Origin of the sequence: Streptomyces sp. NPDC053079 (assembly GCF_044546695.1) — a bacterium.
GTDB lineage: Bacteria > Actinomycetota > Actinomycetes > Streptomycetales > Streptomycetaceae > Streptomyces.
Genome location: NZ_JBITZJ010000002.1, coordinates 110,324 through 221,493 on the forward strand (window position 1 = coordinate 110,324; position 111,170 = coordinate 221,493).

The window sequence follows — 111,170 nt, forward strand, 5'->3', positions numbered from 1 at the left end:
GAGGGCCCCTCACCCGTGGGGTAGAGACCGCCCTGCCGAGCGCCTTCGTGGGGATTACTCTGCCCCCATGAGCGATGTCGACTTCTACGCGGCGCGCATGGACCGCGCCGCCCGTGCGGCCACCCAGGAAGGGCTGGCCGGACTGATCGTCACGCCGGGCCCCGACCTCGTATGGCTGTGCGGCTACGGACCGCCGGCCACCAGCGAGCGGCTGACCGCCCTGCTGCTCGCACCGGGCCGTCGCCCGCAGCTCATCGTGCCCCAGCTGGAGCGCCCCGACGCCGAACGCGCGCCCGGTGCGGGGGCGTTGGCCATCACCGGCTGGACGGACGGCGAGGACCCGTACGCGGCGGTCGCCAAGCTCCTGGACGGGCACGGTCGTTACGGCGTGTCCGACAACGCCTGGGCGCTGCACCTGCTCGCCCTCCAGCGCACCTGCCCGGGCACGGCGTACGGCGCGCTCACCGAGGCGCTGCCCATGATGCGGGCCGTGAAGGACGCCTACGAGGTGGAGCGGCTCGCGGCGGCGGGAGCCGCGGCGGACGCCACGTACGAGACGATCGTCGACCTGCGGTTCGCGGGCCGCCGGGAGAGCGAGGTGGCCGCCGACCTCGCCAGGCTGCTGCGCGAGAACGGCCACAGCCAGGTCGACTTCACGATCGTCGGCTCGGGTCCCAACGGCGCCAACCCGCACCACGAGGCGGGGGAGCGCGTCATCGAGGACGGTGACATGGTCGTGCTCGACTTCGGCGGGCTCAAGGACGGCTACGGCTCCGACACGACCCGTACCGTGCACGTGGGCGAGCCGTCCTCCGAGGAGCGCAAGGTCCACGACCTGGTGCGGGAGGCGCAGCAGGCGGCGTTCGAGGCGGTGCGCCCGGGCATCGCCTGCCAGGAGATCGACCGGGTGGCCCGGCAGGTCATCCGCCGGGCGGGCTACGGCGAGTACTTCATCCACCGCACCGGCCATGGCATCGGCGTCACCACCCACGAGCCCCCCTACATGGTGGAGGGTGAACATCTGCCCCTCGTCCCCGGAATGTGCTTCTCCATCGAGCCGGGCATCTATCTGCCGGGCCGTTTCGGGGTCCGTATCGAGGACATCGTCCTGTGCACGGAGACGGGGGCGCGGCGGCTGAACAACACGGCGAGGGAGCTGCGGATCGTGGCTTAGCCGCGGCTACCGCAGCGGGCGGTGCATGACGTGCAGCCCGGTGTACGAGCCGTCGGGGAGCCGGAAGCCGTCGGGGATCGTGCCGACGATCGTGAAGCCCAGGGAGCGCCAGAGGGCGACGGCCCGGGTGTTCGCCTCGACGACGGCGTTGAACTGCATGCCGCGGTAGCCCTCGGCGCGCGCCCACGCGATCGCGTGCTCGCCGAGGGCCCGGCCGACGCCGCGGCCCGCGTGCTCGGGCGCCACCATGAAGCTGGCGCTGGCGATGTGGGAGCCGCCGCCCATCTGATTGGGGTTCATCTTGGCGCTGCCGAGGACCGTTCCGTCGTCGTCCACCGCCACGACCGTCCGGCCCGGCGCCGTCAGCAACCACCACTCGCGCCCCTGTTCGAACGTCAGGTCGCGGGGGTAGGTGTAGGTGTCGCCGGCGGTGATGATGTCCCGGAAGAACGGCCAGATGGCAGGCCAGTCGGTGGGGTCGGCGTCTCTGATCGGCATGGGGGTCAGGATGAGGCCATCGTGCATTTCGCGCCACCGATTTTCGCCGGGCATGCCAACTGCCGGCCCCGGCCGGACCCGTCCGCATGCCGCGCTCAGACGGCCCGCATGCGGTGCGGGTCGTAGGCGGGCCCGTACTCGGTGGCCACCGACGCCTGCCGGGGCGCCCGCGCGGTGATCAACAGCCAGGCCACCGCGGCCGCGAGCAGCATGATGCCCGAGCCCCAGGCGATGGCGACGCCGAAGCCGTGCACGGTGCCCTCCTTGACGACCCGGTCCTGGACGTCCGGGGTGATGCCGCCCGTGGCGGCCGCGGTCTTCAGGTGCGCGGTGATGTAGGCGGCGCTCGTGGAGGTGGCGATGGTGTTGAGCAGCGCCGTGCCGATGGAACCTCCCACCTGTTGCGCCGTATTGACGGTCGCCGAGGTGACGCCCGAGTCGTGGACGGCCACTCTCGAGGTCGCGACGTCCATCACGGGCATGAAGATCAGGCCCATGCCGAGGCCGACCAGCAGCATCGACGGCAGGACGTGCGAGGCGTAGGCGGGCTCGACGGTCAGGAACGTCAGCGCGAACAGCCCGCCGGCCGCGAGGAGGGCACCGGGCACCATCAGCAGGCGCGGCGGCAGACGGCTCATCAGGCGCGCGGAGATCTGCGTGGAGGCGAAGATGATGGCGCCCGTCAACGGCAGGAAGGCCAGCCCCGCCCTGAGCGGCGAATAACCCAGCACCACCTGCAGGTAGTAGGTCATGAACAGGAACATCCCGAACATCCCCATGACGGCCAGCGCCAGCATCAGGAACGCACCGCCCCGGTTGCGGTCGCGGACGATGTGCAGGGGGAGCAGGGGGCTGCGCGCCCGCGTCTGCCACCAGGCGAAGACGCCCAGCAGCACCGCGCCGCCGCACAGCAGCCCCAGCACGAGAGGGTCGCTCCAGCCGCGCGGCCGGGCCTCGCTGCAGCCGTAGACGACCGCCACCAGACCACCGCAGCCCAGCACCACGCCGCGGATGTCCAGACTCGGCCGTGCCGCGCGCTCCGGGCGCGGGTCGTGCAGCAGCCAGAGCGCGCCCAGCAGTGCGACGAGGGCGATCGGCACGTTCACGTACAGGCACCAGCGCCAGTTCAGGAACTCGGTCAGCAGCCCGCCCATGATCAGCCCGATGGCCGCGCCGCCGCCCGCGATGGCGCCGTAGATGCCGAACGCCTTGCTGCGCTCCTTGACGTCGGTGAACGTCGTCGTCAGCAGCGACAGCGCGGAGGGCGCCAGGAGGGCGCCGAAGGCCCCCTGCAGGGCCCGGGCGGCGAACAGCAGCCCCGAGGTGTGCGCGGCCCCGCCCAGGGCCGAGGCGGCGGCGAAGCCGACGAGGCCGATGACGAAGGTGCGCTTGCGCCCGATCAGATCGGCGATCCTGCCCCCGAGCAGCAGGAGCCCGCCGAAGGCGAGGGTGTAGGCGGTGATGACCCATTGCCGGTTGCTGTCGGACATGTGGAGCTCGCGCTGCGCGGAGGGGAGCGCGATGTTCACGATGGTCGCGTCGAGGACGACCATGAGCTGTGCGAGGGCGATCACCACCAGTCCCCACCAGCGGCGGGGGTCGGCCTCCGGCCGGTGGGAACGGGTGATGGACGGTAGGGAGGGCTGGCTCGTCGAGCTCATGAAGACCTGCTCTCGCGGCCGGCTGCGGGGAGCGGCCGATGGCGTGCAGAAGCTCGCAGTCCAGCGTAGGCCCGGCGGGTGACATTCGCGCGCCGGAGGTTTGGCCGGCCGAGAGCATCCGACGGCGGGAGCGTGGTGGGCCCGTCAGGGGACCAGGACGACCTTGCCGACCGTTGCGCGCGTCTCCAGCGCCTTGTGCGCGGCGGCGGCCTCGGCGAGCGGAAAGCGCTGCACGGCGGGTACGACCTTGCCGGCGGCCGCCTGCGCCAGGGACTCCTCCTCCAGCCGCCGCAGGCCGGTCTGGCCGCCGCCGAAGCGCGCCAGCATGGCCGGCCCGAGCACGCTCCGCGAGGTGATGCCGCGTTCGGCGAGCCAGTCCGGGTCGAGGTCCAGCGGGCCGCCGCCGGTGATGCCCCGTGCGGACCAGCCGAACACCAGGTGCTGTCCGCCGGGCCCGAGCAGGTCGACGGCGGCGCGGGCGGCCGGGCCGCCGACGCCGTCGAAGACGACCGTGACGGACTTCCCCCACAGGGCGGTACGGGCCCGCTCGGCCCACTCGGGGTCGTTGTAGTCCAGCGCGTGGTCCGCGCCCAGCGCGCTCACCTGCCGGACCTTGGCCGGCCCGCCGGCGAGCCCGACGACCGTGGCGCCCGCGTTCCGGGCGTACTGCACGAGCAGGGAGCCGATGCCGCCGGCCGCCGCGGTGACGATCACGACGTCGTCCTCGGTCAGCTCGGTGAAGCCGAGGATGCCGAGCGCGGTGCGGCCCGTGCCGATCATGGCGATGGCCTGGTCCTCGCCCAGTCCCTCCGGTATCTCGTGCAGCCGTTCGGCGTCGGTGACGGCCAGCTCCGCGTAGCCGCCGCCCGGTACGCCGGCGCCCAGGTGGGCGACGACGCGGCGGCCGAGCCAGGCCGGGTCGGTGCCCTCGCCGAGCGCGTCGACAATGCCGGCGACCTCACGGCCGGGGACGACGGGCAGTTCGGGGAGGGCGTACGGGCCGTTGGGGTCGCCGGCGCGCAGGGCGGCGTCGACGAGGTGGACACCGGCGGCGCGCACGGCGATCCGGACCTGGCCGGGGCCGGGGACGGGGGCTTCGGTCCGCTCGTAGGCGAGGTTCTCGGCGGGGCCGAAGGCGTGCAGCCGGACGGCGTTCATGGGGCTCATGGGGGCTCTCCTCGAAGATCGGCGGGGGAACATCCCCGAGTCTTCAACCCCAAGCATGGTTGAGGTCAAGGCGTCCCGGGACGTTGTCAGTGCCGTGTGTCACGGTGGGACGCGTACGGAGAGTGACGGTGAGGGGAGACGGGCATGAGCGGCACGGGCGACAGGGGCAGGACGCGCAAGGCCCGGCAGCCGTCGGCCAGGCTGCCCGAGGTGCGGCTGCCGGACCTGCGGCCCTTCGACGGGGGAGAGCTGCAGTCCGAGGAGGACTACGACGGGCTGGAGTTCACCGACACCGACTTCGTGGGCCAGGACGGCCGGAGCGCGTACTTCATGGACTGCGCGTTCCACCGCTGCGCGCTGGACGAGGCCCGGCTGCGCCGGTCGCGGTTCGTGGACTGCGTGCTCGACGGGGTGCGCGGGGTGGGCACGGACCTCGCGGACGCGACGCTGCGCGACGTGGAGGTGCGCGACGGGCGGTTCGGCGGGCTGCAGGCGCACGGCGCGACCCTGGAGCGGGTGCTCTTCAAGGGCGGCAAGATCGACTATCTGAACGCCCGGAAGGCCGTGCTCAAGGACGTGACGTTCGAGGGCTGCGTGCTGGCCGAGGCCGACTTCGCCGCGGCACGCCTGGAGCGGGTCGTCTTCCGCGACTGCGTGCTGCGCGGGATGGACTTCGACGGGGCGCTGATGAAGGACGTCGATCTGCGGGCGGTCACGGAGCTGCAGATCACCAGGGGGATCGACCGGCTGTCCGGTGCGATCATCAGCCCGACCCAACTCATCGAGCTGGCACCCGCGTTCGCGGCACAGATAGGTCTGCGCGTGGAGGCGCCGACGGGGGAGTGACGCCCGCGCGGGCGCCGGGAGCCGGCTCAGACGCGGGGGAAGCGGCTCTGCAGGTCCCAGACGACGGGGTTGTCGGCGAGGCCCTCGTGCATGTCGGCCAGGTCGGCGATCAGGTCGTGCAGGAAGTCACGGGCCTCGCGGCGCAGCGCCCGGTGGTTGAAGGTCAGCGGGGCCTCGTCGGGTGCCCAGTCGGCGGTGACGTCGACCCAGCCGAAGCGGCGCTCGAAGACCATGCAGTCCGTGGACTCGGTGAAGTCCAGCTCGGCGAACTGGGTGGCCGAGGAGCGGTTGCCCCGGGGATCGCGGTCGATCTGCTCGATGACGTCGCACAGGGCCCAGGCGAAGTCGAGCACCGGCACCCATCCCCAGGCTGTGGACAGCTCCCGGTCCGCCTTCACGTCGGCGAGGTAGACGTCGCCGCAGAACAGATCGTGCCGCAGGGTGTGGACGTCCGCGGTGCGGTAGTCCGTCTGCGGAGGGTCCGGGAAGCGGCGGGAGAGGGAGTAGCCGAGGTCGATCACGCTTCGATGGTACGGAACGGACGGGTGCGCGAGGTACGGGCGCGGGGGCGCGGGGCCGCACGAGCGGCGGGGGCCCGCGCCCCGGCCACCGGGCGGGTGGCGGGAGCGCGGGCCCCACGAGGCTCCTGGAGGCCGCCGGAGGGCTCCGGACGCCTCGGGGAGGTGCTGCCTACGTCACTACTTCACGTTGATCGCGGTCCAGGCGGCGGCGACCGCCTTGTACTCGGCGCTGGTGGCGCCGTAGAGGTCCGCGGTGGCCTTGAGGGTGCCCGTGCGGGCGGCCTTGTAGTTCGTGGTGGAGGTGAAGTACGTGGTCAGGGCCTTGTACCAGATCTTGGTGGCCTTGTCCCGGCCGATGCCCGCGACCTTGCTGTTGTTGGAGGTCGGGCTGTTGTAGGTCACGCCGTCGATGACCTTGCTACCGCTGCCCTCGGAGAGCAGGTAGTAGAAGTGGTTGGCGGGACCGGAGGAGAAGTGGACGTCCAGGTTGCCGAGGGAGGAGGACCAGTAGTCCTTGGACCGTCCGTCCTTGCTGGGCTTGTCCATGTAGCGCAGCGGGGTGCCGTCGCCGTTGATGTTGATCTGCTCGCCGATGAGGTAGTCACCGCGATCGGTGGAGTTCTTGGCGTAGAACTCGGCGGCGGTGCCGAAGATGTCGGAGGTGGCCTCGTTGAGGCCGCCGGACTCACCGCTGTAGCGCAGGTTGGCGGTGGCGGAGGTGACGCCGTGGCTCATCTCGTGGGCGGCCACGTCGAGCGCGGTCAGCGGGTTGGCGTTGTTCTCGCCGTCGCCGTAGGTCATGCAGAAGCAGTCGTCGTCCCAGAAGGCGTTGACGTAGCCGTTGCCGTAGTGGACGCGGGAGTAGGCGCCCTTGCCGTCGCCCTTGATGCCGCTGCGGCCGAGCACGTTCTTGTAGAAGTCCCAGGTGACGGCCGCACCGTAGTGCGCGTCGACGCCGGCCTTCTGGCGGTCCGCGCCCCACACGTCGCTGGAGTTGGTGAAGAGCGCGCCGGTGCCGGACTCACCCTGGTTGAGGTCGTACGTCTTGTGGCCGCCGCGCGCACCGTCGGTCAGCGTGTAGCTCGAGCCGGACTGCGTGGTGGTCAGCGGGACGGTGCCGCTGTAGGTGCTGGTGCCCGAGCCGGTGTGGACGGTCTCGTTCTGGAAGAGCTTCTTGCCGGTGTTCGCGTCCGTGATGACCTGCAGCTTGCTCGGCGTGCCGTCCTTCTGGACGCCGGTGACGGTCGTCTCGTACGCGAGGACCGGCTTGCCCTGCGCGGCCCAGATCACCTTGCGCGGCGCCTGGCCGGTGTCGGCCTTGGCCGTCTTCTCCTCGGCGGCGACGCTGAGCGCGCTCTTCTTCGCGGCGGAGGGCGCGAGGGAGGGGGTCGTGCTGGGCACGGATATCTCGGCGTCGGTCGCCTTGGTGACCTCGCGGTCACCGCCCTTCTTCTGGTGCACGACCAGGTCGCCGCCGAGCACCGGCAGACCGTCGTACGTGCGCTCGTAGCGCGTGTGCACCGTCCCGTCCGCGTCCTTGACGACGTCGCGGACGACCAGCTTCTCCTTGCCGTCCAGACCGATCTTCGAGGCGGTCGAGGAGGCCTCGCCCTGTGCGTCTCTGATCGCGGAGGCCTTCTGCCCGGCGGACAGCGCGAGCTGCTGCCCGCCGCTGTTCTTGTCGGCCGAGGCGTTCGCCGAGCCGGCCTGGACGCCGATGACGACCATCGTGGCGGAGGCGACCAGCGCGGCGGCGCGGAGAGTGGTCTTGCGGGAGGTGGAGGTGATGCTGCTCAACTCTGTCTCCTATGAGGGGGGTTACAGGCCGCCTGGTCAAGACGGCCCGCTGATGCAGGAGTGGTGCATGAGTGAAGTGAGGAGAGCGTGCCACCAAAAGAGCGTGTTTGACAGGGGCGCAACAAGGATTTGATCTGTTGGTAAACGATGAGCGGTGGATTGCGTCCGCTATGCGGCGAGTTGAGCAAAATCGAGCAGGGGTTCAACTGCTCATCATGTAAACGAGGGCAGGCAGAAACGATCGGGACAGATCAGAAGTGCCCCGACTCGGATACAACTGGCGCGGTCCGTACGGCAGATGACGAAGGAGGAAACGGACGTGAGGGTCGTAACCTACTCGGAACCCGAGGTTCCGTCAGAACTGCGCGCCCAGGCGACCGCCCTGCGCGAACAGGCGTGGCCCGGCCTCGGCGACAGCCCCCACGACCGGGCGCTGAACCCCGTCGTCATGCTGCTCGTGTCGCCGGAGGGCGAAGTGACGGCGGCCCTGGACATCCTGTCCAAGGACCTCGAACACGGCGGACGCGCCTACCGCGCCGCCGGCCTGAGCGCGGTCGCCACGGCCGAAGCGCACCGGGGCAAGGGAAACGGGCGGCAGCTCGTGGCTGCCGCCCGTGCGGCGATCGCGCAAAGCGGCGCGGACGTGGGCCTGTTCACCTGCGACCGCCCGCTGCGGGACTTCTACGAAAGCGCCGGCTGGTCAGTGCTCCAGGACACGGTCCTGGTCGGCGGCACGCCGCAGGAACCCTTTCCGAGCGACCAACCGGGTTTCGACAAGGTCACCATGGCCGGTTTCTTCACGGAGAGGGCGCGGCGGCACGCGGACGCCTTCCCGGGCAGCCGGATCGGACTGTACCCGGGAGAGATCGACCGGTTGTGGTGAACGGACGGGCGCCCGTCAGGGCTTGTCGTCCGTGGGCGGACGGTCGCCGATCTGCTCGTTGAGCTTCTGCTGGGCGGTGTCGACCTGGCTCTGGTACTTGTTCTGCGTCCTGGCGTCGAACGCGTCCCCCGCCTTCTCCACGCCCTGCCGGGCCTGGTCGGGGTGCCCCTTGAGGAGACCCTTGAGCTTGTCGAGCATGGACATGACCGTCCTCCTTATGGAACGCCTGACCTCCTCAGGATCGCCGCGTTCGAGCCCGGCCGCATCCCAGGACGGGGGCGCTCGGAGGCCCTCGGGGGGCGTACGGCGCGGGGCGGCCTGAGAAAAAATGTGTAGAGCAAGATCGACTCGTTGTGATGGGCTTTGGCGGCATGCGTGTCTGCGCACTTGCGTCGCCTTCTCAAGGGAGAGATCTCGATGAACGCAATGAAGCTGCCCCGCACCACCCGCCTGGCCGGTGTCGCCGTGGCCGCCCTCGTGGCCACCGCCGGCGCCGTGGCCGTCGCCTCGCCCGCCGCCGCGAAGTCCCACAGCGTGGTCATAAACAAGGTCACCCTCGGTGCGACGAACAAGTCGGTCGAGACCGACGTCACCTACACCTGCGACCAGGGCTCGGACGTCGACCTGAAGGTCACCGTCAAGGGCCCCGGCCGCGTGTTCGGCCTCCCGGCCCAGGGCACCACGACCGTCCCCAACAAGGACCTGACGTGCGACTACCAGCCGCACGCCCTGCACCTCAAGGTGACCTCCCTGACGGGCGGCACCTTCGAGAAGGGTGACTACGTGGGCGTCACCGCCGGCTACCCGCTGAAGAACGGCGACTTCCTCGGCGAGACGAAGTCCTTCTTCATCTAAACCGTGCTTCCCGCGGCGGCCATGCCCCGGCGCATGGCCGCCGCCACGCGGCGGGCCGCCTCGCGGTCCGCCGCGCGCCGCGCCCCGGGCGACGGGGTGACCGCGTGCGGCAGCCCAGGGGGCCGCAACGAGGCGTAATCCGGGAAACGCCGGGTTCCGCACCGGCCGCAGCGTTCCTCGCCTGCGGCGGTACGGGTCCAGCCGGCGTGGTGCCGGCAGTTGTCCACGAGGCGGCCGGCGCCGTACGCGGTGCGTCTGTTCCTCGTCACGAGGTCCTCACCGCCGGCAGCAGATGAGCCGAGCGGAAGTGACCGCGCACGGCCACGGTCGCGTCCGCGATCGCCGTCTCGTCGCCGCCGGCCGCCGCCGCTCGGCGTGCCGCCTCCAGTGCCGTGCAGTCCGCGCACCCGTGCGGGGGCGCGGACGGGTTGCCCCGGATGCCGGCCGCCTCCCGCTCCCGGCGCGTCGCCAGCCGCAACGCCTGTGCCGGAACCTCCCACTCCCGGTCTCCACCGGGTGCCCTCACCCGGACGCGTCGCCCTTCGCCGCCCCTGACTTGGGCCAGCGTTTCGCTACGCGTGTCCACCACGTATGCGCCTTCGCGGTAGGTCACGGAATTTCCCCTTCGGGTTGTGCTTACTGCGTGTGCGTTCAGGGTTGCGGTTTGGAGCTACGCTCAACAGGGGGGAGCGCTCTACAACGGCGTTGTTGTGAAGGGGAGTTAGCCTGTGGCCAACGGTTCCGGTGCGGTTGGGCGTTACGGTCAGGCCAGGGTGGGGTGGGAGTTCTTCGGCTCCGAGCTGAAGAGGCACCGCGAGGCTGCCGGGCTCACACAGCAGGAGCTGGGCAGACGGGTGATCTGCTCCGGCGCGTACATCGGGCAGTTCGAGACCGGTACGCGTAAGCCGCAGCTGGATGTCGCGCAGCGGGTTGATGAGGAGCTGAAGACGGATGGATTCTTCGCGAGGATGTGCGAGAACCTGATCAACAGTTCGCTTTGTATGGACTACTTCGCGGAGGTAGCGCATCTCGAAGGAATCGCCGCCGAGATCCATGCATATGCGCCGGTGTTCGTGCCCGGAGTGTTTCAGACGGCAGCCTACGCGCGCGCAGTGTTCAAGGGGGGTTTCCCGCTGGCGGCGAGGGAGGATGTCGACTCCTGGGTGGCCGCGAGGCTTGGGCGGCAGAGCATCCTCGAACATCCAACAAGGCCCTTGTTGTGGACGATCATTGACGAGAACGTCATGCGGCGCCCAACGGGGAGTGCTGCTGTCATGCACGAGCAGTTGCTCCGTGTGGCCGAACTAACCCGCAGCGAGCGCATCATCATGCAAGTTCTGCCGTACAGCTCGGGCACACCCGTGCTCGGCGGGATGGTCAAGCTCATGACCTTCGACGACGCCCCGCCAGTCGCATACACGGAAGGCGCGATGAGCGGAACCCTGTTGGACGATCCGGCTCGCGTTTCCAGACTCCAGCGCGCCTACGACTTCACGATGGCCGCGGCACTGTCGCGCGAGTCGTCTCTGGCTTTGATCGAATCGGCTGCTGAGGAGTACGCGGATGAGCACTGAGCATGCGCCAACCTGGCGCAAGAGCAGCTACAGCGGCGCCGGCGGAGGAACCGGCACTGACGACTGCCTCGAGGTCGCCGACCACATACCCGGCTTAGTGCCCGTCCGGGACAGCAAGAATCCCCACGGCCCCGCCCTCGTCTTCCCCGCGCCGGCCTGGGCCGCCTTCGTGGCCTACGCCGGAACCGCCCGTACCCACGTGCGGTCGTCCGTCAGGTAGGTGTCGACGGCCAGATCGGCCTCGGCCAGGGCCCGTTCGAACGCCTCCGGCGTCAGGGGGCGGGACAGGAACGTCTGGGTCCAGTGGGCGTCCGGGAAGACGTACTCGGCGTGGACGGAACGGACGCCGGGGCCGGCCGGGTCGGAGGACACGATCCGGATGAGGCCGTCGGCCAGCGGCCGCTCCTGGGGCAGGTTGTCGTGCCGGTCCGCCGCTTCGCGCTGGATCAGTACGCAGCCGGTGTCCGTGACGTGCCGGCGGCAGGTCCGTAGGAGTCCGTGGGCGACCCGCGGGTCCCCGGCGTGCACGAGGAACGAGCCCAGGACCACCACGTCGAAGCGTTCGTCGAGCTCCAGCTCCTCGATCGGGCTGTGAACGGTCCGGGCTCCGCTCACCCGCTCCAGCATCTGCGGGGACTCGTCGACGGCGGTCACGGTGAAGCCCCGCTCCACCAGGGGGTGGGTCACGCGGCCGACCCCCGAGCCCAGTTCGAGGATGCGGGCCGCGGGCGGGGCCGCACGCTCGATGATGTCGGGTTCGTCCCACACGGGCAGCCGTAGATAGAGGTCGACCGCGCAGCCGTCCGGCGTGATCGCTCCTGGTCCGGTTCCCCGGTATCCCACGCGCATTCGCTCGCTCATTGCTTCATCCGAACACGGTGGGGCCGGCCTGGGAAGGGCCGCGTCACGGGCCTTCCATCACTTCACCGCGGCGCTCTCCAGCACCGTGTCCACAATGCGGCGCTCGTTCGGGCCGGCCGACTGCGCGATGCCGAGGAGGAAGGACGAGCGGCCGTCGGGTACCGAGATGAGGGTGAGGCGGAGGTGGCCGGTGTGGCCGTGGCCGTCGTTGGTCTTCATGACCACCGTGTGGGCGGGGTGGCCGCTCACACGGGTCGGGCGGGACTCCTCGCGCGTCGAGCTGCCGTCCGGGTGGAAGAACGCGGCGTTCGACCGGGCCGCCCGCTCCGCCGTCCGCTGCAGCTCGGACTCCGGAACGGTTCCCGCACGGCCCGCGAGGACGACGCTGCCGTTCGTGTCGTCGGCGTCCTCCGTGTTGATCATCGAGTTGAAGGCGTTGATCAGGCTGCCCTGCTCCTTGTGCTTCCAGCCCTCGGGGATCGCATAGGAGAGGCCCGTCGCGTTGTCCACGACGCGGGGCCGGCCGGCCAGTGGGGCGTCGTCGCGCGTCAGCCACCACGCGGCGGCGCCTCCGCCCGCGAGGACGAGGATCACTGCCGCGATGATGCCGGCCACCACGGCGCGGCGATTTCCCGAGGGCGCGACCGCGACCGGGGGCGGGTAGCCCGGGCCGGGCGGATACGGCGGAGGGCCGGCAGGGGGCGGTGTGATCATGTGTCCAGCATCCTGCCCCTGTCCGGATCGGCCGTGAGCGTTCGTACTCAGATTCGGTACTCAGATCCGGTACGCGGATTCGGTACGGGGATTCCGGCGCCGCCCCGGCCATGCCGGAGAGGGCCACGCCCAGGGACGGGGTGGCCCTCTCTCGCTGCTGCGACGGCGCTACGGCAACGGCGCGACTACGGCGGCGTCGCGACTCCTACGGCGCCGGACGTCAGACGTTGACGCCGAAGTCCTGCGCGATGCCCGCGAGGCCCGAGGCGTAGCCCTGGCCGACGGCGCGGAACTTCCACTCGGCGCCGTTGCGGTACAGCTCGCCGAAGACCATGGCGGTCTCGGTGGCGGCGTCCTCGCTGAGGTCGTAGCGGGCGAGCTCGGCGCCGCCGGCCTGGTTGATGATGCGGATGTAGGCGTTGCGGACCTGGCCGAAGTTCTGCGAGCGCGTGGTGGCGTCGTAGATGGAGACCGGGAAGACGATCTTGTCGATGTCGGCCGGCAGGGCCGCCAGGTTGACGTTGATCTGCTCGTCGTCGCCCTCGCCGGCACCCGTGACGTTGTCACCGGTGTGGACGATGGACTGGTCCGGGGTGGACTTGTTGTTGAAGAAGACGAAGTGGGAGTCGGAGTAGACCCGGCCGCCCGCGTTCACGGCGATGGCGCTCGCGTCGAGGTCGAAGTCCGTACCCGTGGTGGTGCGGACGTCCCAGCCGAGGCCGACCGTGACGGCCGCCAGGCCCGGGGCCTCCTTGGTGAGGGAGACGTTGCCGCCCTTGGACAGGCTTACAGCCATGGGAATGTCCCTTTCTGGTGGGGTAGTGCCACGAAGCTCGCGCCCGAAGCTACCGTCACCCCAGTTAACGCCGACCGAGGGACGCAGGGTTCCAGCCTTCTTTACTTTCTTTGCCAATTCCTGATGCCGGCCTCGCCGCGGCCGGGCTCAAAACGAGGTGACGGGGGCGCTCGTGGCAGGGGAACATGGGACGCATGTCCGGTCCCCACGTCATCCGCGGCTCCGTCTCCCTGCCCGAGGCCGAGCTCATGTGGCGTTTCTCGCGGTCGTCCGGGCCGGGCGGACAGCACGTCAACACCAGCGACAGCCAGGTCGAGCTGCGGTTCGACCTCGCGGCGACCGACGCGCTGCCGCCGGTGTGGAAGGAGCGCGCCCTGGAGCGGCTCGCCGGCCGGCTGGTCGACGGGGTCGTGACCGTACGGGCCTCCGAGCACCGTTCGCAGTGGCGCAACCGCGAGACCGCCGCCGTACGGCTGGCGTCGCTCCTGGCGGAGGCCACGGCGCCGCCGCCGAAGCCGCGGCGGCCCACGAAGATCCCCCGCGGCATCAACGAGCGGCGGCTGCGGGAGAAGAAGCAGCGCGCCGACACCAAGCGGGGCCGGTCGGGCCGGGACTGGTCCTAGGGCCCAGCCCTCTCAGCCCCCTATGCCAGGAAGCGGTACCGCCCGCGGAAGTACGTCAGGGGTCCGCTCTCCGAGCTCGGGGTGTCGGCCCGCAGGACGCGGCCGATGACCAGCGTGTGGTCCCCCGCCACGACCCGCTGCTCGGTGCGGCACTCCAGCAGGGACAGCGCGCCCCGCACGAGCGGTGCGCCCGTGATCTCGCCGCGCTCGTAGGGGATGTCCTCGAAGAGGAGACGGTCGCTGATGCGGCCCTTCATCGCGAAGCGGCCGGCGATGTGACGCTGGCTCTCGGAGAGGATCGAAACCGCCCACAACGGTTGGTGCTCCAGGAGATCGTCCATCCGGGAGCCGTTGCGAACGCTCACCATCACCAGGGGCGGCTCCAGCGAGACGGACACGAACGCGGTCGCCGTCATGCCGACGTCCTCGCCGCGCGGCCCGTCCTCCGGGTCGTGCGCGGTCACCAGCACGACGCCCGCGGCAAGGCGGGCGAGGGCTGCGCGGAATTCGTCGGCGGTCACCCCTTCAGGATGAGCTATGCCGGTCTCTGGGGCCGTAGTCGTCTGCAACACGCTCCGCACGCTAGCCGTCCCGGGGGACGAGGCGCATCGGGCTGCGGGACCAGACGGGTCCTAGGTCGAAAGCGCCTCGAAACCGACGCGAAACCGTCGCGAAAACGATCCTGCCGTGTCTTCGAATTTGCGTTCACGAAGCATAGGGGTGCGCTCGAACGCCAGTAGTAGGACTTCATCACACTTTGTGACTTGAGTCACAGAGGGCAGTAATTGTTGACCCTGTGTACCGGGTGGTCAGCTCGCTGTGATTCAGTGGCCGGGTAAACGGACGAACAAGAAGCCTGGAGTTGCTGTCGAGGTCTCGGGGGAGAGCGAGCTATGGAGACCGAGTCGGAGCCGTATGTCCGCCTGGCGACCTTGAGACAGGTCCATCAGGCGATCGCGGAACTGAACACCGCGCGCAGCCTCGCGGACACCTTGCAGACCGTCGCCGACGGCATCGTCGCCGGGCTCGGATATGAGCTCTCGGCCGTCAACCTCGTACGCCCGGACGGCGATCTCGTCGTGGCCGCGGTGGCCGGAAGCGCCAGCGCCGAGGCGCTCATGGCCGGTCGCGTCGGCTCCCGCGTCTCGTGGGAGCGGCGGCTGTCGATGGGCGACCACTGGGGCGGGCTGCGCTTCATTCCGTACACCGAGGGCTGGGTCCTCGACGAGGACGACGTGCCCCAGTGGCACACCGCCGGACCGGCACCGCGCTTCGCCGACGAGTGGCACCCGATGGACCGGCTCTTCGCCCCCATGTACACCGCCGGGCCCTCCGGCGGGGAGCTGCTCGGCGTTATCTCCGTGGACAAACCGCGCAACGGGCGGCGGCCCGGCCCCTGGGGTCGCGAGGCGCTCCAGATGTATGCGTCGCAGGCGGCGATTGCGATCAGTAACGCTCGTCTACGCGCAAATATGCAGCGTGCCCTGGTCCGGCTCGAACGCGAGCAGCAGGCCCTGCGCGCCAGTGAGGAAAGCTTCCGCCAGGCCTTCGAGTACGCGCCCAGTGGCATGGCCATCGCCGAGATGGGCGGCGACCAGCACGGCCGGCTGCACCGCACCAACGACGCGCTGTGCCGGCTGCTCGGCCGCTCCGCGTCCCAGATGCGCCGCTACTCCTTCTCCGACCTCGTCCACCCCGACGACATCGGCACCCTCCTGCGCACCTCCGCCGAGGGCGGCCGCGCCGAGCTGCGCCTGGCCCGGCGCGACGGCACGTTCGTGTGGGTGTCGCTGCGCAACTCCGTCGTGGCCGACGCCGCCGACGGGCCGCGCTTCCTGCTCACGCACGTCGAGGACATCGAGGAGCGCAAGCGGCACGAGCTGCAGCTCGCCCACCGCGCCAGCCATGACTCCCTGACCGGCCTGCCCAACAGCGCCGAGCTGCGCGCCCGCCTCAGCAGCCGCCTCTGCGGCCGCCCGCCGGGCAGCGACACCCATGCCGCCGCGGCGGTGGGGCCGTACGGCTCCCTCGAGGGGTTCGCCGAGGTCGAGAGCACGGCGAGCGCGGCGGTGGGCGCCGCGGCGGGCGCGGTCGGCGCGGTCGGCGCCGTGGGGCTGCCGGGTACAGCGGGGGCGGCGGGCGTGACGGGCGTGATGAGCGCCGCGCACGGCTTCGGCTCCGACACCGGGCCCGACTACGCGCCGGACTTCACGCCCGACGACTTCGGCGGCGTCCCCGAGAGCCCGTACGGCCGCCACGAGCACCACCACGAGCACGCGATAGCGCCCGACGAGGAGGTCGACGACGGCACCAAGGGCCTGGCCGTCCTCTTCTGCGACCTCGACGGCTTCAAGTCGATCAACGACCGCTTCGGTCACCACACCGGTGACGCCGTCCTCATAGAGGTCGCCCGGCGGCTGAGCAGCGGGGTCCGCGACGGCGACACGGTCGCCCGGCTCGGCGGCGACGAGTTCGTCGTCCTGGCGGACGGGCTGGCCCCGGCCGACGCGGAAGATCTCGCGGTCCGGCTGCGAAATGCGATCATTCCCCCGATAAGGGTTGATGGCCGTGCGGTGCGGGTAGGGGCGAGTTTCGGAATCGGCTGGGCGGGTTGCGGAATGTCCGCGGACGAGGTCCTGCACTCCGCTGACCAGCGCATGTACGTCGAAAAACGCTCTCGCGCCAAGGCCGGCAGGCGGGCCGGCTGAGCCCCCTTGCGGCCCCGTCGGGGGGGTTGGGGCGCGGCGTGAAACCGCCCTGTCGGGGTAGGCTGCGCCGATGCGGCACCGCCGCCGACCGTGGTGGCCGCCCCGGCCTCGACAGCCGCGGATTTGGCGCGTACGAGCGTGGGCGCCGATGGGCACACCATGTGGGGAGTGACAGGGGATGACGGCCGGTAACAACGGCACCGGTACGCCGGAGAACGACGACCCGTTCGGTTACCTGTACCGAGGCGGTGAGGGGTCCACCGAGGGCGGCGGTTCCGCCACCCACCAGCCGGGCGTCCCCCGAACGTCGCACCACCAGGTACGCCCGGTCGGCTCACGCACCTACGGCGGCCAGCAGGGCGCCGCCGCCCAGCGCCCCGCGCCGAACCCGCACTACGCCGCCCCCGAGACCCTGCCGGGCGGCATGCCGCCCGCCGCCGGCGCCCCGCAGCCGAGCGGGCACGCGGCCGGCGGCAGCGCCCGGCCGAACCGGCGTGGTCTGCTCATAGCCGCCATAGCCGTGGTGCTCGTGGTCGCGGGCGGCATCGGCGTGGCGATCATGACCAATCAGTCGTCCGGCAAGGACGACAAGCAGAACAGTGCGAGTGATGGGCAGAACCCGGGCGGCGACTCGGGTGAGTCCGACGATTCTTCTTCGAAGAAGAAGGAAAAGGACAAGAAGGGCGACGACGAGCCCAAGAATCCGTCGGTCAACGGGCAGCAGAAGCGCGACGTGGCGAGCCTGCGGCTTATCGGTGGTGCCACGACGGAGAAGTCGGTCTCGGGCGCGAAGGCGAACGACGGCGCTTACGTCACCGGCGTGAACCAGCAGGGCGCGGGCGTCGAGTGGACGGTGGAGGTCCAGAGTGCCGGCCGTTACCGGCTGAACCTCTCCTACGGTGTGCCCGGTCAAGACGCGAACCTCACCATCACTGCCAACGGCAAGCGTGAGGGCAGGTCGATCGACATGAGGGACCACATCCACACCAAGCCGGGTGAGTGGTCGAGCAACTGGATGAGCACCTGGTCCGAGATAAGCCTCAACAAGGGGACGAACGTCATCAGGCTTTCCTGCGAGGCCGGCAACAAGTGCGACTCGCACCTCGACCAGGTCTGGCTCAGCGGGGCCTGACATTCCGCAGAAAACCCGCCACCACCCCCGCCATCGCCTCGCGTGCGGGGGTGAGGTATTTCCGTGGGTCCACCGTCGACGGGTGGGCCTCCAGGAACGCTCGTACCGCGCCGGTGAAGGCCGTGTTCAGGGCCGTGCCGACGTTGATCTTCGTCATGCCCGCCGCCACCGCCGCGCGGAGTTCGGTGTCCGGGACGCCCGAGGAGCCGTGCAGGACCAGGGGGACCGGGACCGCTTCGCGGAGGGTTGTGATCAGGGCGTGGTCGAGGGTGGCCGTGCGGGTGGTCATGGCGTGGGTGCTGCCTACGGCCACGGCCAGGGCGTCCACGCCGGTGTCGGCTACGTAGGCCGCCGCCTCGGTGGGGTCCGTGCGGACGCCGGGGGTGTGGGCGTCGCCCGCCTTGCCGCCGACGCGGCCCAGTTCCGCCTCGATCCACAGGCCGCGCTCGTGCGCCCAACCGGCCGCTTCGGCCGTGGCCTTGACGTTGTCTCCGTAGGGCAGCTTCGAGGCGTCGAACATCACTGACGTGAAGTCATGTGCTGACGCTGCGTGCAGGAGGGCCGTGCTCTCGACGTGGTCGAGGTGGAGCGCCAGGCGGGCGGTCGAGGACCGGGCGACCGCCGCCGTGGCGGCGGCGATGGGGGCGAGGCGGCCGCCGTGGAACTTCACGGCGTTCTCGGAGATCTGCAGGACGGCCGGGGTGCCGGCGGATTCGGCGCCGGTGGCGATGGCTTCGGCGTGTTCGACGGTGATGACGTTGAAGGCGGCTACGGCCTGACGGGCCGCCTGAGCCGCCGACATGAGCTCACTGGTGCGGACGAGTGGCATGCGGGCTCAGCCCTCCTGTGGGTAACCGTGGCTCCGGCCGGTTCGGCACCGCCGGGCCGGCCCGGCGGGGCGCGGCGCCGTTGCGGCGGGAAGAAAGCCCCAGTCCCGCCCCTTCCCGAAACCGGGGCTTCGCCCCGGACCCCGCTCGTGTGGTCACAGCTCCCTCACCCGTACGCGGGTCAGCGTTTCCTCGTACGTCGCGCGGTCGAACTCGCCCGCTGCCGGGGCGCGGACCGTCGCGGCCGACAGGGCCACGGCGCGGGTCAGGCGGTCGGGCCAGGGCAGGCCCTCGGACCAGGCCGAGAGGAGGCCGGCCACGGCGGAGTCGCCGGCGCCCGTGGGGTTGCCCGGCAGGGGTTTGGGCGGGGTGGCGTGCCAGGTGCCGTCCGGGGTGACGGCGAGGATGCCCTCGGCGCCCAGGGAGGCGGCCACCGCGTGGGCGCCGCGGCGGCGGGTGTCGAGGGCGGCGCGCAGGGGCTCGGTGGAGCCGGTCAGGGCGGCCAGTTCGGCGGCGTTCGGCTTGACCACGTCCGGGCGGGCGGCGACGCCCCGCCGCAGCGGCTCGCCGCTGGTGTCGAGCAGGACGGGCACGTGCCGGGCGCGGGCCTCGCGCACGAGGTGGGCGTACGCGCCGACCGGTACGCCGGGCGGCAGGCTGCCGCACAGGGCGACGGCGCGGGCGTTGCGCAGGAGGCGGACGTAGCGTTCGTCGAAGGCGGCCCACTCGTCGGGAGTGACGTCCGGGCCGCCCTCGTTGAGCTGGGTGGTGTCGCCGGTGGAGTCGTCGGCGACGCCGACCGTACGGCGGGTGTCGCCGGTGATGGGCACGAGCGCGTCGGTCAACGGGCCCGCGCACTCCGCGAGGAGCCGGCGCAGGGTCTTGCCCGTCGGGCCGCCCGCGAAGCCGGTGACCACGGTCTCGTGGCCCAGTGCGGCCAGGACCCGCGCGACGTTGAGGCCCTTGCCGCCGGGGCGTTCGGCGGCCCGGGCGACGCGGTGCGAGGCGTGCGGGAGCAGGCGCGGGACGCGGTAGGTCAGATCGAGCGCGGCGTTGAGCGTGACCGTGAGGATCATCGGCGCCTCTCTCTCACGACTGCGTGACTTCCCCCGATGACGGATGCGCGAGCGATCATGCCAAAACAGCGGCGGCAGGCCCAGACCTCGGGACCCGCCGCCGCCGTTCAAACCGGGGGAGAATCAGCCCACTTCGGGCCGAACCAGCCATTCGCCCTTGCGCATGACGCCGGCCAGGTCGTACGAGGCGTCCAGCACGACCAGGTCCGCGTCCTTGCCGGGCTCCAGCGAGCCGACCCGGTCGGCGACGCCCAGCACGCGTGCCGGATTGGCGGAAAGGGCCCGTACGACGTCCTCCACGGGCAGCTTGTCGAGGGTCACCGCGCGCTTGAAGGCCGTGTCGAGCGTCAGTGTGGAGCCCGCGATCGAGCCCGCCGTCGGGCCGTCGGCGATGCGGGCCACACCGTCCTTGACCTCGACGCGCATCGGGCCGAGCGGGTACATGCCGTCGTTCATGCCCGCCGCGCCCATCGCGTCCGTGATGAACGCGACCCGGTCCGCGCCCGCCCGGGCGAAGGCCAGCTCCAGGACGGCCGGGTGCAGGTGCGTACCGTCGTTGATCAGCTCGACGGTGACCCGCTCGTCCTCCAGCAGCGCCGCGATCGGGCCGGGCGAGCGGTGCATGAGCGACGGCATGGCGTTGAACAGGTGGGTGGCGACGGTCGCGCCGGCGTCGATGGCCGCGAGCGTGGCCTCGTACGTCGAGTCGGTGTGGCCTACGGCGGCGACGACACCGCTGTCCGCGAGCAGGCGTACGGACTCCAGGCCGCCCTCCAGCTCCGGCGCCAACGTCATCATGCGGGCCGCGCCGCGCGCCGCGTCGAGGAGCTTGCGGACGTCCGCCGGGTGCGGTTCGCGCAGCAGCTCCGGCTGGTGGGCGCCGCAGCGGTGCGGGGAGATGAACGGGCCCTCGAAATGGATACCGGCCAGGTCGCCCTGCTCGGTGAGCTCGGAGAGGACCGCGGCCTGCCGGGCGAGGTCGTCGAGGTCGCCGGTGACCGTGGAGGCGACCATCGTCGTGGTGCCGTGCGCGCGGTGCGTACGGATCGCGGTGAGCGCCTCCTCGGCCGTGCCGGCGGAGAAGGACGCGCCGCCGCCGCCGTGGACGTGGAGGTCCACGAAGCCGGGGACGATCCAGTGCCCGGTCAGGTCGATGGTGGGTGCCTCGTGCCGCACGTCGTCCGCGATGCGGCCGCCCTCGACCGTGACGCGGCCCCCCTCCGCCACGCCGGTCGGCAGCACCACGCGGGCGCCGGTGAGAACCGTTCGTTCGACCATCAGGCGGATACCTCCGTGGGTTCCATGGATTGCTTGGCGAGCAGGTCCCAGGCGAGCAGGCCCGCGCCCAGGCAGCCGGCGGTGTCCCCGAGGGCCGCCGGGACGATGAGGGGGAGCTTCTGGAACGTGACGCGCCGCGCGACCGCCGCGCGCAGCGGTGCGAAGAGGGTGTCCCCGGCCTCCGCCAGCCCGCCGCCGATGATCAGCGTGCGGGGGTCGAGCAGGGTGAGGCCCATGACCAGGCCGTCGGCGAGGGCGTCGACCGCGTGCTGCCACACGGCGCGGGCGCGGGGGTCGCCGGCCTCGACGGCCCGCGCGCAGTCGGCGGCGTCGGCGGCCGGGTCGCCGCTCGCGGCGGCCCAGGCGCGGCCGACCGCTGAGGCGGAGGCGATCGTCTCCAGGCAGCCGCGGCCGCCGCAGCCGCACTCCGGGGCGTCGGGGCCGGGGCGCACGGCGATGTGGCCGATCTCGCCCGCGTAGCCGTGGGCGCCCTCCTCGATGCGGCCGTCGATGCCGATGGCGCCGGCTATGCCGGTGCCGAGGGGGACGAACAGGAAGCGGTCGGCGCCCCGGCCGGCGCCGATGCGGCCTTCGGCCAGGCCGCCGGTGCGGACGTCGTGGCCGACGGCGACGGGGGTGGGGGCGCTCCCCGTGCCGGTCTCCGGGCCGCTCTCCGTGCCGCTTCCCGTGCCGAGGCGGCGGCTCAGCAGGTCCCGGAGGGGGACGTCGCGCCAGCCGAGGTTGGCGGCGTAGACCGCGATCCCCCGGTCGGCGTCCACGATGCCGGGGACGGCGACGCCCGCAGCGGACGCGGGTTCGCCGAAGCGCCGCAGGCCGAGGTCGCGCAGCTCGGCGGCGAGCTCGAGGATGCCGGTCACGACGGCGTCGGGGCCCTCGGTACGGCCTGTGGGGCGCCTGGTCTCGTGCAGGAGCGCGTGGTCGGGGCCGATCAGCGCGGCCTTGATGGCGGTGCCGCCCACGTCCAGGGCGATGACGTGTTTCACGCATGTAGTTTTGCGCGTCCGGGCATGAAAGGTCTAGTCCACTCGCCGGGGGTGGGGGGTGTGCGGCGCCGTTTCCCGCCCGCGGCGGGCTTCGCGGCTCCGCCCCGGGTCCCGGTCCTCCATCGCCGGACGGGCTGGATTCGCCCGCCCGGCAGGCAGTCCTACTCGCCCAGGACCACGCTCCGCGTCAGGTTCCGTGGCGTGTCCGGGTTCAGGCCCCTCGACTCCGCCACCGCCACCGCCAGGCGCTGGGCGCGGACCAGGTGGGCCATGGGGTCGCGGGTGGTGTCCGCGGGGGTGAGGGTGGCGCCCGTGCGGGTCACGTCGGCCGGCAGCCCTTCCGGGAGGGTCCCGAAGCCCCACACCACCCGGCCCGGCGCCGCGATCGCCACCGGCCCGTGGCGGTACTCCATCGCCGGGTACGACTCCGTCCACGCGCCCGCCGCCTCGCGCATCTTCAGGGCCGCCTCCTGCGCCAGGCCATAGGTCCAGCCGCTGCCCAGGAACGTCCACTGCTCCGCCTCCAGCGCCGCCGCCGGCAGCGGGTCGGCCAGGGCCCACTCCGCGTCCGCCGCGGCCGCGACGACCGGGCCCGTGCCCTCCACGGCCGTCCGCAGGTAGGCCAGGGCCGTGGTCGCGAAGCGGGTCTGGACCACGGACTCCTCGTCCGCCCAGTCCAGCACCGCCACCTCGTCCGCCGCGTCCATGACCGGCGTCTTCGGGTCGGCCGTGATCGCCAGGGTGGGTGCCCGCACCGCGTCCAGCAGGCGCAGCACCTCCGTCGTCGTGCCCGAGCGGGTGATCGCCACGACCCGGTCGTACGGGCGCGTGAGCGGGAACTCCGACGCGGCGAAGGCGTCCGTCGCGCCCTGGCCGGCGGCCTCGCGCAGCGCCGCGTACGACTGGGCCATGAACCACGACGTGCCGCAGCCGGTCACCGCCACGCGCTCGCCCGGCCGGGGCAGGCCCGCCGCGCTCGCCGCGGCCTCGGCGGCGCGCCGCCAGCAGTCGGGCTGGGTGGCGAGTTCACGACCGGTGAGGGAGCCAGAGGAAGGGGAGGGCTTCATGCGCTGCTGCTCCTTGCGAGGTGCGGTTAGCGGTCCTCCCGTGGATAGCAGCCCTCTGTGACCTGGGGGAAGACCGCTACGGCGATACCGAAGCGCAACGCCGGAGCCGTAGACCGTAAGGTGGCGCGCGGGAGAAACTCACGGTCTCCACGGGACTCGCGAATCCCAGGGGGGAGATTCACGGTCCTCCATAGGGCGAACACGAACCACAAGGTGGGTAGCAGTAGTGCAGCGGCGGCGGTTCTTGGGCATGACGGCGGCGGGTGCCGCAACGGCGGCGTTGGCGCCCGCGCTGACGGCGTGCGGGAGCGAGGGCCCCGGCGGCGACAAGAAGCTGAAGCTCATCGCTGCTGACTATGGCGACAAACCGGGCAACTCCTCCAAGAAGTACTGGGACTCGCTGGTCCGCGAGTTCGAGAAGGAGCACGGTGGCATCAAGGTCGACGTCGAGGTCTACAGCTGGACCGAGGTCGACAAGAAGGTCGCCGACCTGGTCGCCGCGGGCAAGGCCCCCGACCTCGCGCAGATCGGCGCGTACGCCGAGTTCGCCGCGGCCGGCAAGCTCTACAGCGCCGAACAGATGATCTCCATCCCCACCCAGGCCGAGTTCGTCTCCTCGATCGCCAAGGCGGGGGAGGTGCACCGCGTGCAGTACGGCCTGCCGTTCGTCGGCAGTACCCGCCTGCTCTTCTTCAACAAGACGCTCTTCCGCCGCGCCGGCATCGCCAAGGCCCCCGAGAGCTGGGAGGAGCTGCAGGCCGCCGCCGTGAAGCTCAAGGCGGCCGGCGTGAAGATACCTTTCGGCTTGCCCTTCGGCCCCGAGGAGGCCCCGGCCGAGACCATGCTGTGGATGCTCGGCGGCGGCGGTGGCTACACCGACAACACCGGTGCGTACATCATCAGCTCGCCCGAGAACGTCAAGGCCTTCACCTGGCTGCGCGACGAGCTCGTCGGCAAGGACCTCACCGGCTCCGGCGACCCGGCCCGCACCAACCGCCAGCAGGTCTTCGACGCGTTCGTCAAGGGCGAGGTCGGCATGCTCCACGGCCACCCGACGCTGATGCAGCAGGCCAAGGCCAACAACATCGAGTTCGACATGGCGCCCCTGCCCGGCATCAGGGGCAAGGCCCAGTCGACCATGGGCGTCGCCGACTGGATGATGGCCTTCAAGCGCAACGGTCACGGCTCGCAGATCGGCACGTTCCTCGACTTCGTCTACAGCAAGAACAACGTGCTCAACTTCACCGGCCAGTACGAGCTGCTGCCGGTGACCAACTCCGCGTCCACCGCGATGCAGGGCGACCAGCGCTACCGCCACCTGTGGCAGTTCCTGGAGCAGCTGCAGAACGCCGAGTTCTACCCGGCCGACAAGACGTCCTGGGCGAAGGTCAGCGCGACGATCAAGGAAAAGATCGGCGCCGCCGTGCAGAAGGGCGGCGACCCGACCGCCATCCTCGGCGAGATCCAGCGCGAGGCGGAGGCGACGGAGCTCGCGGGCCGTTAGGTTGGGTGACGTGAACGAGGACCGGGGCGAGCCGCCGGGGGGCGATCCCTCCGCGCACGGGCTGTCCGAGCGCGATCTGGCCGTGCTCGCCCTGGAACGGCGCTCCTGGCCCGGCCCCGGTGCCAAGGAGCGGGCCGTGCGCGAGCGCCTCGGTATCACCCCGACCCGCTACTACCAGCTCCTCAACGCCCTCCTCGACGATCCGCGCGCCCTCGCCCACGACCCCGTCACGGTCAACCGGCTGCGGCGACTGCGCGACGCCCGGCGCGAGCGCCGCTGACGCGGACGCGACCGTACGGTTCGCGGGCGTACGCCCCTGGGTGTTCGTACGTCCCGTACAAGTGCCCGCCCCGGCGGCAGCGGCACCGGTAGGGTCGGCGTATGGGCAGCCACCCCCTCCCGGAACCCGTGACCGCCGCCGGCCGCGACGGCCTGGCCGCACTGCTGGCGCGGCCCGAACGCGCGGTCGTCGCCCTCGACTTCGACGGCACGCTCGCCGAGATCGTGCCGGACCCCGAGCAGGCCCGCGCCCACTCCGGCGCCGTGCCCGCCCTCGCCCGGCTCGCGCCGCACCTGGGCTCCATCGCCGTGATCACCGGCCGCGCGGCCGGAGTGGCGGTGCGCTACGGCGGCTTCGCCGGGGTCCCCGGCCTGGAACACCTCGTGGTGCTCGGCCACTACGGCGCCGAGCGCTGGGACGCCGTCACCGGCACCGTGCACGCCCCCGCGCCGCACCCGGGCGTCGCCGCCGTCCAGGCGGAACTCCCGGGCGTGCTGGACGAGTCGGGCGCCTGGCGGGGCACGTGGGTCGAGGACAAGGGCCGCGCCATCGCCGTCCACACCCGGCGCGCCGCCGACCCCCAGGCCGCCTTCGACGCCCTGCGCGAACCGCTCGCCGCACTCGCCGCGCGCCACGGCCTCATCGTCGAGCCGGGCCGACTGGTGCTGGAGCTGCGCCCGCCCGGCATGGACAAGGGCGTCGCCCTCGCCGAGTACGTGCGCGAGGTCGACGCCTCCTGCGTCCTGTACGCCGGCGACGACCTCGGCGACCTCGCCGCCTTCGCGGCGGTCGAGAAGCTGCGCTCCGAGGGGGTGCCCGGCACGCTCGTGTGCAGTGGCAGCGCCGAAGTCGCGGTGCTCGCGGAGCGGGCGGACCTCGTGGTGGACGGGCCGGCGGGCGTGGTGGAGCTGCTGACGGCGCTGGCGGCCGGGATCGGCTGACCCGGGGGCTCCGCCCCCGGACCCCCGGTCCTCACATGCCGGACGGGCTGGTTTTGTCCTCAATCGCCGGACGTGCTGGAACTGTCACAGTTCGAGCGCCCGTAGCTGCTCCGCGAACCAGCGCCCCGGCGGTAGTGCCGTCGCCGCCGCGGCCAACCGCTTCGTGCGTTCGGCGCGCTCGCCGGGGTCCATCAGCAGGGCCAGGTGGAGCGCGCGGGCGGTGGCCTCGATGTCGTACGGATTGATGGTGAGGGCCTCCTCGCCCAGCTCCGCCGCCGCCCCCGCCTCACGGGACAGGACCAGGGCGCAGCCGTGGTCGGAGACGACCGGGACCTCCTTGGCGACAAGGTTCATGCCGTCGCGGATGGGGTTGACCAGGGCCACGTCCGCCAGCCGGTAGGCGGCCAGGGAGCGGGCGAAGTCGTCCTCCAGATGGAGGGCCACCGGCTCCCAGTCCTCCGTGCCGAACTCGGCGTTGATCTCGCGGGCCAGCCGCCCGACCTCCGCCATGTAGTCGCGGTAGACGGCGAGGTCCTGCCGCGAGGGGTAGGCGAAGGCGATGTGCACCACCCGGCCCTGCCACTGCGGATGGTCCTGCAGCAGCCGCCGGAACGCGTGCAGGCCGCGCACGATGTTCTTCGACAGCTCGGTGCGGTCCACGCGGACGATCGTCCGGCGGCCCGGACCGACGCGCTCCCGCAGCGCCGCCAGCCGCTCCTCGACGTCCGGCCGGTGCGCCCGCTCCCGCAGGAAGTCCGCGTCCGCGCCCAGTCCGTGCACGCCGAGCCGGGTCGTACGGCCCTCGAAGCGCACCGCCGTGACCACGCCGCCCTCGCGCACCGTCTCCGCCCCGAGCGTGCTCTCGCAGCACGCGGCGAACGCCTCGGCCCAGCGGCGGGTCAGGAACGCCGCCCGGTCGCCGCCCAGGACGCCGCGCAACACCTGCGCGGCCACGTCGTCCGGCAGCAGCCGGTAGTAGTCGGGCGGGGCCCAGGGGGTGTGCGAGAAGTGCCCGATCCGCAGGTCCGGGCGGCGGGCGCGCAGCAGCCCCGGGACCAGCGTCAGGTGGTAGTCCTGCACCAGCACGCAGGCGCCCTCCGCGGCCTCCTCGGCGATCGCGTCCGCGAAGGCGGCGTTGTACGCCTCGTACGCCGCCCACTGGGCGCGGAAGGCGGCGTCGAAGGAGGGCTCCAGCGGGGTCTGCCAGAGCATGTGGTGGAGGAACCACAGCACGGAGTTGGCCACGCCGTTGTACGCGGCGGCGAAGGTTTCCGGCGGGATGTCGAGCATCCGCACCTGATGTCCGCCGGTGTCGGCCGACGCCAGTCTTCGGCCCGCGCGCCCGGCCGCCTCGCGGTCGCCGGGGCCCAGCGCGGCGCACACCCACACCGCCGCCGCCCCCTTGGGGTCCCGCCCGATCTCGCTCAGCCCCGAGACCAGCCCGCCGCCGCCCCGCCCCGCCACGAGCGAGCCGTCCTCGCGCGGCTTGTACGAGACGGGCCCCCGGTTGGAGGCCACGACGATCGGCGCGGCGGCGATCGGTGCGTCCGGCGTGTGCTCAGCGACCATGACCGCAGCCTTGCCCTTGAGGGAACCGCTCAAACGTACGCTTACGCGGCGCGCCGTCGGGCGTACTCGGGTATTCCGGCCATCGGCGGCCGCTCCTCGGTGTCCACCGCGTACGTGCGCGGCACGAACCCTTCCGCCGTGCGCTCGAACTGGGTGAGCGCCGGACGCACCAGATGGCCGCGCGCCAGCCGCAGCTGCGCGGTGCGGTAGATCGCGGCGGCCATCCGGCCCAGGGCCCGCCCGTCCTGGTGACGGTGCACGCGCACGCCGACGTCCACCTGCGCCAGCGCGTCCAGGCCCACCGTGTGCAGCGCGTCCACCAGCAGCCCCAGCTCCACGCCGTAGCCCACCGGGAACGGCAGCTGCTCCAGCAGTGAGCGGCGGGCCGCGTACTCGCCGCCCAGCGGCTGGACGAAGCCCGCCAGCTGTGGCCAGTGCAGGTTCAGCAGCGGGCGCGCCACCAGCTCGGTGACCCGGCCGCCCTGGCCGGAGACCTCGCCCAGCGGACGGTCGTACATGCCCTTGACGAAGTGCACGTCCGGGTCGGTCAGCAGCGGGCCGACGATGCCGGAGACGAAGCCCGCGGAGAAGTCCTTGAGGTCGGCGTCGATGAAGCAGACGATGTCGCCGGTGGTCGCCAGCAGCGACCGCCACAGCACCTCGCCCTTGCCGGGCAGCGCGGGCAGCCGCGGCAGGACCTCGTCGCGGTGCACCACGCGCGCCCCGGCCGCCGCCGCGACCTCGCCCGTACGGTCCGTGGAGCCGGAGTCCAGCACCACCAGCTCGTCCACCAGGGGTACGGCCTCGGTCATCAGCTCCCGGCGGATCGTGGCCACGATGGCCCCGACCGTGGCCTCCTCGTTCAGCGCCGGCAGCACGACGCTGACCGTGGTGCCGGTGCCGCCCTTCGCGGCCAGAAGCTGGTCGAGCGGACGGTCTGCTGCGGACCAGGACCGCCGGGCCAGCCAGCGCTCCACCTCTTCCAGCACGTGAATTACTCCTCGTTCGTGACGCATCTCGCGGTGCGGACGGCCCTCTCGCGCGGCCATCCCTTCCGTTACAGTCTTGAACAACGCGGACGCCCGTCCTATGTCGGGGTCGTCGTGCGCACAAACGCCTGGGCCCCGCCCAGTGCCATACCGCTCATCCAGAGGGGCAGAGGGACACGGCCCGATGAAGCCCCGGCAACCCTCCAGCCGGTCTTGTCGTTCACTGCGGCGAGGCTCCCGGCGGGGAAGGTGCCAATTCCGTCTCACGACGAGGTTCGTCGTGGGGAAGATGAGGAGAAAGGGCCTCGCCTCCATGGCTGTGCAAGCCGTTGAAAGTCGTACCGTCGTACCCTCCTTCGGCCCCGCCGTCGCGCTCTCCTGCCGCGAGTGCGGCGAGCGCTTCGACCTCGGGCCGGTCTTCGCCTGCGCCGTCTGCTTCGGTCCGCTGGAGGTGGCGTACGAGCTCCCGGCCGGCGACCCGGAGGAGCTGCGCCGGCGCATCGAGGCCGGCCCCGCCAGCATCTGGCGGTACGCCCCGCTGCTGCCGGTCCCCGCCGATGTCGCCGGCAAACCGAACCTCAACCCCGGCTTCACCAAGCTCGTCAAGGCCGACAACCTCGCCCGCGAACTGGGCGTCACCGGCGGCCTGTACGTCAAGGACGACTCCGGCAACCCCACGCACTCCTTCAAGGACCGCGTCGTCGCCATCGCCGTCGAGGCCGCCCGCGCCTTCGGCTTCACCACCCTCTCCTGCTCCTCCACCGGCAACCTCGCCGGCGCGGTCGGCGCGGCGGCGGCCCGCGCGGGCCTGGAGTCCTGCGTGTTCATCCCGCACGACCTGGAGGCCGGCAAGGTCGTCATGGCCGCGGTCTACGGCGGCGACCTCGTCGGCATCGAGGGCACCTACGACGACGTCAACCGCTTCTGCTCCGAGCTCATCGGCGACCCGCTCGGGGAGGGCTGGGGCTTCGTCAACGTCAACCTCCGGCCGTACTACGGCGAGGGGTCGAAGACGCTCGCGTACGAGATCTGCGAACAACTGGGCTGGCGGCTGCCGGACCAGATCGTCGTGCCGATCGCCTCGGGCTCGCAGCTGACGAAGATCGACAAGGGGCTGAAGGAGCTCATCGCGCTCGGGCTGGTCGAGGACCGCCCGTACAAGATCTTCGGCGCCCAGGCGGAGGGCTGCTCGCCGGTGTCGCGGGCGTTCAAGGACGGCCACGACGTCGTCCGGCCGGTGAAGCCGGACACGATCGCGAAGTCCCTCGCGATCGGCAACCCCGCGGACGGGCCGTACGTGCTCGACATCGCGCGGCGGACGGGCGGCGCCGTCGAGGACGTGACGGACGCCGAGATCGTCGACGCGATCAGACTGCTGGCCCGGACGGAGGGCATCTTCGCGGAGACGGCCGGCGGGGTGACGGTGGGGGTGACCCGCAAGCTGATCGAGGCGGGTGTGCTCGATCCGGCGCTGACCACCGTCGTGCTCAACACGGGGGACGGGTTGAAGACGCTCGACGCCGTGGCGGCGGGGCCGACGGTGACGATCCGGCCGTCGCTGGACGCGTTCAGGGCCGCCCGCTCCTGAGCGGGGCTCCGCCCCGCACCCCGGTCCTCAATCGCCGGACGGGCTGAGTGTGTCCGGCCTCCACTCAAAGGTGATCCCATGAGCGTCAGCGTCCGTATCCCCACCATCCTTCGTACCTACACCTCCGGCCAGGCCGAGGTCAGCGCCGAGGGGGCCACCCTCGCCGAGGTCATCGCGTCCCTCGAGGCGAACCACCCCGGAATCGCCGCCCGGGTCCTCGACGAGAGCGGCAGGCTGCGCCGGTTCGTCAATGTGTACGTCAATGACGACGACGTGCGCTTCGAGGGCGGGCTCGAGGCCGCCACGCCCGACGGGGCGGGGGTCTCGATCATTCCGGCTGTGGCCGGCGGCTGAGCGGGCTAAATCATTGGCCTGAGCTTTTCGCAGCGTTCCTGAGCAATTCCCTGGAATCACCCCGCACGTTAAACGGACGGGGTGATTCCGTCTGTTGAAGCGCGATACAGTTGGGGCGTTCCCCCTCCGGTGTCACTGCCGAACGCATATGAGAACCCGTCAAGTTGTGCGCGTAACGTGTGCACGAATTGTCGGGTTGGTTGCGTTATGCCCGGCCCGACTTGCCCGGGAAGCGGTGGAAATCGGTGCTAATAAGCACTCGGCCACGCCCGGAATTCTCGTCCGACTGACCTGTTGCAGACGGCATCCGTGCAGATACATTCAGCCGCGGTCGACGCGTTCCGGCGCACACCCCCAACCTGTCTGGGGGTGAGGTCTGACCCGGGTCCGCGAGGTGCGGTCCTGCGCAAGGGCCAGTAATAGGGGAGTTAGGCATGGCTCAGGGCACCGTCAAGTGGTTCAACGCGGAGAAGGGGTACGGCTTCATCGCGGTCGACGGTGGTGCGGATGTTTTCGTCCACTACAGCGCGATTCAGATGGACGGCTACCGCACCCTCGAGGAGGGGCAGCGAGTCGAGTTCGAGATCTCGCAGGGCCAGAAGGGGCCTCAGGCGGACATGGTGAGGCTGGCCGCCGGCTGATCACGTCGCATCGACCACCGGCTCATAACGGCTCGCCGTCGAGGGGCCCGCACCTGTTCGAGGTGCGGGCCCCTCGCGTGTGCGCGGGCCGGGGAGTGGGCAGGGTTGCAGCCGGTGCGGCGATCCCGCCACCCAGGGTGGGATACCGGGCAGACCGCTTGCACTCGGGTGGGTCGAGTGCTAATCATTGGGCTTAGCACTCTCCGGGTGAGAGTGACAGATTTGGACCGTCGGTGAGGTCGGCGAGCCAAGCGGGGCAAGGAACCGCGGGGCACGCAGGCCGTCCGTCGCGGGCGCCAGCGCGGTCCGGAGCAATCCACCCCGTCCTGGGAGGACCACTTCACATGGCCAAGATCATCGCGTTCGACGAGGAGGCACGGCGCGGTCTCGAGCGCGGGATGAACCAGCTCGCCGACGCCGTCAAGGTCACCCTCGGCCCCAAGGGCCGGAACGTCGTCCTCGAGAAGAAGTGGGGCGCCCCCACGATCACCAACGATGGTGTGTCCATCGCCAAGGAGATCGAGCTCGAGGACCCGTACGAGAAGATCGGCGCCGAGCTGGTCAAGGAGGTCGCGAAGAAGACGGACGACGTCGCCGGTGACGGCACGACGACCGCGACCGTCCTCGCCCAGGCGCTGGTCCGTGAGGGTCTGCGCAACGTGGCCGCCGGTGCCAACCCGATGGCCCTGAAGCGTGGCATCGAGAAGGCCGTCGAGGCCGTCTCCGCCGCCCTGCTCGAGCAGGCCAAGGACGTGGAGACCAAGGAGCAGATCGCCTCCACCGCCTCCATCTCCGCCGCCGACACCCAGATCGGCGAGCTCATCGCCGAGGCGATGGACAAGGTCGGCAAGGAAGGCGTCATCACCGTCGAGGAGTCCCAGACCTTCGGTCTGGAGCTGGAGCTCACCGAGGGTATGCGCTTCGACAAGGGCTACATCTCGGCGTACTTCGCCACCGACATGGAGCGTATGGAGGCGTCGCTCGACGACCCGTACATCCTGATCGTCAACTCGAAGGTCGGCTCGGTCAAGGACCTGCTGCCGCTCCTCGAGAAGGTCATGCAGTCCGGCAAGCCGCTGCTGATCATCGCCGAGGACGTCGAGGGCGAGGCCCTGTCGACCCTGGTCGTCAACAAGATCCGCGGCACCTTCAAGTCCGTCGCGGTCAAGGCTCCGGGCTTCGGCGACCGTCGCAAGGCCATGCTGGGCGACATCGCCATCCTCACCGGTGGCACGGTCATCTCCGAGGAGGTCGGCCTCAAGCTGGAGAACGCCGGTCTCGACCTGCTCGGCCGCGCCCGCAAGGTCGTCATCACCAAGGACGAGACGACCATCGTCGACGGTGCCGGTGACAGCGACCAGGTCCAGGGCCGCGTCAACCAGATCCGCGCCGAGATCGAGAACAGCGACTCCGACTACGACCGCGAGAAGCTGCAGGAGCGCCTGGCGAAGCTGGCCGGCGGCGTGGCCGTCATCAAGGCCGGTGCCGCGACCGAGGTCGAGCTCAAGGAGCGCAAGCACCGCATCGAGGACGCCGTTCGCAACGCGAAGGCGGCCGTCGAGGAGGGCATCGTCGCCGGTGGTGGCGTGGCCCTGCTGCAGGCCTCCCAGGTCTTCGAGAAGCTCGAGCTCGAGGGCGACGAGGCGACCGGCGCCAACGCCGTGAAGCTGGCCCTGGAGGCCCCGCTCAAGCAGATCGCCGTCAACGGTGGTCTCGAGGGCGGCGTCGTCGTGGAGAAGGTCCGCAACCTCACCGTGGGTCACGGCCTCAACGCCGCGACCGGCGAGTACGTCGACATGATCGCCGAGGGCATCATCGACCCGGCGAAGGTCACCCGCTCCGCCCTGCAGAACGCCGCGTCCATCGCCGCGCTCTTCCTGACCACCGAGGCCGTCATCGCCGACAAGCCGGAGAAGGCCGCCGCGGCCGCTCCGGGCGGCATGCCCGGCGGTGAGATGGACTTCTGATCGACCTCTGACGGTTGATCGCCTGTCCTCATGGACACCGGGGCGGCACTCCCTCACGGGGGTGCCGCCCCGGTGGCGTTTTCCGGGACGCCGCCCGCGCCGGGCCTCTAGCGTGTGGTCGGCACACTTTCCGGAAGCGGAACGCGGGGGCGCGGGCATGCAGGCCGACAACGACATCAACGGTGGCGTCTTCTTCAACGTCGTCGCACAGGGCGGGAACGTCACCCTCGAACTGCCGAGGGAGATCACACCCGCCCTCACCGGCATGCCCGCCCCCTCCGCCACCTTCACCGGCCGCGACGCCGACCTGAAGCCCCTCGTCGAGGCGCTGCGCCCCGGCTCCGCCGGCGAGCGCGCACCCCGCGTCTGCGCCGTGGCCGGACTGCCCGGCGTGGGCAAGACCGAGCTCGTCCTGCAGGCCGCCTGGTACGCGCTGGACCAGGAGGGATGGTTCCCCGGCGGCGCGCTGTTCATCGACCTCTTCGGCTACGACAACGAGCGCCGCTTCACCCCCGAACGCGCCCTCGGCTCGCTGCTGCGCGCCCTCGGCATACCCGACGAACACGTCCCCGCCGATCTGCAGGACCGCGCGCGGCTGTACCGCTCGGTGCTGTCCGCCTACGCCGACCAGGGGCGCCGCATCCTCGTCGTCGTGGACAACGCCCATGCCACCGAGCAGGCGAAGCCGCTGCTCTCCGCCGATCCGCGCGTCCCGGTCCTCGTCACCTCCCGGCACACCCTGACCGGGCTCGGCGCCCGGCTGCGCGATCTGTCCGAGCTGGACGAGGAGTCCGCGGTCGAGCTGCTGCGCAGCGCGCTGCGCGAGGCCCGGGGGGAGGACGACACGCGGGTCGACGACGACCCCGGGACCGCCGCCGCCCTCGCCGGGCTGTGCGGTTACCTCCCGCTGGCGCTGTGCGTCGTGGCCGCGCTGCTCGCCGAGCTGGAGAGCCGGCCGCTGTCCTCGCTGGCCGGTGCGCTCAAGGACAACCGGCGGCGGCTGGAACGGCTCGCCTGCGAGGACGTCGCCGTGCGGGCCGTCTTCGGCCTCTCGTACGAGCACTTGGGCGCCGAACAGGCCCGGCTCTTCCGGCTGCTGTCGCTCAACCCCGGCCCCGACCTCTCCACCGAGGCGGCGGCCCGGCTCGCCGACGCCGACCCGTACGCCGCCGAGGAACTCCTCCAGGCGCTGGCCCGTGGCCATCTGATCGAGCAGGGTGTCGCGTACGGGCGCTGGCGCATGCACGACCTGATGCGGCTGTACGCCGCCGAGCAGGGCGAGGCGCGGGGCGGTGAGGACGCCCCTACCCAGGCCCTCGAACGGCTCTTCCAGTACTACGCGAGGACCACCGGCGCCGCCGCCGGCCGCCTGGCCCACGCGGCGGGCCCGGACCGGGCCGGCCCGGAACCCGGCTTCGCCACCCGGGAACAGGCCGTGGCCTGGCTCGACGACGAACGCGCCAACCTCGTCGCGGCCGCGGTGGCGGCACCCGGCCTCGGCGCGCGCAAACTGTCACTGATCCTCTTCGAGACGCTCAGCGGCTACTTCTCCCTGCGGCGGCACTTCGACGACTGGCTTCTCATCGGCGTCACGGCCATGCGGGTGGCCCTGGACCTCGACTGGCCGCTGGCCCAGGCGGAAGTGACGCAGAACCTGAGCGTCCCGATGCGCCACCTGAGGCGGTTCGACCAGGCGGCCGACATGCTGGAGGCGGCGAGGGCCGTCTACCGGAAGATCGGTGACCGGAGCGGCGAGGGCGGCGCCCTGAGCAACCTCGGCCTGGTGCTGTGGGAGACGCGCCGCTTCGACGAGGCGATCCCCCTCCTGGAGGAGGCGATCGCCATCCACCGGGAGACCGGGGACCGCCACAGCGAAGGCGTCGCCCTCACCAACCTCGGCCTGGTCCTCCAGAGCCTGCGCCGGTTCGCCGAGGCCGTCGAGGTGTACCGCGAGGACGTCGCGATATGCGGGGAGATCGGGGACCGGCGGGGCGAGGCACAGGCCCTCAACAACCTCGGCACGGTCCTGCGGGAGGAAGGCCGGCTCGACGAGGCGGCCACGGCCCTCACCGAGGCCCGCACCGCCTTCCATGAACTCGACGACCGGCACGGCGAGGCCCAGGCCCTCACCAATCTCGGCGGCGTCCTCGCCCGCCAGGGCCGCTCCGAGGAGGCGATCGACGCCCAGACCCGGGCCGTCGACGCGTTCCGCGCCTTCCGCGCCCCGCACGACGAGGCCACGGCCCTGAGCAACCTCGGCCTCGCCCTGCTCACGGCGGACCGCCCCGCCGAGGCTGTCGCCCCCCTCGACGAGGCCGCCGCCGGCTTCCGGCGCCTGGCCGACCGCGCTGGCGAAGGCATGGCCCTGACGAACCTCGGCACTGCCCTGCGCCTGGCCGGCCGGACCCCGGAGGCCCTCGACACGTACGCCCGGGCCGTCGCCCGCTACCGCGAGAGTGCCGACCGCTACCACGAGGGCCTGGCGCTGGTGAACCTCGCCGCGACCCTCGTGGACGCCGACCGGGCCGAGGAGGCCCGGGCCGTCGTCGACGAGGCGGTCCCCGCCCTGCGGGAGACCGGGGTGCTGGCGGAGGGGGCGACCGGGACGGTCACCCTGGACGGCCTGCGCACGCTGCTGCGCGAGTCCGGGATCGTCTGGTGACCGGACGTGATCCGGCCCGGATGAGGGACACTGGAAGCTTGTCCCCCGTGCACGAGTGGAAGGCCGAGGCGTGAACGGACCCCTCATCGTCCAGAGCGACAAGACCCTGCTGCTGGAGGTGGACCACGAGCAGGCGGACGCGTGCCGCCGTGCCATCGCGCCGTTCGCCGAGCTGGAGCGGGCGCCCGAGCACATCCACACCTACCGGGTGACCCCGCTCGGGCTGTGGAACTCGCGGGCCGCCGGCCACGACGCCGAGCAGGTCGTCGACGCGCTCGTCACGTACTCCCGCTACCCCGTGCCGCACGCCCTGCTCGTCGACATCGCCGAGACCATGGCCCGCTACGGGCGGCTGAAGCTGGTCAAGCACCCCACGCACGGGCTGGTCCTGGAGAGCACCGACCGGCCGGTGCTGGAGGAGATCCTCCGGTCGAAGAAGATCCAGCCGCTGGTCGGCGCCCGGATCGACCCCGACACCGTCGCCGTCCACCCCTCCGAGCGCGGTCAGATCAAGCAGACGCTGCTGAAGCTGGGCTGGCCGGCCGAGGACCTGGCCGGGTACGTCGACGGCGAGGCGCACCCCATCGAGCTGCGCGAGGACGGCTGGGCCCTGCGCCCCTACCAGCGGCAGGCCGTCGAGGGCTTCTGGCACGGCGGCTCCGGCGTGGTCGTGCTGCCCTGTGGCGCGGGCAAGACGCTCGTCGGCGCGGGTGCGATGGCGCAGGCCAAGGCGACGACGCTGATCCTGGTCACCAATACCGTCTCGGCGCGGCAGTGGAAGCACGAGCTGGTGAAGCGGACCTCGCTGACCGAGGACGAGATCGGCGAGTACAGCGGTACGAGGAAGGAGATCCGCCCCGTCACCATCGCCACCTACCAGGTGCTGACGACGAAGCGGAAGGGCATCTACCCGCACCTGGAGCTGTTCGACTCCCGGGACTGGGGCCTGGTCGTCTACGACGAGGTGCACCTGCTGCCCGCGCCGGTCTTCAAGTTCACGGCCGATCTCCAGGCGCGCCGCCGGCTGGGGCTGACCGCCACGCTCGTGCGGGAGGACGGGCGGGAGTCCGATGTCTTCTCCCTCATCGGGCCCAAGCGCTTCGACGCGCCCTGGAAGGAGATCGAGGCGCAGGGCTACATCGCCCCGGCGGACTGCGTCGAGGTCCGGGTCAACCTCACCGACTCCGAGCGGCTGGCGTACGCGACGGCCGAGACGGAGGAGAAGTACCGCTACTGCGCGACGACCGCCACCAAGCGGAAGGTCACCGAGGCGCTGGTGCGCAAGCACCAGGGGGAGCAGACGCTGGTCATCGGCCAGTACATCGACCAGCTGGACGAGCTGGGCGAGCACCTGGACGCGCCCGTCATCAAGGGCGAGACGACCAACGCCCAGCGCGAGAAGCTCTTCGACGCGTTCCGTCAGGGCGAGATCTCCGTGCTGGTCGTCTCCAAGGTCGCGAACTTCTCGATCGACCTGCCCGAGGCGACGGTCGCCATCCAGGTGTCGGGCACGTTCGGGTCGCGGCAGGAGGAGGCGCAGCGGCTGGGCCGGGTGCTGCGGCCGAAGGCGGACGGGCACGAGGCCCGCTTCTACTCGGTGGTCGCCCGGGACACGGTCGACCAGGACTTCGCGGCACACCGCCAGCGCTTCCTGGCCGAGCAGGGCTACGCGTACCGGATCATCGACGCGGACTCGCTGCTGGCGGGGGAGGGCGCGTAGGCCCCGTTTCAGGCCTTGCGCTTGTCGGCGTACTCGCCGAGGACGACGACGCTGACGGCCGCGCCGGCGAACGCCTTGAGGGCGCGGAGGGCGGTGGCCAGGGGGGAGGCGGCGGGGGCGACGGATGCTGAGGTCATGTCTTCCATGATGGTTGCCGGAATCGCCCCCGGCATCGGCCTGCCGGTGTAAACGCGCAGGTGCGCCCGTACGACCGAAGGATCATTCCGTCCCCTACGGGAGATGGACGGCAACCCTGAGGGTCTCCCGGGGGTGCGTGAAATTCGCTCGCGCGCCCCCTTTCCCGCTGACTACAATCCACCCTTCCCGCCGCCTCCCGCATCGCCTCGGGAGCGCCGCCGTCCGGACGGAAACCGGGCGGCTCACCGCTCTTTCCGCCGTACGCCAGGAGGCCTTGCCGTGCCCGCGCACGTAACCGACGCGAACGACCCGCTCGAGCGTGAGCGCGCCCATCTCGCCTCGTCCCGTTCCGCCCTGCGCGCGATGCGCGCCGACGTCGAGGCCCTCGACATCAAGGACGTCACCGCCAACTGGGTCAACGCCGCCGTCCTGGAGCGGCAGATCGAGGAGCGCATCACCGCGCTCGCCGATCTCGCGCACACCCCGCTCTTCTTCGGTCGTCTGGACTATCTGCACGCCCCGGGCGCGGAGCAGGCCGAAGGGGTGGACGGCGGGAAGTTCTACATCGGGCGGCGGCATGTGCACGACGCGGTCGGCGACCCGATGGTCATCGACTGGCGCGCGCCCGTCTCACAGCCGTTCTACCGGGCGTCCAAGAAGGAGCCGATGGACGTCCGGCTGCGGCGCCGGTTCGGCTATACGGGCGGAGAGTTGACCGCGTACGAGGACGAGGACCTGACCGACACGGCGGGCGACGACCGTACGAGCCGGCTGCTGCAGACCGAGATCGAACGCCCGCGCGTCGGCCCGATGCGCGACATCGTCGCGACGATCCAGCCGGAGCAGGACGAGATCGTACGGTCCGGAATCGGCGGCACCGTGTGTGTACAGGGCGCCCCCGGCACCGGGAAGACGGCCGTCGGCCTGCACCGGGTCGCGTATCTGCTGTACGCCCACCGTGAGCGGCTCGCGCGCACCGGCACGCTGGTCATCGGCCCGAACCGCTCGTTCCTGCGGTACATCGAGCAAGTGCTGCCAGCCCTGGGTGAGTTGAACGTGCAGCAGGCGACCGTCGGCGACCTCGTCGCCCACGTCGAGGTGCGCGGGGCCGACTCGCCCGCCGCCGCCCGTATCAAGGGCGACGCCCGCATGGCCGAGGTGCTGCGGCGCGCGGTGCGGGCGGGGGTGACGATGCCCGTCGAGCCGGTGGTCGTGGTGCGGGGCTCGCGGCGCTGGCGGGTGCCGGCGTACGAGATCGAGGAGATGGTGCGGGAGTTGCTCGCCCGCGACATCCGCTACGGCGCCGCGCGGGAGGCCCTGCCGCAGCGGATCGCGCACGCCGTGCTCGTACGCATGGAGGAGGCGGGCGAGGCGCCCGACGACCGGGTGCAGGACGCGGTGGCGCGCAACGCGGCCGTGAAGGCGGCGGTCAAGGCGGTCTGGCCGGCCGTCGACCCGGTGAAGCTGGTGCTGCGGCTGCTGTCGGACGCGGAGTTCCTGGCGGAGCACGCGGGTGGGGTGCTGTCGGAGGAGGAGCAGGGGGAGATCCTCTGGGCGCGGCCCGCCCGCGGCGTGCGGTCCGCGAAGTGGTCGGCGGCGGACGCGGTGCTGATCGACGAGGCCGCCGACCTCGTGGCGCGTACGCCCTCGCTCGGGCATGTGGTCCTCGACGAGGCGCAGGACCTGTCGCCCATGCAGTACCGGGCGGTGGGGCGCCGCTGCACGACCGGTTCGGCCACGATCCTGGGCGACCTGGCCCAGGGCACGACGCCGTGGGCGACGGCGAGCTGGGCGGAGGCGCTGACCCACCTGGGCAAGCCGGAGGCCGCGGTGGAGGAGCTGACCCAGGGCTTCCGGGTGCCGCGCGCCGTGATCGCGTACGCCTCGCGGCTGCTGCCCGCGATCGCGCCGGGCCTGGCGGAGGCGACGTCGGTGCGTGAGTCGGAGGGCGACTTCTCGGTACGGGCCGTCGCGGCCGACGCGCTGGACGCGGCGGTGGTGGACGCCTGCCGCGAGGCGCTGGAGCGCGAGGGATCGATCGGACTGATCGCGGCCGACGCGCGCGTTCCCGTGCTGGGCGAGGCGCTGCGGGCGGCCGGCCTGGCGTTCCTCGCCCCGGGCGAGGAGACGTCGGCGGACGCGCGGCTGACGCTGGTGCCGGCGTCGCTGGCCAAGGGCCTGGAGTACGACTACGTCGTGCTGGACGAGCCGGCGGCAGTGGTGGCCGGCGAGCCGGACGAGCGGACGGGGTTGCGGCGGCTGTACGTCGCGCTGACGCGGGCGGTGTCGGGGCTGGCGGTGCGGCACGCTTCGCCGTTGCCGGTGCAGCTGGGCTGAAAACTGGGGGGCAAGCCCCCCAGACCCCCCTTGTCCTCAATCGCCGGACGGGCTCCTGTCCAGCGCCTCGCGCCACGCGCGTACCGCATCGGTGTCCACCGGGCCGTTCCAGCCCGCCGGGCGGGACGCGCTGCCGATGTGGAAGGCGGTGATGCCCGCGTCCAGGAGGACCGGCACGTGCTTGAGCTTGAGGCCGCCGCCGACCAGGATCCGCGGTTCGTAGCCCGGCTCGTCCGAGCGCGCCGCCTCCGCGAGCAGCGTGGCGAGGCCGTCGTCGACGCCCGAGGGGGAGCCGGCGGTGAGGTAGGTGTCCAGGCCCGGCTGGTCGGCGAGCTGCTTGCGCAGGGCGTCGCGGTCCGCCGCGCGGTCGATGGCGCGGTGGAAGGTCCACCGGGCCCGCGGCCCGAGGGCCTCGGCCAGGTCGGCGACGGCCGCCAGGTCGGCGCGCCCGTCGTCGGTGAGGAAGCCGAGCACGAACTCCTCCGCGCCCTCCGCGCGCAGCGCCCGGGCCTCCTCGCACAGGGCGGCGAGCGCGGCGGCGCCCCCGGCGGAGAAGCCGTCCGTGGCGCGCAGCATCACCCGTACGGGGATGTCGACGGCGTCCCGTACCGCGGCGAAGGTCTCCCGGGCGGGGGTGAGGCCGTCGGCGGCCATGTCGCTGACCAGTTCGAGCCGGTCCGCACCTCCGGCCTGCGCCGCCACCGCGTCCTGGGGGTCGAGCGCGATCACCTCCAGGATTGCGCCGTTACCCACGTGACACCATTCCTCTCCAGTAACACACGTCACTTGGACAACGTGTGTGCGGTCCTTACGGCCGTCGGCAGACGTGTCGCACGGGCGACAACAGGTCTAGTCCAATAGCACAGCGTAAGTCCTGTGAGGCCTTCGTGGCATCAGGGCCTCCCGGGCGCATCCCGCCTAGGGCGCGGCCCCGCCCCCCGCCTCCGCCCCCACCTCCTCGCTCACCCCGAAGAAGTACGTCGCCGCGAACCCCACCACGTACCCGACCAGCAGCCCCGCCCCGTAGACGGCCACCGCCTCGGCCGGCCCGTGGTTGCCCTTGAGCAGGGGGAAGAGGGCCCAGCCCGAGGGGCCGATGGCCGTCGCGCCGCACTTGGCGCCGAGCTGGTGGGCGAGGCCGACCAGGCCGCCCCCGAACGCGCCGCCCACGCACGCGGTGACGAAGGGCCGGCCCAGCGGCAGCGACACCCCGTAGATCAGGGGCTCGCCGATGCCGAGGACGCCCGCCGGCAGCGCCGAGCGGATGATCTTGCGGACCGAGAGGTTGCGGGCGAGGCGGACGTAGACGGCCAGGGCCGCGCCGACCTGGCCGGCGCCGGCCATGGCGAGGATGGGCAGCAGGACGGTGTAGCCCTGCTCGGCGATCAGGGTGGTGTGGATGGGGATCAGGGCCTGGTGCAGGCCCAGCATGACCAGGGGCAGGAAGAGGCCGCCCAGGACGAAACCGGCCCCCGCGCCGCCGTGGGACAACAGCCAGTCCGCCCAGCGGCCGATGGCCGTCGAGACCTCGCCGGCCACGAACATCAGCCCGTACAGGGTGACCAGGCCCGGCAGCAGCACCGTGAGGAACGGCGTGAGCAGGACGTCCAGGGCCTCCGGCACCAGGCGGCGGCAGGCCCGCTCCACGTACACCGCCAGCAGCGCCGCGGCGAGCGCGCCGAGGACTCCGCCCTGGCCGGGGGAGAGCTTCTGGCCGAAGGCGTCGACGTGGGTGACGCCGGGGTGGACGATGACGGCCGCGACCGCACCGCCCAGGATGGGCGTGCCGCCGAACTCCTTGGCCGTCTGGTAGCCGACGAAGACCGCGATGAGCGACATGAAGCCGGAGGCGATCGCGGTCAGCGCCGGTACGAGCGAGGGCAGCCAGTGCAGGTTGGCGAGCAGGCCCGCGGCGCCCGCGATGATGCCGCAGCCGATCAGGGCGGGGATCAGCGGTACGAAGATGTGCGCGATGCGGCGCAGGAAGAGCTTGAAGGGCGTGGCGTTGCGCGCCCGTCGCTCCTCCTTCAGCTCCGCGCCGCGCTCGGCCAGCGCCTCGGCGCTCACCCCGGGGGCGGTCAGCCTCTCCAGCGCGGGGGCCACCCGTGCGACCGCGCCCGGGCCGAGCACGATCTGGTACGCCTGCGCGTCCTCCACCACGCCCAGCACGCCCGGCAGCGCCCGTAGCGCCTCGCCCCGGACCAGGGAGCGGTCGCGGACCTCCACGCGCAGGCGGGTCATGCAGTTGGTGACGGAGAGGAGGTTCGCGGTGCCGCCGAGGAGGGGCAGGAGCGCGGCGGCGGTGGCGCCGTACCTGTCGTCGCCGTCTTCTCTGTCTTCTCTGGCTTCGCTGTCGTTACGGTCGTCGGGTGCCGGCATGGGACCTTGCTTCGCTGGTGCGTGACGGAACGTCAGTCGGGTGAGGTCGCGCGGAGGGCCGCGCGCAGGTGGCCGTGCGACTCCTCCAGGAGGCGGGCGGCGGTGGGGCCGTCGACGTCGCCGAGGAGGACGAGGATGGCGTTCTTCACCTCGCCGTCGGTGGCGGCCAGCGCGGCCTCGATCTCCGCGTCCGGCGCTCCCGTGGCGAGGGAGACGATGCGCCGCGAGCGGGCGCGCAGCTTCTCGTTCGAGGCGCGGACGTCGACCATCAGGTTTCCGTAGGTCTTGCCCAGCCGGATCATGGTGATGGTCGAGAGCATGTTGAGGACGAGCTTCTGCGCCGTGCCGGCCTTGAGCCGCGTCGAGCCGGTGAGCAGTTCCGGCCCCACGACGACCTCGATGGCGTGCTCGGCGGCCGCGCCCAGCTCGGAGCGGGCGTTGCAGGACAGGCCGACCGTGAGCGCCCCGGCGGCGCGGGCGTGCCGGACGGCGCCGACGGCGTAGGGGGTGCGGCCGGAGGCGGAGACGCCGACGACGGTGTCGTCCGCGCGGACCTTCAGCGCGTCCAGGTCCCCGGCGGCCAGCGCGGCGCTGTCCTCGGCGCCCTCGACGGCCGAGATCAGGGCGGGCGGGCCGCCCGCTATCAGGCCGACGACCTGCGCGGGGTCGGTGTTGAAGGTCGGCGGGCACTCACTGGCGTCCAGCACCCCGAGCCGTCCGGCGGTGCCGGCGCCCGCGTAGATCAGGCGCCCGCCGCGGGACATCCGGGCGGCGGTCGCGTCGATGGCGGCGGCGATCTCGGGGAGCCGCTCGGCGACGGCGCCGGCCACCGTCGCGTCCTCGGCGTTCATGATCTTGGCGATGGCCTGGGTGGGCAACCGGTCGATGTCGGCGAGGTCGGCGCGGAACGCCTCGGTGGTGAGCGTCGCGAGCTGGGCGCGGAGGGCGGCGAAGGCAGCGGTCGAGGTCATGGCTGGCGGCTCGTCTCCGTGTCGGTCCGTGGCGGTTCCGTGGCGATATGGGTCGATGGGGGCCGTACGTGCGACGCGCGCCGGCCGGGCCGTCAGCGCCGGTCGCGCGGGTCGTGCCGGTGCGCCAGCGCCTCGTACGACGCGGACAGGGCGGGCGCCGCCCTCTCGTACGTGCGCTGGGCGACGCCGATGAACAGGCAGTCCACCACGAGAAGCTGGCTGGTGCGGCTCGACATGGCCGCAGGCCGCAGCTCGCTCTCCCGTGCGGAGGACGTGGTGAGGATGTGGTCCGCGTACTGGGCGATCTCCCCCTGCGGACGGCCGGTGATCGCCACCGTCGTCGCGCCGCGCTCGAAGGCGACCCGCAGCGGCTCGATGACGTCGGTGGTGCGCCCGGAGTGGGTGATGGCGATCGCCACGTCCCCGGAGCCCAGCTGGACGGCGTTGGTGACGGCCAGGTGGGGGTCGCCCGGCGCGTGGGCGATCAGGCCGATGCGCAGCAGCTTCTGCACGAGGTCCTGGCCGACGAGGTTGGAGGCGCCGATGCCGTAGACGTCGATGCGCCGGGCGCCGGCGAGCGCGGCGACGGCCGCCTCGAGCGCGGCGGTGTCGAGCCCGGCGGCGGTGTCCGCCAGGCACTGCGCCTCCTCCTGGGCGAGCTTGGCGACGACGCTGGCCAGCGGGTCGTCGACCGCGATGTCGGCGGTGACCGCGGGGGCCCGGCCCGCCGCCTGCTCGGCGGCCAGCGCGGCCAGCGCGAGCCGCAGGTCGCGGTAGCCGGGGTAGCCGAGGATGCGGGCGGTGCGCACGACGGTGGCCTCGCTCGTGCCCGTGCGCTCCGCGAGGCCGGTGACGGTGAGCGCGGCGGAACCCGCCGGGTCGCCCGCCACGGCCTCGGCCACCCGCTGCATGGAACGGGTCATGGACGGGGCGAGCGTACGGACCTTCGCCGCCAGCGCCGCGGGGGGCGTCGGGGCGGGAACGGGACCGGGGGGACGGGAGGAGCCGGAAGTTTCTTTCACCTTGCTGCTCACCTTCCGAAAGGTATTTTCGGCCCGGTGTGCCGTCAACCCTCCGGGCCCCCGACAATGGGTCATATGGAGCTCGAACAGGCACTGCACGCGGCGCGGGCGCTGGTCCTCGCCGACCTTGTGGCGGGTGATGCGGCCGAGGCCGACGTCGTCTCGCTCGTCGAGGACGCGGTCGCGCACCGCCGGTGGTGGGTCGAGCAGTGGCCGGAGGGCGCCGCCTTCCTCCCCGGCCTCGTCGCCCAGGACGTCCAGGACGCCCTGCTGGAGCGGCACGGCCGCTGGCCGCTGTGCCCGGTCTGCACGGACTCGGGCGACCCGCACGCTCTGGAGGTCGAGCCGGAGCTGGGCCCCGACCCGCACTGGGCCTGCACGAAGCAGGCGGTGTTCGTCGCGCCGGTGGGGTCCCTGGCATCGGCCCTGCGCCGGTGACCGCGTGACGGTGACCCGATGACCCTCTACATCGACCCGCCGAACTGGGCCGGTCACGGCCGCATGTGGTCGCACCTGATCAGCGACGTCTCCTTCGGTGAACTGCACGCCTTCGCGAGCCTGCTGGGCGCTCCGGAGCGGGCCTTCGACGGCGACCACTACGACATCCCCTCCACGTCGTACGAGGCCGCCGTGCGGCTCGGCGCGGTGGAGGTCGGCAGCAAGGAAGTGGTCCGCCTGCTGAGGACGGCGGGCCTGCGCAGGCCGAAGCACCGCTGACGGAAGAGGACGGAAGAGGACGGAAGAGGGCCGTCGGCTGTACGGGGTGTTCAGTCCCCCGCCCGGGCCGGTGCCGCCTCGGGCACGGCCGCCGTGCCGCCCGCCACCACCCGGGAGGCGCCGCGCCGCAGCCAGGACGACGCCGCGGTGGTGCCCACCGCGAGCGCGGCGAGCACGGCGCCCGTCCAGGCGACCGCCGGATAGCCCCATCCGGCGGTGATGACGAGGCCGCCCAGCCAGGGGCCGAGGGTGTTGCCGATGTTGAAGGCGGCCGTCGTCGTGGCCCCGGCCAGCGTCGGCGCGGCGTGCGCGACGTCGAACATCAGCGCGTTGAGGGCCGGGGACGTGAGGAAGTCCGTGACGCCCAGCAGCAGCGCCAGCACGACCGCGACGGCCGGATACTGCGCGGTCAGCGCCAGGGCGGCGAGGATGACGGCCGAGGCCGCGATCCCCCCGTACATCGTGCCGAAGAGGTGGGCGTCGGCGAACCGCCCGCCGGCGGCCGTGCCGATCAGCGCCCCCACCCCGAAGAGGGCCAGCACGGTCGGCACCCAGCTCTCCTTCAGCCCGGCGGTCTCGGTGAGCAGCGGGGCGAGGTAGGAGAAGAGGCAGAAGACGGCGGCGGCGTTGAGCGCGGTGGTGGCCAGTGCGAGCCACACCTGCGGGTCGCGGTAGATCGTCAGCTCCTTGCGCAGGCGCGGCCCGTCCGCGCCCGTGGGCGGCTTCGTGGCCGGTACGAGCGCCACGACGCCGGCCACGCCCACCGCCGAGAGCGCGGCCACCGCCCAGAAGGCGGCGCGCCAGCCCGCGTGCTGGCCGAGGAAGGCCCCGGCCGGCACGCCCACGATGTTGGCGACCGACAGCCCGCCGACCATCACCGCCATCGCCCGGCCCCGGGCGCCCGCCGGCACCAGCGACACGGCCACCGCGGCGCCCACCGCCCAGAACCCGGCGCACGCCAGTGCGCTCACCACCCGCGACGCGAACAGCACCTCGTACGAGGGCGCGAGCGCCCCCGCCACCTGCCCCAGCCCGAAGACGACCAGCAGGGCCACCAGCGTCGTACGGCGCGGCAGCCGCAGCGTCGCCGCGGCCAGCAGGGGCGCGCCGACGACCATGCCGAGGGCGAAGGCGGACACCAGCAGCCCCGCCTTGGGGATGGACACCCCCATGTCGCGGGCGAGGGGCTGCAGCAGGCCGGAGAGCATGCATTCGGCGGTGCCCAGCGCGAAGGCGGCGAGGCCGAGGACGTAGACGGCGAGGGGCATGGGGGTACGAGCGGGCACGGTCCGGCTCGGGCTGGCGTTCGGCATACCGGCCGACCCTAGGCGCCCCCGCGCACGTAATCCCCCAGAATCCGCCGCATCCGGAAGGGCGGCTCAGGCGGTGAGCAGCTCCAGCTCGGTGGCGAGGTTGCGGCGCGCCAGCAGCTCCCAGCGGTCGTGCCCCAGCGGCGTACGGAACAGCCGCGGCAGCCCCAGCAGATGGCGCAGCACGTCGGCACGCCCGGCGCGGAAGGCGTCGTCCGGCACGAAGCCGTACTCCTCACGCACCGCCGCCGCGTACGCCGCGTACTCCTGCGGCGTCCCGCCGAGCACGGCGAGGTCCGCGTCGCACAGCGTCTCGCCGTCCCGGTCGCCGGCGTCGGGATCGTGGCTGACCGTGAGCCGCACGAGCCGGGCGACCTCGGCCGTACGGGCCGCGTCGACGCCCAGCTCGGGCAGCGCCCGCTCGCACAGGTGGGCGCTGCGCTCCTCGTTCTCGGAGCGGTCGGGACGGTAGACGGCGTCGTGGAACCAGGCGGCGAGGCGCACGGTCTCGATGTCGTCGGCGTGGGCGGCGAGCGTGTCGAGGTGGCCGAGGACGGCGGCGAGGTGATCGACGGTGTGATAGCGGCGCTGCGGCTCGGACCAGCGGGCGAGGAGATCGTCGGCGTACGGGCCGGGATCCGGCTCCCCGACGGTACGGACCTGCCGCACGGTCTGCCGCCAGCGGGCGCGCAGCCCTTCGTGCCGGAGGCCGGACGGGTGCTCGGGCGTGAGTGCCATGGGTCCAATTGTGGGGTACGGCTTCAGGCGCCGGACGCCGGCGGCCGGACGGGGAGCGTGCCGGTCCTCCAGCCGTCGGGCGGGGTGCGCGGCACGACGGCGAAGCCCTCTCCGCCCACAGGCGACTGACGCTCTGTCACACCACGTCGTCCGCCAGCTCCGCCACCCCCGTGATGCGGTGCAGCGGATACGTGCGGACCTCGTCGGCCGTGTGGTCGTACGCCGTGACGAAGCCGCCCTCCACGCGGATGGGGGCGATGACGCGCTGGCTGGCGGCGCCGTCCGCGTTGACGTAGCCGATCCACACGGCCTCGCCGGTCAGGACGGCGGCCTGGACCGTGGCCAGGGTGTCGGCCGACGTGGTGCGGGGGAGGCCGCCGGTGGTGGGGGTGGTGGCCGGAGACTGTTTGCGGGGGGTGGTGGAGGCCAGGTCGCCGGCGCGGATGGCGCGGACGGCGGCGCCGAGGAGGGTGGTGTCCGGGGCGGGCGGGCCGTCCGGGACCGGGGCGGGGGGTGTGCGCGGGGGTGTGCGGTGGACGTCGGCGCGGGTGACGACCACGTCGCCCTCCGCCGACTCCGCCGCCGGGGCGTAGCCCATCGCGCGCAGGCCCTCCAGGAGCAGGTCGGGGGCGACCTGGGCGGCCAGGACCGTCGCCGCCAGGCGGCGCAGCCGCAGCGGCGCCGAGCGGCGGTCGGCGAGGATCTCCGCCAGCACCGCCTCGTCGTCGCAGCGCAGATACGAGGAGGCGGCGCCCACCCGCAGCCGGCCGTGGCGGCGCGCCACGTCGTCGATGAGGTACGCCAGCGGCTGCGGCACGGGCGTACGGGAGTGCTCGGTCAGGAACGCCCGCAGGTCGGCGGCCGTGCGGCCCGCGTCGAGGGCGCGGCGCACCGACCCGGGCGTGAAGCGGTAGACCGTCGCACCGCCCTTGGACTCGATGTCGGCCAGCACCGACAGGGTCTGCGCGAGGGGGCGGCGCAGCGGGCCGGGCGCCACCGCGGTCAGGTCGGCCTGGAGCAGGACGTGGTCCAGCGGCTCGGGCAGGAGCGGGGCCAGCGCCCCGCCCGCGGCCGGCGGGTCGAGCAGGAGCGCGCGGCCGTGGCCGGACAGCGCGCCCCGGCTCGTCAGCCCCAGCTGGTCCGCCTCCGCCAGCGCCCACAGCGCCAGCCGCGAGCGGAGGTCGTCCGTCGCCGCGCGAGGCGGGCGCTCCCACTGCAGCCGGGCCAGCAGCGTGTCCGCCGAGACGGACGCCCCTTCCGGCAGCTCGGCGAGCAGGGCCAGCACCCGGCGGCGCACCTCGGGGGCCGGGCCCCGGTCCAGGTCCGGTCCCAGCGCCGCCAGCGTGCGGCCCTTCGCGTCCTTCTCGCCCGCCAGACCAGGGGTGCGGGTGGTCGCGAGCCACGCCTCGGCCAGCCGCGTCCAGCGCTGCTCGGCGGGCAGCTGCAGCCAGTCGTCGTAGGCGGGGGTGGGCGCGTACCGCTCGTCGACGTCGCCGTCGGAGGCCAGCAGCCCCGCCGCGTAGGCGAGCTCGGCCCAGAAGGCGGCGGCCGGCTCGGTCGTGTCGAGGGCGGTCGCGGCGCGCTTGAGGTCACGGACGCTCAGGCCGCCCGCGCGCAGGACCAGCGGGCCCGCGCTCTCCCACTCCTTGAGCAGCTCCTCCACGGTCGTCAGGGCCGTGAAGGCCTGCCCGGCGGCCGTCGTGTCGACCAGCCGCGCGGAGTGCTCGGTGACGGGCGCGAGCTCCGGGGCCACCGGCTCGGGGGCGCGGTGCGCGCGCCCGGCGCGCAGATGCAGGGCCGCCTCGCGGGGCAGCGCCACATTGCCGGGGCCGGTGGACAGCAGCAGGCCACGGTCCATCAGCCAGCGCAGGTGCGGGGCGGGTTCGGCGGTGACCGTGCCGTACGGCGGACCCCACACCAGCTTGCCGAGCACGGCGGTGGCCTCCGCCGGGGCCCCGCCCAGCAGCGCCGCCATGCGCGTACGGTCGCCGAACAGCCCGGTCAGGGCGGCGACGGCCGTCACCGGATCGTGGGTGGCGGGCAGCCCCGCCGCGGCGATGATCTCCTGCAGCCGGCCCGGCGACATCCCCGCCGTGGCCTCGGCGACCGTCGGCCCCAGACCCGTGGGGGAGGGGTGCGCGGGACTGGGCGCCAGCAGCTCGTAGGCGGTGCGCACCAGCCGCAGCCGCTCCTCGCCGCCCCACACCAGCGCCTGCTCGCGCAGCACGGCCACGGCCCGCGGCAGGGCGGCCGCGATGCGCGGATCAGCGCCCTCCGTGCCCGGGTCGCCCGTCATGAGCGCGGCGAGCGTGTCGTACGAGCAGGGGTCCGGGGCCACCGCGAGCGCCTCCGCGACCTGCAGCGCGAACCGGTCCAGCCGGTCCAGCGCACGGACCACCGAGGCCCGGGTGGACGCCCGGGTGGCGAGCTGGGTGAGATCGCCGGGCACCGGATTGAGCAGGTCGGGCCGCGCCCGCAACAGACCCGCGAGGGCGTCGTCGGGCCGCGTGCGCAGCTCTTCCGCGAGCGTGCGCGGTGCGCTGCCGCTGCCGGCGGTGCTTCCGGTCTCCCGCGAAGTGGTCATTCTGCTTACGGTACCGGGTCCGTGCCGGCCGGCCCCGGCTTCGGCCCGCCTTGGCCCCGCTTGGCTCCCGGCTTGCCCCGTGCCCACAGACCCGTGAGCGGGAACCGGGTACCTTAGGTGGGGTTCGACGGCTCGTGCGGTCTTGGGGGTTCCGGTGGGGATCGAGAGCGATCAGCTTGTTTACGACTATTTGAGCAGGGTCGGGGACCTCGCCCAGAGACAGTCCCTCACCTCGGGCGACCGCATGCGCCTGGTCTCCCGGCTGCGCGCCGAGATCGAGCGCCGCCGGGCGGCCGAGGGGGCCGACACCCCCACCGCCGTCCAGCGCATCCTCGACGGGCTGGGCACCCCCGCCGAGGCGGTCGCCGGCGCCGACGACGCCCTGGGGGCGGCCGCCGCCGAGACGGGCCGGGTGCCCGTGCAACGCCGGAACGACGAGGCTCCCGCCCCTGTCCGCGCGCTGCCGCCGCACCTGGCCACGGAGGAGGAGCTGCGCCCGCACGGCGGCGAGGTCCCGGAGGGGTGGGGGCTGGAGCCCGGACCGTTCGTGGGCGGCGACGAGGTGCACGGATTCGTCGGCGGCATCGAGATCCCCGACATGCTCAGGCCCCCGGAGGCGGCACGGAAGGCGGCGGGCAAGGCCGTGGCCCCGGCCGCGGCGGAGAAGCGGCTCGAGAAGCCGCAGGAACCCAAACAGTCCAAGCAGCCCAAGCCGTCCGGGCAGTCCGGGCAGTCCGAGGAGTCCGAGGAGTCCGAGGACGAGCCGGCCGACGGGTCCGACGGGCGCCGCTTCAGCTTCTGGCGCTCGCGCTCCGGCGTCCCCATGAGCCCGCTGCTCCTGCTGATCGCGATCCTGCTCGTGGTCGGCGCCGTCATCGGCAACTGGCTCGTGCTCGTCGCCGGCTGGGCCCTGGCCTATGTGACGCGCCGCCTCACGCAGACGGAGTCGAAGCTGGCCGTGCTGGGCGTGCCGGGGCTGGTGGTGGCGGGCGGCCTGGTGTGGCTGTGGGGTCGTGTGAACGGGCGGTGGGGCGAGCCGATACCGCAGGGGGAGATGGGGGCGGCGCTCGCCGACACGCTGCCGGTGGTGGTGAAGGTGGCGGCGGTGGCGTCGGCGGCTTTCGTACTGTGGCGGGCGCGGAAGCCGGGGTGACGGCGGGGCGGTCGTGCCGGAGGGGGAAGGTGCCCCGGCCCCGCCCTTTCACCGTTTCTTGTCCTCAATCGCCGGACGGGCTGGGAAAGCCCCACGGCCGCCCCGGCACCACCAGCGGGCTTCCCGTCACCGGATCCGGTACGACCACCGAGTCGAGGCCGAAGACCTCGCGCACCAGGTCCGCCGTGACGACATCCGCCGGCCGGCCCCGGGCCACGATCCGCCCCGCCTTCATCGCCACCAGGTGATCCGCGTATCGCGCCGCCTGGTTCAGGTCGTGCAGCACCGCCACCACCGTCCGCCCCCGCTCGTGGTTGAGCTGGCGGACCAGGTCCAGGACCTCCACCTGGTGGGAGATGTCCAGATAGGTCGTCGGCTCGTCCAGCAGCAGCAGATCGGTCTCCTGCGCGAGCGCCATCGCGATCCACACGCGCTGCCGCTGCCCGCCGGAGAGCTCGTCCACCGGGCGGTCGGCGAGCGCGGAGACGTCCGTACGGGCCATGGCATCCGCCACCGCCCGCTCGTCGGCCTCCGACCACTGCTGCCACCAGCGCTGGTGCGGCTGCCGGCCGCGGGCGACCAGGTCCGCCACCGTGATGGCCTCCGGCGCCACGGGCGTCTGCGGGAGCAGGCCCAGCGACTGGGCGATCCGGCGCGTCGGGATCCGGGCCAGCTCCTCGCCGTCGAGGAGGACCGTGCCCCGCGCCGGCTTCAGCAGCCGGCCCAGCGCGCGCAGCAGCGTCGACTTCCCGCACGCGTTGGGGCCCACGACGACCGTGACCTCGCCGTCCGGGATGTCCAGGTCGAGGCCGTCCACGACCGTGCGGTCCTCGTAGGAGAGGGTCAGGTCGCGGGCGGTGAGGCGGCTCGCCGCCAGGACGTCGGTCGTGCTCACGCTCTTCCTCCGGTGCGGCCGCGGACGAGCAGCCAGATCAGGTACGGGGCGCCCACGGCGGCGGTCAGCACGCCCACCGGCAGCTCGGTCGGCTCGAACAGCTTGCGGCCCAGCAGGTCGGCGGTGACGACGATGAACGAGCCCGCCAGCGCCGAGCACAGCAGCGGGATCTGCGCGGTGCGCGTCATGCGGCGGGCGATCTGCGGGGCGAGCAGCGCCACGAAGTCCACCGGGCCGGCCGCGCCCGTGGCAACGGAGGCGAGGACGACGCCCAGCAGCGCCAGCCCGACCCGCACCCGGTCCAGCCGCACGCCCAGCGCGGTCGCCGTGTCGTCGTCCATGGACACCGTGCGCTGCGCCCGCGCCGCCCAGCACACGAACGGCGCCAGGACGAGCAGGGTCCAGGCCAGCGGGGCCGCCTCGTCCCAGCCGCGCGCGTTGAGCGAGCCGGTCATCCAGACCTTGGCCTGCTGGGCGACCAGGTAGTCGCCCTTGGTCAGGAAGAGGTGGGTGACCGAGCGCAGCGCGACCGCGAAGCCGATGCCGATCATGACGAACCGGGCGGCCTGCAGCCCGCCGCGCCAGGCGAAGGCGTAGACGAGCACCGCCGCCAGGAGACCGCCGGCCACGGACAGATACGGCAGCGTGGCGTACGAGGTCACGCCCAAGGTCATCGCGCCGACCGTCAGCGCGCTCGCGCCCTGGCTCACGCCGATGATGTCGGGGCTGGCCAGCGGGTTGCGGGCCACGGTCTGGATGAGCGCACCGGCGACGCCGAAGGCCGCCCCCGCCAGCAGGCCCACCGTCATCCGGGGCAGCCGGAAGGTGCCCACGGTGAGTTCCTCCGGGGAGGGCTGCCCGAACAGCACCTTCAGCGCCTCGCCGGGCGCGGTCCACGTCTTGCCCGCGCACAGGTACAGCAGGCAGACGCCGGCCAGCAGCACGGCCAGGCCCAGCGCGACGGCCGCGCCCCGGCGGTGCACGAGGAAGGAGCTCCGCCCGGCCCGGACCAGCGCGTACCCGGCGGGACGCGCTCCCTTCGCCGGAGCCGTCGTTATCGCGCTCACGCCGCCACCGCCTTGCGGCGGACCAGCGTGACGAGGAAGGGCAGGCCGATCAGTGCGGTCATGACGCCGGACGGCACCTCGCTGCCGTCGTAGATCACCCGGCCGGCGACGTCGGCGCCCAGCAGCATCACCGGGCCGACGAGCGCGGCCATCGGCAGCACCCAGCGGTGGTCGTTGCCGACGATCGCGCGGGCGATGTGCGGCACGGCCAGGCCGAGGAAGACGATCGGGCCCGCGGCCGCGACGCCGACGCCGGTGAGGACCGTCGCGCCCAGCCCGCCGACGATGCGGACGAGCGCCACGTTCTGCCCCAGCCCCTTGGCGACGTCGTCGCCCAGCGCGAGCGCGTCCAGACCGCGCGCCACCGACAGCACCATCACGGCGCCCACCAGCAGGAACGGCCAGATCTGGCCGACGATGTCCGCGTCCCGCCCGGCGATCGAGCCGACCTGCCAGAAGCGGAACTCGTCCAGCGCCGAGGCCTTCGTGGTCAGGACGCCGGAGATGACGGAGACCAGCAGCGCGTTGATCGCGGCGCCGGCCAGCGCCAGCTTCAGCGGCGAGGCCCCGCCCCGGCCGCGCGAGGCGATCGCGTAGACGCCCACGCCGGCGACGGCGGCCCCCACGAACGCGAACCACACATAGCCGCTCAGCGTGTGCAGATCCGCCACCGCGATCGCCAGGACCACGCCCAGCGAGGCGCCCTGGCTGATGCCGAGGATGCCGGGGTCGGCGATCGGATTGCGGGTGATGCCCTGCATGACCGTCCCCGCCATGGCGAGGGCCGCGCCCACCATCACGCCGATGAGCGTGCGGGGCAGCCGCATGCTGCGCACGATGACGGTCGCCTTGTCCGTCCCGTCGTGCAGCAGGGCGTCGAGGACCTGGGACGGTGCCACGGGGTGGCTGCCCACGGCGAGGCTGAGCAGGACCGCGACCAGCAGGGCGGCGACCGCGGCCGCCGTCCAGCCGACGCGGCGGCGGACCAGGGACGATCCGGGGCTGCTGATCGGGACGGCGGCAGACATCGCTTCCACTTCGGCGGGCGGCACAAGAAAGCCCCGGCCACGGGATCCGGCCGGATCCTGCTGCCGTGGCTGGATGGGGCCTCGGGTTAGGCGAGGCTAAGTGTACGGGTGGGGGGAGCGGCACAATGTGGCGCATGACCTCAGCACCGCGTACGGACCACCCGCTGCCGCGCACGGACCACCGGTTCACGGTCGGCTTCGACCTCGACCTGACGCTGGTGGACTCCCGTCCCGGCATCAGAGCCGCCTACGAGACGCTGGTCGCCGCCACGGGCGCCCACATCGACATCGACCTCGTCGTCAGCCGGCTCGGCCCGCCGCTGACCCACGAGCTGCGCAACTGGTTCCCGGAGGAGAAGGTCGAGGAGGCGGCCGGGATCTACCTCGCCGCCTACCCCTCGCACGGCATCGCCCCCTCGCCCGCCATGCCGGGCGCCCGGGAGGCCGTGGCCGCCGTCCGGGAGCTGGGCGGGCGGGCCATCGTCGTCACCGCCAAGTTCCCGCGCAACGCCCGGCTCCACCTCGACCACCTGGGCATCGAGCCCGACGAGCTCGTCGGCGGACTATGGGCCGAGGGCAAGGCCGTGGCCCTGCGCGAGCACGGCGCCGCCGTCTACGTCGGCGACCACGTCGGGGACGTACGCGGTGCGCGCACCGCGGGCGCGCTGTCCGTGGCCGTGCCCACCGGACCCTGCGACGCGGAGGAACTGCGCGCGGCCGGGGCGGACGTGGTCCTGCCCGGCGGCCTCACGGACTTCCCCGCCTGGCTGCGCGGCTACTACGCCGCCGAGCTCGCCTCGCGGGCCTGACGGCGCTGCTCGGCGATCGAGCGCAGCACCCCGGCCGCGGCGACGACGAAGCCGACGCCCATCAGCATGCAGACGAAGTACGCCGCGGGCGGCAGCGGATCCGCGCCGAGGAACAGCGGGGCCACCGTGGCCAGGGTGGCCACAGCGCCGACCAGAAAGACGATGGCTCCGGTCCGTACCAGCAGATCCCCGGCTCGGGGCGTTTCGCTACTCACCTGACCAGGGTAGATCCCCCTGCGGCGGTATGGCTGCCGGATGACCACGAACAGATCGGACGCGCAGAGGTACGACCCGAGGACGTCTTGTCACCGGGCCCGGGACCATTAGCCTTGGGGGTAGCGGGTCTTGCGGCCCGCTGTAGTGCTATCCAGAGCTGTTTTTTCTGTTGTCAATTGATTGCAGATTTTTCGGTTTTTCGGTATCCGACGAGACACGAGGACGAGGACAGACGTGCCTACCGGCAAGGTCAAGTGGTTCAACAGCGAGAAGGGCTTCGGCTTTCTCTCCCGCGACGACGGCGGAGACGTCTTCGTGCACTCCTCGGTGCTCCCGGACGGGGTCGACGCCCTCAAGCCCGGCCAGCGCGTGGAGTTCGGCGTCGTGGCAGGCCAGCGCGGTGACCAGGCGTTGACGGTGACGCTGCTCGACCCCACCCCGTCGGTCGCGGCCGCACAGCGCCGCAAGCCCGATGAACTGGCCTCCATCGTCCAGGACCTCACCACTCTCCTGGAGAACGTCACCCAGCAGCTCGAGCGCGGCCGCTACCCCGACAAGGCACACGGCTCCAAGATCGCGGGCATGCTGCGCGCGGTGGCCGACCAGCTGGACGTCTAGCCCGCAGCGGGTGTGACGGGCCGCTAGACGAAGGCGAGCGCGTCCGGGCCGAGGGGCGGTACGAGCCCCTCGGCCGCGGCGCGGGTGAGCAGGCCGCGCACCGCGGCGTAGCCGGGCTCGCCCAGGCCGGCCGTGAATTCGTTGACGTACAGCCCGATGTGCTGGTCCGCGACCGCCGGGTCCATCTCCTGCGCGTGCTCCAGCACATACGGACGGGAGGCCTCCGGGTCGTCCCAGGCCATTCGCACCGACGTGCGCGCCGCCTCGGCCAGCTCCCGCAGCAGCGGGGCCCCCAGCGACCGCTTGGCGATGATCGCGCCCAGCGGGATGGCCAGCCCAGTGGTGTCCTCCCAGTGCTCGCCCATGTCGGCGAGGCAGCTCAGGCCGTAGTCGCGGTAGGTGAACCGCGCCTCGTGGATGACCAGACCGGCGTCCACCTTGCCGTCGCGCACGGCCGGCATGATCTCGTGGAACGGCAGCACGACGACCTCGCCCACACCGCCGGGCACCTCGGTCGCCGCCCACAGCCGGAACAGCAGATACGCCGTCGAACGCTCGCTGGGGACCGCGACGGTCTTCCCCGCCAGGTCCGCCGGCCGCTGTGCCTGACCGGTCAGCACCAGCGGGCCGCAGCCACGGCCCAAGGCGCCGCCGCAGGGCAGCAGCGCGTACTCCTCGAGCACCCACGGCAGGACCGCGTACGACACCTTCAGTACGTCGAACTCGCCGCGCTCGGCCATGGCGTTGGTGATGTCGATGTCCGCGAACGTGACGTCCAGCGGGGGCGCACCGGGGACGCGGCCGTGCGCCCAGGCGTCGAAGACGAAGGTGTCGTTGGGGCAGGGCGAATAGGCGATCTTGATCGGCTTGCTCATCCGGACACCTCGGATTCGTCGGTCAGTGCTGCGGCGAGCTTGCGGAAGGCGCCCGAGAGCGCACCCAGCGCCTCGCCGATGCGCCAGGCGTCCTTGTCGCGCGGGCCGATCGCGTTGGAGACCGCACGCAGCTCCAGCGCGGGCACGCCGTGCGCCCGGGCCGCCTCCGCGACCCCGAAGCCCTCCATGCCCTCGGCCACCGCCCGCGGATGACGCTCCGCGAGCTCAGCGGCCCGCCCGGCGGTGCCGGTCGCCGTCGACACGGTCAGCACCTCGCCGCGCAGCGCGCCCGTCGCCCCGGCCACCCGTCGCACCAGCGCCTCGGGCACCTCGTGCGCGACCGTGCCGAAGCCCAGCTCCGCCACGGACAGGAAACCGCCCGCACCCGACTGCGCGCCCAGGTCCGCGGCCACGATCGCGTCGGAGACGACCACGGAACCCACCGGCACGCCCGGCGCGAAGCCGCCCGCGATGCCCGTCGAGACCACCAGGTCGTACGGCTCGCCCGCCAGCGCCGCGGCCGTCAGCGCCGTGGCCGTCCCGGCCGCCGCCGCGCCCGGACCGACACCGGCCGCCAGCACGTCGAACACCGGGCCGCCGTCACCGCCGGGGGTGGCCCGGCGCAGCGCAGCGCCGGGCAGGGCGATCTCCGTCGTGTCCGGCCAGGCGGCCGTGACGACGTCGCGTTCCGCCGCGACGGCGGCGACGATCAGGACGCGCATCCGCGAGGGGGCCACGGTGCGTCAGGAATCGCGCTCGAGGGTGAAGTTCCAGATGCCCAGGGCCTTGCCCGAGGACGCCTCGACGATGCTGATCTGCGTCTTCTTCACGGCCGCACCCTGGCCGGCGGAGAAGAAGGCGCTGGCCGGGATGGTCCGGTACGTCTTGGTGTTCGGCTCCTGCTCGGCCGGCTGGCCGTTGATGAAGAGCGTCCAGCCCTCATCGGCGATCTTCGGGTCGACGCCGAAGCGGACCTTGTCCTCCATCGACGCCTTGACGGTCTTGCCCGAGCCGTCCTTCAGGCACTCCAGGAGCTTCTCGTTGGTGAGCGACTCGCCGTCGTTGTAGCAGGCGGCCTCGGCGGTCACCGTGGACGAACCGACGGTCACGGTCGCCAGCGGCGTCGGCTTGTCGCAGGCGGAGAGGGCGACGAGCCCGAAGGTCACGGCACCGACGGCGGCAGCGGCGCGGCGGCGCTTGCCCCGGAAAATCGCAGCGGTCATGCGGGCAGGCTATCGGGCCCTCCGGCTCAGGCCACGCGCGGGTGCGGCGAGCCGCGCCGAGCGGCCGTCAGCAGGCCCCGTACGGCAGTGGCCGCACCCAGCGCCAGGAAGCCGGCGGCCACCGCCATGCCCACCGCGCCCTGGAGCGGCAGCAGGATGCCGATGGCCCCGCCGACCACCCAGCACATCTGCAGCACCGTCTCCGAACGGGCGAACGCCGACGTCCGCACCTCCTCCGGCACGTCCCGCTGGATCAGGGAGTCCAGCGACTGCTTGCCGAGCGCCTGCGAGATCCCGGCCACCGCCGCCACCACGACCACGAAGAAGGCGTTGTAGAGCACCGCCGCCACGATCGTGGTCCCCAGCGTCACCGTCAGTACCAGCGCGATCATCTTCTCCGGCCCCCGCGAGCGCAGCAGCGCGCCGATCGCCGTGCCCAGGGCGTTGCCGGTGCCCGCCGCCACCGCCACCACGCCCAGCGAGAACGCCGGGCTCAGGCCGCCCAGCGGATGCACCCGCAGCAGGAAGGCCAGGAAGAAGGTGAGGAACCCCGACAGCATGCGCAGCGCGCCGTTGGCCTGCAGGCCGTGCAGCACCGAGGCGCCCACCGTGCGCAGCCCCGGCGGCCGGCGCCGCTTGCGCTGCCTCGGCAGATGGTGCCGGGACTCGGGCGCGGTCAGCCGGGCCCGGGCCTCGCCCTTGGCCGAGTCCACCTTGTGCGGCAGCGAAAGGGACAGGTACGTACCGAATACGAAGACCGCGCAGGCGCCGTACAGCGGCCAGGCCGGACCCAGCTGATGCAGCCCCGCACCCAGCGGGGCCGCCACGCCCGTGGCCAGCAGCCCGCCCAGCGTCACCCGGGAATTCGCCTTGACCAGCGCGATCCGGGGCGGCAGCAGCCGGGGCACCACCGCCGACCGCACCACGCCGTACGCCTTCGACGCCACCAGCACCCCGAGCGCCGCCGGATACAGCTCCAGCCCGCCCGTCGCCACCGCGCCCGACATCGTCAGCGCCAGCAGCGCCCGCGTCAGCATCGCGCCCGCCATCGCCGCCCGGCGGCCGTGCGGGACCCGGTCCAGCAGCGGGCCGATCACCGGCGCCAGCAGCGTGAAGGGCGCCATCGTCACCGCCAGGTACAGGGCCACCCGGCCGCGCGCCTGGTCCGTGGGGACCGAGAAGAACACCGTCGACGCCAGCGCGATGGTGATCATCATGTCGCCGGCCGAATTCACCGCGTGCAGCTCGATCAGCCGCCCCAGCCCGGACTCGCCGGCGCCGTGCGCGTTGGTGGCCTTCCGGACCCCCCGGGCGGCCCCGCTGAAGGGGGCGCGCAGCAGACGGCCGGCGCCCCGGGCCGTACGGCGGAGCGGACCGCCTTCGGCTGACCGGATGGCTCCCACCACGCCATACTGCCCCAACTGGCACCGTGCATGGCACTTTCGGCGCACGAGCGGGGCGCGCACACCAGGTTGCCGGGGGCACGCCGTGGCCCGGGTATCCCCCGGGCGGTCGCGCGGGGTAGCGTGCGTAGCGCGCCACCGGCCGCCACTCTTGGCCGCACCCCGAGTCCCCATCCCGCAGAATGGGTGATGACAGGTGCGCCCGAGGCCGTTCGGGCGCGGACGTCGACGCGGTCCTATGGTCCGCTCCGTCCGCCGCCCCGACCGTTCGGCTGGCGCACTCGTGAGACGGCGTGGAAGAGAGAATCGATTCTTGTGAGTGCTGCGATGCGAAGCCGTACCCCGGACCGCCTGTGCGCCGAGGCGGTCGAACTCGCCCGTGCGGCGGCCGAGGAGGCCGCGCTGCCCGGGAAGGTGGGTGACCACGTCGAGGTCGTCGCCGACGGGGACCGCGTCGTCACGCACTACTTCGCCTGCGAGGACCCCGCCTACCGCGGCTGGCGCTGGGCCGTGACCGTGGCGCGGGCCTCCCGCGCCAAGATCGTCACCCTCGACGAGACCGTCCTGCTGCCCGGCGCCGACGCGCTCATGGCCCCCGAGTGGGTGCCGTGGAGCGAGCGGCTGCGCCCCGGCGACATGGGCCCCGGCGACCTGCTGCCCACCGAGGCCGACGACCTGCGTCTGGAGCCGGGCTGGACCGGCGAGGACGTCCCGCCGCCGAACTCCGCCATCTCGGAGGAGATGGCCCAGCTCGCGGAGGCGGAGGACGCCGACGTCGCGGCCGGGCCGCCGTCCGCGCAGCCGGTCGCGCCCGCGCGCGGTTCGATCTCCGCCCTCGCGGAGGAGCTGGGCATGCGCCGGGCGCGGGTCCTCTCGCGCTACGGCCTGCACACGGCGGCCGACCGCTGGGACGAGTCGCACGGCGCGAAGACGCCGATGGCGCAGGCGGCGCCGGCCTCGTGCGTCAGCTGTGGCTTCCTGGTGCCGATCGCGGGGTCGCTCGGGCAGGCGTTCGGTATCTGCGCGAACGAGTTCGGTCCGGCGGACGGGCACGTGGTGTCGCTCTCGTACGGATGCGGGGGGCACTCGGAGGCGGCGGTGATGCCGAAGGCGCCGCGGCCGGCGCCGCCCGTGGTGGACGAGACGCTGGTGGACCCGATGCCGCTGCGGTCGCCGTCTCCGGCGGAGGACGAGGACGACCTCGGGCACGCGTAGCCCCTGCGGGTGCGGGGGTGGGTGCGGGCGCCGGGGGCTCCGGAGGGTATTCCGGAATCGGATATTTACGGGCCCGTGGCCGTCCCTCGCACGCGCACTCCCGCATTGGGCCCACAAATATCCGGCAGCATTCCGGAACACCCTCCTCCGCCCCCGGCGCCCTCCCGTCACCCATACGCCGTAGCGGGGCCCCCTCGCAGTGGGAGCCATGGGGACGGTCCGCAGACTCCGTCCGGGCCGGAGGGGCCGGGGTGGGATGGGCCCTGGCAGGGGCGTTGGGGGCACCTCCCAGCGGTAGCTGGGGGAGTTATTTGCGGCCCGATGAGGGGGCTCCCATGACGCTGCCGGGCAACGGGCCGTAAATAATGCAGCCCCAGAAGGGCCCGTCCCACCCCGGCCCCGACCCACCACGCGCACAGGGAGACCACAGACGTGAGCGGCACGGATACGGCGGCCCCGGACCCCTTCGGCACGACACGACTGCGCCGCGGCGTGCTGGACGCGTGGGCGGCCTCGCCCGCACGGTTCCGGGAGGACGCCAACGCCGAGGAGGACCTCGCCCTCGGCGGCTACCGCGACCGCCTCGTCGTCGAGCTCGCCCAGAACGCCTCCGACGCCGCCGCCCGCGCCGGCGTGCCCGGCCGGCTCCGGCTCACCCTGCACGCCGGCAACGACGGCGCCCCCGCCACCCTCGCCGCCGCCAACACCGGTGCGCCCCTCGATGCCGCGGGCGTCGAGTCGCTGTCCACGCTGCGGGCCTCCGCCAAGCGGGACGGCGACGAGCGCGCCACCGGCCGCTTCGGCGTGGGCTTCGCCGCCGTCCTCGCCGTCAGCGACGAACCCGCCGTCCTCGGCCGCACCGGCGGCGTCCGCTGGTCACTGACCGAGGCCCGCGCCCTCGCGCAGGAGGCGGCGGAGGGCGCGGCCGCCGGGCTCGCCGAGGAGATCCGCCGCCGCGAGGGCCACGTCCCCCTGCTGCGGCTTCCGCTGCCCGCCGAGGGCGCGGCCCCCGAGGGGTACGACACGGTGGTCGTGCTGCCCCTGCGGGACGGCGCCGCCGAGGACCTGACCGGGCGTCTGCTCGCCGGGATCGACGACGCGCTGCTGCTGACGCTGCCGGGGCTGACCGAGGTCGTCGTCGAGACGCCGGACGGCACCGAGCGGACCCTGACGCGCCGCCAGGAAGGCCCGTACGTCGTCGTCGAGGACTCGGCGCGGGCCGCCGCCCCCGCCGCCGCCGCCACCCGCTGGCGCGTCGAGCGCGCCGGCGGCCCGCTGGACGCGGCCCTGCTCGCCGACCGCCCCGTCGAGGAGCGGCTGCGCCCCCACTGGTCGGTCACCTGGGCCGTTCCCGTGGGCGCCGACGGCGCACCCGTACGGCCCGCCACCGCGCTCGTCGTGCACGCCCCGACGCCCACCGACGAGCCGCTGGGCCTGCCGGCGCTGCTCATCGCGAGCTTCCCGCTGGAGCCGACCCGCCGGCACACCGCCCCCGGCCCCCTCACCGACTTCCTCACCGAGCGCGCCGCGGAGGCGTACACCGCGCTGCTGCGCGACTGGCACCCGGTCGGCACCGGCACCCTCGACCTGGTGCCCGCCCCGCTGGCCCGTGGCGCCCTGGACGCGGAGCTGCGCCGTCAGGTGCTGGAGCGACTGCCGCGCGTGGCGTTCCTGCCGAGCGCTGCCGGGGCCGCCGCGGCCGGTGAGCAGGAGGCCGCGCCGACGGGCGGGGGAGTGGAGGGGATTCCCTGGACCCAGGGCCCGGACGCCTCCACGCAGACGCCGGAGCCGTCCACCGCTGCCGCCACCGCGTGGGAGGACCCCTTCGCGGAGGGCGGCCCCGCCGGCGAGGCCCGGGCGCTGCGGCCCGTGGAGGCCGAGGTCGTCGAGGGCGCGGGCGCGGAGACCGTCGCCGTGCTGGCCGAGCTGTTCACGGGCCTGCTGCCCGCCGGCCTGGAGCGGCGCCAGGAGCTGCGCGCGCTGGGCGTGGCACGGGTGCCGCTCGGCGAGGCCATCGACCGCCTCGCCGGCGCCGAGCGGCCCGCGGACTGGTGGTGGCGGCTCTACGACAGCCTGGCCGGCGTCGACCCCGACCGGCTGACGGGCCTGCCCGTACCGCTGGCGGACGGCCGTACGGTCATCGGGCCCCGCCAGGTGCTGCTCCCGCCCGCCGACACCACCGGTTCGGAGCGGCTGTCGCGGCTGGGCCTGAAGGTCGCCCACCCCGATGCCGCGCACCCGCTGCTGGAGAAGCTGGGCGCGACGCCGAGCTCGCCCCGGGCGGTCCTTACGACGCCGCAGGTGCGGGCGGCGGTCGCGAACTCCCTCGACGCGGAGGACGTGTGGGACGAGGAGGGGCTCGACAGCGACGCGCTCGTCGAGGTGATCCTCACCCTCGTCCGTGACGCCGACCTCGCTCCCGGCGACGAGCCCTGGCTGGCCGCCCTGGCCCTCCCGGACGAGGACGGCGAGCTCGCCCCGGCCGGCGAACTCGTCTTCCCCGGAAGCGCGTTCGAGCGCGTCATCCGGCCCGGGGAGCTCGCCGCCTGCGACGCCGAACTGGCCGAACGCTGGGGCGAGCAGCCGCTGACGGCGGTGGGCGTGCTCGCGGACTTCGCGCTCGTACGGGCCACGGACGTAGTCCTCGACCCGGACGAACTCGAGCCGCGCGACGGCGACTTCGCCGAGCCGGACGACGTCGGCCTGCTGGACGCCGTCGACGTCTGGTGCGAGGACGTCCTGGACCGGCTGCCCGACACCCCGGTCCCGCCGGTCGCCACCGAGATCGTGGCGGTACGGGACCTGGACCTGGTCGACGACGACGCCTGGCCCGAGGCCCTCGCGCTGCTGTCCCGCCCGCCGCTGCGCGACGCGCTGACCACGCCGGTGCGCATTCTGCTGCCAGACGGCACGACCGAGTCCGTACGCCCGTACACGGCCTGGTGGTTGCGCGGCCACCCCGTCCTGGACGGCCGCCGTCCCGCCGGACTGCGGGCGGCCGGCGGCGATCCGCTGCTGGCCGGCCTGTACGAGGCGGCGGACGCGGCCGGTCTCGCGGACGAGCAGGTGCTGCGGGCGCTGGGCGTCCGCACGTCCGTGGCCGCCCTGTTGGAGGAGCCCGGCGGTGCGGCGGAGCTGCTGTCCCGGCTGGCGGACCCAGAACTGCCGGTGGGCGCAGCGCAGTTGCACGGGCTGTACGGGGCGCTGTCCGCACTCGACCCGGACGAGGTGACGCTGCCGGAGGAGCTGCGGGCCGTCGTCGACGGCGAGGTGCGGGTCGTGGACGCGGCGGACGCGGTCGTCGCGGACGCCCCGGACCTGCTGCCCCTGGCGGCCGGGCACGCCCTGCTGCCCGTACGCCCGGAGCGGGCCGACGAGCTGGGCGACCTGCTGCAGGTGCGGCGGCTGAGCGGGGCCGTCACGGCCTCCGTCCTCGCCGACGAGGGCGAGGTGCGCCAGGTGCCGGAGGGCGTGCGCGCCCTGCTGCCGGGCGCGCCCGCGACGTACGTCGAGCACGAGGAGCTGGTCGCCGACGGCATCGAGCTGGACTGGCGCTACGGCCCCGACGGCGTCCTCCACGCGGCGACACTGGAGGGCGTGGCCGCGGGCCTGGCCTGGGCGGCCGGCGCCTGGTCCCGCCGCTTCGAGGCGGCGGCCCTGCTGGAGGACCCGACGAGGACGGACGAGCTGGCGCGGGCCCGTTGGTTCGACTAGGCGGTGCCAGAAAAGCCCGTCCGGCGATTGAGGACCGGGGGTCCGGGGGCGGAGCCCCCGGTACCACCGGCCGTCACGCCGGAAAACGACGGCTCACCCACCGCCAACTCAACTCCAAGGCGCCGGCCGCAACGGCGGCGATGGCCACCGCCGCCCACGGCATCGTCGTACCGACCAGCTTCAGCGCGAAGAAGCGCTGCAGCCACGGCATCACCAGGACGATCAGGAAGCCCGCCCCCATGGCCGCCACCAGCGCGATCCGCCACCACGTGTAGGGCCGCGCGATGATCGCGAGCACCCACATCGAGATCAGGAAGAGCGTCAGCGTCGCCACGCTGGTCTCGGCGTCCAGCGCGCCGACCCCGGAGTAGTGGTGGCGGGCCAGCAGGTACGTGGCGAAGGTCGCCACGCCCGCGATCAGTCCGGCCGGCACGGCGTACCGCATCACGCGGCGTACGAAGTGGGGCCGGGCTCGCTCCTTGTTGGGGGCGAGGGCCAGGAAGAAGGCGGGGACGCCGATGGTCAGGGTCGACAGCAGGGTCAGGTGGCGCGGCAGGAACGGATACGGCACCCGTGTGCAGACGACCAGGATCGCGAGCAGCACGGAGTAGACGGTCTTGGTCAGGAACAGCGTCGCCACGCGCGTGATGTTGCCGATGACGCGCCGCCCCTCCGCGACGACGGACGGCAGGGTGGCGAAGCTGTTGTTCAGCAGGACGATCTGGGCGACGGCCCGGGTGGCCTCGGAGCCGGAGCCCATGGAGACGCCGATGTCGGCGTCCTTGAGCGCGAGGACGTCGTTGACGCCGTCGCCGGTCATCGCGACCGTGTGCCCGCGCGACTGGAGGGCGCCGACCATGTCGCGCTTCTGCTGTGGGGTGACGCGTCCGAAGACCGCGCCCTCGTCCAGGGCCTCGGCCATCGCGTCCCGCTCGGCCGGCAGCCGGCGCGCGTCGACGGGGGCCTGGGCCCCGGGGAGGGCGAGCTTGGCGGCGACGGCGCCCACGGAGACGGCGTTGTCGCCGGAGATGACCTTCGCGGAAACGTTTTGCTCGGCGAAGTAGCGCAGGGTGTCGGCGGCGTCGGAGCGCAGCCGCTGTTCGAGGACGACCAGTGCGGTGGGGCGTACGCCCTCGGTGACGCGGGGGTCGTCCAGTTCGCGTTCGGCGCGGGCGAGGAGCAGGACGCGCAGGCCCTGGGCGTTGAGGCCCTCGATCTCGGTGAGCGTGGAGTCGCCGGAGGGCAGCAGGACGTCGGGGGCGCCCAGCAGCCAGTTGCTGCTCTCCGCGTCGGGGCCGTTGAAGGAGGCGCCGCTGTATTTGCGGGCGGAGGAGAAGGGCAGGGACTCGGTGCAGCGCCAGCCGGCGCCGTCGGGGTAGGCGTCGATGATGGCCCGGAGGCTGGCGTTGGGGCGCGGGTCGGACTCGCCGAGGGCGCCCAGCACCTGGCGTACGTAGCGCTCGTCGGCGCGGGCGCCGGGCAGGACGCGCAGTTCGCTGACGTCCATGCCGCCCTCGGTGAGGGTGCCGGTCTTGTCGAGGCAGACGACGTCGACGCGCGCCAGGCCCTCGATGGCGGGCAGCTCCTGCACCAGGCACTGCTTGCGGCCGAGCCGGATGACGCCGATGGCGAAGGCGACGGAGGTGAGCAGCACCAGGCCCTCGGGGACCATCGGCACGATCCCGGCGACCATGCGCCGGACCGCTTCCCTCCAGTCGTGCTCCTCGACGAAGAGCTGGCTGACGATCAGGCCGATCGCGGTCGGGACCATCATCCAGGTGACGTACTTGAGGATCTGGCTGATGCCGGTGCGCAGCTCGGAGTGGACGAGCGTGAAGCGGGACGCCTCCTCGGCGAGCTGGGCGGCGTAGGCCTCGCGGCCGACCTTGGTGGCGGTGAAGGCGCCGCCGCCGGCGACCACGAAGGAGCCGGACATGACCTTGTCGCCGGGCTGCTTCAGCACGGGGTCGGCCTCGCCGGTGAGCAGTGATTCGTCGATCTCGAGGCCGTCGGTCTCGAGGACCTCGCCGTCGACGACGCACTTGTCGCCGGGGCCGAGCTCGATGACGTCGCCGAGGACGATCTCGCCGGTGGCGATGGCGGTGGGGGTGCCGTCGCGGCGGACGGTGGGTCTGGCCTCGCCGATGAGGGCGAGGGAGTCGAGGGTCTTCTTGGCGCGCAGTTCCTGGACGATGCCGATCGCGGTGTTGGCGATGATCACGAAGCCGAAGAGGCCGTCCTGGAGGGGGCCGACGACGAGGATGATCAGGAAGAGGACGCCGATGATGGCGTTGAACCGGGTGAAGACGTTCGCCCGGACGATGTCGGCGGTGGAGCGGGAGGAGCGGACCGGTACGTCGTTGACCTCACCGCGCGCCACACGCTCGGCGACCTCGCGGGAGGTGAGCCCGGGGTGCGGATCGCTCATGGTCCGACGGTAGCCGGTGGGCGGGCCAGGGGCTGGCGGTGCCGGGCAAACGGGCGGGAGGGCGGGCGAACACCGCGCCGGAGGCGCGGGGAACCCCTACGGCGGGTCAGCCGGGAGTCAGGAGCGGTCCGATGCCGCGTGGCGGCGGATGGCCGCGTCGCGCTTGCGGACGTACCAGATGCCGATCAGGCCGAGTCCGCCGCCGGCCAGGCACGTCCACAGCCACCACAGGTACCCGTGGTCCGAGAACCATCCGTAGAACGGCAGCTGGCCGAGGAAGAGGACGAACCACAGGATCGTGCCGCCGGTGATCGTGGCGACGACAGGGCCCTCCAGGGGCTCGGGTGCCTCGTGGGTGGGTGTCCACTTCGTCATGGCGCCAGCCTAGTGCGTCTCCGTTCGAGAAGGGGCCGCGGAGGCCTTGTCCCGCAGGGGTCTACGCGCGGAGATAGCTATTCGGTGTTTGTTTATTCATACTGAATCGAACCGGATTTGACTGAACGCTTTTGTTTGATCACCCAAAGAGCGTTCGGATCTTGATCCCTTTTGTTTGCTCCCGGCCACCCCAGGCCCGTACGACTGAGGTCCCCCCATGCCCACCTCGGCCACCACCGCGGTCGACGACGCCCAGCAGTCGTCGCCCGTGCCGCCCGCCGGAAACAACGTCCTCGACCGCTACTTCCGGATCTCCGAGCGGGGCTCGTCCGTCGCCCGCGAGCTGCGGGGCGGACTGGCGACCTTCTTCGCGATGGCCTACATCATCGTGCTGAACCCGATCATCCTCGGGGCAGGCCAGGACAAGTTCGGCCATCAGCTGGACAACGCCCAGCTGGTCACGGCCACCGCTCTGATGGCCGGCCTCTCCACCGTCCTCATGGGCGCGATAGGCAACGTCCCCATCGCCTGCGCCGCCGGCCTCGGCATCAACGCCGTCGTCTCGCTGCAGCTCGCCCCCAAGATGAGCTGGCCCGACGCGATGGGCATGGTGGTGCTCGCCGGTCTGGTGCTGATGGTCCTGGTCGCCTCCGGCCTGCGGCAGCGCGTCATGGACGCGATCCCGGGCGGGCTGCGGCGTGCCATCGCGATCGGCATCGGCATGTTCATCTCGCTGATCGGTCTGGTGGACTCCGGCTTCGTCACCCGCAACCCCGACGCCGCCCACACCACCGTTCCGCTGGGCCTCGGGCAGGGAGGGCAGCTGCAGGGCTGGCCGGTGCTGGTCTTCGTGGCCGGCCTCGCGCTGACCTTCGTGCTGCTCGTCCGCAAGACGCGCGGCGCGATCCTCATCGGCATCGTCGCGATGACCGTCGCCGCGGTCGTCATCAACACGCTCGCCGACATCCCCGACGCGAGCTGGGGCCTGAGCGTCCCGAAGATGCCCGACAGCGTCGTCGGCACCCCCGACTTCGGGCTCATCGGCGACGTCAGCCTCTTCGGCGGCTTCCACGAGGTCGGCCTGCTCACCGGCTGCCTGTTCGTGTTCACCGTGCTGCTGTCCGGCTTCTTCGACGCGATGGGCACGATCATCGGCGTCGGCGAGGAGGCGGGGCTGACGGACAAGAACGGCCAGCTGCCGAACATGGGCCGGATCCTGATGATCGACGGCGTGGCCGTGGCCGCCGGCGGCGCGGGCTCCGCCTCCGCCAACACCTGCTTCGTGGAGTCCACGGCCGGCGTCGGCGAGGGCGCCCGCACGGGCCTGGCCAACCTGATGACCGGCGGGCTCTTCCTGCTCGCCCTGGTCTTCACCCCGCTGGCCACCGTCGTGCCGGCCCAGGCCGCCACCCCCGCGCTGGTCGTCGTCGGCTTCCTGATCATGGCGTCGAACGTCAAGGAGATCGACTGGAGCGACTTCACGATCGCGATCCCGGCGTTCCTGACGATCATCTCGATGCCGTTCACGTACTCGATCACCAACGGCATCGGCATCGGCGTCCTGGCCTTCATCCTGCTGCGCATCGCGGACAGGCGGGCGCGGGAGATCCCCTGGCTGCTGAACGTGGTGGGGTTGTGCTTCCTCGTGTACTTCCTGCTCGACCCGATCGAGCGGGCGCTGGGCGTGAAGTAGGCGCGAAGCAGCAATGACCGCGAAGGGCGGCCGGGCGCGTGATGCCCGGCCGCCCTCGTGTGCTTCCGTCCGCCCCACTGCCCACTTTTATTAGTTCAGGTAATGAGTTAATCTAATGAACATGCCGGATCAGTCCCGCACCTCCCACCCAGACGACGACGCCGCGGTGAACGCCCTGCGCTCGGCCGTGATGCGCCTGTCGCGCCGGCTCAAGCACCAGCGGGTCGACGAGTCGCTCAGCCCCGCCGAGATGTCGGTGCTCGGCACGCTCGCGCGCTGCGGTGAGGCCACCCCGGGCGAGCTCGCCCGCAAGGAGCACGTGCAGCCCCCGTCGATGACCCGCATCGTCGCGCTGCTGGAGGCGAAGGACCTGGTCAGGCTGGAGCCGCACCCCGAGGACCGCCGCCAGAAGGTGGTCCGGCAGACCGAGCGGGCCGAGGCGATGCTCGAGGAGAGCCGCCGCAAGCGCAACGTCTGGCTCGCCGAACTGGCCGGGCAGCTCGACGAGGACGAGTGGGCGACGCTGCGCGCCGCCGCGCCCGTTCTCGAAAAACTCGCGCATCTGTAGCGGCGCCACGCTTCCGACACGGCCGTACCCGGCCGCTGGAGGGGGCGAGCGCTGCCGCGAGCGCACCTGAACGCCCCGCCGGCGCCCCGGCGGGGACCCGCACCAGAAGGAGGCGAACGCACCTTGAGTACGGGACACGGAGCAGACTCCGCACCCGCACCGAACCGCCACGACGACGACACCCGCACCACCTCCCTGCCGCGCGTGAAGCGCACCTCCAAGGGGGGCACCTTCAGCTCGCTCCGGGTCCGCAACTACCGGCTCTTCGCCACCGGACAGGTGGTCTCCAACACCGGCACCTGGATGCAGCGCATCGCCCAGGACTGGCTGGTCCTCGGCCTCACCGGCTCCTCGGCCGCCGTGGGCATCACCACGGCACTGCAGTTCCTGCCCATGCTGCTGCTCGGCCTGTACGGCGGCGTCATCGCCGACCGCTGCCCCAAGCGGCCGCTGCTGCTGATCACCCAGGGCGCGATGGGCGTCACCGGCCTCGCGCTCGGTGTGCTCACCCTCACCGGACACGTCCAGGTCTGGCACGTCTATCTGACCGCGCTCGCGCTCGGCCTCGTCACCGTCGTCGACAACCCCGCCCGGCAGGCGTTCGTAGTGGAGATGGTCGGCCCTGACGACCTGCGCAACGCCGTCAGCCTCAACTCCGCCAACTTCCAGTCCGCCCGCCTCGTCGGCCCGGCCGTCGCCGGCGCGCTGATCACCGCGGTCGGCAGTGGCTGGGCGTTCCTCCTCAACGGGCTGTCCTTCCTCGCGCCCGTCGCCGCGCTGCTGCTGATGCGCACCGCCGAGCTGCACAAAGTCGACCGCGCCCCGCGGGGCAAGGGCCAGCTGCGGGAGGGCCTGCGCCATGTGGGCGAGCGCCCCGAGCTGATCTGGCCGATCGTCCTGGTCGGCTTCATCGGCACCTTCGGGTTCAACTTCCCCATCTGGCTCACGGCATTCGTGGGCGACGTCTTCCACGGCGGCGCCAGCACCTACGGCCTGCTCAACACCCTGATGGCGGCCGGCTCGCTGGTGGGCGCGCTGCTCGCGGCGCGCCGGGGCACCTCACGGCTGCGGATGCTGGTCGGCGCGGCCGCCGCCTTCGGGGCGCTGGAGATCGCGGCGGCGCTGGCCCCGTCCTTCTGGGTCTTCGCGGCGCTGCTCGTGCCCATCGGCATGTGCGGCCTGACGATCAACGTCACCGCCAACTCCGGCATCCAGCTGGCCTCGGACCCCGCCCTGCGGGGACGGGTGATGAGCCTGTTCATGATGGTCTTCATGGGCGGTACGCCGCTGGGCGCACCGCTGGTCGGCTGGATCACCGACGTCTACGGGCCCCGGGTCGGCTTCCTCGCCGGTGGCGTCGTCTCGCTCCTCGCCGCGACCGGGATCGGCCTCGTGCTGGCCCGCGCGGGCGGGCTGCGCCTGAAGATAGACCTGCGGCGCGGGCGCCGGCACGTGGCGTTCGTACCGCGCGAGCCGGCGGCCGCCGAAGCCGAGCGGCTGACGGCCGCGGCCTGAGGACCGGCCCGGGGTGAGGGAGGAAACCCCGGGCCCGCGCCACACTGGTCCCATGCGACTGTTCGCCGCAGTGATCCCGCCCCAGGAAGCCGTCGACGAACTGGCGGCCGAAGTGGCGCAACTGCGCTCCGCCCTCCCGGAGCGGCACGGCCGGCTGCGCTGGACCGAGCCCGCCATGTGGCACTTCACGCTCGCCTTCCTCGGCGAGGTCGACGAGGCCCTCCTGCCGGAGCTGGGCGAGCGTCTGTCCCGCGCCGCCCACCGGCATCCGGCGCACCAGATCCGGTTCGCCGGGGGCGGCCGGTTCGGCGACCGGATCCTGTGGGTCGGGGCGACCGGCTCGGTGGAGACCCTGCGCGGCCTCGCCCGCTCCGCCGCGGCCGGCGCCGGGCGGGCCGGGGTGCGCATGGACGACGCCAAGCCCTTCCGCGCCCACCTCACCCTCGCCCGGGCCGCCGGGCACGTGAACCTGCGGCCGTACGCGGAGGAGCTGGCGGAGTTCCGGGGCCGCCGCTGGCAGGTCGAGCGCCTGGAGCTCGTACGCAGCCGGCTGCCCGTCTCCGGGGTCGCCGGGGAGCGCCCCCGCTACGAAACCGTGGCCGCCTGGCCCCTGGGCACCCGGCGGGCCGAGTGAGCGGGACGGTTACGCTCAAGGGGTGGACCCGAAGACCAGGAACCGGATCATGTCCGGCGCACTCGCCGTGATTCTCGTCGTCGTCGCCGTGGTGGCCGCCGTGAAGTAGCGGGCCGGCCGCCCGCGGGGCGCCCTTGCCTCGAGCGCGCTCGAAGGCGTTGGCTAGGTCGGCATGGAGTACACGCAGCTCGGACGCACGGGCCTCAAGGTCAGCCGACTCGTCCTCGGCACCATGAACTTCGGCCCGCAGACCGAAGAAGCCGACAGCCACGCCATCATGGACGCCGCGCTGGACGCGGGCCTGAATTTCTTCGACACCGCCAACGTCTACGGCTGGGGCGAGAACAAGGGCCGGACCGAGGAGATCATCGGCAATTGGTTCGCCAAGGGCGGCGACCGCCGTGACAAGGTCGTCATCGCCACCAAGGTGTTCGGCGGCATGGACGGCGACCGGGAGCCGTGGCCGAACCACGACCGGCTCTCCGCCGTCAACATCCGACGGGCCGTCGAGGCCAGCCTCAAGCGGCTGCGGACGGACCACATCGACCTCTACCAGTTCCACCACATCGACCGCCTGACCCCCTTCGAGGAGATCTGGCAGGCCATCGACGTCCTCGTCCAGCAGGGCAAGATCCTCTACGCCGGTTCCTCGAACTTCCCCGGCTACAAGATCGCCCAGGCGAACGAGCTCGCCGCCCGGCGCGGCACCGTCGGCCTCGTCAGCGAGCAGTGCCTGTACAACCTCGCCGAGCGCCGCGCCGAGATGGAGGTCATCCCGGCCGCGCAGGAGTACGGCCTCGGCGTCATCCCCTGGTCGCCGCTGCACGGCGGCCTGCTCGGCGGCGTGATCAAGAAGGAGACCGAGGGCGGCCGCCGCGCCTCCGGCCGCTCGGCGGATGCCCTCGCCAACACCGCCGTCCGGGCGCAGGTCCAGGCGTACGAGGACCTGCTCGACAAGCACGGCATCGAACCCGGCGAGGCGGCACTGGCCTGGCTGCTCGCCCAGCCCGGCGTCACCGGCCCCATCGTCGGCCCGCGCACGCTGGAGCAGCTGGAGAGCGCGCTGCGGGCGGTGAAGCTGGAGCTGAGCGAGGACGTGCTGACCGGGCTCGACGAGATCTTCCCCGGCCCGGGGCCGTCGCCGGAGGCGTTCGCCTGGTGAGGTGAACGGGCTCCTGGGACTCCGGGGCCCGGCGTCCGGCCGGGCTCCGGTGCCTCAGGAGGACGCGGGGACGTACGGGGCGCCCACGTCCCACGCCTGGTGCATCGCGTCGGCGAAGGCGGCGGCGATGCGGTGCTCGCCCTCCGGGCTGGGGTGCGTCCCGTCGTAGGTGTCGCGGTCGATGTCCCAGCCCTCGGGCGGCGAGGCCAGCAGCAGCGGGGAGCCGGGCCGGTCGAGGTCGGCCACGGCCTTGCCCAGCAGCTCGTTGAAGCGCTCGCACTCGGCGGCGAAGGAGGGCTCGGTGAAGGCGCGGATGTTGGGGATCACCGGCATCAGCACGGCCCGCAGCCGGGGATTGGCCTCGCGGGCCTCCGCGAGGAAGAGCCGGACGTTGGCGGCCGTCTGCTCCGCGTCGGTGTAGAAGCCGAGGTCTATGAGGCCGAGGGAGATCAGCAGCGTGTCCGCCTTGCCCCGGCGCACGGCGTCCCCGATGAGCGGCGCCATGTGCAGCCACCCCTCGCCCCAGCCGGCCAGGTGCCCGCGGGAGCGCTCGGGGAAGCCCGGATCGCCGTAGTCGAGCGACCCGGCGGCGCCGGCGGCGGGGTCGTAGAGCTCCCGGCGCGGCCCGACGATCTTGTACGGCCCGCCGTAGGAGGCGTTGAGGTGCTGCCACATGCGGTAGCGCCATGTGTAGTCGCCTGCGCTACCGACAGTCATCGAGTCGCCGACGAACATGATCCGCATACCTCCATCTTCCCAGGTCGTGCCGGGCTCCCGGTACGTGACGGTGGCCACGCGCAGTGAGGGCCGGGTCCGTTGTCAGTGGGGTGCCCTAGGTTGATCAACAGGTCGCGGGTCGCCGCTTATGGGGGCGAGTGGGCGGGGGCCCGAGGGGGTGCGGCCGAGGGGGACTGGGGGCGGCTGGGGGGCCGCCCCCAGGGGGTCCTTGTGACGGGGGCTCCTACCCGTACGGGGGAGGCGGGGTACGACTGAAGGGGCACAGGACGGGCCGTCGAATCCGGCCGGACGGCGGACGGCTCCCGTGCGGGCGGGGGACGCCCGGGGGCCGGCCCGGTGGCCATGATCGTGGAGCAGACCACGCCGCTCCCGATCGGAGAACAGCCGTGCAGAAGAAGTCGCTTCGCGTCGCCGCCGTCCTAGCCGTCGCGACCGCGCTGACCATCCCGGCGGGTGTCGCGGTGGCGGACACCACCACGCCGCCGCCTCCTCCCGCCGCGGAGAGGACGACCCAGTCATCCATCCAGGGCAAGGCCAGAATGGACTACCCCGTGGCCACCGAGAACGTCCGGGTCTCGGTCGATGCCCACAGCACCTTCGCCCGGGGCAACAAGCCCCTCAAGTCCTGGGGGACGTTCCGCATCGCTCACAAGCAGGCCGGGCCGGACGGCAAAGTCCGCGACTACTGGGGCGACTTCAAGGTCGACTGCCTCACCACCGGCGGCCCCACCGCGACGGTGACCGGCACCCTGGAGCGCACCAGCCCCGGCCACCCCTGGCTGACCATGCTCGACGAGCACGTCCGCATGGGCGTCAGCTTCTACGTCCCGGAGCCGGGCAAGGGCGGTGGGCCGGCGCGCATCGGGCTGTCGGGGGCCGCGCTGAAGGCGGAGAAGAAACCGCCGCTCACTCCATGCATGGCCCCGGCCGCCGACTCGGCGGTCATCGCGGGCGGCTACACGCTCAAGGACAGGGGCTAGAGGGCCTGTCCGGTGGGTCGCATGCTCTGTGTCAAAGGCAGGCCAGGGGCGCTGCGCACGTGCGGTTACAGTCGCACCATGACTGATGGGGAACAGGGGTCGGGGCTGACGACGTCGCAGGGCACGGTGGGGCTGCGGGCAGGGGATGCAGACCGGGAGTCGGTGGCCGAGCAGCTGCGGGTCGCTGCGGGGGACGGTCGGATCGACCTCGCCGAGCTGGAGGAGCGGCTCGACCGGGCCTACGCAGCGAAGACGTACGGCGAACTCGACGTGCTGGTGGCCGATCTGTCGTACGAGCGGCCATCCGGCTCGCGTTCCGGCGCTGATGCGGAAACGCTCGTCCTCAAGACAAGCCTGAGCAACATCAAGCAGAACGGCCGCTGGACCGTTCCCCGGAGGATCACCGCCGAATGCAGGATGCTGAGCATCGCGATCGACTTCACCGAGGCGGTCTGTGCGCACCGTGACGTCACCGTCGAGGCGAGTTGCGGAACGGGCACCATTCAGTTGATCGTCCCGCAGGGCTGGGCGGTGCGGATCGACGGGTCGAGTACCAACACCGCTCACATCAGAAACAAGGCCACCGCGCCGGCGGACCCGACACTCCCGACCCTCACGATCGTCGGACACCCGCGAGCCGGTCACATCAAGATCAAGCAGCCCCGCCGGAAGCGATAGGCCGAATGAGGGCGGGCGACGCTGTCCGGCCGGGCCGGCTACAGGTCAACCTCTTCATCCCGATCGCCCTCATCGCCAAGCCCGTGCCCGGACGGTCGTTCACCGAGCCGTGGAACGGACACCGCCCGGGTAAGGCTCGACGTCAGGGGGTCAGGGGCCCGTAGGTACGTTCAGCGGTCGCGAACCGGCGTTGTTCCACCGGCTCGGGCGGCCGGAGGTTGGTGGCGTACGCCTGCCAGCTGAAGCCGTTGGGGTGCTGGAGCCGGACCAGGCCGTCGGCCGACTCGGTCACTGTGCCGACGCCACCGCTGAACGTATCCACGGCGACGGTCCCGGGCTCGAGGTGCGGCACGCTCATTTGCCCCACCTGCCACGCGCGTTGACCGCCCGCACCTTGGCGCTGAGCCGCTCGGCATCGGTGGCGGCCCGCACGGCCCCGGATTCCGCCGCCCACGGTGGGCCACCGGCGGGTGGCCGGAGCTGGAGCTTCGGGCCCCCGTGGCCGATGACTTGGCCGAGCCGGCCGAGCCGCATGTCGACGACGTAGGTGCCGGGTGGGGCGGGGCATGTGCATTCGGGTGCGGGGAGTTGGGAGGGCGAGGCCCACATGGCACCGCTGTGCGGCAGGGAGATGACGGCGGGTTGGGGTGGGCGCGGTGGTGTGGGCCGGGGAGGGGGCGCGGTCTTCACGAACCGCGCTCTCGTCCACGCGAGGAGTCGGGCGATACGCTCGTTCACGTCATCAGCTCCTTGGCTTTGGCTGGTGGCCATGCCCCGGGGCTGTTCCTGCAGCCGCCGGGGCGTTTGGCGCTCTAAAGGTAGGACGCGGCATGGAGCGGCATGGAGCAGCAAGGTGTTATCCACCCATACGTGTTGCGCCTCGGTGCTCTATGTTGACTGGCATGGCAGATGAGCAGAGCGCTCCGCCCGTTGATCCCACCCGGGCGGCTTACGTCTATATGCAGGTGGCCGATCACCTTGCCGATCAGATCGACTCCGGCAAGCTGAACCTCGGTGCTCGCCTGCCGGGCGAACGTGATCTCGCCGAGGAGTACGGCGTCGCGATCGGCACTGCACGCCGCGCCATTCAGGAGCTGCGGGACCGCGGCTTGCTGATCACGCTGCCCGCGAAGGGGACGTTCGTCGCGCAGCGGCAGGCGAAGAGCATCGAAGGCGGAGCCGAGGGGCGCTGATCCCGTCGTGATGGAGTTTGACCCGACGCGGCCGAAGTGGATGCAGATCGCTGATGTGCTCCGTAAGCGCATCGCCGACGGTGAATATCCGCCCGACCACCTCATCTCCGAGGTGCGGATGGAGCAGGAATTCGACGTCGCGCGAGGAACCGTGCGCAAGGTGACCGCCGCACTTCGCGAAGAGGGCCTGATCGTCACCACGCACGGCATGGGCTCGTTCGTCGCCCGGCGATAGCCGACTAGATCTGACACCGGCCAGGGCCGAACTGTCGCTCACTCGGGGTTGTCGTGCTCGACTGGGACGATGAATCCCCGCTGTCGCGCCCGGCACGCGCCCCCAAGCTCTCGGCTTCGCTCGAGCACTAGCATGGCCGGATGAGCGACGACACATCCGATGACGCCACCTGCCACCAGCCATCGACCTCGCGGTCCGGCGGGCCCACGTCGGCGGACACGCTCAGGCGTGCGACCCGGTGGGAGACGCTCGCCATTCTCGTCGTGCTGCTGATCCTCGCCTTCGTCTTCGCCTAGCCGGTGGCGCGGCGCTGCTTGGCCCGGTGGTTGAGCGCTTCGACGATGCGCTGCCAGGCCGGTGAGGCCTCGGAGATCCGGGAAGAGACCAGCTTCAGGTACCCCGGCCGGTCGCCGTCCCGTTCGTGTTCGATCTCCCACGCGTCCAGGTCGTCGATGAGCCGGTCCAGGCGTGGATCGTCCGGGTCCCAGTCGACTGATTGATCGCAGGCGAGATACAGGCGCGTCGTCTCGGGGTCGTCGAGGCCGGCGTTCTTGTCCCGTATCCGCTGCGGCATGACCTGCGGGTCCAGTGCCTGCATCAGGATCCACGCGTCGCGCTCGAGTCGTACCCTCCGCTCGCTGATCCCGAGTCCGCGCATCCGGTTCAGGATGGCGACGACCTCGGGAGGCAGGAAAAGACCTTCGCCGCCCGCCAGTTCGGCGACCCTCCTGCGGTATTCGGTGAGCTGGTCGATCTTGCGCTGCAACTCGGCGTCGATGTCGGTGATGGCCGCGGCGAATTCCGTCGGCTGTGCGTGCAGCAGCGCGTCGATACGGGCCAGTGGTACGCCGGCGTCGGCGAGGGTCCGGATCCGGATGAGGTCCACCGCCGCCTGCGCGCCGTAGCGGCGGTAGCCGGAGGCGTCGCGCTCCGGCTCGGGCAGCAGGCCGACGTGGTGGTAGTGGCGGACGGTGCGCACGGTTACGCCGGCGGTTGCCGCCAGCTGGCCGATCGTGAGCACCGTGCTCCTCGGGTCTTCGGGCGACGTGGTCGTGCCGAGTCTAGGGGCGGGCCGCACGGTCGATGACGTCGCGGATGGCCTGGATCACGGCGTCGGGGCGGTCGAAGCAGAGACGGTGGTGGGCGGTGTCGGAGAGGATGCGTTGTTCCCCGTGCGAGACCGCGCTCACCAGGGCCGCGTCCAGTCTCGTCCTACCGTCGTGCATCTCCCGCAACGTCCGCTCCGACGTCAACGCCTTCTGGCCGGGATCGGTGCCCACCACGGTGAGGGCGACCACCGGGACGTCGGGAATGGCAGGACCGGCCCGCAGTTCGGCGGCCAGTGCGGCCAACCCGGTGCGCTCGGCGATGCCGACCTCGGTCCATTCGTCACTCACCTTGGCTTCGACCAGCGCCTGCCGCATGTGCTCCGGGTGGTCCGCATGCAACTCGGCGAACATCTCGCGCAGGGCCGGGCGCATCTGCTCCAGCTGCTCCCGGCCGGGTGCCATCCGCTCGACCGCTGCCAGATGCGCCTCGGACGGCATGAAGTCGTCCCAGTCGCGGTGGAAGGCGTCCAGCCAGACCAGCCCCGCCACGTCCCGCGGGTACAGCTGCGCGAACCGGTGCGCGTAGAAGCCGCCGAGCGAGTGCGGCACCAGGACGTACGGGCCGGGGATGCCCTGGGCGCGCAGCAGTTCGCGCAATTCCGTGGCGACCGCGGTGGCGGTGCGCGGCAGCGGGAGGGGATCGCTGTAGCCCGTGCCGCCACGGTCGTACACGACCGCGGTGGTGAACTGCGAAACCTCTTGCTGGACACCGAAGTAGTCCAGGCCGACCGCGCTCGCGCCCGGCAGGAACACGACGGCCGGTCCGCCGCTGCCCGACCGGTGCACGAAAAGGCGGCGCCCGTCGATCTCCTGGAACCCTCCGACCGGAGGAGTGCGCCTTGCCGTGGATGTGTCGTTCTTCGTCATGCGAGCAAGGCTCCAACCCTGACGTAACGTCAAGGTCAACCCCTTCCGACCCCTTCCGACCCCCTGTGCGCGTTGTTAGAATGCCGCGAATATCGATCATGTGTTGAGGAGACGCCAGACATGGCGATGGACGACGACATCTCCGGGTGATTGCCCAGCCCCGACAGGCCACCGGCCGGTGCACGGAAGCACCGCTGTCGTGGCCTCGTTGTCGTCTGCCTTTTCCCTTGTCTGCCGCCGAGGCAGCGGTGTCATCCCTGCCTCCCTCCTCACGAGGTCACCTCCATGTCCGACGTTTCCGTCGTCTGCTCGAACCTGTCCTTCGCCTGGCCCGACGACACTCCCGTCTTCCAGGGCCTGTCCTTCACCCTCGGCTCCGGCCGCACCGGCCTCGTCGCCCCCAACGGCACCGGCAAGAGCACCCTGCTCAAGCTCATCGCCGGTGAGCTGCGCCCCCGCACCGGGGCGGTCACCGTGCTCGGCGCCCTCGGCTACCTCCCGCAGAGCCTCCCCCTGACCGGCGATCTCACCGTGGCCGAGGTGCTGGGCGTCGCCGCGATCATCCGGGCCATCGACGCCGTGGAGTCCGGGGACGTCGAGGAGAAGCACTTCACCACCATCGGCGACGACTGGGACATCGAGGACCGCACCCGCGCCCAGCTGGACCGCCTCGGCCTGGCCGACCTCACGCTGGACCGCACCCTCGACACCCTCAGCGGCGGCCGGATCGTCTCCCTCGGCCTTGCCGCCCAACTGTTGAAGCGGCCCGACGTGCTGCTGCTCGACGAGCCCACCAACAACCTCGACCTCGGCGCCCGGCTCAAGCTCTACGACGCGCTGGAGGACTTCAACGGCTGCTTGCTCCTGGTCAGCCACGACCGCGCCCTCCTCGACCGCATGGAACGCATCGTCGAACTCGACCGCGGCGAACTCCGCGTCTTCGGCGGTAACTTCACGGCGTACGAGGAGGCCGTCCGGGCTGAGCAGGAGGTCGCCGAGAAGAACGTCCGCAACGCCGAACAGGAGCTGAAGCGGGAGAAGCGGGAGATGCAGCAGGCCCGCGAACGCGCCGAGCGCCGGCAGAGCAACGCCGCCCGCAACCTGAAGAACGCCGGACTGCCGCGCATCTTCGCAGGCAACATGAAGCGCGGCGCGCAGGAGTCCGCCGGCCGGGCCGGCCAGATGCACGCCGGCCGGGTCGACGAGGCGAAGGCCCGGCTGGACGAGGCCGGACGCGCACTGCGCGAGGACCAGCGCATCACGCTGGACCTGCCCGCCACCAACGTGCCGGCCGGACGCACCCTGTTCGCCGGCGAACAGCTCCGCGTCCGACTCGGCGAAAAGGACGTCTTCGCCGCCCAGGGCGTCGATCTGACGATCCGGGGACCGGAACGCATCGCGCTGACCGGCCCCAACGGCGCCGGCAAGAGCACCCTGCTGCGTCTGCTCAACGGCGACCTGCCCGCCGACAGCGGCGAGATCAAGCGGGCCGACGGGCGCATCGCCTACCTCTCGCAGCGCCTCGACCTGCTGGACCCGGACCGTACGGTCGCCGAGAACTTCGCCGACTACGCCCCGGAGCGGCCGGAGGCGGAGCGGATGAACCTGCTCGCCCGCTTCCTCTTCCGCGGCGGCCGCGCCCATCTGCCCGTATCGGTGCTCTCCGGCGGCGAGCGGCTGCGCGCCACCCTCGCCTGTGTCCTGTGCGCCGAACCGGCCCCGCACCTGCTGCTCCTGGACGAGCCGACGAACAACCTCGACCTGGTCAGCACGGGCCAGTTGGAGAGCGCCCTGAACTCCTATCAGGGGGCCTTCGTGGTGGTCAGCCACGACGAGCGGTTCCTCCACGAGATCGGTGTGAACCGGTGGCTGCGGCTGGCCGACGGCCGGCTGACGGAGACCGGAGCCCCCGAGGTGTGAGCCGTACGGGGGCTGGCCCCCCTGCCAACAGGGGGGAATGGCCCATGGGCCGGGGCGATGGGGACTTCTAGCGTCAAGGCATGAGAAAACGCACGGTACTCACCGCCCTCACCCTCTCCCTCAGCACCGTCGCCACGGGGACCGGCCTCGCCGCGAGCTCGGCGAGCTCGGCGAGCCCCGCATCCGAGCAGCGCGACGGGCTGGAGCGGTTCAGACAGCAGAAGGTCGCCTGGGGCGAGTGCCGGGACACGAAGCTGGCGGCGAGCGGGACCGAGTGCGCCCGGGTCACCGTGCCGCTGGACTACGGCGACCCGGGCGGGCGGACGTTAGAGGTCGCGATCTCGCGGATCAAGGCCAAGGCCGGCAAGGACGGCAAGGCCGGGGCGCGGCGCGGCATCCTGCAGACGAACCCGGGCGGCCCCGGCGGCTCCGGTCTGTCCATGCCCTCCGAACTGCGGGAACGGCTGAGCCCCGAGGTGGCGGCGGCCTACGACATCATCGGCATGGACCACCGCGGGGTCGGCGAGAGCACCCCGTTGAACTGCGGGCTGACCCGGGCGTCCTGGATACGCTCGTCCGGAAGCGACCGCGCCGGGTTCGACGAGAACGTACGGCTGGCGCGGCAGGACGCCCGTAAGTGCGCCGACAAGTACTCCGGCACTCTGGCGCACTACTCGACCCGCAACGTCGCCCGCGACGTCGACATCGTCCGCGCCGTGCTGGGCGAGCGCCGGACGTCCTGGTTCGGCCAGTCGTACGGCACGGTCCTCGGAGCCACCTACGCGCAGATGTTCCCCGGCAGGGTCGACCGCCTGGTCCTGGACAGCGCGCCCGACCCGGCCGGGTACGGCGGCATGCGCCTGGTCCAGGACATGGGGCCCGTCAACGAGAAGGCCCTCGACGACTTCGCCGCATGGGCCGCGAAGCGCCACGACACCTACCGTCTCGGTGCCACGGCCGCCGCCGTGCGCGGCACCGTCGAGGGGCTCGTACGACGGGCCATGGACGAGCCGATCAAGGTCGGTCCGTACCGGCTGGACGGGCACGACCTGCCGTTCATCTTCTTCACGCTGGGCGTGGACTCCGCGAACGACAAGCAGTACGCCGAGGTCGTGCGGTATCTGCTCGACGCCGCCGACGGCAAGGCGGGCACACCGCATCCGTACGCGCTCGACCTGCTCAAGTCGCTGTCCGACCCGGCGGGGAGCGGGATGAGCGCCATGACCTCCGCGCAGCTCGCGGTGCTCTGCGCCGACACCACCATGCCCCGGGACCCCGAGTGGTACTGGCGGGCCACGGAACGCTCCCGCGCCGGGCAGCCGGTCTTCGGGCCGGTCGTCAACGGGCCGCTGCCGTGCGCCTTCTGGAAGGAGCACCCCCGCGAGAAGCTCACGGAGATCAACAACAAGGTGCCGGCGCTGCAGCTCCAGGCGACCGTGGACACCCGCACCCCCTACGAGCAGGGGCTCGGCATGCACCGGGCCATGCGCGGCTCGGTGCTGGTGACCGTCCCGACCCGTACCCACGCCGTGGTGGTCTCCCGCACCGGCACGTGCGCGAACAAGGCCGTCGACGACTACCTGCTGCGGGGCACCCTGCCCGCACGGGACGTCACCTGCGGGCCCGCGGCCTGAGCCGGCCGGACGCCGTCGCCGCTCAGGATCCCGCGCTGGGCGGCGCGGCGGGCGGGAGCTGGGGGAGAGGCGGGGCGTGCAGGGCGGGGGGCTGCAGTTCGGCCAGGACCAGGGCGCTGGAGGGGATGGCGGCGCGCATCTCCAGGAGTCCGACGAGGGCGGTGTAGAGCCGGTCGACACCCTCGTACGTCTCGTGGGCTAGGACCAGGCGGGCGCGGGTCTCCAGGTTCTGCCAGGCATAGCGCCGGCGCAGGTTGGCCATCTGCCGGGCGTCGGCCCGCAGGAACCCCGATCCGGCCGAGAAGCCCGCTGCCAGCAGCGCCATGATGGCCGCCGGCACGCGGGCTCCGGCCGAGGCCAGTCCGGCGGCGCCGGAGATCCCGGCCAGGACGGCCGCGGGAAATCCCAGACAGAGGAAGGTCGCGTTCCATAACTTGCTGCGCCGCTGGGCGCGCCTGGCTCCGATGTGGGCCTCGTCGACGATCTTCTCGACCTCGGCGCGGAGGTGGCGCAGGCGCTCGGCGGTGGGATCAGGTGCGGGATCAGGTGCGGGTGCGGGTATGGGCGCGGGTGTGGCGGCAGCTGCGGGTGCGGTCGGCGCGTCTGAGGTGTCCGGCACGGCTTCCCTTGCGGTCGGTAAGAGATGCGATGCCGCCGGAGTTTAGGGGAGCCGTACCGGTCGCGGGAGGCGATACCGGCGCCCGCACGCCCGGGCGCCGGTGCGCGCCGGCTTCAGCGGGTGGCTTCGACCGTGAGGTGGTACGTGGTGTCGACCCAGAAGCTGCCGGTCGTGCGCGCCTTGATCTCCAGGACGTACTGGCCCGGGGCCAGGGGCGCGAGGCCGGCCCACAGGCCCCAGGCGACGCGGCGGCGGCCGTTGGCGCGGAAGGGCCGGGAGGTGAACTGCTCGAGGGGGAGCTCGGTGCCGTTGAGGTAGGCCTTCGCCTCGGCCACGCCCATCAGCATGGGCTTCCGCGAGTACCACGGGACCGGGTGCTGGGTGTTGAAGACCGGGAAGAAGACGGGGCGGTCCGCGGGTATCGGGCACCGGCGGACGACCTTGCCGCCGTAGGTGCCGGCGAGGAACCAGAGGTCGTCCGGCTGGTCCCAGTCGGCGAACTCGCCGGTCTGGTCCCGCACGGGGTCGTAGTCGTCGGGCGACGAGAGGGCCCACTGCCACCAGCGCGCGGCCAGGGCCCCGCCTTCCTTCGCCCCGAGTCTCCAGGAGCTGCCGCTCGACACCGTCTCGCTCACGCCATCCGCCCTTTCCGTGCACGGCCCTGACCAGGGCCTTCGACTGAATGAGCGGACTTTACGCCACAGGGGCGATTTTCGGCCGCGGCGCCCTCGTCAGGCGTCGCGCCTGACGACCACGCTCGAGGCCGCCTTGTCGTGGAAGCACTGGCGGTACGGCTTGTCCCAGAGGCAGGACAGCGCGTTGACCCAGCCGACGAACGGGATGACGGAGAGCACGAGGTAGGTGAGCCAGCGTCCCAACGCGGCGCCGAGGGAGAGGTTCTGTCCGTCATCCAGCCGCGCGACGCGCAGGCCGCAGATGCGTTTGCCGAGAGTGGCCCCCCACGCGTAGGTCATCAGGGGGTCGTAGAGCAGGTAGCTGCCCGCCAGCACCGTGATCAGGGCGGGCGTGGCGGCGGCTTCGTCGTCGGTCAGGAGGATCACGAGCACGCCCATGAGGGTGCCGACGATGACCGCCCCGATCCCGACGATGAGGGCGTCGAGAACCCGTGCGCCCAGCCGCACGCCCTGGTTGGCGAGGGCCTCCTCCGGCGGGCCCGGCCGCATCGGGGCGGCGGGCGGGTAGTACGGCGGCTGGTGCGGCGCGCCGAAGTGGCCGGAGGGTGTGCTGGCGTTCTGCATGCGAACAACTCTACGAACCGCGCCGACCGGTCGGTATCCGCTCCCGTACTCAGACCTCGCGACGGCGTCTCCGTCCCCGTACGCTTGTCGCCCGCGGCTCCGGGCGTCGGTGCCCGGGCGGCCACCTCATGACCGGGGAGCGCATCGTGACAGGACAGGTCATTCCGCACGAGGTGCAGGGCAGCGGCTCCAGGCGCGCGATCCTGCTGCACAACTGGTTCGGGGACCGGACGAGCTTCGCCCCGATGCGCGAGCATCTGGACGGGGACCGGTTCAGCTACGCGTTCGTGGACTGCCGGGGCTACGGAGAGGCCATCGACGTCGACGGCGCCTTCACGATGGAGGAGGTCGCCGAGGACGCCCTCGCCGTGGCCGACCGCCTGGGGTGGGAGACCTTCTCGGTCGTCGGCCACTCCATGGGCGCGAAGGCCGCGCAGCTCATGCTGCTGGAGGCGCCGTCGAGGGTCCGGTCGATCGTCGGCATCGCGCCGGTGGCCGCGTCCGGCTTCCCGCTCGAAGGGGAGACCTGGGAGCTGTTCGCCGGAGCGGAGAAGGACCCCGGAAGCCGCAGGGCGATCATCGACAACACCACCGGCGGGCGCCGCGACGACGCCTGGCTGGACGCCATGGTGAGCCGCTCGATGCGCAATTCCTCGCCCGCCGCCTTCCGTTCTTATCTCGACTCGTGGTCGGGCTCCGACTTCCACGAGCGGGTGCGGGGCAACCGGACCCCGGTCCTCCTGGTCGTCGGCGCGCACGACCCGGCGCTGGGGGCCGAGGCCATGCGGGCGACCTGGCTCCAGTGGTACCCGAACGCCGAACTCGAGGTGTTGCCGGACGCGGGGCACTATGCGCCGGAGGAGTCCCCCGAGGCCCTGGCCGCGGCCGTCGAGGAGTTCCTGGGCCGCTGACGCGCGGGCAATGCGGCGGGCGATTTCCGTCGAGGTCCGGACAGGATCGCAACCACTGTGGAACGCTGGCGACATGCTTGATCACATAGCGATCCAGGTGCGGAACGTCGCGGCGAGCGCGGGCTTCTACGATGCCGTCCTCGCGCCGCTCGGAGGCAAGCGGACCAAGGAGTTCGGCGAATTCGTCAGCTTCGGCACCACCGGGCACACGCTCTGGCTGGTCCCCGCCGGCGAGGACGCGCCGGGTGCCCGCGAGGTGCACCTCGCCTTCGCCGCGGCCGACCGCGCGGCCGTCGACGCGTTCCACGCCGCCGCGGTGGCGGCCGGTGCCGAGTCCTTGCACGCACCGCGGGTGTGGCCGGAGTACCACGCGTCGTACTACGGGGCCTTCGTCCGCGACCCCGACGGCAACAACGTCGAAGCCGTCTGTCACACGCCGTAGACCGCTCCTTGAGTAGGGTCCGGGCATGGCATATACGTTCCAGGTCACGGTCGACTCCGCCGATCCGCACACCCTCGCCGACTGGTGGGCCGAAGCCCTCGGCTGGGAGGTCGAGCCGAGCGACGAGGCGTTCATCCGCCGGATGGTCGCGGAGGGGCAGGCGAGCGAGGACGACACCACCACGCACCACGGCACCCTCGTGTGGAAGGTCGGCACCGCGATCCGCCACCCGGAGGGGCTCGACCGCGCGCCGCGCGTCCTCTTCCAGCTCGTGCCGGAGCCCAAGACGGTCAAGAACCGCGTCCACCTGGACGTACGGACGGGGACGGACGACCCCCAGGCCGTGGTCGACCGTCTGATCGCCAACGGGGCGACGTTCCTGCACGAAGGCAAGCAGGGTCCCTTCGCGTGGACCACGCTCGCGGACCCCGAAGGCAACGAACTCTGCATCACGCAGTAGGCGGTGAAGCCGGGACCGCGCCATTCGCGCGGCCCCGGCGGTCAGCTGTGCGGGCGTACGTCAGCAGGGCCGGACGTACCAGATCGGCTCCCAGTAGTAGGACAGGTGGTACGAGGGAGCCCCCACCGTGGTGGTGACGACGTTGCGGTTGCGGTCCTTGAGCCTGGCCTGGGTGCCCGACGTCTGGTTGTTGTACCAGGATCCGTAGCCGCGCCAGTTCGACAGGGCGTGGTCCTTGCAGTAGTAGAGGTCGAGTTGGTCACCGGTGAAGGACTCGCCGCGGAACATGCAGAACCGTTCGTAGCGGCACTCGGCGAACTTCGCGTTCGCTGAGCTCAGATCGCGGGTCTTGCGCTCGCCGGGCAGGGTGAGCGTGAGGGTGGCGCCGTCCAGTTCGATCCTGTTGGCGGCCACCTGTTTACCGCCCGTACGGGCGAGGTAGTCATTGACTCTGGTCTGCAGTTCCTTCGCCTGCGAGCCGCTCAGGCCCGCCTTCTTCGCCTGGTCCGCGAAGCCGGCGGTCCCGGCGGCCGAGGCCGTGCCGGACGCGCCGATCAGTGAGCCCGCCAGTGCCGTCGCCGCGAAGGCCATCGCGGCGGATTTACGCAGTGCCATTCGAGATTCCCCCTCATGGATCCCGAGCCGGCACCCACCGCCCTTGCGGTGGGCATGCCAGCAGTAGCCCACAGGGCGGGGGCGGTGTCCACACCGTTCGGTGGTGTTCGAAACGCGCTGGTGGCGCCCTTCCGTCAGCCGTCCAGCGCGTCGTCCAGGATCCGCACCCACTGCTCCACCACGCGCCGGCGCCGCGCCCGGTCGTCCGTCAGGAGCGTCGCCAGCCCCAGGCCGCGCGCCATGTCCAGCAGGCCCTGCACGGTCTCCCGCACGCCGGGCACCTTCTCGTCCGCGCCCAGCAGCTCCACCGCCATGCGGTGGGTCTCCCGGCCGACGCGCGCCTCCAGGTCCGTCACGCGCGAGCGCAGCTGCGAACGGTCGTGGGAGGCGGCCACCCACAGCTGCAGCGCGGCCCGGAACAGCGGACCGGTGTACAGCTCGACCAGCTCGGTCACGACGATGTACCGGCGCGCCGGGCCCAGGATGGGCGACGCCGAGGCCACCAGCTCCCGCAGCGCGGCCGAGCGCTCCTCCGCCACGTACTCGACCGCCGCCGTGAAGAGGTCCTCGCGGGTGGGGAAGTGGTGCTGTGCCGCGCCCCGGGACACCCCCGCCCGCTCGGCGACCACGGCCACCGTCGAGCCCGCCCAGCCGTGGTCCGCCAGGCAGGCGATGGCCGCCTCCAGCAGGCGTCGTCGCGTCGCCCGGCTCCGGTCCTGCTTGGGGCCGGGGCGAGGGGCGGAACCGGAGTCCGGGCGGGGATCGGTCAGCGCACCCACGACGGGTCCCTCTTCTCCAGGAACGCCGCCATGCCTTCCCGTGCCTCCTCCGACGCGAAGAGCCGTGCCGACCGCTCGGCCATCTCCTCCGCATCGCGGTCGAAGGCCCGCAGCACCTCCGCCGTGACCAGCCGCTTCGACGCGGCCAGTCCTTGCGGCGAACCACGGCGCAGACCCTCCAGGACCGGCTCGAGGGCCTCGTCCGGGCCCTCGTCGCCGGCCGCGAGCGTGATGAGGCCGATCCTCACCGCCTCCCGCGCGCCGAAACGCTCGCCCGTGAGGTAGTAGCGCGCCGCCGCCCGGGCGTCGAGGCGCGGCAGCAGCGGCAGGGAGATGACGGCCGGGGCCAGCCCCAGCCGCGCCTCCGTGAACGCGAACGACGACGCCCCGCTCGCCACCGCGATGTCGCACGCCCCCAACAGCCCCAGGCCCCCGGCCCGTACATGGCCGTCCACCCGTGCCACCACCGGTCCCGGCAGCTCCACGATCGTCCGCAGCAGCCGGGCCAGCGCCTCCGGGCCCGTCGGCGTCGGCTCGCTCAGGTCCGCGCCCGCGCAGAACGTGGTGCCGGAGTGGGTGAGGACCACGGCGCGGGTGTCCGAGTCGTCGGCGGCCCGCCGCAGCCCGTCGTGCAACTCGGCCACGAGGCGGGACGAGAGGGCGTTGCGGTTGTGCGGGGAGTCCAGCGTCAGTGTGGTGACGCCGTGCTCGTGCGAGCTGCGGACCAGCATCGCGAAACCTCCTGGTGTCAGTAGGACTTGGGCAGGCCCAGCGTCTGGTGCGAGACGTAGTTGAGGATCATCTCCCGGCTCACCGGCGCCACCCTTGTCACCCGCGCCGCGGTGATCAGCGAGGCCAGCCCGTACTCCGTGCTCAGCCCGTTGCCGCCGAGGGTGTGGACCGCCTGGTCGACGGCGCGGACCGCGGCCTCGGCGGCCGCGTACTTCGCCATGTTGGCCGCCTCGCCGGCGCCCGCGTCGTCCCCGGCGTCGTAGAGGTGCGCGGCCTTGTACATCATCAGCCGCGCCAGCTCGATCTCGATGTGCGACCGCGCGAGGGGGTGGGCGATGGCCTGGTGCGCGCCGATCGGCTCGTCCCACACCTGGCGGGTACGGGCGTAGTCGACGGCCCGCGCGACGGCGTGCCGGCCCATCCCGATCGCGAACGCCGCCGTCATGATGCGCTCGGGGTTGAGCCCGGCGAACAGCTGCAGCAGCCCGGCGTCCTCGTCGCCCACCAGGGCGTCCGCCGGCAGCCGCACCTCGTCGAGGACGAGCTCGAACTGCTTCTCCGGGGACGCGACGTCCATGGGGATGAGGTTGCGGGTGAAGCCGGGCGCGTCGCGGTCGACGATGAACAGGCAGGGCTTGAGCCTGCCGGTCCGGGCGTCCTCCGTGCGGCCGACGATCAGCGTCGCGTCGGCGACGTCCACGCCGGAGATGAAGACCTTGCGGCCGGTGAGGATCCAGTCGTCGCCGTCGCGCCGGGCCGTCGTGGTCAGGCGGTGGGAGTTGGAGCCGGCGTCGGGCTCGGTGATGCCGAACGCCATCCGGGTCGTGCCGGCGGCGAGGCCGGGCAGCCAGGCGCGCTTCTGCGCGTCCGTGCCGAAGCGGGCGATGACCGTGCCGCAGATGGCGGGTGAGACGACTAGGAGCAGCAGCGGGCAGCCGGCCGTCCCCAGCTCCTCTAGGACGACGGCCAGTTCGGTGATCCCGCCGCCCCCTCCGCCGTACTCCTGGGGGAGGTTCACGCCGAGGTAGCCGAGCTTGCCGGCTTCCGCCCACAGCTCGTCGGCGTGTTTGCCCTCGCGTATCGCGTCGGCGAAGTACGCACGGCCGTAGCGGCCCGCGAGGGCGGCGACGGCCGCGCGCAGGGCGCGCTGTTCTTCGGACTCGACCAGAGGGCTCATGAGGCTTCCTCCTCGGACTCGGCGATGACGGCGAGCAGTTCCCCCACCTCGACCTGGCGGCCGGGCACGGCGTTCAGTGCGGAGAGGGTCCCCGAGGCGGGGGCCACGACGCGGTGCTCCATCTTCATGGCCTCCAGCCACAGCAGCGGCTGCCCGGCCCGTACGGAAGCCCCCACGGCGACCCCGTCGGCCACCCGTACGACGGTGCCGGGCATGGGGGCGAGCAGCGAGCCGGGCTCGGTCCGCCCGGTGGGATCGGGGAAACGGGAAAGAGGCGTGAGGGCATAAGAACCCACGTGCGCGGTGTCGACATACACGTCACCCCCATATGAGGCCACGTCGACGGTACGACGAACGCCGTCCACCTCCAGCACCACCCGCTCGCACGTGGCGTGCAGGAGCCGGACGTCCGGAAAGCCCTCGGCTTCGAGGCCGTCACGGGTGAGGCGGTAGCGAACGGTGTGTTCGGCGCCGGTGGCCGCGCAGCGGTAGCTCTTCGACTGCGGCTGGGAGGGAACGTTGCGCCAGCCGCCGAACCGATGGCGGCCCTGGGCGCCGGCGACGGCGGCGGCCAGGGCCGCCAGGCGGGCGCCGGAAGGAGGAGCGGTCAACGACACCAGGTGACGCCCGTAGAAACCGGTGTCCACGCGCCCGCTGGCGAAGTCGGGATGGCGCAAGGAACGAACCAGCAGATCCCGATTGGTGACAGGCCCATGGATACGAGCGCGCTCCAGGGCGTGGGCCAACTGGCGGACCGCATCGCGCCGGGTGGTCGCCCAGACGACGACTTTGGCGAGCAGCGGATCGTAGTGGACGCCGACGCGGTCACCGTCCTCCACGCCGGAGTCGACACGCAGACCGGCGGGGGCGTACGGACAGGAGGCGACGGGGCCGGAGGGGTGGGGGTCCGGGACGCTGTCGTGTATTTGCGGGCCCAAGGAGGGGGTGGGCGAAGGATGCGGGGCTCCGGGCCCGTAAATATACGGTCCCGGACCCCCGCCCCGGAGGTCCCGGCGCCGCACCCACGACGCCTCGGCCCCCACGGCCAGCCGGTGCACCACGCCCGTCTGCGGCCGCCAGTCACGGGCGGGGTCCTCCGCGTACAGGCGGGCCTCCACGGCGTGCCCCGACGGCCGCGGGGGCTCGCCCAGTGCCGCGCCCTCGGCGACGCGCAGCTGCAGCGCCACCAGGTCGACGCCGTACACGGCCTCGGTCACCGGGTGTTCGACCTGCAGGCGGGTGTTCATCTCCAGGAAGTACGGGCGGCCGTCCGCCGAGATCAGGAACTCGGCCGTGCCCGCGTTGACGTAGCCGATCGCGCGGGCCGCGGACGCGGCGGCGTCGCACAGGGTGCGCTCCAGATGCCCGGGCAGGTCCGGGGCCGGGGCCTCCTCGATCACCTTCTGGTGCCGTCGCTGCAGGGAGCAGTCCCGGGTCCCCAGCGTCCACACCGTGCCGTGCGCGTCCGCGAGGAGCTGCACCTCGACGTGGCGCGCGCCCTGGACGTACGGCTCGACGAAGACCTCGCCGTCGCCGAAGGCGGCCGCCGCCTCCGCCCGCGCCGAGGCCAGCGCGCCCTCCAGGCCGGGCAGGTCGCGCACCACCCGCATCCCGCGCCCGCCGCCGCCCGCCGTGGCCTTGACCAGCACGGGAAGGTCGTCGGCGGTGACGGCGGCCGGGTCGAGGGGAGCGAGCAGCGGCACCCCGGCCCGCGCCATGATGCGCTTGGCGCGCGTCTTCGACGCCATCGCCTCGATCGCCTCGGGCGGCGGCCCGATCCACACCAGCCCCGCGTCCCGCACCGCCCGCGCGAAGCCGGCGTTCTCGGAGAGGAATCCGTACCCCGGGTGCACGGCGTCCGCGCCGGCCGCGAGGGCCGCCGCGACCAGCAGGTCGCCGCGCAGGTAGGTGTCCGCGGCCGCCGCCCCCGGCAGCCGTACCGCCGCGTCGGCCTCCCGGACGTGCCGGGCGTCCGCGTCGGGGTCCGAGTGCACCGCGACCGTCGCGATGCCCAGCTCCCGGCAGGTGCGGAAGACGCGGCAGGCGATCTCGCCCCGGTTGGCCACGAGCACCGAGGAGATCGCGGGCTCCTTCGCCGAAGAGGACGCCGAAGAGAACATGGAAGCCTCACATCCGGAAGACACCGAAACCACCCCGAGCCCCCTGCACGGGCGCGCCGTGCACCGCCGACAGGCACAGTCCCAGCACCGTCCGCGTGTCCCGCGGGTCGATGACCCCGTCGTCGTACAGCCGCCCGGAGAGGAACACCGGCAGCGACTCCGCCTCGATCTGCCGCTCCACCATCGTGCGCAGCGCGGCGTCGGCCTCCTCGTCGTACGGCTGTCCCTTCGCCGCGGCCGAGGCGCGGGCGACGATGGACAGGACGCCGGCGAGCTGCTGCGGGCCCATGACGGCGGACTTGGCGCTGGGCCAGGAGAACAGGAAGCGCGGGTCGTAGGCCCGTCCGCACATGCCGTAGTGCCCGGCGCCGTAGGAGGCGCCCATGAGCACCGACAGGTGCGGGACCTTCGAGTTCGACACGGCGTTGATCATCATGGCGCCGTGCTTGATGATGCCGCCCTGTTCGTAGGCCCGGCCGACCATGTAGCCGGTGGTGTTGTGCAGGAAGACCAGCGGGATGTCGCGCTGGTTGGCCAACTGGATGAACTGCGCGGCCTTTTGCGACTCCTCGCTGAAGAGGACGCCCTGCGCGTTGGCGAGCACGCCCACGGGGTAGCCGTGCAGCCGCGCCCACCCGGTCACCAGGCTCGTGCCGTAGCGCTGCTTGAACTCGTCGAAGTCGGAGCCGTCCACGATCCGGGCGATGACCTCGCGGGGGTCGAAGGGCTCCTTCAGATCGCCCGGGACGATGCCGAGGAGCTCGTCCCCGTCGTACAGGGGCGGTGCGGCGGGGGACGGATCGGGGTGGGCCTTGCGCCAGTTCAGGCGGGCGACCACGCGCCGGGCCCGGCGCAGCGCGTCGAGCTCGTCGACGGCGAAGTGGTCCGCGAGGCCGGAGACGCGCGCGTGCATCTCCGCCCCGCCGAGCGACTCGTCGTCGCTCTCCTCGCCGGTGGCCATCTTCACCAGCGGCGGGCCGCCGAGGAAGACCTTCGCCCGCTCCTTGACCATGATGACGTGGTCGGACATGCCGGGGACGTACGCGCCGCCGGCCGTGGAATTGCCGAAGACCACCGCGAGGGTGGGGATGCCCGCGGCGGAGAGCCGGGTCAGGTCGCGGAACAGGCCGCCGCCGGGGATGAAGATCTCCTTCTGGCCGGTCAGGTCCGCGCCGCCCGACTCCACCAGCGAGATCACCGGCAGCCGGTTGGCGTACGCGATCTCGTTCGCGCGCAGGGCCTTCTTCAGCGTCCAGGGGTTGCTGGCGCCGCCGCGCACGGTCGGGTCGTTGGCGGTGATCAGGCACTCGACGCCCTCGACGACGCCGATGCCGGTGACGAGCGAGGCGCCGACGGGGTAGTCGCTGCCCCAGGCGGCCAGCGGCGACAGTTCGAGGAAGGGGGTGTCGGGGTCGAGGAGGGACTCGACGCGTTCCCGGGCGGTCATGCGGCCCCGGGCCCGGTGCCGGGCGGTGTACTTCTCGCCGCCGCCCGCGACCGCCTTGGCGTGCTCGGCCTCGACGTCGGCGAGCCTGGCCAGCATCGCGGCCCGGTTGGCCGCGTATCCGGGGGCGGCGGTGTCGAGCCCGGACGGCAGCACGGTCACAGCAGGACCTCCGGTATCCGCAGGTGCCGGGCGCGCAGCCATTCGCCGACGGCCTTGGCCTGAGGGTCGAAGCGGGCCTGGGAGGCGACGCCCTCGCCGAGGATGCCGTCGACGACGAAGTTCAGGGCGCGCAGGTGGGGCAGGACGTGCCGGGTGACGGCGAAACCCGCGGCCTCCGGGAGCAGTTCGCGGAACCGCTCGACGGTCAGCTCGTGCGCCAGCCACCGCCACGCGTCGTCCCCGCGTACCCACACCCCGACGTTGGCGCTGCCGCCCTTGTCCCCGCTGCGCGCGCCCGCGACGAGCCCGAGCGGGGCCCGTCGCGTGGGCCCGGCGGGCAGCGGCGGCGGCAGAACGGGCTCGTCCGGCGCTTCCTGTTCCGCGGCCCGTACGGGGGCCGGCAGCACCGGCATCCGGGTGCCGTCCGGGAGCACCGCCACGTGCCGCACGGTGTCCGCGTCGACGTAGGCCGCCTCGAACACCCCGTAGGGCGTCGGCTTCGCCGGCGGTGTCGCCACGTGGAAGCCCGGGTAGCTGGCCAGCGCCAGCTCGACGCAGGCGGCGTTCACGGCCCGGCCCACCTCCGGGTCGGCGTCGCGCACGACCAGCCGCAGCAGGGCGCTCGCCTCCTCCTGTACGGGCGCGTCCGCCCGGTCCGTACGGGCCAGGCTCCAGCGGGCCTCGGCCGGGCGGCGGGCGGTCAGGACGCCGTCGAGCTGGGCGCGCACGAGGCGGGCCTTGGCGTCGATGTCGAGGCCGGTCAGGACGAAGACGACCTCGGTGCGGTGGCCGCCCAGCCGGGTGAGCCCCACCTTGAGCGCGGCCGGCGGGGACTCGCCGCGCACCCCGCTGATCCGCACCCGGTCCGGGCCGTCGGGCGCGAGGCGCACCGTGTCCAGCCGGGCGGTGACGTCCGGCCCCGGGTAGCGTGCGCCGGCCGTCTCGTACAGCAACTGCGCCGTGACCGTCGAGACCGTGACCGCGCCGCCGGTGCCGGGGTGCTTGGTGATGACGGCCGAGCCGTCCGCGTGGATCTCGGCGAGCGGGAAGCCGGGCCGGCGCACGTCGTGCTCGCCGAAGAACGCGTAGTTGCCGCCGGTGGCCTGTGCCCCGCACTCCAGGACGTGCCCGGCGACGACCGCGCCGGCGAGCGGGTCCAGGTCCTCGGCGGTCCATCCGAAGTGCGCGGCGGCCGGGCCGGTGACGAGCGCGGCGTCGGTGACCCGGCCCGTGACGACCACGTCCGCGCCGGCCCGCAGGCACTCGGCGATGCCCGCACCGCCCAGGTAGGCGTTGGCGGTGAGCACGCCGTGGCCCCACCGGTCCTCGTCGAGGAGGTCGTCGCCGGTGACGTGGGCGACGCGCACGGGCACCCCCACCCGGTCGGCCAGCTCGGTGACGCGCTCGGCGAGAGCGGCGGGGTTGAGCCCGCCCGCGTTGGTGACGAGCCTGACCCCGCGGTCGGCGGCCAGGCCCAGCCCCTCCTCCAACTGGGCCAGGAACGTGCGGGCGTAGCCCCGGCCGGGGTCCTTGAGGCGGTCGCGGCCGAGGACCAGCATGGTCAGTTCGGCGAGGTAGTCACCGGTCAGTACGTCCAGGGGGCCGCCGGTGAGCATCTCGCGCAGGGCGTCGAACCGGTCGCCGTAGAAGCCGGAGGCGTTGCCGATTCGGAGAACGGGCACAGGCATGGGCGGAGCGTGGCACCGGCCAGGAAAACAAGCAAGCGTGCTTGCATCATTTTTGGCCGCCGGTGGCGGCCTCCCGCAGTGCTTCGGCGAGGATCTCGGCCGTGTGTCGCGCCCGCCTGTCGGAGAGTTGGCCGATCTGCGTACGGCAGGAGAAGCCGTCCGCGACGACCTCCGTGCCCTCGGGCGCCGCGCGCAGTGCCGGCAGCAACTGTTCTTCGGCGCAAGCCTCCGAAACCTCGTAATGGCCGGTTTCGAAGCCAAAGTTGCCCGCCAGACCGCAGCAGCCGCCGCTCAACGGGCCGGTCATTCCCGCGCGTTCGCGCAGGCGGCGCTCGGCGGCGTCGCCCAGGACGGCGTGCTGGTGGCAGTGCGTCTGGCCGGCGACGGGCCGGTCGACGCGCGGCGGCCGCCACTGCGGGGCGCGCTCTTCGAGGACCTGGGCGAAGGTGCGCACGGACGAGGCGAGGCGCCGGGCGCGCGGATCGCCGGGCAGCAGCTCGGGCACGTCGGTGCGCAGGGCCGCGGCGCAGCTGGGCTCGAGACCGACGACGGGCAGGCCGGCGGCGAGGGCGGGTGCCAGGACGTCGAGCGTGCGGCGCGCGACGGCCCGGGCGAGGCCGAGCTGGCCGGTGGAGACCCAGGTCAGGCCGCAGCAGACCGGCCGGGGCGGGACGGCCACGCGCAGCCCGGCGTCCTCGAGCACGGCGACGGCGGCACGGCCGGCGGAGGGGGAGAAGTAGGTGGTGAAGGTGTCGGGGAACAGCACGACGGCCGTGCCCGCGGCCCGGGCCTCGGCCCAGCCGGCGGCCGGTCGCCCGGCACGGGGGCGGCGGGTTTCGTCGGCGGTGTCGTCGGCCGGGCCGCGGCCGGTGGGGTGCCCTTCGGCGGCGTACGGCTGCCCCGTGGCCTTCGTACGCCTGCGCCACCACCGGGTGAACGGCTCCGGTGCGAGCCGCGGGAGGTCCCGCTCCGGTGCGATCCCCGCCAGGCGCTTCACCGCCGCGGCCGACGGATCGTGCGCGGCCAGGCGGTCGAGCAGTGGCGCGGCCGGCGCCGCCAGGCGCAGCCACAGCGGCAGCCACCCCATCGTGTAGTGCGCGGCGGGCCGGATCCGGCCCGCGTAGTGGTGGTGCAGGAACTCCGCCTTGTACGTGGCCATGTCCACGCCCACCGGGCAGTCGCTGCGGCAGCCCTTGCAGGACAGGCACAGATCCAGCGCCTCCCGCACCTCCTGTGAGCGCCAGCCGTCCGTCACCACCTCTCCGGCCAGCATCTCGTGCAGCAGCCGGGCCCGGCCCCGCGTGGAGTGCCGCTCCTCGCGGGTCACGCGATAGGAAGGGCACATGACGCCGCCCGGAGGGGGCTGCGTGTCACGGCACTTGGCGACGCCCACGCACCGGCGGACCGCCGCCGTGAAGTCGCCGCCGTCACCCGGATAGCCGAACTCCACGTCGACGGGCCGCCGGGGCAGCACGTCGAACCGCAGGTTCTCGTCGAGGCGGTACGGGCGCACGAGCATGCCCGGGTTCAGGCCGCCCGCCGGGTCCCAGAGGTCCTTGAAGCGCTCGAACAGCCGCACGACGTCGGCGCCGTACATCCGGGGCAGGAGTTCGGCGCGCGCCTGGCCGTCACCGTGCTCGCCCGACAGCGAGCCACCGTGCGCGACCACCAGCTCCGCCACGTCCCCGGAGAATTCGCGGTACCGCCGCACCCCCTCGGCGCTCAGCAGGTCGACGTCCAGCCGTACGTGCACACAGCCCTCGCCGAAGTGCCCGAAAGGGGCGCCACGCAGGCCGTAGCGCCCCAGCAGGGCCCGGAACTCACGCAGATACGCACCCAGCCGCTCCGGCGGCACCGCACAGTCCTCCCAGCCGGGCCAGGCCTCGCCCCCGTCGGGCAGCCGGGTCGCCGTGCCGGCGGCGTCCTCGCGCACCCGCCACAGCGCGCGCTGCGCCGCCGCGTCCGCCACGACGGCACGGCCCGTGACCGGCCCGTCGGCGGCCGCCGCGCGGCACAGCTCCCGCGCCCGGGACACCGCCTCGGCCGGCGTGGCGCCGCCCGTTTCGACGAACAGCCAGGCCGCCCCAGCGGGCAGGTCGCCGGCGCCCGCGCCCACCAGGTCGGCGGCCATGCCCTCGACCGTCAACGGCCCCAGCGGAAGCAGCAGATGGGCCGCGTCGGCCGCCGCGCTCTCGTCCGCGTAGCCGAGCACCGCCAGCGCCCGCGCGGCGGGCGGCTCGACGAGGCGGACCGTCGCCTGTGTCACCACCCCCAGCGTGCCCTCGCTCCCGGTGAAGGCCCGGGCGAAGTCGGTGCGCCGCTCGGGCAGCAGGGCATCCAGGGCGTACCCGGAGATGCGCCGGGGCAGAGCGGGGAAGCCGGTGCGCAGCAGCGCGAGGTCGCCCTGGACGAGGGCCCGTACGCCCTCCGCGAGCAGCTCGGGGACGCCGTCGTAGCCCCGCCCCAGGTGGGCCCGTTCGCCTTCGGAGGTCAGGACGTCCAGGGCGTGGACGTTGTCGGCCGTCGTGCCCCAGGCCACCGAGTGCGCGCCGCACGCGTTGTTGCCGATCATCCCGCCGAGCGTGCACCGCCCGTGCGTCGAGGGATCGGGCCCGAACGTCAGCCCGAACGCGCCGGCCGCCGCCCGTAGATCGTCCAGGACCACGCCCGGCTGGACGACGGCGGTGCGGGCCGCGGCGTCGACGGCCACGATCGCGTTCATGTGCCGGGTGAAGTCCAGGACCACGCCCTCGCCCGTCGCCTGGCCCGCGATCGAGGTGCCGCCCCCACGCGGCACCACCGGCACGCCGTGCTCGCGGCACACGGCCAGGACGGCGGCGACGTCGTCGGCGTCGCGCGGCGCGACCACCCCGGCCGGAACGCGCCGGTAGTTCGACGCGTCCATGGTCGCAAGGGCGCGGGCGGAGGACGCGAAGTCGACGTCGCCGCGCACGTGGGCCCGCAGTTGCGCCGCCAGGCCCGGAAACGGAGTGTCCGCGTCCCGGCGGCCGATGTGATCACCCATGGGCCCAGCCTGCCCACAGAACCGTCGGATACCGGCACAGTCGGCACATCCATCCTGTCGATTCCGTCTCATCGAGTGGACGTACAGCCACCACGGGTGGAGCGGCGTTTAGGCTGCGGACGTGGCTGATATCCAGATTCCCGCTGACATCAAGCCCGCCGACGGTCGCTTCGGCGCGGGCCCCTCCAAGGTGCGTACGGAGGCGCTCGGCGCCCTGGCCGCCACCGGAACCTCCCTGCTCGGCACCTCCCACCGCCAGGCCCCGGTCAAGGACCTGGTCGGCCGCGTGCGCGACGGCCTCCGGGAGCTGTTCTCGCTGCCCGAGGGCTACGAGATCGTCCTCGGCAACGGCGGGTCGACCGCGTTCTGGGACATCGCCACGCACGGCCTCATCGAGTCCAAGTCGCAGCACCTGAGCTTCGGCGAGTTCTCCTCGAAGTTCGCCAAGGCGGCGAAGCTGGCGCCGTGGCTGCAGGAGCCGACGGTCATCTCCTCCGAGCCCGGCACACACCCCGAGCCGCGCGCCGAGGCGGGGGCCGACGTCTACGCCTTCACCCACAACGAGACCTCCACCGGTGTCGCCGCGCCCATCAAGCGCGTCGCGGGCGCCGACGAGGGCGCGCTGGTCCTGGCGGACGCCACGTCCGGGGCGGGCGGGCTGCCCGTGGACATCACCGAGACGGACGTCTACTACTTCGCCCCGCAGAAGTCCTTCGCCGCCGACGGCGGGCTGTGGCTGGCGGCGTTCTCCCCGGCCGCCCTGGAGCGCGCCGCCCGCGTCCACGCCTCGGGCCGGCACGTCCCCGAGTTCTTCTCGCTGCCGACGGCCATCGACAACTCCCTGAAGAACCAGACGTACAACACCCCCGCCCTCGCCACGCTGTTCCTGCTGGAGCAGCAGGTCGAGTGGCTCAACGGCCAGGGCGGTCTGGACTGGGCGGTGCGCCGCACCGCGACGTCCGCGCGGACGCTGTACGGCTGGGCGGAGGCGTCCAAGTACGCGACGCCGTTCGTGACGGACCCGGCCAAGCGTTCGGCCGTCATCGGCACGATCGACTTCTCCGAGGACGTGGACGCGGCGGCCGTGGCCAAGGTCCTGCGCGCCAACGGCATCGTGGACACCGAGCCGTACCGCAAGCTGGGCCGCAACCAGCTGCGGGTCGCGATGTTCCCGGCGATCGAGCCGTCGGACGTCGAGGCGCTGACGGTCTGCATCGACCATGTGATCGAGCGGCTCTAGGCTCCAGCATCAGGCCGGCCCGGGAGGTGCTCCCGGGCCCGGCTCAGCCCGTCGGCCGGCGCAGCAGCTTCCGCAGGACGAGGACCAGCAGGGCCGCGACCACGACGGTCCCCGCCCCTATGGCGAGGGTGCGGTCGTGGTCGTCGCCCGTGGTGGAGGCCTTCTCGTCCGCCGCGTCACCGCCCTTGCCCGAGTCGCCGGGCTTCCCCGTGCTGTCGGGCAGCAGATCGTCGTCGAGCTCGACCGGGGTGACACGGCTGTTGGCGCCCTCCGTCCCGTACATCAGCGTCCGCCCGTCGGGGGTGAACGTGACGGACTCGCCCTGCCGCTGCAGCGGGACCGTGGGCCGGCCGATCTCCTTGGGCCGCCCGTCCATCCAGCGGTACACACGGGCCTCGAAGTAGCCGCGCACGACCAGCCGGGTGCCGTCCGGGGAGAACGCGCCGTCCGTGGCCCAGACGTTGATGTCGGCGACGCGCCGGAAGGTGTTCACGCCGGACGCCGACAGCTTCTCCGGCGCCTCGTACAGGGCGCCCTTGCCCGAGCGCTTCTTGCTGGCGATGCAGACCCGGCCCGTCGTGGGGTGCACCATCAGCGACTCGGCGTCGCGCGGGCCGTCCTCGTAGCGGACGGTGAAGCGGGTCGGGGTGACCGTCGCGTCCCGCAGCGTCTTCGGCTCGGGGAAGCGGTAGATCCACACCTCCGGCCAGGTGCCGTCGAGGTTGTCCCCGGTGTCGCCGACGTAGATGTTCCCGTCGGGGCCGATCGAGATGGCCTCGACGTCCCGGGCGTCGATGCCGCCGAGCCGCACCGTCGCGACCGTACGGCCCGTACGGCTGTCCACCGCGAAGACGTTCGCGGCGTCGCCGCTGTCGTTGTGGGTCCAGTAGATGCCCGGGTGGAGGCGGCTGGCGGCCAGTCCGCTGGACTCCTTGATCCTCGGGTCCTGGATGGTGAAGGCGGAGGGCGCATCGCCGTCCGCCGCCGGGGCCGCCACCGCGGGCGGGGCGGCGGGCAGCGCTACCAGCGCGGCGATTCCGAGGGCGGGGAGGAATGGACGCATGGGCCAAGCCTGCCATCAGGGCGCGGCGGAGGGGCGCTTGCCACCCTTCGCCACGCCCTGACGTGTCCGCCGGCTCAGCCGGTGATGTCCGCGTACCCCTCCACCTCGCGCGGGTCGCGCGGTCCCGGGCCGACGTAGCGGGCCGAGGGGCGCACGAGGCGGCCGGTGCGCTTCTGCTCCAGGATGTGCGCGCTCCAGCCCGCCGTGCGGGCGCAGGTGAACATCGAGGTGAACATGTGCGCGGGCACCTCGGCGAAGTCCAGGACGATAGCCGCCCAGAACTCGACGTTCGTGGCCAGCACCCGGTCCGGGCGGCGGTTGTGCAGCTCCTCCAGCGCCGCCTTCTCCAGCGCCTCCGCGACCTCGAAGCGCGGCGCGGCCAGCTCCTTGGCCGTGCGGCGCAGCACGCGGGCGCGGGGGTCCTCGGCGCGGTAGACGCGGTGGCCGAAGCCCATGAGGCGCTCGCCGCGGTCCAGGGCGCCCTTGACGTAGGCGACGGCGTCGCCGGTGCGCTCGATCTCCTCGATCATGCCCAGGACGCGCGAGGGCGCGCCGCCGTGCAGCGGGCCCGACATGGCGCCGACCGCGCCCGACAGGGCGGCCGCCACGTCGGCGCCCGTCGAGGCGATGACGCGGGCGGTGAACGTGGAGGCGTTCATGCCGTGCTCGGCGGCCGAGGTCCAGTAGGCGTCGACGGCCTTGACGTGCTTGGGGTCGGGCTCGCCGCGCCAGCGCTTCATGAAGCGCTCGACGACGGTCTCCGCCTTGTCGATCTCCTTCTGCGGCACCATCGGCAGTCCCTGGCCACGGGCCGACTGGGCGACGTAGGACAGGGCCATGACGGCGGCGCGCGCGAGGTTGTCGCGGGCGGTGGCCTCGTCGATGTCCAGGAGCGGCTTGAGGCCCCACACGGGGGCGAGCATCGCCAGCGCGGACTGCACGTCGACGCGGATGTCACCGGAATGGACGGGGATGGGGAACGGCTCGGCCGGCGGCAGCCCGGGGTTGAACGAGCCGTCGACCAGCAGCCCCCAGACGTTCCCGAACGAGACGTCGCCCACCAAGTCCTCGATGTCGACGCCTCGGTAGCGGAGCGAACCGCCTTCCTTGTCGGGTTCGGCGATCTCCGTTTCGAACGCGACGACTCCTTCGAGTCCGGGTACGAAGTCGGACATCAGGCGGCTCCTCGTGATGTGTTCGACAAGCGGCTGCCAGCCGCGCGGGCGGGGTCCGGGGTCTCCGGTTCCGGCCGGGCGGCCAGAGGGATTCCTGCTGCGGGTGTGCGTCGGGGGGTGTGCGTCCGGGTCGGCGCCGGATCGGTTACGCGGCAGCGTGCGCGGCTCGCGGTCCGTTCCGGTCAACCCGGTCATGCCCCGTGCGGCAGTACTTCACCCGGTACTTCACCCGGCCTCCGCAGAGGCCGTTCCGGGGCCGGACACGATAGCCGGTGGGGTACGGGTGCCACAGCCATCCACTCGTGATTTTGGGGGGTTCGGCACAGGTGGGGGAAGGTGATGTCCGGCACACCGCGCTTTTCCCCGGCGGCAGGATTACCGGCCGCCGATACGGGGCACATGAAGGGATCCGCTGTGCTGCTTTTCCTCGGACCCGCCGCTCCTGCAAGATGTGGCCGTGGCCCACTCCGACAAGTACGCGTTCGAGCACGACCTCGCCGCCATGCGCCGGCACTACCAGTTCGAGGGCCTCGCCGAGCGGGCGCTGTCCGCCGGCCCGTACGAACAGTTCGCGCGCTGGTTCGGTGAGGCGGCCGCCGGCGAGCTGTACGAGCCCAACGCCATGGTCCTGTCCACCGCGGACGCCGCCGGACGGCCCAGCTCCAGGACCGTCCTGCTCAAGGGCTACGACCCGCGCGGCTTCGTCTTCTACACCAACTACCGCTCCCGCAAGGCCAGGGAGATCGCCGTCAACCCGCGCGTGTCGCTGCTCTTCCCCTGGTACCCCCTCGCCCGGCAGGTCGTCGTCACCGGTACCGCCGAGCGGGTGGACCGCGAGGAGACCGCCGCGTACTTCCGCACCCGCCCCTACGGCTCGCAGATCGGCGCCTGGGCGAGCGAGCAGTCGACCGTGGCGGCCGGACGCGCCGATCTGGACGCGGCCTACGAGAAGATGACGGCCCGCTACCCGCAGGGCGAACACGTGCCGGTGCCACCGCACTGGGGCGGCTTCCGGGTGACCGCGGAGACGGTGGAGTTCTGGCAGGGGCGGGAGAACCGCCTGCACGACCGGCTGCGGTACGTGCGCACGGGCGACGGCTGGCGGGTGGAGCGCCTGTGCCCGTAGAACACTCCTGAACGCAGACGATCCGTGGGCCCGCTACCCCGCGCCGCACAAGCGGCGCGAGGTGCCGAGCGGACGACTCGGCGGCCCACGGATCGGGTGACTGCCTGGGATTGGCCGGCGGAGCCGGCGCTGCGCTGTGCGCGACGACGGGCGCTAGCCCGCAGTCACCTCACGCGTCCGGAAAGAAATCATGTCCCGAACCACCTCCCTTCTCGTGTACGCCCCAGCCTAGGAAGCGGCTCCGGAGACGACAACGGAATTTCCGTGGGCACCGATTTCGCCGAAGACGGTGTGGTGCCAGCCGGTGTCGAGTTGAATGCCGCTCGTGCAGGACATGCAGGGCATGCTCCACCCGCAGACGCGTTCAGCAGGGGGTACCCGGTGACCGCTCCACACCAGTCCGGCCCCGCCCGTCACGAGGCGGCCGCGGACAGCGACGACCACGTCCTCCTCGCCGCTCTCCTCGACGGCATGGACGCCGCGCTGTGCGCCTTCGACGTGGACGGCACGGTCACCCACTGGAACCGCGAGGCCGAGCGGATACTCGGCTGGTCCGCGAAGGAGGCCGTCGGCCGGCACGGCCTCGCCGGCTGGGCGCTGCGCGAGGCGGACGCGGAGGAGGTCACCGGGCGGCTGCTGGGCGCGATGAAGAACCCGGGCCGGCAGGTCGACGAGTTCGCGCTGCTCACCAAGGGCGGCGGACGGGTGCTCGTGCGCGTCCAGTCCTGCGCCGTGCCCGGCGAGGACGGCAGCCCGGCGGGCGTCTACTGCGCCTTCAGCGAGGTGCACACGCAGATCGACCTGGAGCGCTCCGTCGCGCTGAGCGAGGCGCTGTTCGGCGAGGCCTCCTGGGGCGTGGTGCTCGTCGACGCCGACCTGCGCCCGGCCCTCGCCAACGCCCACGCCGCCCGCGCCCTGCGCACCAGCCGCACGGCCCTGCTGGGACGGCCGCTGGGGGAGCTGTTGGACCAGGGCGTGGAGGAACTCGAGGGCGCCCTGCAGCACGTCCTCGCGGCCGGCGCGCCGCCCGCGCCCACCGAACTGTGGGTGACCGTACGGGACCAGGGCACCGGCGTCGCCCTGCCGGAGCGGCGCTGCTGGCGCAGCGGCTTCCTGAGGCTGGCCACGCCCCTGGTGGAGGAGCCCGTGCCGCTGGGCGTGGCCTGGCTCTTCCTCGACGTGACGAAGTCGCGGCTGGCGGAGCAGGAGAGCGCGCGGCTGCGGTTCCGCGGCAGCCAGCTGCACCGGGCGGGGCGGGCGGTCGCGGAGTGCGAGGACCCGATGGAGGCGGCGGCGCTCTACATGGACTTCGCCCTCGCGGGCTTCGCCGACCACGCCCTCATCGACCTGCTGCCCGACCCGGAGCCCGCACCGGAGGCGCCGATCCGGCTCGTCCGTGCCGCCACGACGCCCGCCGGCGCCCCCGGACAGGCCGCGGTGCCCGGCGGAGGCGGCCTACCGGTGCCGTACATGGCCGGGCACCCGGCGCTGCAGGCGGTCGAGCGCTGCGGCTCGGTGCGGGCGGCCACCGACCGCAGCGAGGGCTGGGCGGCGGCCCGCAAATGGCCGGACGGCACGCGGCACGGCCTGTCGACGGCGCTGCGCAGCCGGGGGCGGACGGTCGGGGTGGTGACGTTCCTGCGGGGGCCTTCGCGGCGGCCCTTCGACCGGGCGGACGCGATCTACGCGGAGGACATCGCCTCGCGGGTGGCGGCGTCGGTCGATCTGGCGGTGGCGGTCGCACGGTAGGGGCGCGGCCGCCGGCCGGTCCGCCTAGTGCCGGAAGAAGATCCGGTCGCCGTACTCGTCGAGCAGACGGCCGTTCCACTCGTGGCCGCCGTCGATGTTGCCCGAGCGCAGCATCGGCGGGTCGATGCCGCGGGCGGCCAGCTCGGTGGCCGCCGAGGCGACGACGGCCTGCATCAGGGCGCTGGTGACGACGGTGGACGCCGGGCCGAAGGGCGCCGCGATGCCGTCGGCGGACAGCTCCGCGTCACCGGTCGCGATCTTGTTGTCGAGGACGAGGTCGCAGTGGTCCTTCAGGAAGGTGCCGGACGCGTGCCGTGACCTGGTCTCCCGGGCGTAGGCGAGCGAGGTGACGCCGATGACCTTCAGGCCCAGGGCGCGGGCGTTCACGGCCATCTCGACGGGCAGGGAGTTGCGCCCGGAGAGGGAGATGACGATCAGGACGTCGCCGGCCCGGGCGGGGCTGGTGTCCAGGACCGCCCCGGCGAGGCCGTCCACGCGCTCCAGGGCGCTGCCGAGCGTGGCGGGCATGATGTCGATGCCGACGGTCCCCGGCACGGCGAGCAGGTTCATCAGGGCCAGGCCGCCCGCGCGGTAGACGACGTCCTGGGCGGGGAGCGAGGAGTGGCCGGCGCCGAAGACGAAGATCCGGCCGCCGTCCGCGACGGCGTCGGCGAGCAGGGACCCGGCGGCGGCGATGCGGTCGGCCTCCTCGTCGCGGACCCGCCGCAACAGGGCGATCGCGGCGTCGAAGAACTGCCCGGCAGGCTTGCTCTCGCTCATCGCTGCGGGACTCCTTGGGCTCGATGGGGGCTCGGCGCATTCTCCCGTGGCGCCGCCCGTGGCGCGGATCACGTTGCGGTGTGGACGGCCGGGCTGTCAATACGGCGGGGGCGGCCAGCGCCGTACGCGGTCCTGTTGTCGGTGGTATGCGTCAGAATTGAGTCCAGGGCCAGCGCACGACTTATCGAGGGGCACGGCATGTCCGGACTGATCGACACCACGGAGATGTATCTCCGCACCATCCTTGAGCTGGAAGAGGAAGGTGTGGTTCCCATGCGCGCCCGCATCGCCGAGCGGCTCGATCAGAGCGGCCCGACGGTGAGCCAGACGGTGGCCCGCATGGAGCGGGACGGGCTGGTGTCCGTCGCCGGGGACCGGCACCTGGAGCTGACGGAGGAGGGCCGCCGGCTGGCCACCCGCGTGATGCGCAAGCACCGCCTCGCGGAGTGCCTGCTGGTCGACGTGATCGGCCTGGAGTGGGAGCAGGTGCACGCCGAGGCCTGCCGCTGGGAGCACGTGATGAGCGAGGCCGTCGAGCGGCGGGTGCTGGAGCTGCTGCGCCACCCGACCGAGTCGCCGTACGGCAACCCCATCCCGGGCCTGGAGGAGCTGGGCGAGAAGGCCGAGGCGGACCCGTTCCTGAACGACGGCATGGTCAGCCTGATGGACCTGGAGCCCGGCACCGACGGCAAGACCGTCGTCGTACGCCGCATCGGGGAACCGATCCAGACGGACGCCCAGCTCATGTACACACTGCGGCGCGCCGGGGTGCAGCCGGGCGCCGTGGTCAGCGTGACGGAGTCGCCCGGTGGGGTGATGGTGGGCAGCAGTGGCGAGGCCGCCGAGCTGGCCTCGGAGATCGCCTCCCACGTCTTCGTCGCCAAGCGCTGACCGGCCTCGACGCCGGGCGCGCGCTGCCCGCGCCGGGTACGTATGCCGCGTTACGTAAAGCTGCCGAGCCGCTGCGGAAACGGCGCGGCCGGGCCCGAGCCGTGCGACGCTGGCGCTGAGTGCTGAACGCATATGCGCGCGCCGCCGACCGGGGAGGGGTTCGGATGAGGCCAGCGGGCCGCACGGCCGCCCCGCGCCCGGGTGCCGGGGGCCCCATGGGCACAGCCCCCGGCGGCGGTGCGCATGGCGGCCGTGCGCGCGGGGGCCGCCGCCCGGGGGACGTCCGGGCCGTGCACGGCGTGAACGTGATGAAGGGGCCCCGGCGCCCTCACGGGCAGCCGGGGCCCCACCTCCCCGTTTTCCCCCGTGGCGCCCCGGAGCCCCGAGCTCCCAGGGTGCGCCTCGCGGACCTTCTTCCCCGAGCGGTCCGCGCCCAGGTCGATTTCTCCCCTGGGCGCAGCCGGTCAATCCTTCCGCCCGGTCACTCGAACGAGGGGTGTTGCGCGCGACAACGGTTCATTCGAATGGAAGTTCCATAAGGTGGAGCTGCTCGGGGGAGACGAGGGGGTGCCAGGGCTCATGGTGCGGCGTATCGAAGTGACCGGAAGCGGCGGAGTGCGGCTTGCCGCCTGGGAGTTCGCCGAATCGCCGAAGGCGGCCGGCGGCCGGTACGGCGGCGCGGTCGGCGGCCGCGCGGCGGTCCGGGGTGCGGGCTGCGGTGCCGGTCACGGCCGGGGCCGCGGTGGGGGCGGAGGACAGGCTTCCGGCGGCGGGGTGCTGCTCCTGCACGGCCTGCTGGGCCGCGCCGCGCACTGGGCGGAGACCGCCCGCTGGCTCTCCGCGCGCTATCGCACGGTCGCCCTCGACCAGCGCGGCCACGGCCGCAGCGGAAAGCCCGTCAGCGGCCCCTACGCCCGCGAGGCCTATGTCGCCGACGCCGAGGCCGCCGTCGAACAGCTCGGCCTGGCCCCCGTCACCCTCATCGGCCACGCCATGGGCGCCCTCACCGCCTGGCAGCTCGCCGCCCGCCGGCCCGACCTCGTCCGGGCCCTGGTCATCTGCGACATGCGCGCCTCCGCCCTCGGCGCGGCCACGCAGCGCGAGTGGAGCGAGTGGCTGGGCTCATGGCCCGTGCCGTTCGCGACGCTCGCGGACGTCCGCAAGTGGTTCGGTGAGGACGACCCGACGCTGGAGCGCCCCGCGCCGGCCCGCGGCGACTTCTACGCCGAAGTGATGTCCGAGCGCGCCGACGGCTGGCGCCCGCTGTTCTTCCGCCGCCAGATGCTCCAGGCCCGCGAGGGCTACGCCCACGACGCGCACTGGGAGGAGCTGGCGCAGGTGGAGTGCCCGGCGCTGGTCGTGCGGGGCCTGGACGGCGCGCTGGGCCGGGCCGAGGCGCAGGAGATGGTCCGTGTCCTGCCCCGCGGCCGCTACGCCGAGATCCCGGACGCCGGCCACCTCGCGCACTACGACCAGCCGGACGGCTGGCGGCGGGTCGCCGAGCCCTTCCTGGAGGCGGCCGTGCCGGCCTGAGAGGGGGCTGCGGGCGGGGGTGCGGACGGCCGGGGAGACCCGTCGGCCGAGGTAATTCAACGACCGTTGACATAACCGGGGCGCCGGGTGTGCACTGGCAGGGAGAGCGCAGTCCACGCAAGGCCGGCAGGGCACCGCCACGCCGCAGCCAACCACCCGGAGCTGTCATGTCCCCTCACCCCGAATTCACCGCGGACGTCCTGGTCGTCGGAGCCGGCCCCACCGGCCTGCTGCTGGCCGGTGACCTCGCCGCGGCCGGCGTGCGCGTCGTCGTGCTGGAGAAGCGGACCGAGGAGTCCAACCTCACCCGCGCCTTCGCCGTCCACGCCCGCACCCTGGAGGCCCTCGACGCCCGGGGGCTCGCCGAGCAGCTGATCGCGACCGGCAACTTCATCGGCCGCCTGCGGCTCTTCGGCCGCACCACCATCGACCTGAGCGACCTCGACACCCGCTTCCCGGGCGTGCTGATGACCCCGCAGTACCACACCGAGCGCCTGCTGGAGGAGCGCGCACTCAAGCACGGCGCCGAGATCCGGCGCGGCGCCCGGGTCACCGGGCTGAGCCAGGACGCCGCCGGCGTCGACGTGCACGTACAGCCCGCCGGGGAGGCCGGCGCCCCCGCGGCCCCCACCACCGTGCGGGCCCGCTACGTCGTCGGTACGGACGGGGTGCACAGCGCCGTCCGCGAGGCGATCGGCATGCCGTTCCCCGGACGGTCCGTCCTGCGGTCGGTCATGCTCGCCGACGTCCGCCTCGACAGCAGGCCCGGCCAGCTGCCGGCCTTCAACGGCGTCGCCGAGGGCTTCGCCTTCATCGCCGACTTCGGCGACGGCTGGTACCGCGTCATCGCCTGGGAGCGGGGCAGCGACCTGCCCACGGGCGCCCCCGTCGACTTCGACTCCCTACGGGCCGTCACCCGCGCCGCCTTCGGTACGGACTTCGGGATGCGCGAACCCCGCTGGACCTCGCGCTTCCACAGTGACGAACGCCAGGTGCCCCGCTACCGCGACGGCCGCGTCTTCCTCGCCGGCGACGCCGCGCACGTCCACTCGCCCGCCGGCGGCCTCGGCATGAACGCCGGCATCCAGGACGCCGCGAACCTCGGCTGGAAGCTCGCCGCCGTCCTGCAGGGGCGGGGCGACGACCGGCTCCTCGACAGCTACCACGACGAGCGCCACCCCGTCGGCACGGCAGTGCTGCGGGTCAGCGGGACCATCGTGCGCGCCGTCCTGGCCACCTCGCCCGTCACCCGGAGCCTGCGCAACGCGGCCGCCGGAGCCGCCTTCCTCGCCCCCTTCGCCCTGCGCCGGGGCGCCCTGTTCATCTCGGGCATCGGCATCCACTACCCCGCCCCGCCCGGCGCCCACCCCCTCGTCGGCCACCGCGCCCCCGACCTGCCGCTGGCCGAGACCGACGACGGCCCGATCCGGTTGTACGAGGCCCTGCGCGCCGGCACCTATGTACGCGTCCTGCCACGCGGCGCCGAGGCGAAGCACGAAGCCGGGGTCACCACGGTCACCCGCGCCGACGCCGGCACCACCACCGTGCTCGTACGGCCCGACGGATATGTGGAAAGGGTCTCGGGGCCCTAGCCCTTGCTCACCGCCGTCAGGATCTCCGGCAGCCGGCCAGCCGCCCGCGGAGCCGCGAAGCGCAGCCCCGCCCAGGCGATCAGCAGCCCATAGGCGGCACCGGCCGGCACCAGCACCCACAGCAGCCCCGGCGAGCCCGCCGAGTGCAGCCATATCGCCAACCCCACCAGGGGCGCGCACAGGGCCGCGCTCGCCAGCCCCCCGAGCACCAGGCTCAGCCAGGCGATGCCGGCCTGACCGGGCGCGACGCTCTTGAACGCCCCCTCCTGGGGGATGGAGTACGGGTACTTCACGGAGACCACACCGCTCGTCGCGAACAGCGCACCCACCAGGGCCAGACACAGCCCCCACACCATGGGCATGTCCCGCCAGTTGTGCGAGAGCGCGGCCGAACCGAGCACCACCAGCGTCACATAGGGAACGGCGATCACCGACAGGGCCAGCGCGCGGGCGCGCATCTCGGCATAGGCGTCACGCGGCGAGGAGATCGTCTGCAGCACCATCCAGAACGCCGAACCGTCCTGCCCGAACTGGTTGTACATCTGCATGCCGAGCATCGTGGCCGCGAAGAAGGCGTAGTAGATGCTGCCGTTGTGCTGCGCGGCGTTGACGACGGGCAGCACGATGCCGATCAGGAGCGCGGACGCCCACGCCATCCGGGTCTTCGGATCGCGGCCTATGTAGCGCAGGGAGCGGAGCATGACCGCGCCCGTCCGGCCGGCGGGCAGCAGCCGGGCCAGGCCGGAGCCCTGCGCCGCCTCGCGGCCGTCGGCCCGCTTCGGCTCGGCGGCCGTCATGGTGGAGGCGTCCGCCGTGACCATCACCTTCGTCAGGCCCCGCTGCCACCACCACAGCACGGCCGCGAGCGCGACGACGCTCAGGGCCAGTTCGCCCGCCGCCAGGCCGTAGGAGCCCTCGCCGACCGCCCGGACGGCGTCCAGCGCCGAACCCGGCGGCACCCAGCGCAGGACGTCCGCCGCCGGCTCCAGCCGGGCGAGGCCGCCGACGGCGCTCAGCTTGCTCATGCCGAGGTTGACGAACTGCAGTCCGACGGCGATGAGCAGACCGCTCAGCAGGGCCATCTCGCGGCCCTTGCGGCTGGTCAGCAGCCGGACGTTCGCGGTTGCGACGGCCCGCACCAGCGCCAGGCAGAGCAGCAGCGCCAGGACCGAGGCGAACACCCCGACGACCGCCGCCGCGAGGCCATGGGCCGTCGCGATCACCGAACCGATGAAGATGATCAGGGTGAAGGCCGGGCCTATGCCGATCAGCGACGCCGTCAGCAGGGCCACCACCAGCGACCTGGGCCGCAGCGGCAGCATCGCCAGCTTCGTCGGGTCCAAAGTCTCGTCCCCGCCAGGGAAGAACAGCGGCACGACCGCCCAGCCGAAGGCCATCAGCGCCGCCAGCGGCACCGTCAGCGCGGCGGCGTGCTCATTGCCGCGCAGCGCGATCAGACCGAGGAGCTGGAGCGCCGCGAAGAGCGCGGTGAGGACGAGCGAGGTGATGTAGACGGCCTTGCGGCCGGAGGACTGGCGCAGGCCGTTGCGCAGGAGGGACAGCTTCAGCCGGGCGAAGGTGACGGGGAGGGAGGAGGTCGTGGCGCTCATCGGGCCCCACCGCCCAGCCAGTCCAGCCTCTCGCCGGCCGTCGCCGTGCGGCCGCCGACCAGTTCGAGGAAGGCGTCCTGCAGCGTGGGCGCCGCGCCCCGTACGTCCGCGAGCGGGCCGTGGGCCCGGATGCGGCCGCCGGCGAGCACCGCGACCCAGGAGCACAGCGACTCCACCAGCTCCATGACGTGGCTGGAGAAGACGACCGTGGCGCCCGAGGAGGTGTAGTGCCCCAGGACCTTGCGGATCGTCTGGGCGGAGACCGGGTCGACGCCCTCGAACGGCTCGTCGAGGAAGAGGACTTCGGGGTTGTGGAGCAGCGCGGCGGCCAGGCCGATCTTCTTGCGCATGCCGGTGGAGTAGTCGATGACCAGCTTGTTCTGCGAACCGGCGAGGTCGAGGACGTCCAGGAGCTGGGTGGCGCGCTTGTCGACCTCGTCACCGGGCAGGCCGCGCAGTCGCCCGGTGTAGGCGAGGAGTTCGCGCCCGGACAGGCGCTCGAACATCCGCAGGCCCTCGGGCAGCACTCCGATGCGCGTCTTGACGGCGGCCGGGTCCTGCCAGACGTCGTGTCCGCCGATCTCGACGCGGCCGGCGTCGGGTCGGAGGAGTCCGGTGACCATGGACAGGGTGGTGGTCTTGCCGGCGCCGTTCGGCCCGACGAGGCCTATGAACTGTCCGGCCGGGATTTCCAGATCGATGCCGGCGACCGCCGCCTGCTCACCGAACCGCTTCCACAGCCCCTCGATGCGGACCGCGGGCATGGTGTGCTGTGTCACTGCGCTCTTCCTCTTCCCCGTGACGTGGTGCTCGAGGGGGATGCGGAGGAACGACTGCGCGAACGACTCCGCCCCCTCGACACCACCGTAGGGGGGATGCGAGGGGGCGGACAGTGAGGTTTGTCAGGAGCTCTCAGCGGCCGCGGGACAGCGCCGCTTCTCGCCCGCAGGCGTAGGCCAGGGCGCTGACCAGCTCCTCCGCGTCCGGCAGCCAGCGGTTGGCGGCCGTGGGCTGGCGGGCCCACTGGACGGGGCCGCGGTTGCCGATGCGGGTGGGGGGCGCGATGACGTAGTCGCCCTCCCCGCGGGCGACGAGGTCGAGGGTGGAGGGCGACCAGCCCAGCTTGCGGGCGTGGTCGGCGACCTTCAGCGCACCGCCCGGCAGGACGAAGAACTGCATCCGGCGGAACGGCGTGCACGTGATCGGCCCCAGCTGGATCTCCATGCGCTCCATGCGGGCCAGCGCCAGGAAGCCGGCGGACTCGGAGACGTCGAGGGCGTCGAAGGTGCGACCGGTCGGCAGCAGGATCGAGGCGCGCGGCTGCTTGGTCCACATGCGCCGCGCCGTGGACGCGCTCCCCGTGGCCTGGGTGGCCCAGTCGGGCCGGGCCGGGTGGGCGCCCGGCGCGGGGCAGTCGAGATCGCCGCACGAGCAGCGCTCCCGCCCGTCCACGGCCTCAAGCCAGGTGCCGGCGAATACGTCCCAATGCCGATCCTCCGCGTACCTCGCCGCGGCGTCGAGCACGCGCTCGCCGCGTTGTTGGGGGATATGCGGGGCTCC

The 111,170-nt window shown here is 72.7% G+C and carries 106 protein-coding genes and 1 riboswitch (1 of these 107 cut by a window edge); of the genes, 47 read left to right on the top strand and 59 right to left on the bottom strand.

Going from position 1 to position 111,170, the window contains the following annotated elements; translation table 11 throughout:
* The first annotated feature begins 67 nt into the window (after positions 1-67).
* On the top strand, positions 68-1,174 hold the full coding sequence (locus tag ACIGXW_RS07715) for an aminopeptidase P family protein (protein WP_399571050.1): 1,107 nt from the start codon (positions 68-70) through the stop codon (positions 1,172-1,174).
* A gap of 6 nt (positions 1,175-1,180) precedes the next feature.
* Here the strand turns inward: ACIGXW_RS07715 and ACIGXW_RS07720 are convergent, their stop codons facing one another.
* From ACIGXW_RS07720 to ACIGXW_RS07730, 3 genes are all read right to left on the bottom strand, one after another.
* Positions 1,181-1,672, bottom strand: a complete 492-nt coding sequence (locus tag ACIGXW_RS07720) for a GNAT family N-acetyltransferase (RefSeq protein WP_399571052.1) — start codon at positions 1,670-1,672, stop codon at positions 1,181-1,183.
* Positions 1,673-1,767: 95 nt separating this feature from the next.
* Entirely contained in the window at positions 1,768-3,333 is a 1,566-nt protein-coding gene (locus ACIGXW_RS07725; protein ID WP_399571054.1) for an MFS transporter, read from the bottom strand.
* A gap of 144 nt (positions 3,334-3,477) precedes the next feature.
* Positions 3,478-4,491 (bottom strand): zinc-binding dehydrogenase, encoded by a 1,014-nt coding sequence (locus ACIGXW_RS07730; RefSeq protein WP_399572465.1) that lies wholly within the window; start codon positions 4,489-4,491, stop codon positions 3,478-3,480.
* Between the two features lie 153 nt (positions 4,492-4,644).
* On the opposite strand from ACIGXW_RS07730, the gene ACIGXW_RS07735 reads away from it, so the two are divergent.
* Entirely contained in the window at positions 4,645-5,346 is a 702-nt protein-coding gene (locus ACIGXW_RS07735; protein ID WP_399571056.1) for a pentapeptide repeat-containing protein, read from the top strand.
* Between the two features lie 26 nt (positions 5,347-5,372).
* On the opposite strand, the gene ACIGXW_RS07740 is transcribed toward ACIGXW_RS07735, so the two are convergent.
* The gene (locus ACIGXW_RS07740) at positions 5,373-5,867 is read right to left on the bottom strand and encodes a hypothetical protein (protein ID WP_360912188.1); all 495 of its coding nucleotides are present in this window, start codon (positions 5,865-5,867) and stop codon (positions 5,373-5,375) included.
* Positions 5,868-6,044: 177 nt separating this feature from the next.
* Positions 6,045-7,664 (bottom strand): M4 family metallopeptidase, encoded by a 1,620-nt coding sequence (locus ACIGXW_RS07745; RefSeq protein WP_399571059.1) that lies wholly within the window; start codon positions 7,662-7,664, stop codon positions 6,045-6,047.
* A gap of 319 nt (positions 7,665-7,983) precedes the next feature.
* Between ACIGXW_RS07745 and ACIGXW_RS07750 the strand changes: the two genes are divergently transcribed.
* Entirely contained in the window at positions 7,984-8,547 is a 564-nt protein-coding gene (locus tag ACIGXW_RS07750) for a GNAT family N-acetyltransferase (RefSeq protein WP_399571062.1), read from the top strand.
* A gap of 15 nt (positions 8,548-8,562) precedes the next feature.
* Here ACIGXW_RS07750 and ACIGXW_RS07755 read toward each other — a convergent pair whose 3' ends face one another.
* The gene (locus ACIGXW_RS07755) at positions 8,563-8,751 is read right to left on the bottom strand and encodes an antitoxin (protein WP_399571064.1); all 189 of its coding nucleotides are present in this window, start codon (positions 8,749-8,751) and stop codon (positions 8,563-8,565) included.
* A 213-nt stretch (positions 8,752-8,964) separates the two neighbouring features.
* Between ACIGXW_RS07755 and ACIGXW_RS07760 the strand changes: the two genes are divergently transcribed.
* On the top strand, positions 8,965-9,402 hold the full coding sequence (locus ACIGXW_RS07760; protein WP_143170153.1) for a hypothetical protein: 438 nt from the start codon (positions 8,965-8,967) through the stop codon (positions 9,400-9,402).
* Here ACIGXW_RS07760 and ACIGXW_RS07765 read toward each other — a convergent pair.
* Together ACIGXW_RS07765 and ACIGXW_RS07770 are read right to left on the bottom strand one after the other, a co-directional pair.
* Complete coding sequence (locus ACIGXW_RS07765) at positions 9,399-9,671, bottom strand: DUF6255 family natural product biosynthesis protein (protein ID WP_399571066.1); 273 nt, start codon at positions 9,669-9,671, stop codon at positions 9,399-9,401. The genes ACIGXW_RS07760 and ACIGXW_RS07765 overlap by 4 nt on opposite strands.
* The gene (locus ACIGXW_RS07770; RefSeq protein WP_399571069.1) at positions 9,668-9,928 is read right to left on the bottom strand and encodes a hypothetical protein; all 261 of its coding nucleotides are present in this window, start codon (positions 9,926-9,928) and stop codon (positions 9,668-9,670) included. The genes ACIGXW_RS07765 and ACIGXW_RS07770 overlap by 4 nt, the downstream gene beginning before the upstream one ends.
* Positions 9,929-10,130: 202 nt before the next feature.
* Between ACIGXW_RS07770 and ACIGXW_RS07775 the strand changes: the two genes are divergently transcribed.
* The gene (locus tag ACIGXW_RS07775; RefSeq protein WP_399571071.1) at positions 10,131-10,976 is read left to right on the top strand and encodes a helix-turn-helix domain-containing protein; all 846 of its coding nucleotides are present in this window, start codon (positions 10,131-10,133) and stop codon (positions 10,974-10,976) included.
* Positions 10,966-11,196 carry a DUF397 domain-containing protein gene (locus ACIGXW_RS07780; RefSeq protein ID WP_399571073.1) on the top strand — a complete coding sequence of 77 codons (231 nt, stop codon included), beginning with the start codon at positions 10,966-10,968 and terminating at the stop codon, positions 11,194-11,196. The genes ACIGXW_RS07775 and ACIGXW_RS07780 overlap by 11 nt, the downstream gene beginning before the upstream one ends.
* On the opposite strand, the gene ACIGXW_RS07785 is transcribed toward ACIGXW_RS07780, so the two are convergent.
* The 3 genes from ACIGXW_RS07785 to ACIGXW_RS07795 all read right to left on the bottom strand — a co-directional run bounded on the left by ACIGXW_RS07785 (position 11,151) and on the right by ACIGXW_RS07795 (position 13,347).
* Positions 11,151-11,837, bottom strand: coding sequence for a class I SAM-dependent methyltransferase (locus ACIGXW_RS07785; protein WP_399571076.1), 687 nt, complete (start codon positions 11,835-11,837; stop codon positions 11,151-11,153). The genes ACIGXW_RS07780 and ACIGXW_RS07785 overlap by 46 nt on opposite strands.
* Before the next feature lie 57 nt (positions 11,838-11,894).
* Positions 11,895-12,551 (bottom strand): hypothetical protein, encoded by a 657-nt coding sequence (locus ACIGXW_RS07790; protein WP_399571079.1) that lies wholly within the window; start codon positions 12,549-12,551, stop codon positions 11,895-11,897.
* A 220-nt stretch (positions 12,552-12,771) separates the two neighbouring features.
* Positions 12,772-13,347, bottom strand: a complete 576-nt coding sequence (locus ACIGXW_RS07795; RefSeq protein WP_071961753.1) for a TerD family protein — start codon at positions 13,345-13,347, stop codon at positions 12,772-12,774.
* Positions 13,348-13,541: 194 nt separating this feature from the next.
* Between ACIGXW_RS07795 and arfB the strand changes: the two genes are divergently transcribed.
* Entirely contained in the window at positions 13,542-13,970 is a 429-nt protein-coding gene (gene arfB, locus ACIGXW_RS07800; RefSeq protein WP_071961754.1) for an alternative ribosome rescue aminoacyl-tRNA hydrolase ArfB, read from the top strand.
* A 20-nt stretch (positions 13,971-13,990) separates the two neighbouring features.
* Here the strand turns inward: arfB and ACIGXW_RS07805 are convergent, their stop codons facing one another.
* Positions 13,991-14,542, bottom strand: coding sequence for a flavin reductase family protein (locus tag ACIGXW_RS07805; RefSeq protein ID WP_399571081.1), 552 nt, complete (start codon positions 14,540-14,542; stop codon positions 13,991-13,993).
* A gap of 321 nt (positions 14,543-14,863) precedes the next feature.
* Between ACIGXW_RS07805 and cdgB the strand changes: the two genes are divergently transcribed.
* Entirely contained in the window at positions 14,864-16,678 is a 1,815-nt protein-coding gene (cdgB, locus tag ACIGXW_RS07810; protein WP_399571083.1) for a diguanylate cyclase CdgB, read from the top strand.
* 178 nt (positions 16,679-16,856) lie between these two features.
* On the top strand, positions 16,857-17,810 hold the full coding sequence (locus ACIGXW_RS07815) for a carbohydrate-binding protein (RefSeq protein WP_399571084.1): 954 nt from the start codon (positions 16,857-16,859) through the stop codon (positions 17,808-17,810).
* On the opposite strand, the gene ACIGXW_RS07820 is transcribed toward ACIGXW_RS07815, so the two are convergent.
* The 5 genes from ACIGXW_RS07820 to ACIGXW_RS07840 form a co-directional block, all read right to left on the bottom strand.
* Entirely contained in the window at positions 17,797-18,639 is an 843-nt protein-coding gene (locus ACIGXW_RS07820; RefSeq protein WP_399571086.1) for a ketose-bisphosphate aldolase, read from the bottom strand. The two genes, ACIGXW_RS07815 and ACIGXW_RS07820, sit on opposite strands and share 14 nt — an antisense overlap.
* 153 nt (positions 18,640-18,792) lie before the next feature.
* A complete protein-coding gene (locus ACIGXW_RS07825) occupies positions 18,793-19,713 on the bottom strand; it encodes a 1-phosphofructokinase family hexose kinase (protein ID WP_399571088.1) in 921 nt (306 codons plus the stop codon).
* 123 nt (positions 19,714-19,836) lie between these two features.
* Positions 19,837-20,991, bottom strand: coding sequence for an N-acetylglucosamine-6-phosphate deacetylase (gene nagA / locus ACIGXW_RS07830; protein ID WP_399571090.1), 1,155 nt, complete (start codon positions 20,989-20,991; stop codon positions 19,837-19,839).
* Positions 20,991-21,995 carry an ROK family protein gene (locus ACIGXW_RS07835; RefSeq protein WP_399571092.1) on the bottom strand — a complete coding sequence of 335 codons (1,005 nt, stop codon included), beginning with the start codon at positions 21,993-21,995 and terminating at the stop codon, positions 20,991-20,993. The genes nagA and ACIGXW_RS07835 overlap by 1 nt, the downstream gene beginning before the upstream one ends.
* Before the next feature lie 161 nt (positions 21,996-22,156).
* Entirely contained in the window at positions 22,157-23,062 is a 906-nt protein-coding gene (locus tag ACIGXW_RS07840; protein WP_399571094.1) for an SIS domain-containing protein, read from the bottom strand.
* A gap of 250 nt (positions 23,063-23,312) precedes the next feature.
* On the opposite strand from ACIGXW_RS07840, the gene ACIGXW_RS07845 reads away from it, so the two are divergent.
* The 3 genes from ACIGXW_RS07845 to otsB all read left to right on the top strand — a co-directional run bounded on the left by ACIGXW_RS07845 (position 23,313) and on the right by otsB (position 25,787).
* Positions 23,313-24,566 (top strand): extracellular solute-binding protein, encoded by a 1,254-nt coding sequence (locus ACIGXW_RS07845; protein WP_399571096.1) that lies wholly within the window; start codon positions 23,313-23,315, stop codon positions 24,564-24,566.
* Positions 24,567-24,576: 10 nt separating this feature from the next.
* Positions 24,577-24,846 (top strand): DUF3263 domain-containing protein, encoded by a 270-nt coding sequence (locus ACIGXW_RS07850; RefSeq protein WP_071961780.1) that lies wholly within the window; start codon positions 24,577-24,579, stop codon positions 24,844-24,846.
* Between the two features lie 101 nt (positions 24,847-24,947).
* Positions 24,948-25,787, top strand: coding sequence for a trehalose-phosphatase (otsB, locus tag ACIGXW_RS07855; RefSeq protein WP_399571098.1), 840 nt, complete (start codon positions 24,948-24,950; stop codon positions 25,785-25,787).
* Positions 25,788-25,871: 84 nt separating this feature from the next.
* Here otsB and ACIGXW_RS07860 read toward each other — a convergent pair whose 3' ends face one another.
* Positions 25,872-27,356, bottom strand: a complete 1,485-nt coding sequence (locus tag ACIGXW_RS07860; protein ID WP_071961761.1) for a trehalose-6-phosphate synthase — start codon at positions 27,354-27,356, stop codon at positions 25,872-25,874.
* A gap of 41 nt (positions 27,357-27,397) precedes the next feature.
* Positions 27,398-28,345, bottom strand: coding sequence for a glucosyl-3-phosphoglycerate synthase (locus ACIGXW_RS07865; protein ID WP_399571100.1), 948 nt, complete (start codon positions 28,343-28,345; stop codon positions 27,398-27,400).
* Positions 28,346-28,496: 151 nt separating this feature from the next.
* Positions 28,497-28,641, top strand: a riboswitch (SAM riboswitch).
* A 17-nt stretch (positions 28,642-28,658) separates the two neighbouring features.
* Here ACIGXW_RS07865 and thrC point away from each other — a divergent pair.
* From thrC to ACIGXW_RS07895, 6 genes are all read left to right on the top strand, one after another.
* A complete protein-coding gene (thrC, locus tag ACIGXW_RS07870; protein WP_399571102.1) occupies positions 28,659-29,933 on the top strand; it encodes a threonine synthase in 1,275 nt (424 codons plus the stop codon).
* 78 nt (positions 29,934-30,011) lie between these two features.
* Complete coding sequence (locus ACIGXW_RS07875; RefSeq protein ID WP_360912131.1) at positions 30,012-30,287, top strand: MoaD/ThiS family protein; 276 nt, start codon at positions 30,012-30,014, stop codon at positions 30,285-30,287.
* A gap of 434 nt (positions 30,288-30,721) precedes the next feature.
* Positions 30,722-30,928 carry a cold-shock protein gene (locus tag ACIGXW_RS07880; protein ID WP_005486335.1) on the top strand — a complete coding sequence of 69 codons (207 nt, stop codon included), beginning with the start codon at positions 30,722-30,724 and terminating at the stop codon, positions 30,926-30,928.
* Between the two features lie 344 nt (positions 30,929-31,272).
* Positions 31,273-32,895, top strand: coding sequence for a chaperonin GroEL (gene groL, locus ACIGXW_RS07885; RefSeq protein ID WP_071961765.1), 1,623 nt, complete (start codon positions 31,273-31,275; stop codon positions 32,893-32,895).
* Positions 32,896-33,052: 157 nt separating this feature from the next.
* Positions 33,053-35,557 (top strand): ATP-binding protein, encoded by a 2,505-nt coding sequence (locus tag ACIGXW_RS07890; RefSeq protein WP_399571104.1) that lies wholly within the window; start codon positions 33,053-33,055, stop codon positions 35,555-35,557.
* Positions 35,558-35,627: 70 nt separating this feature from the next.
* Positions 35,628-37,277: a DNA repair helicase XPB gene (locus tag ACIGXW_RS07895; RefSeq protein ID WP_071961767.1), complete on the top strand. Its 1,650-nt coding sequence runs from the start codon at positions 35,628-35,630 to the stop codon at positions 37,275-37,277.
* Positions 37,278-37,285: 8 nt separating this feature from the next.
* Here the strand turns inward: ACIGXW_RS07895 and ACIGXW_RS07900 are convergent, their stop codons facing one another.
* Positions 37,286-37,414, bottom strand: coding sequence for a hypothetical protein (locus ACIGXW_RS07900; protein ID WP_399571107.1), 129 nt, complete (start codon positions 37,412-37,414; stop codon positions 37,286-37,288).
* Between the two features lie 364 nt (positions 37,415-37,778).
* Here ACIGXW_RS07900 and ACIGXW_RS07905 point away from each other — a divergent pair, with 364 nt between their 5' ends.
* A complete protein-coding gene (locus ACIGXW_RS07905; RefSeq protein ID WP_399572467.1) occupies positions 37,779-39,752 on the top strand; it encodes a HelD family protein in 1,974 nt (657 codons plus the stop codon).
* Between the two features lie 36 nt (positions 39,753-39,788).
* Here ACIGXW_RS07905 and ACIGXW_RS07910 read toward each other — a convergent pair whose 3' ends face one another.
* From ACIGXW_RS07910 to ACIGXW_RS07925, 4 genes are all read right to left on the bottom strand, one after another.
* On the bottom strand, positions 39,789-40,505 hold the full coding sequence (locus ACIGXW_RS07910; RefSeq protein WP_399571109.1) for a copper homeostasis protein CutC: 717 nt from the start codon (positions 40,503-40,505) through the stop codon (positions 39,789-39,791).
* Between the two features lie 165 nt (positions 40,506-40,670).
* Positions 40,671-42,131 (bottom strand): PTS transporter subunit EIIC, encoded by a 1,461-nt coding sequence (locus ACIGXW_RS07915; RefSeq protein WP_399571111.1) that lies wholly within the window; start codon positions 42,129-42,131, stop codon positions 40,671-40,673.
* Positions 42,132-42,163: 32 nt separating this feature from the next.
* Positions 42,164-43,102 (bottom strand): N-acetylmuramic acid 6-phosphate etherase, encoded by a 939-nt coding sequence (gene murQ / locus ACIGXW_RS07920; protein ID WP_399571114.1) that lies wholly within the window; start codon positions 43,100-43,102, stop codon positions 42,164-42,166.
* 92 nt (positions 43,103-43,194) lie between these two features.
* Positions 43,195-44,136, bottom strand: a complete 942-nt coding sequence (locus ACIGXW_RS07925) for a MurR/RpiR family transcriptional regulator (protein ID WP_399571116.1) — start codon at positions 44,134-44,136, stop codon at positions 43,195-43,197.
* Positions 44,137-44,199: 63 nt separating this feature from the next.
* Here ACIGXW_RS07925 and ACIGXW_RS07930 point away from each other — a divergent pair, with 63 nt between their 5' ends.
* Complete coding sequence (locus ACIGXW_RS07930) at positions 44,200-44,562, top strand: hypothetical protein (RefSeq protein WP_360912114.1); 363 nt, start codon at positions 44,200-44,202, stop codon at positions 44,560-44,562.
* 18 nt (positions 44,563-44,580) lie between these two features.
* Positions 44,581-44,841: a DUF4031 domain-containing protein gene (locus ACIGXW_RS07935; RefSeq protein ID WP_399571118.1), complete on the top strand. Its 261-nt coding sequence runs from the start codon at positions 44,581-44,583 to the stop codon at positions 44,839-44,841.
* A 50-nt stretch (positions 44,842-44,891) separates the two neighbouring features.
* On the opposite strand, the gene ACIGXW_RS07940 is transcribed toward ACIGXW_RS07935, so the two are convergent.
* The 3 genes from ACIGXW_RS07940 to ACIGXW_RS07950 all read right to left on the bottom strand — a co-directional run bounded on the left by ACIGXW_RS07940 (position 44,892) and on the right by ACIGXW_RS07950 (position 49,473).
* Positions 44,892-46,154, bottom strand: coding sequence for a Cmx/CmrA family chloramphenicol efflux MFS transporter (locus tag ACIGXW_RS07940; protein ID WP_399571120.1), 1,263 nt, complete (start codon positions 46,152-46,154; stop codon positions 44,892-44,894).
* Positions 46,155-46,220: 66 nt separating this feature from the next.
* Positions 46,221-46,889, bottom strand: a complete 669-nt coding sequence (locus tag ACIGXW_RS07945) for a hypothetical protein (RefSeq protein WP_399571123.1) — start codon at positions 46,887-46,889, stop codon at positions 46,221-46,223.
* Positions 46,890-47,025: 136 nt separating this feature from the next.
* Complete coding sequence (locus ACIGXW_RS07950; RefSeq protein ID WP_399571126.1) at positions 47,026-49,473, bottom strand: helicase C-terminal domain-containing protein; 2,448 nt, start codon at positions 49,471-49,473, stop codon at positions 47,026-47,028.
* Between the two features lie 154 nt (positions 49,474-49,627).
* Between ACIGXW_RS07950 and ACIGXW_RS07955 the strand changes: the two genes are divergently transcribed.
* Positions 49,628-50,626, top strand: a complete 999-nt coding sequence (locus tag ACIGXW_RS07955) for a hypothetical protein (protein ID WP_399571128.1) — start codon at positions 49,628-49,630, stop codon at positions 50,624-50,626.
* 64 nt (positions 50,627-50,690) lie between these two features.
* On the opposite strand, the gene ACIGXW_RS07960 is transcribed toward ACIGXW_RS07955, so the two are convergent.
* Genes ACIGXW_RS07960 through ACIGXW_RS07970 form a run of 3 tightly spaced genes read right to left on the bottom strand, consistent with a single transcriptional unit; the run spans position 50,691 to position 53,616 of the window.
* Complete coding sequence (locus ACIGXW_RS07960) at positions 50,691-51,521, bottom strand: ABC transporter ATP-binding protein (RefSeq protein ID WP_399571131.1); 831 nt, start codon at positions 51,519-51,521, stop codon at positions 50,691-50,693.
* Entirely contained in the window at positions 51,518-52,588 is a 1,071-nt protein-coding gene (locus ACIGXW_RS07965) for a FecCD family ABC transporter permease (protein ID WP_399571133.1), read from the bottom strand. The genes ACIGXW_RS07960 and ACIGXW_RS07965 overlap by 4 nt, the downstream gene beginning before the upstream one ends.
* Positions 52,585-53,616: an iron ABC transporter permease gene (locus ACIGXW_RS07970; RefSeq protein WP_071961775.1), complete on the bottom strand. Its 1,032-nt coding sequence runs from the start codon at positions 53,614-53,616 to the stop codon at positions 52,585-52,587. The genes ACIGXW_RS07965 and ACIGXW_RS07970 overlap by 4 nt, the downstream gene beginning before the upstream one ends.
* 134 nt (positions 53,617-53,750) lie before the next feature.
* On the opposite strand from ACIGXW_RS07970, the gene ACIGXW_RS07975 reads away from it, so the two are divergent.
* The gene (locus ACIGXW_RS07975) at positions 53,751-54,425 is read left to right on the top strand and encodes a haloacid dehalogenase-like hydrolase (RefSeq protein WP_071961783.1); all 675 of its coding nucleotides are present in this window, start codon (positions 53,751-53,753) and stop codon (positions 54,423-54,425) included.
* On the opposite strand, the gene ACIGXW_RS07980 is transcribed toward ACIGXW_RS07975, so the two are convergent.
* Entirely contained in the window at positions 54,395-54,640 is a 246-nt protein-coding gene (locus tag ACIGXW_RS07980) for a hypothetical protein (protein ID WP_071961776.1), read from the bottom strand. The two genes, ACIGXW_RS07975 and ACIGXW_RS07980, sit on opposite strands and share 31 nt — an antisense overlap.
* Positions 54,641-54,875: 235 nt before the next feature.
* Here ACIGXW_RS07980 and ACIGXW_RS07985 point away from each other — a divergent pair, with 235 nt between their 5' ends.
* Positions 54,876-55,259: a cold-shock protein gene (locus tag ACIGXW_RS07985; RefSeq protein ID WP_190064580.1), complete on the top strand. Its 384-nt coding sequence runs from the start codon at positions 54,876-54,878 to the stop codon at positions 55,257-55,259.
* A 23-nt stretch (positions 55,260-55,282) separates the two neighbouring features.
* Here ACIGXW_RS07985 and ACIGXW_RS07990 read toward each other — a convergent pair whose 3' ends face one another.
* From ACIGXW_RS07990 to ACIGXW_RS08005, 4 genes are read right to left on the bottom strand one after another with little or no spacing between them, the layout of a single operon-like run.
* Positions 55,283-56,134, bottom strand: coding sequence for a 1,4-dihydroxy-6-naphthoate synthase (locus ACIGXW_RS07990; RefSeq protein WP_399571135.1), 852 nt, complete (start codon positions 56,132-56,134; stop codon positions 55,283-55,285).
* The gene (locus tag ACIGXW_RS07995; protein ID WP_399571138.1) at positions 56,131-56,856 is read right to left on the bottom strand and encodes a futalosine hydrolase; all 726 of its coding nucleotides are present in this window, start codon (positions 56,854-56,856) and stop codon (positions 56,131-56,133) included. Before ACIGXW_RS07995 ends, ACIGXW_RS07990 begins: the two co-directional genes overlap by 4 nt.
* A 21-nt stretch (positions 56,857-56,877) precedes the next feature.
* A complete protein-coding gene (locus ACIGXW_RS08000) occupies positions 56,878-57,357 on the bottom strand; it encodes a DUF2771 domain-containing protein (RefSeq protein WP_399571140.1) in 480 nt (159 codons plus the stop codon).
* Positions 57,358-57,383: 26 nt separating this feature from the next.
* Complete coding sequence (locus ACIGXW_RS08005) at positions 57,384-58,760, bottom strand: MFS transporter (RefSeq protein ID WP_399571143.1); 1,377 nt, start codon at positions 58,758-58,760, stop codon at positions 57,384-57,386.
* A 327-nt stretch (positions 58,761-59,087) separates the two neighbouring features.
* Between ACIGXW_RS08005 and ACIGXW_RS08010 the strand changes: the two genes are divergently transcribed.
* Both ACIGXW_RS08010 and ACIGXW_RS08015 read left to right on the top strand, forming a co-directional pair.
* The gene (locus ACIGXW_RS08010; protein WP_399571145.1) at positions 59,088-59,975 is read left to right on the top strand and encodes a DUF3027 domain-containing protein; all 888 of its coding nucleotides are present in this window, start codon (positions 59,088-59,090) and stop codon (positions 59,973-59,975) included.
* Between the two features lie 432 nt (positions 59,976-60,407).
* Complete coding sequence (locus ACIGXW_RS08015; RefSeq protein WP_399571147.1) at positions 60,408-63,689, top strand: sacsin N-terminal ATP-binding-like domain-containing protein; 3,282 nt, start codon at positions 60,408-60,410, stop codon at positions 63,687-63,689.
* A gap of 73 nt (positions 63,690-63,762) precedes the next feature.
* Here the strand turns inward: ACIGXW_RS08015 and ACIGXW_RS08020 are convergent, their stop codons facing one another.
* Together ACIGXW_RS08020 and ACIGXW_RS08025 are read right to left on the bottom strand one after the other, a co-directional pair.
* The gene (locus ACIGXW_RS08020; protein ID WP_399571149.1) at positions 63,763-66,117 is read right to left on the bottom strand and encodes an HAD-IC family P-type ATPase; all 2,355 of its coding nucleotides are present in this window, start codon (positions 66,115-66,117) and stop codon (positions 63,763-63,765) included.
* Positions 66,118-66,234: 117 nt separating this feature from the next.
* Positions 66,235-66,492: a DUF2530 domain-containing protein gene (locus ACIGXW_RS08025; RefSeq protein WP_071965720.1), complete on the bottom strand. Its 258-nt coding sequence runs from the start codon at positions 66,490-66,492 to the stop codon at positions 66,235-66,237.
* 217 nt (positions 66,493-66,709) lie between these two features.
* On the opposite strand from ACIGXW_RS08025, the gene ACIGXW_RS08030 reads away from it, so the two are divergent.
* The 5 genes from ACIGXW_RS08030 (at position 66,710) to ACIGXW_RS08050 (ending at position 72,064) form a co-directional block, all read left to right on the top strand.
* Positions 66,710-68,185, top strand: a complete 1,476-nt coding sequence (locus tag ACIGXW_RS08030) for an NCS2 family permease (RefSeq protein WP_399571151.1) — start codon at positions 66,710-66,712, stop codon at positions 68,183-68,185.
* 115 nt (positions 68,186-68,300) lie between these two features.
* Positions 68,301-68,753 carry a MarR family winged helix-turn-helix transcriptional regulator gene (locus ACIGXW_RS08035; protein ID WP_399571154.1) on the top strand — a complete coding sequence of 151 codons (453 nt, stop codon included), beginning with the start codon at positions 68,301-68,303 and terminating at the stop codon, positions 68,751-68,753.
* A gap of 123 nt (positions 68,754-68,876) precedes the next feature.
* Positions 68,877-70,268, top strand: a complete 1,392-nt coding sequence (locus ACIGXW_RS08040; protein ID WP_399571156.1) for an MFS transporter — start codon at positions 68,877-68,879, stop codon at positions 70,266-70,268.
* Positions 70,269-70,320: 52 nt separating this feature from the next.
* Positions 70,321-70,902 (top strand): RNA 2',3'-cyclic phosphodiesterase, encoded by a 582-nt coding sequence (gene thpR / locus ACIGXW_RS08045; protein ID WP_071965472.1) that lies wholly within the window; start codon positions 70,321-70,323, stop codon positions 70,900-70,902.
* Between the two features lie 172 nt (positions 70,903-71,074).
* On the top strand, positions 71,075-72,064 hold the full coding sequence (locus ACIGXW_RS08050; protein ID WP_071965473.1) for an aldo/keto reductase: 990 nt from the start codon (positions 71,075-71,077) through the stop codon (positions 72,062-72,064).
* A gap of 54 nt (positions 72,065-72,118) precedes the next feature.
* Here ACIGXW_RS08050 and ACIGXW_RS08055 read toward each other — a convergent pair whose 3' ends face one another.
* The gene (locus tag ACIGXW_RS08055) at positions 72,119-72,808 is read right to left on the bottom strand and encodes a GDSL-type esterase/lipase family protein (RefSeq protein WP_399571158.1); all 690 of its coding nucleotides are present in this window, start codon (positions 72,806-72,808) and stop codon (positions 72,119-72,121) included.
* Positions 72,809-73,188: 380 nt separating this feature from the next.
* On the opposite strand from ACIGXW_RS08055, the gene ACIGXW_RS08060 reads away from it, so the two are divergent.
* Both ACIGXW_RS08060 and ACIGXW_RS08065 read left to right on the top strand, forming a co-directional pair.
* A complete protein-coding gene (locus ACIGXW_RS08060; RefSeq protein ID WP_399571161.1) occupies positions 73,189-73,782 on the top strand; it encodes a hypothetical protein in 594 nt (197 codons plus the stop codon).
* 78 nt (positions 73,783-73,860) lie between these two features.
* Positions 73,861-74,460: a DUF1707 domain-containing protein gene (locus ACIGXW_RS08065; protein ID WP_399571163.1), complete on the top strand. Its 600-nt coding sequence runs from the start codon at positions 73,861-73,863 to the stop codon at positions 74,458-74,460.
* 142 nt (positions 74,461-74,602) lie between these two features.
* Here the strand turns inward: ACIGXW_RS08065 and ACIGXW_RS08070 are convergent, their stop codons facing one another.
* Complete coding sequence (locus ACIGXW_RS08070; RefSeq protein ID WP_399571165.1) at positions 74,603-74,818, bottom strand: hypothetical protein; 216 nt, start codon at positions 74,816-74,818, stop codon at positions 74,603-74,605.
* Entirely contained in the window at positions 74,815-75,198 is a 384-nt protein-coding gene (locus ACIGXW_RS08075; RefSeq protein WP_399571168.1) for a hypothetical protein, read from the bottom strand. Before ACIGXW_RS08075 ends, ACIGXW_RS08070 begins: the two co-directional genes overlap by 4 nt.
* A gap of 164 nt (positions 75,199-75,362) precedes the next feature.
* Here ACIGXW_RS08075 and ACIGXW_RS08080 point away from each other — a divergent pair, with 164 nt between their 5' ends.
* The 3 genes from ACIGXW_RS08080 to ACIGXW_RS08090 all read left to right on the top strand — a co-directional run bounded on the left by ACIGXW_RS08080 (position 75,363) and on the right by ACIGXW_RS08090 (position 76,184).
* Complete coding sequence (locus tag ACIGXW_RS08080) at positions 75,363-75,653, top strand: GntR family transcriptional regulator (RefSeq protein WP_399571171.1); 291 nt, start codon at positions 75,363-75,365, stop codon at positions 75,651-75,653.
* A 7-nt stretch (positions 75,654-75,660) separates the two neighbouring features.
* Positions 75,661-75,888 carry a GntR family transcriptional regulator gene (locus ACIGXW_RS08085; RefSeq protein ID WP_399571174.1) on the top strand — a complete coding sequence of 76 codons (228 nt, stop codon included), beginning with the start codon at positions 75,661-75,663 and terminating at the stop codon, positions 75,886-75,888.
* 140 nt (positions 75,889-76,028) lie between these two features.
* Positions 76,029-76,184 (top strand): hypothetical protein, encoded by a 156-nt coding sequence (locus ACIGXW_RS08090; RefSeq protein WP_399571177.1) that lies wholly within the window; start codon positions 76,029-76,031, stop codon positions 76,182-76,184.
* Here the strand turns inward: ACIGXW_RS08090 and ACIGXW_RS08095 are convergent.
* Together ACIGXW_RS08095 and ACIGXW_RS08100 are read right to left on the bottom strand one after the other, a co-directional pair.
* Positions 76,181-76,909, bottom strand: coding sequence for a MerR family transcriptional regulator (locus tag ACIGXW_RS08095; RefSeq protein WP_399571179.1), 729 nt, complete (start codon positions 76,907-76,909; stop codon positions 76,181-76,183). The two genes, ACIGXW_RS08090 and ACIGXW_RS08095, sit on opposite strands and share 4 nt — an antisense overlap.
* Positions 76,910-76,949: 40 nt before the next feature.
* Positions 76,950-77,864, bottom strand: coding sequence for an alpha/beta fold hydrolase (locus ACIGXW_RS08100; protein ID WP_399571181.1), 915 nt, complete (start codon positions 77,862-77,864; stop codon positions 76,950-76,952).
* A 285-nt stretch (positions 77,865-78,149) separates the two neighbouring features.
* Between ACIGXW_RS08100 and abc-f the strand changes: the two genes are divergently transcribed.
* Both abc-f and ACIGXW_RS08110 read left to right on the top strand, forming a co-directional pair.
* Positions 78,150-79,784: a ribosomal protection-like ABC-F family protein gene (gene abc-f, locus ACIGXW_RS08105; RefSeq protein ID WP_399571183.1), complete on the top strand. Its 1,635-nt coding sequence runs from the start codon at positions 78,150-78,152 to the stop codon at positions 79,782-79,784.
* 80 nt (positions 79,785-79,864) lie between these two features.
* Positions 79,865-81,418, top strand: a complete 1,554-nt coding sequence (locus ACIGXW_RS08110) for an alpha/beta hydrolase (RefSeq protein ID WP_399571185.1) — start codon at positions 79,865-79,867, stop codon at positions 81,416-81,418.
* Between the two features lie 22 nt (positions 81,419-81,440).
* Here ACIGXW_RS08110 and ACIGXW_RS08115 read toward each other — a convergent pair whose 3' ends face one another.
* The 3 genes from ACIGXW_RS08115 to ACIGXW_RS08125 all read right to left on the bottom strand — a co-directional run bounded on the left by ACIGXW_RS08115 (position 81,441) and on the right by ACIGXW_RS08125 (position 83,296).
* Positions 81,441-82,037, bottom strand: a complete 597-nt coding sequence (locus ACIGXW_RS08115) for a hypothetical protein (protein ID WP_399571187.1) — start codon at positions 82,035-82,037, stop codon at positions 81,441-81,443.
* A gap of 113 nt (positions 82,038-82,150) precedes the next feature.
* Positions 82,151-82,672, bottom strand: coding sequence for a hypothetical protein (locus ACIGXW_RS08120; protein ID WP_071962571.1), 522 nt, complete (start codon positions 82,670-82,672; stop codon positions 82,151-82,153).
* A gap of 96 nt (positions 82,673-82,768) precedes the next feature.
* Positions 82,769-83,296, bottom strand: a complete 528-nt coding sequence (locus ACIGXW_RS08125) for an RDD family protein (protein WP_399571189.1) — start codon at positions 83,294-83,296, stop codon at positions 82,769-82,771.
* A 146-nt stretch (positions 83,297-83,442) separates the two neighbouring features.
* On the opposite strand from ACIGXW_RS08125, the gene ACIGXW_RS08130 reads away from it, so the two are divergent.
* From ACIGXW_RS08130 to ACIGXW_RS08140, 3 genes are all read left to right on the top strand, one after another.
* Entirely contained in the window at positions 83,443-84,207 is a 765-nt protein-coding gene (locus ACIGXW_RS08130; RefSeq protein WP_104531575.1) for an alpha/beta fold hydrolase, read from the top strand.
* A 73-nt stretch (positions 84,208-84,280) separates the two neighbouring features.
* A complete protein-coding gene (locus ACIGXW_RS08135) occupies positions 84,281-84,649 on the top strand; it encodes a VOC family protein (protein ID WP_071962573.1) in 369 nt (122 codons plus the stop codon).
* Positions 84,650-84,674: 25 nt separating this feature from the next.
* Positions 84,675-85,109, top strand: coding sequence for a VOC family protein (locus ACIGXW_RS08140; protein ID WP_071962574.1), 435 nt, complete (start codon positions 84,675-84,677; stop codon positions 85,107-85,109).
* Between the two features lie 60 nt (positions 85,110-85,169).
* Here ACIGXW_RS08140 and ACIGXW_RS08145 read toward each other — a convergent pair whose 3' ends face one another.
* From ACIGXW_RS08145 to ACIGXW_RS08180, 8 genes are all read right to left on the bottom strand, one after another.
* Entirely contained in the window at positions 85,170-85,724 is a 555-nt protein-coding gene (locus ACIGXW_RS08145; RefSeq protein ID WP_399571191.1) for a hypothetical protein, read from the bottom strand.
* A 134-nt stretch (positions 85,725-85,858) separates the two neighbouring features.
* Positions 85,859-86,503, bottom strand: coding sequence for a TetR/AcrR family transcriptional regulator (locus ACIGXW_RS08150; protein WP_360912015.1), 645 nt, complete (start codon positions 86,501-86,503; stop codon positions 85,859-85,861).
* Positions 86,491-87,234, bottom strand: a complete 744-nt coding sequence (locus ACIGXW_RS08155) for an enoyl-CoA hydratase family protein (RefSeq protein ID WP_399571193.1) — start codon at positions 87,232-87,234, stop codon at positions 86,491-86,493. Before ACIGXW_RS08155 ends, ACIGXW_RS08150 begins: the two co-directional genes overlap by 13 nt.
* A gap of 17 nt (positions 87,235-87,251) precedes the next feature.
* Positions 87,252-88,412 carry an acyl-CoA dehydrogenase family protein gene (locus ACIGXW_RS08160; protein WP_071962578.1) on the bottom strand — a complete coding sequence of 387 codons (1,161 nt, stop codon included), beginning with the start codon at positions 88,410-88,412 and terminating at the stop codon, positions 87,252-87,254.
* Positions 88,409-90,532, bottom strand: a complete 2,124-nt coding sequence (locus ACIGXW_RS08165; protein WP_399571195.1) for an acetyl/propionyl/methylcrotonyl-CoA carboxylase subunit alpha — start codon at positions 90,530-90,532, stop codon at positions 88,409-88,411. Before ACIGXW_RS08165 ends, ACIGXW_RS08160 begins: the two co-directional genes overlap by 4 nt.
* Before the next feature lie 7 nt (positions 90,533-90,539).
* Positions 90,540-92,138 carry an acyl-CoA carboxylase subunit beta gene (locus ACIGXW_RS08170; RefSeq protein WP_399571197.1) on the bottom strand — a complete coding sequence of 533 codons (1,599 nt, stop codon included), beginning with the start codon at positions 92,136-92,138 and terminating at the stop codon, positions 90,540-90,542.
* Positions 92,135-93,826, bottom strand: a complete 1,692-nt coding sequence (locus ACIGXW_RS08175) for an acyclic terpene utilization AtuA family protein (RefSeq protein WP_399571199.1) — start codon at positions 93,824-93,826, stop codon at positions 92,135-92,137. Before ACIGXW_RS08175 ends, ACIGXW_RS08170 begins: the two co-directional genes overlap by 4 nt.
* A 46-nt stretch (positions 93,827-93,872) precedes the next feature.
* Positions 93,873-96,851 (bottom strand): FAD-binding and (Fe-S)-binding domain-containing protein, encoded by a 2,979-nt coding sequence (locus tag ACIGXW_RS08180; RefSeq protein WP_399571201.1) that lies wholly within the window; start codon positions 96,849-96,851, stop codon positions 93,873-93,875.
* Between the two features lie 121 nt (positions 96,852-96,972).
* On the opposite strand from ACIGXW_RS08180, the gene serC reads away from it, so the two are divergent.
* The gene (gene serC / locus ACIGXW_RS08185) at positions 96,973-98,091 is read left to right on the top strand and encodes a phosphoserine transaminase (RefSeq protein WP_399571204.1); all 1,119 of its coding nucleotides are present in this window, start codon (positions 96,973-96,975) and stop codon (positions 98,089-98,091) included.
* Between the two features lie 43 nt (positions 98,092-98,134).
* Here the strand turns inward: serC and ACIGXW_RS08190 are convergent, their stop codons facing one another.
* Both ACIGXW_RS08190 and ACIGXW_RS08195 read right to left on the bottom strand, forming a co-directional pair.
* Positions 98,135-99,154, bottom strand: a complete 1,020-nt coding sequence (locus ACIGXW_RS08190; protein WP_399571206.1) for a hypothetical protein — start codon at positions 99,152-99,154, stop codon at positions 98,135-98,137.
* A 74-nt stretch (positions 99,155-99,228) separates the two neighbouring features.
* Positions 99,229-100,329: a citrate synthase 2 gene (locus ACIGXW_RS08195; protein ID WP_360911995.1), complete on the bottom strand. Its 1,101-nt coding sequence runs from the start codon at positions 100,327-100,329 to the stop codon at positions 99,229-99,231.
* Between the two features lie 451 nt (positions 100,330-100,780).
* Between ACIGXW_RS08195 and pdxH the strand changes: the two genes are divergently transcribed.
* The gene (gene pdxH / locus ACIGXW_RS08200) at positions 100,781-101,455 is read left to right on the top strand and encodes a pyridoxamine 5'-phosphate oxidase (RefSeq protein WP_399571208.1); all 675 of its coding nucleotides are present in this window, start codon (positions 100,781-100,783) and stop codon (positions 101,453-101,455) included.
* 381 nt (positions 101,456-101,836) lie between these two features.
* On the top strand, positions 101,837-103,204 hold the full coding sequence (locus tag ACIGXW_RS08205; protein ID WP_399571210.1) for a PAS domain-containing protein: 1,368 nt from the start codon (positions 101,837-101,839) through the stop codon (positions 103,202-103,204).
* Positions 103,205-103,228: 24 nt separating this feature from the next.
* Here the strand turns inward: ACIGXW_RS08205 and ACIGXW_RS08210 are convergent, their stop codons facing one another.
* Complete coding sequence (locus ACIGXW_RS08210) at positions 103,229-103,984, bottom strand: SIS domain-containing protein (protein ID WP_071962580.1); 756 nt, start codon at positions 103,982-103,984, stop codon at positions 103,229-103,231.
* A 198-nt stretch (positions 103,985-104,182) separates the two neighbouring features.
* On the opposite strand from ACIGXW_RS08210, the gene ACIGXW_RS08215 reads away from it, so the two are divergent.
* The 3 genes from ACIGXW_RS08215 (at position 104,183) to ACIGXW_RS08225 (ending at position 108,000) form a co-directional block, all read left to right on the top strand.
* Entirely contained in the window at positions 104,183-104,875 is a 693-nt protein-coding gene (locus ACIGXW_RS08215; RefSeq protein ID WP_071962581.1) for a metal-dependent transcriptional regulator, read from the top strand.
* Between the two features lie 579 nt (positions 104,876-105,454).
* Positions 105,455-106,408 carry an alpha/beta fold hydrolase gene (locus tag ACIGXW_RS08220; protein ID WP_399571211.1) on the top strand — a complete coding sequence of 318 codons (954 nt, stop codon included), beginning with the start codon at positions 105,455-105,457 and terminating at the stop codon, positions 106,406-106,408.
* A gap of 167 nt (positions 106,409-106,575) precedes the next feature.
* A complete protein-coding gene (locus tag ACIGXW_RS08225) occupies positions 106,576-108,000 on the top strand; it encodes an FAD-dependent monooxygenase (RefSeq protein ID WP_399571214.1) in 1,425 nt (474 codons plus the stop codon).
* Here the strand turns inward: ACIGXW_RS08225 and ACIGXW_RS08230 are convergent.
* The 3 genes from ACIGXW_RS08230 to ACIGXW_RS08240 form a co-directional block, all read right to left on the bottom strand.
* A complete protein-coding gene (locus tag ACIGXW_RS08230; RefSeq protein WP_399571216.1) occupies positions 107,997-109,610 on the bottom strand; it encodes a transporter in 1,614 nt (537 codons plus the stop codon). The genes ACIGXW_RS08225 and ACIGXW_RS08230 overlap by 4 nt on opposite strands.
* Positions 109,607-110,374, bottom strand: coding sequence for an ABC transporter ATP-binding protein (locus tag ACIGXW_RS08235; protein ID WP_399572469.1), 768 nt, complete (start codon positions 110,372-110,374; stop codon positions 109,607-109,609). Before ACIGXW_RS08235 ends, ACIGXW_RS08230 begins: the two co-directional genes overlap by 4 nt.
* A gap of 148 nt (positions 110,375-110,522) precedes the next feature.
* On the bottom strand, positions 110,523-111,170 hold the 3' portion of the coding sequence (locus ACIGXW_RS08240) for a bifunctional DNA primase/polymerase (protein ID WP_071962584.1). Its footprint extends 21 nt past the window's final position; 648 of the gene's 669 nt are visible here — the last part of the coding sequence; its start codon lies off the right edge, out of view; its stop codon occupies positions 110,523-110,525.

What these genes read in the sequence shown, in the direction of transcription:
- ACIGXW_RS07715 (WP_399571050.1), top strand. Translation starts at nt 68, where the DNA reads ATGAGCGATGTCGACTTCTACGCGGCGCGCATGGACCGCGCCGCCCGT.
- ACIGXW_RS07720 (WP_399571052.1), bottom strand. Translation starts at nt 1,672, where the DNA reads ATGCCGATCAGAGACGCCGACCCCACCGACTGGCCTGCCATCTGGCCG.
- ACIGXW_RS07725 (WP_399571054.1), bottom strand. Translation starts at nt 3,333, where the DNA reads ATGAGCTCGACGAGCCAGCCCTCCCTACCGTCCATCACCCGTTCCCAC.
- ACIGXW_RS07730 (WP_399572465.1), bottom strand. Translation starts at nt 4,491, where the DNA reads ATGAACGCCGTCCGGCTGCACGCCTTCGGCCCCGCCGAGAACCTCGCC.
- ACIGXW_RS07735 (WP_399571056.1), top strand. Translation starts at nt 4,645, where the DNA reads ATGAGCGGCACGGGCGACAGGGGCAGGACGCGCAAGGCCCGGCAGCCG.
- ACIGXW_RS07755 (WP_399571064.1), bottom strand. Translation starts at nt 8,751, where the DNA reads ATGTCCATGCTCGACAAGCTCAAGGGTCTCCTCAAGGGGCACCCCGAC.
- ACIGXW_RS07760 (WP_143170153.1), top strand. Translation starts at nt 8,965, where the DNA reads ATGAACGCAATGAAGCTGCCCCGCACCACCCGCCTGGCCGGTGTCGCC.
- ACIGXW_RS07780 (WP_399571073.1), top strand. Translation starts at nt 10,966, where the DNA reads ATGAGCACTGAGCATGCGCCAACCTGGCGCAAGAGCAGCTACAGCGGC.
- ACIGXW_RS07785 (WP_399571076.1), bottom strand. Translation starts at nt 11,837, where the DNA reads ATGAGCGAGCGAATGCGCGTGGGATACCGGGGAACCGGACCAGGAGCG.
- ACIGXW_RS07790 (WP_399571079.1), bottom strand. Translation starts at nt 12,551, where the DNA reads ATGATCACACCGCCCCCTGCCGGCCCTCCGCCGTATCCGCCCGGCCCG.
- ACIGXW_RS07795 (WP_071961753.1), bottom strand. Translation starts at nt 13,347, where the DNA reads ATGGCTGTAAGCCTGTCCAAGGGCGGCAACGTCTCCCTCACCAAGGAG.
- arfB (WP_071961754.1), top strand. Translation starts at nt 13,542, where the DNA reads ATGTCCGGTCCCCACGTCATCCGCGGCTCCGTCTCCCTGCCCGAGGCC.
- cdgB (WP_399571083.1), top strand. Translation starts at nt 14,864, where the DNA reads ATGGAGACCGAGTCGGAGCCGTATGTCCGCCTGGCGACCTTGAGACAG.
- ACIGXW_RS07815 (WP_399571084.1), top strand. Translation starts at nt 16,857, where the DNA reads ATGACGGCCGGTAACAACGGCACCGGTACGCCGGAGAACGACGACCCG.
- ACIGXW_RS07820 (WP_399571086.1), bottom strand. Translation starts at nt 18,639, where the DNA reads ATGCCACTCGTCCGCACCAGTGAGCTCATGTCGGCGGCTCAGGCGGCC.
- ACIGXW_RS07825 (WP_399571088.1), bottom strand. Translation starts at nt 19,713, where the DNA reads ATGATCCTCACGGTCACGCTCAACGCCGCGCTCGATCTGACCTACCGC.
- nagA (WP_399571090.1), bottom strand. Translation starts at nt 20,991, where the DNA reads ATGGTCGAACGAACGGTTCTCACCGGCGCCCGCGTGGTGCTGCCGACC.
- ACIGXW_RS07840 (WP_399571094.1), bottom strand. Translation starts at nt 23,062, where the DNA reads ATGAAGCCCTCCCCTTCCTCTGGCTCCCTCACCGGTCGTGAACTCGCC.
- ACIGXW_RS07845 (WP_399571096.1), top strand. Translation starts at nt 23,313, where the DNA reads ATGACGGCGGCGGGTGCCGCAACGGCGGCGTTGGCGCCCGCGCTGACG.
- otsB (WP_399571098.1), top strand. Translation starts at nt 24,948, where the DNA reads ATGGGCAGCCACCCCCTCCCGGAACCCGTGACCGCCGCCGGCCGCGAC.
- ACIGXW_RS07860 (WP_071961761.1), bottom strand. Translation starts at nt 27,356, where the DNA reads ATGGTCGCTGAGCACACGCCGGACGCACCGATCGCCGCCGCGCCGATC.
- thrC (WP_399571102.1), top strand. Translation starts at nt 28,659, where the DNA reads ATGGCTGTGCAAGCCGTTGAAAGTCGTACCGTCGTACCCTCCTTCGGC.
- ACIGXW_RS07875 (WP_360912131.1), top strand. Translation starts at nt 30,012, where the DNA reads ATGAGCGTCAGCGTCCGTATCCCCACCATCCTTCGTACCTACACCTCC.
- ACIGXW_RS07880 (WP_005486335.1), top strand. Translation starts at nt 30,722, where the DNA reads ATGGCTCAGGGCACCGTCAAGTGGTTCAACGCGGAGAAGGGGTACGGC.
- groL (WP_071961765.1), top strand. Translation starts at nt 31,273, where the DNA reads ATGGCCAAGATCATCGCGTTCGACGAGGAGGCACGGCGCGGTCTCGAG.
- ACIGXW_RS07890 (WP_399571104.1), top strand. Translation starts at nt 33,053, where the DNA reads ATGCAGGCCGACAACGACATCAACGGTGGCGTCTTCTTCAACGTCGTC.
- ACIGXW_RS07900 (WP_399571107.1), bottom strand. Translation starts at nt 37,414, where the DNA reads ATGACCTCAGCATCCGTCGCCCCCGCCGCCTCCCCCCTGGCCACCGCC.
- ACIGXW_RS07905 (WP_399572467.1), top strand. Translation starts at nt 37,779, where the DNA reads ATGCGCGCCGACGTCGAGGCCCTCGACATCAAGGACGTCACCGCCAAC.
- ACIGXW_RS07915 (WP_399571111.1), bottom strand. Translation starts at nt 42,131, where the DNA reads ATGCCGGCACCCGACGACCGTAACGACAGCGAAGCCAGAGAAGACAGA.
- murQ (WP_399571114.1), bottom strand. Translation starts at nt 43,102, where the DNA reads ATGACCTCGACCGCTGCCTTCGCCGCCCTCCGCGCCCAGCTCGCGACG.
- ACIGXW_RS07930 (WP_360912114.1), top strand. Translation starts at nt 44,200, where the DNA reads ATGGAGCTCGAACAGGCACTGCACGCGGCGCGGGCGCTGGTCCTCGCC.
- ACIGXW_RS07935 (WP_399571118.1), top strand. Translation starts at nt 44,581, where the DNA reads ATGACCCTCTACATCGACCCGCCGAACTGGGCCGGTCACGGCCGCATG.
- ACIGXW_RS07940 (WP_399571120.1), bottom strand. Translation starts at nt 46,154, where the DNA reads ATGCCGAACGCCAGCCCGAGCCGGACCGTGCCCGCTCGTACCCCCATG.
- ACIGXW_RS07945 (WP_399571123.1), bottom strand. Translation starts at nt 46,889, where the DNA reads ATGGCACTCACGCCCGAGCACCCGTCCGGCCTCCGGCACGAAGGGCTG.
- ACIGXW_RS07950 (WP_399571126.1), bottom strand. Translation starts at nt 49,473, where the DNA reads ATGACCACTTCGCGGGAGACCGGAAGCACCGCCGGCAGCGGCAGCGCA.
- ACIGXW_RS07970 (WP_071961775.1), bottom strand. Translation starts at nt 53,616, where the DNA reads ATGTCTGCCGCCGTCCCGATCAGCAGCCCCGGATCGTCCCTGGTCCGC.
- ACIGXW_RS07975 (WP_071961783.1), top strand. Translation starts at nt 53,751, where the DNA reads ATGACCTCAGCACCGCGTACGGACCACCCGCTGCCGCGCACGGACCAC.
- ACIGXW_RS07990 (WP_399571135.1), bottom strand. Translation starts at nt 56,134, where the DNA reads ATGAGCAAGCCGATCAAGATCGCCTATTCGCCCTGCCCCAACGACACC.
- ACIGXW_RS07995 (WP_399571138.1), bottom strand. Translation starts at nt 56,856, where the DNA reads ATGCGCGTCCTGATCGTCGCCGCCGTCGCGGCGGAACGCGACGTCGTC.
- ACIGXW_RS08000 (WP_399571140.1), bottom strand. Translation starts at nt 57,357, where the DNA reads ATGACCGCTGCGATTTTCCGGGGCAAGCGCCGCCGCGCCGCTGCCGCC.
- ACIGXW_RS08010 (WP_399571145.1), top strand. Translation starts at nt 59,088, where the DNA reads ATGCGAAGCCGTACCCCGGACCGCCTGTGCGCCGAGGCGGTCGAACTC.
- ACIGXW_RS08020 (WP_399571149.1), bottom strand. Translation starts at nt 66,117, where the DNA reads ATGAGCGATCCGCACCCCGGGCTCACCTCCCGCGAGGTCGCCGAGCGT.
- ACIGXW_RS08025 (WP_071965720.1), bottom strand. Translation starts at nt 66,492, where the DNA reads ATGACGAAGTGGACACCCACCCACGAGGCACCCGAGCCCCTGGAGGGC.
- ACIGXW_RS08030 (WP_399571151.1), top strand. Translation starts at nt 66,710, where the DNA reads ATGCCCACCTCGGCCACCACCGCGGTCGACGACGCCCAGCAGTCGTCG.
- ACIGXW_RS08035 (WP_399571154.1), top strand. Translation starts at nt 68,301, where the DNA reads ATGAACATGCCGGATCAGTCCCGCACCTCCCACCCAGACGACGACGCC.
- thpR (WP_071965472.1), top strand. Translation starts at nt 70,321, where the DNA reads ATGCGACTGTTCGCCGCAGTGATCCCGCCCCAGGAAGCCGTCGACGAA.
- ACIGXW_RS08050 (WP_071965473.1), top strand. Translation starts at nt 71,075, where the DNA reads ATGGAGTACACGCAGCTCGGACGCACGGGCCTCAAGGTCAGCCGACTC.
- ACIGXW_RS08055 (WP_399571158.1), bottom strand. Translation starts at nt 72,808, where the DNA reads ATGCGGATCATGTTCGTCGGCGACTCGATGACTGTCGGTAGCGCAGGC.
- ACIGXW_RS08065 (WP_399571163.1), top strand. Translation starts at nt 73,861, where the DNA reads ATGACTGATGGGGAACAGGGGTCGGGGCTGACGACGTCGCAGGGCACG.
- ACIGXW_RS08070 (WP_399571165.1), bottom strand. Translation starts at nt 74,818, where the DNA reads ATGAGCGTGCCGCACCTCGAGCCCGGGACCGTCGCCGTGGATACGTTC.
- ACIGXW_RS08080 (WP_399571171.1), top strand. Translation starts at nt 75,363, where the DNA reads ATGGCAGATGAGCAGAGCGCTCCGCCCGTTGATCCCACCCGGGCGGCT.
- ACIGXW_RS08090 (WP_399571177.1), top strand. Translation starts at nt 76,029, where the DNA reads ATGAGCGACGACACATCCGATGACGCCACCTGCCACCAGCCATCGACC.
- ACIGXW_RS08100 (WP_399571181.1), bottom strand. Translation starts at nt 77,864, where the DNA reads ATGACGAAGAACGACACATCCACGGCAAGGCGCACTCCTCCGGTCGGA.
- abc-f (WP_399571183.1), top strand. Translation starts at nt 78,150, where the DNA reads ATGTCCGACGTTTCCGTCGTCTGCTCGAACCTGTCCTTCGCCTGGCCC.
- ACIGXW_RS08110 (WP_399571185.1), top strand. Translation starts at nt 79,865, where the DNA reads ATGAGAAAACGCACGGTACTCACCGCCCTCACCCTCTCCCTCAGCACC.
- ACIGXW_RS08125 (WP_399571189.1), bottom strand. Translation starts at nt 83,296, where the DNA reads ATGCAGAACGCCAGCACACCCTCCGGCCACTTCGGCGCGCCGCACCAG.
- ACIGXW_RS08135 (WP_071962573.1), top strand. Translation starts at nt 84,281, where the DNA reads ATGCTTGATCACATAGCGATCCAGGTGCGGAACGTCGCGGCGAGCGCG.
- ACIGXW_RS08140 (WP_071962574.1), top strand. Translation starts at nt 84,675, where the DNA reads ATGGCATATACGTTCCAGGTCACGGTCGACTCCGCCGATCCGCACACC.
- ACIGXW_RS08145 (WP_399571191.1), bottom strand. Translation starts at nt 85,724, where the DNA reads ATGGCACTGCGTAAATCCGCCGCGATGGCCTTCGCGGCGACGGCACTG.
- ACIGXW_RS08155 (WP_399571193.1), bottom strand. Translation starts at nt 87,234, where the DNA reads ATGCTGGTCCGCAGCTCGCACGAGCACGGCGTCACCACACTGACGCTG.
- ACIGXW_RS08160 (WP_071962578.1), bottom strand. Translation starts at nt 88,412, where the DNA reads ATGAGCCCTCTGGTCGAGTCCGAAGAACAGCGCGCCCTGCGCGCGGCC.
- ACIGXW_RS08165 (WP_399571195.1), bottom strand. Translation starts at nt 90,532, where the DNA reads ATGTTCTCTTCGGCGTCCTCTTCGGCGAAGGAGCCCGCGATCTCCTCG.
- ACIGXW_RS08175 (WP_399571199.1), bottom strand. Translation starts at nt 93,826, where the DNA reads ATGCCTGTGCCCGTTCTCCGAATCGGCAACGCCTCCGGCTTCTACGGC.
- ACIGXW_RS08180 (WP_399571201.1), bottom strand. Translation starts at nt 96,851, where the DNA reads ATGGGTGATCACATCGGCCGCCGGGACGCGGACACTCCGTTTCCGGGC.
- ACIGXW_RS08190 (WP_399571206.1), bottom strand. Translation starts at nt 99,154, where the DNA reads ATGCGTCCATTCCTCCCCGCCCTCGGAATCGCCGCGCTGGTAGCGCTG.
- ACIGXW_RS08195 (WP_360911995.1), bottom strand. Translation starts at nt 100,329, where the DNA reads ATGTCCGACTTCGTACCCGGACTCGAAGGAGTCGTCGCGTTCGAAACG.
- ACIGXW_RS08210 (WP_071962580.1), bottom strand. Translation starts at nt 103,984, where the DNA reads ATGAGCGAGAGCAAGCCTGCCGGGCAGTTCTTCGACGCCGCGATCGCC.
- ACIGXW_RS08215 (WP_071962581.1), top strand. Translation starts at nt 104,183, where the DNA reads ATGTCCGGACTGATCGACACCACGGAGATGTATCTCCGCACCATCCTT.
- ACIGXW_RS08220 (WP_399571211.1), top strand. Translation starts at nt 105,455, where the DNA reads ATGGTGCGGCGTATCGAAGTGACCGGAAGCGGCGGAGTGCGGCTTGCC.
- ACIGXW_RS08225 (WP_399571214.1), top strand. Translation starts at nt 106,576, where the DNA reads ATGTCCCCTCACCCCGAATTCACCGCGGACGTCCTGGTCGTCGGAGCC.
- ACIGXW_RS08230 (WP_399571216.1), bottom strand. Translation starts at nt 109,610, where the DNA reads ATGAGCGCCACGACCTCCTCCCTCCCCGTCACCTTCGCCCGGCTGAAG.
- ACIGXW_RS08235 (WP_399572469.1), bottom strand. Translation starts at nt 110,374, where the DNA reads ATGCCCGCGGTCCGCATCGAGGGGCTGTGGAAGCGGTTCGGTGAGCAG.